This is a genomic window from Lentzea kentuckyensis (genome assembly GCF_002150765.1).
In the GTDB taxonomy this organism is placed as follows: Bacteria; Actinomycetota; Actinomycetes; order Mycobacteriales; family Pseudonocardiaceae; genus Lentzea; species Lentzea kentuckyensis.
This window is the reverse complement of the sequence record NZ_MUYM01000031.1, coordinates 1-83,875: the sequence shown is the minus strand read 5'-3', so window position 1 is coordinate 83,875 and position 83,875 is coordinate 1. Positions and strand designations below refer to the sequence as shown.

Sequence of the window (83,875 nt, the reverse complement as noted above, 5' to 3'; positions counted from 1 at the left end):
CGTAGTCCAGCACCACGCACCATCCTCCTTGTCGACGTGGAGAGCTTCGGTGACAGGTCGCGAACCGACCAGCACCGGCTGGTCGTTCGCGAGGGGATGTACGGCCTGCTCGAGACGGCTTTCGCCGACAGCGGTGTGCCGCTGGCGTCCATCAAGATCGAGGACCGCGGCGACGGCGCCCTGGTGCTGCTCTCGGCCGACGTTCCCAAAGCCGCGCTCGTCGACCGCATGCCCCCGAAGATCGAAGCTGAGCTGCGTCGCTACAACGCGCTGCACTCCATCGAGGCCCGCATGCGCCTGCGGATCGCGCTGCACGCCGGTGAGGTTCGCGACGACAAGTACGGCGTTGTCGCCGACGCGGTGAACTTCACCTTCCGCATCCTGGAGGCGCGGGAGGCGAAACGCGCCCTGGCGGAGTCGACGGCCGGTTTCGTGCTCATCGTGTCCGACTGGTTCTTCCAGTCCGTTGTGACGCATGAGCCTGCCGCGCATCCGGCGGCGTTCCGGGCGATCCCGGTCGACGTCAAGGAAACCCACACCAAGGCGTGGATCCGCCTGTTCGGCGAAGTGCCCGCGCGGACGCACGTCCAGCGGCGGCAGACCCCGCGGCGCGAACCGACTCTCAGAGAGCTCAGCGAGATCGTCGACGTTCTCCTGGAGATTCCTGTCCTGGAGACAAAAGAAGGACGCGATCAGGTCCTGCGGGAGCTCGATTCGGACATCTGGTCCTCGATCCCGCGGCACCTGACGGCGAAGACCGACCTGGTCAGCATCGTTCGCACGTGCCTGAGACACGGCGACGCGTGGCAACAGCTGGTCGAGGCGATCCGATTCTTCGCAGGAGGTTTCGATGCCGTGACCAAGCTGGAAGCGACGCAGGACCGCCTCGAGCTCGAAGGCGATCAGTAGCACCTTCAGCGCAGCGGGAAAAGGTCCGTCCGCACCTCATCGAGGCGTAACGACGGCATTACACTCGGTATGCGACACAGTGATGAGGTCGTTACCGCGGAGCATCACGACTCGGGAGGCCCACAGGTGGACGAGTTCGCAAAACGAATCGACGCAGACCTGGTCGATCTGAACGGCATTCCTTTTGACGCACTCGATTCTGTGGACGGGCCGGAGCTGACTTCATCGGAGAGCCGATTCCTGCGGCAGATCGACCATCCGAGCAGCAGCATCGGAGGGCACAACTCGTAGCGATGGGCACGCGGTCCTTTCGTCACCACCGGATGACCCCGGAGCAACTGGACGCACTGGCCTCACACACGTCCGCCGGCTCCGCGGTGCACGAACTCGGCCTGGCTGAACGCAGCAGGCGGATGCTGGCGTTGCGACTGGTGCTCCGGTTGGCGCGGGAACAACCGGCCGCTCGCGGGCCGCTGGCGCCGGTCGACGAGGCCTGGAACGTGCTGACCCTGGCTCAGCGCGAGGCGCCCGCCGAGATCGCGGCAATGCTCGCGGACCCGCAGCTCGGCCTCTGGACGGCGCACGCGCTGCGGCGGCTGCGCGGCACCGTCGAAAATGATCCCGCGCCGCTTTGGTTCCAGCTCGGACAACTTGACGCGTTCGCCGGCGCCGCGGCGATCAGAGCTGCCATACCCTTTCGTCTCACCATTCCCGCGTGGGATGGAAATGTGGTGTTGCCGACCCTCGGATCCGCGCATCTCGACGGCTGCGCTGGATGGGGGACGGCCGAAATTGTTTCGGATGCGAATGGGCCCCGCGTCGAAAGTGCCGGTGCGACTGTCGCGGTGGCCCCGAACAAGACCGGCTGGCACGCTTTCCACTATTTCCGCGGCGCCGATCTGGAACTGCGCCTCGACGACGCCGGTCCGCACCGCGGACTCACAGGCCTGCAACCACCCCAGCCGCTGGCCGCCGACGAGTCGGCGCGGTGGCTCGGGCTGCTCGGCGACGCGTGGCAGCTGCTGACCCGTGGTCACGAGCCCTGGGCGAGGGAACTGGCACTGGGCCTGACCTCGATCGTTCCTCGTCCGGCGACGTTCCGCTTCAGGCCCCACAGCGCCTCGGTGGGCGACGGTTTCGGCGGTGCGATCGTCTCGGCACCGTACGACGCCGCCCAACTCGCGGTCACCCTCGTCCACGAGTTCCAGCACAGCAAACTGAACGCGATCGGCCACCTCGAGCCTCTCTTCGACGACGACTCGACGCTCGACGCCTATTCGCCGTGGAGAGATGACCCGAGGCCCACTGGCGGGCTCTACCAGGGCGTTTACGCGTTCATCGCGGTGATGGAGTTCTGGGAACAGGAACGGCATCGCTTGCGAGAAAGGGAACGCGACCTCGCCGAGTTCGAGTTCGCATTGCTGCGTGAGCAGACCGGAACCGCGATCGGTGAGCTGAAGTGCCGGCGCTCGCTCACCGAGGCAGGCCGCCGATTCGTCGCAGGCGTCGAATCCAGGTTCACGCCCCACGGATCGGACGCTGTGCCCGAGCACCTCCTGCGCGCGGCGGAGCGTGCGGCCGCCGACCACCGGATCGGGTGGCGGGTCGGCCACGTGCGCCCGGACGCCGAACTGGTGCGAGATGCCGTCGCCGCCTGGGCGCCCGGAAGCGCCGCGCCGACCACCGAAAGGCCGGTGCGCCACCACCGGCTCGACGTCAAGGCGGTGCTCGCGCGAGTCCTGCTCGCCGATCCGGCGGACCTGAAGGCGGCCAGGGACCTTCTCGGTTCGACGGCACAGGTCGCCGACGGAGCGGGGGAGGGCGACTTCGCCTTCGTCACCGGTGCCCTGGAGGAAGCTCGCGACCTCTATCTCGCGGAGCTCAGCAGGCCGTGTGACCGTCCTGGCGCATGGGCGGGCTTGGCTCTGGCTCTCGACGAACTCGATCCGGGACCTGCCTCGCGCGTTCTCGTCGAGCTGCCGGAACTGGTCAGCGCCGCGCACACGGCAGTGACCCTGGCAACCGGCGAGGCCCCCGATCCGGAGGCGCTCGCCGGCTGGTTCGCCGAACGAACGGGCTAGAGCGGCATCGGGTCGATGTCGCAGTTGGCCCTGGTGGCGAGATCCTCGAGCTGGGTCACGGCGGGGTGGTCACCCAGCCGGGCGCGCAACGCCTGCAGAGCATTCGCCCGCAGCCGGTCGCCCTCTTCGACGCGCCCGATCGCCCGCAGGTCCTGAGCCAGGTTCGCCTGACACGTCAGCGTGGTCGGGTGGTCAGCACCCAGCGCCGCGATCGTCTGACTCGCCGTGGTCGCGTCCAGGTCGTGCGCCGCCTGGAACTCCCCGAGCGCGTACAGGTCGCTCGCGAGGTTGATCGCGGTCACCAGGGTGGACGGGTGCTCGTCACCGAGCCGCGCCCGGAACGTCGCGAGCGTTTCCTGGTTGAGCTCCTGCGCCGCGGCGTGGTTGCCGAGCAGGCGGTGCAGCACCGCGACGTTGACCGCGGCCGACAGCGTGTGCGGGTGATCGGGACCGAGCGATCGCTGATAGCGCTTCAGCGTCTCGGTGCCCACCTGCATGGCGATGCTGATCTTGCCGAGATGCCTGAGGTCGATCGACTTGCCCAGTGCGGCGGCCAGCGTGTCCGCGTGGTTGTCGCCGTACCTTGTCGTCAGGCCGTTCACTGCCTCCTCCGACGCGAGCAGCGCACGATCGTGATCGCCTGCCTTGCGACGCATCGCGCTCAGCTGGCGAACAGCACGCAGCAGCGCGGGGTTGACGTCCTCGTACAGCCGGCGGTAGGTGGCGACGATGTCCTCGTGCCGCACCGCGGCACCTCGGTAGTCGCCCATCTCCCGCATGTCGATCGTCAGACCGATCTCGGTGATCAGGGTCAGCGCGTGGTCCCGGCCGAACATCTGGACCTTCCGGTCCCAGGTGTCCTCGTCGAGCTGCTGTGCCTCCGCGAACTTTCCGGCGAGCCGGAGACTCACGCCGAGGTTGTGCGCCGCGTTCAGCGTCACCGGGTCCTCGTCGCCGAATGCGCGGACGCATCGCTCGTAGTTGACCCTGGACAGTTCCAGTGCGGTGGCGAAGTCACCCCGTGCCCGGTTGTCCGCAGCGACCGCGCCGACCGCCTCGACCGTGTCCTCGTGGTTGTCTCCCAGCGTGCGCTGGCAGGCCTCCAGGATTCCCGCGTTGAGCTCGGCCGCTTGGGAGTAATGGCCGAGCATCCACAGCATGAAGCCGAGCCACCTGCCGACCTTCAGCGTCTCCAGGTCGTCGGGACCCAGCCGTACCACCCAGATGTCGTAGATCTGGCGGGACAGTTCGGCGCTGCGCTCGTGCTCACCCCAGAAGTAGAGGAATCGCACGAGGTTGTAGGCGAGATCGCGGACCGACTGGTCCTCGGACTCGATCGCGTTGGACTTGATCACGTGGGTGTGCAGCTCGGCGTACTTCGACCAGAAGTCGGAGTCGTCCGGTGCGTTCGGGTCGTTGGCGGCGAGAATCAAGTGAGCTGCGTGCCTCATCGTTTCGCGTTCGTTTTCGGACATCTGATTGATGAGCACCATCTGAACCAGGCGGTGCATTTCAATCGAGTTCGAGCGGTGGTCGACACGTGCGAGCGCGAACCGGTTGATGTCCCGGATCACCTCGTTGAACCGAAGACGGTCCCGAAGAGCCCGTTTCAGGTCGGGGGTCACATCGATGTGCCGGGCATTGGTGAACATCGTCCTCGGCACCGGCTCGGGAGCGAAGAAGGCACAGGTCTGCAGGATGCTCAGCGCCGCGGGATTTCTTTCCTGTAGTCCCGCCAGCGACACGTTCCACGCAGCGGCCACCGAAGTGGGGTAGTCCAGAGTCGTCGGCGCGTCGAGCATCTCCAGCTGTTTTTCCTTGAGGAGCTCGAGGTACTCGTTCGCCGGCATACCGGTCTCCGCGCGCCAGGCCGCGGCCTGGGCAACCGCAAGTGGGAGGTCTCCCAGAGCTTCGGCGAGGCGGCTCGCGTCCTTGTCGGTGATGTCCGGTCCGCGACGTTTCAGCAGCTGCACGCTTTCTTCGCGTTCGAACACCTTGACCTCGAGAGGGCGTGCGATGCTCAACCACTGCGAATTGCGAGAGGTGACGAGAATGCGGCCGGGTCCGCCGGTCGGAAGGTACTCGCTCACCTTTTCGGGATTGTCCGCGTTGTCGAAGATGAGCAGCCAGTTCGGCGGGATCTTGCGGTTTCCGCCGCCCTTGAGCGCGTCCAGTACGGGCTGGACCGCGACGTTGGCGGCCGTGCCGACACCGAGTTCCAGGCGCTCGCCGAGTTCCACCAGTGAGTTGACGATCTGAACGGTGCGTTCCGCCGGAATCCACCAGATCATGTCGAACTTCGCCCGGTATCGATATGCGTACTCGATCGCCAACGCGGACTTTCCGACACCGCCGAGCCCGTGCAGCGCTTCCGGGAGCACGGCCGCGGTCGCACCGGGTTCAAGGCGTTCGTCGAGCTGTGTCAGCAAATCTTCGCGGCCCGTGAAGTTGGAGTTTCGAGGCGGTACGCCGCCGAATATCGCAGGCGACCTGGTGGTGGACTTCCCGGCCTCCCTCTTGGAATCGGCGGTCGTGGTCACCCCGTGCCCTCCTGCGTTTCTGTTGGTCGCTCCAGTTGGCGATGGTCTGTGTTCGGTGGCCCCGCGTTCAGCATGGCCGACGGGGTCCCTGGTCCGCGCAGGAATCCGGAGCGCATTTCGGGAGGCGCGGGCGCCGCTCATGTGCATGCCGGACAACGCTTCCTGTGCCACGAGGTCGGTCGCGAAGTAGGACTCGGTGGAGGGCGTCACGTCGTGCGCCTGCACGACTGGACTCTCTTCCTCGTCAAGTCCTGGTCGGCCGAGTTGCCGGATGTTCTCGAAGCGTTCGCCGTGGTAGGCGTGGGCGATCTCGCGCACTCTCGCCGTGTTGACCCGCCGGCCACACGCGAGCAGTTCTTCGCGAACCCCGAGGCTGAACTCGAAATTCACGCCATCGAAGGATTCTTCGGTTCTCGGTGTCACGAGCGAGCTGCCCAGGAACTCGGACAGGTGAGCGAGCTGAGAGGAGGGAAGCAGTTTGTCCCTGATCTGCGTCATCAGCCCCAGTGCGAGCGGTGCCGCGGCGAGCAACGTCGCGAGCTCCGTCGTGGCGGGACTGGCGGCCGCCCTGAAGTCCGCGACCAGCCGCGCCGGTGGGGCAGATCGGTCGTACCTCGGTGGGAGGTCGGCCGGTTCCGCCGGCACGAGGAGCGCGCCGAGGTCGGTCCAGTCCGCTCGGCCACCCGCGGCCAGGCCCACCCAGGCGCCCAGTCCGGCGGAGTCGAGTTCCACGACGGGGACGGGCATCGCGTCCTCGAGGCCGTCGAACACGCCAGGTGCCGCCACCTGCGGTTCCCAGTCGAGGCGGGTGCTCGGGACGCCGGTCGCACGGGACCGCAGCCGCACCCGGTGCACCTCGAGTCCAACGCGGTGCCACATGAACCACGGCAGCACCTGCACCAGAGCCAGCGGGTGCACGGATCCCCAGCGCCGCAGGGCGGACATCATCGCGGCGGTTCGCCAGAGGTCGGCGATGCCGTCGGTGAGCACCAGCACGATGCGGCGCAGGGTGGGGTCGATGGCCTCGGCGATGCTCCTGGCCTGCGCTTGGTTACCCGGCCCGCGCAGTGCGGGCAGGCCGTCGCGGGCGACGAGGAGTCGCACGTGCACGTTGCGGAAGGCGTTCTGCCGCCTGAGAGTCTCGGCGAACTCCCGTGCGGTGGCCCGCCAAAGTCGCATCGACTCGCTGTTGTCGACGATGAGCAGCACGTCCCAGCGCGGCTCGTCCGCCGAGGAGTAGACGGGCAGCCACCTGGGGTCGACGACCGCGCGTGCCGCGGTGGCGTCCTCGTCCAACTCCTTGCCGGCGGCGGACGGAACGACCTGTTTCAACGGTCTGAGGGCGCGCGGAATGGCGCGGTCCAGGCGCGCAGGCGATTCCGCTGCGCTGAACGTGACAACTCCGCGACTCGCGATCCTGGTCGCTGACTCGATCGCCGGGTCAGTGCCGGCACTCGGCTCGAACTCGGCTCGCCGAAAGGAGTCCTGCGCGGGTGAGGGGAGACCTTCCGGCTGCCGCGCGCCAGGGGGTTCCCTGCTCGCCGCGTCACCGGATTCCGTTCTGAAGGCACGCTGATCGTCGAGTCCTTGTGCGCGCACCAGCCAGATGGCGTCGGCGACGTCTCTGGCCGTGATGTCCCCGGCGGAGACGGGGGCGATATCTGGAACCGCATTGTTTCCTAACTCGTCCACAGGCGGTCCCGGACTACTGTGGGCGCCCAGCCACGGGCGCAGCGTACCGGCGGTCGATTCATGGCGGATCACGACCCCGAGAGTCGGTGCCAGATGGAGTTGAGCAGGTTGTCCCAGGCCTCCTTGTCCACCTGGCCTCTGAGCGCCGGACGAACCAGGTGGATTGCGTTCAGCAATTGATCGGCGGCCAGACCGTCATTTTTCTTGCTGCGGTCGGAGAATATCCTGATCAACTGCTCGGTCAGCTCGGGGTCGCTGTTCGGAAAGTGTGCGAGCACCATTTCTGAAAGGCGCCTCGGGCTGGGGTCGGGATTATCGAGCGTGATGCATCGGCGCAAAAATGCCGGAGGGAAGTCGCGTTCGCCGTTGCTGGTGATGAAGACCAGGGGGAACGCGTGGCACTGAACGGTTCCGTCGGTGATCGGAGCTGTTCGTCCGGTGTCGGCGGTGTGGACGACCACTTCTGCTTCGCGGTCTCGCACGCGGATGAGTTCGGGAATCGAGAACTCGCCTTCCTCGAACACGTTGAGGAGGTCGTTCGGCAGGTCCACGTCGCTCTTGTCTATTTCGTCGATGAGCAGAACGCGAGGTAACCGATGAGGGAGCAGTGCGGTTCCGAGTGGTCCGAGGTGGACGAAGTTGCCGATCGAGCTGTTTTCGTTCAGGCCGATCGCCTGGGCTCGGCCGAACGAGTCATAATCCCACAGTCCCGATTTCAGCGTGGTGCGACTCGTGATCGGCCAGCGAAGCACTCGTCCGAGCGAGAGTTCCCGTGCGACGGCGTGAGCCAGGCTGGACTTGCCGGAGCCGGGTTTGCCCGTGATCAGGACGGGCCGCGCGAGGGCGATCGCCGCGTTCACCCGTTCGAGAACCGCCTGGTCGGTGCTGCGGGCGATGTCCGCGCGACCCAGGCGTCGCCGTGCTTCGTGCTCGTCGAGCTCCGGAGCGACCAGGTCGGGCGAGCCCCGGAAACTTCGCCACGGCGGTGGCGTCGGCCATTTCGCATCCCGCTCGGCGGTAGGCATGACCTGGCCCGTTCCCCGGTATATCCACCAATCGGGTGAAGGCGACGGATGGGGTGCGGGTAAGCCGTCCTGATCCCCGTTTCGGCTGTCTCCCAACATCAGCCGGTTCCTTTCTCCGCGTCGAACCAGAGTCCCGAGTCCGGCAGGCGATCAGGGTTCTCCCAGAGGATCGCCATGCTTCTGCCTGCGTGTGCGACGTCCTTGCTGGCGTGCTGGCGCAGCGCGTCGCGACGCAGTTCCGCGATGCGCTGCGGAAGATCCGTGACCGATCCGTCCTCGAGCATTCTTTCCAGTGCCTCGCGAAAGAGCTTGGACGCGCAGTCCTGCCGATCCCAGAGGATGGCGGGAATGCCCGCGTGGAAAGCCATGCTGGCTTCGCGCCACGCGGTTCCGTCGCGCTCCATGGGGGGTTCGCTGAGTACGAAGCCCACCACCTGGGGATCTGCGAGATGGGTGGCGAGCATGGTGAAGTAGTCGTCACCGCTCGGAACGCTCTGGTAGAGCCGATTGGCGGCGGACTGGGTCTTGAGGGATTTCCAACGTTGTTTCCACGCCAGGTGGTTGCGCCGGTAGCGCATTCGCTCCAGGCTGCGCAGCACCACCGGATGGTCAACGGCGAGTGGCACGGTGTCGTGCGACATCGAGGACTTCTTCCAAAACTCCACCGGGGTGTTCAGCATCTCCCAAGGAAGCACCATCTCCAGATTGATGGCACCTTCGGGTGGGGTTTTGTGCGCACCCAGTTCGATCTCCACGTCGCGCACGACCAGGTCGACTTCGTTCTCCAGGGCGGCGCGTGGCACGGGCGCGTCGCCCTGGTGCTGGGCGCCCCAGTGCTCGCCATCCCACTGCCGCCAGTGGGACAGCAGGAAGCGTTCGGGATCGGCCGGCGCCGGATCGAACTGGATCAGCAGGTGGATCGAGTTGGGCTCGTTGGCCTCGGGGCGCCGCACGGGGCGTTCCTTGGTGTGCGCGAGCCGGTCGGTGAGCTCGAACTGCTCGGCCCACGCGGTGACGCGGCGGCGGAGATCGGTCGCGATCATGTCGTTGTCGATCTGCTCCGCGACGCACTCCAGGAAGCTCATGGCCGGTGGCAGTGAGCCGGCTGCGGCGTTGGCGCCCGCCAGGTGCAGGAACGCCGCCCAGATGGTCCGATGCGACCGGGGCAGTTCGAGCACGCGATACCCGGTGGCGATGCCGACCAGCTTGCGCAGGAGCGCCACCTCGGTCGCTTCGTCGTCGGCGAGGCACAGCGTCAGCAACGTTTCGCGCAGGCTTGCCCACTCGTTGGTCGGCAACGCGCGAACCGCGTGCCACTCGTCGCACAGCAGTGCCAACTCGTCGAGTGAGGGTGCCCGCGGCTCAAGTAATCGGACAGAGTCCACCAGCCCCTGCAGGCCACCGGTCTGCCGGCAGCAGTCGAGCAGGACGTGCACCAGTTGCTGGCGTGGCTGGGAGTCGCCGTGCAAGGAGACCGGCGATTCCAGTGCGTCGCTGAGGACTTCCGTCAGCAGCTGTCTGCCGTCCTGGCTGCGTAGTACCTGGCACAGCTCCAGTGCATCGATCAGCTCCTGCTGTATTCGCAGTTGTGCTTCTCTAGCCCCCGCTATCAGTCCCACGAGCCGTCCCCCCTCGTTGGCCAGCCTCCGGGAACTATGGATTGTCTCGCCTGGCACCGTCTCTATCTAGGGCCAGGACGGTTTCGTTTCCGTCCAAGTGTTCGGGATCCGACCACGCGCGACCCTCGTGTCCTGCTTCAGCGAGCACTCGAATCCAGGTCGTGGTTTGGTGATCATGCACACGGGGTAAGAACCGACGCACCTGGAGTAACGTCCACTCCCGGTCGTTCGTGTTCGACTTTGTTGAAGTCCGGGAGGTGGGCCGTGTCGGTGTCGGTGTTGGCCGAGGCGGATCTGCGGCTTGACGCGGGGCCGATCGACTACGCGTTGCTCGTCATCTACTTCGTCGTCGTGCTCGGCATCGGCGTGATGGCGCGACGATCCGTCTCGTCCAGTCTCGACTTCCTGCTGTCCGGCCGATCGTTGCCGGCGTGGGTCACCGGGCTCGCGTTCATCTCGGCGAACCTCGGCGCGCTCGAGTTGATGGGCATGACGGCGAACGGCGCGCAGTACGGCATGGCGACCGTGCACTACTACTGGATCGGCGCCATCCCCGCGATGGTGTTCCTCGGTCTGGTGATGATGCCGTTCTACTACGGCTCCAAGGTGCGCAGCGTTCCCGAGTTCATGCGCCGCCGGTTCGGCAAGCCGGCTCACCTGGTCAACGCCATCAGCTTCGCCGTCGCGCAGATCCTGATCGCGGGCATCAACCTGTTCGCGCTCGCGGTGATCATCGACGCGCTGCTCGGGTGGCCGTTGCCGGTGTCCATCGTGGTCGCCGCGTTGGTGGTGCTCGCGTACACGACGCTTGGTGGTCTGAGTGCGGCCATCTACAACGAGGTGTTGCAGTTCTTCGTCATCGTGGCCGCGCTGGCGCCGCTCACGATCGTCGGCCTGATCAAGGTCGGCGGCTGGCAGGGGCTCGTCGAGAAGGTGACGGACCAGGAACAGCTCTCGGCGTGGCCCGCCACAGAACTCACCGGAATCGAGAACCCGGTGTGGAGTGTCATCGGGTTGGTGTTCGGTCTGGGCTTCGTCCTGTCGTTCGGTTACTGGACGACGAACTTCGCCGAGGTGCAGCGCGCGATGTCGGCGAAGTCGATGTCGGCGGCCAAACGTACGCCGATCATCGGCTCGTACCCGAAGGCGTTGATCCCGGCGATCATCATCATCCCCGGCATCATCGCTGCGGTGATCGTGCCGGAGATGGCACAGCTCAAGGCGGGCGACACGAGCAGTGGCGTGGTCTACAACAACGTGCTGCCGCTGCTGATGCGCGATCTGCTGCCCAACGGCATCCTCGGCATCGCGATCACCGGTCTGCTGGCCAGCTTCATGGCCGGTGTCGCGGCGAACGTCAGCTCGTTCAACACCGTCTTCACGTACGACCTGTGGCAGGACTACATCAAGAAGGACCGGCCGGACGAGTACTACCTGCGGGTGGGACGTCTGGCCACGGTCGGCGCGTGCGTGCTCGCGATCGGCACGGCGTTCATCGCGGCGGCGCTCGGCGGGTCCAACATCATGGACTACATCCAGGCGTTGTTCTCGTTCTTCAACGCACCGCTGTTCGCGACGTTCATCGTCGGCATGTTCTGGAAGCGGATGACGCCCACGGCCGGTTGGGTGGGTCTGCTCGCGGGCACGTTCACCGCGATGTTCATCTACGCGATCTCGGAGCCGTCGTTCGGCATCAAGTGGCTGGAGCTGCCTGGGCAGGGCGCGAGCTTCCTCGGTGCGGGACTGGCGTTCGCGGTGGACGTGGTCGTGTCCGTCGCGGTCAGCCTGGTCACGCGGCCGAAGCCGGACAGCGAGCTCGTCGGGCTGGTCTACAGCCTGACGCCCAAGAAGGACAGGTCGCACTCCACCACCGGCGAGGACGCGGGCTGGTACCGCTCGCCCGCCCTGCTCGGTGGCGGAGTGCTGGCGCTGACGACCGTTCTCTACTTCATCTTCGGCTGAGGGAGGCCGCCATGAGGTTGTTCGACCTGCGACTGATCATCGCTTTCCTCTTCGGCCTGTACGGCGTCGTACTCGTCGTCATCGGGCTCGGATTCACCACCGACGACGACCTGAAGAAGGCCGAAGGGGTCAACATCAACCTGTGGGCCGGCGTCGCCATGGTGGTGCTCTCGGCGGTCTTCGCCGCGTGGGCGACGCTGCGGCCTCAGTTCGCGGACACGGACAAGCAGCCGCTCAAGGAGCTATGACTGGGGACGACCAGGGTAAACGGGGTTGAAGGCCTCGATCGTCCACGCGTCGAGCCAGTTGACTGCGCGGCGAATTCGGTTGAACACGTCTCTCCTTCTGTCGGGGTCTTCACCCAGTACGACGCGTTGATCTTCTGAATCGTTCCCGTAGCGCTGCGTGACATGTGCCACGGGGTAACTCGGGGTACCGCCCACGAAGGCGCGTGAAGGTCGCTACCGTGCACGTCGTGCCTCGTTTTCGTGCCACCGCCGTGGTCGCCGCCGCCGCGTTGCTGATGGCCGGTTGCGCGACCGGTCCCGGTCTTGCCAAGACCCACTCGCCGCGGCGCACCGTGCAGGCTGGTGCGGACGCGACCTCGGCCGATCCGTCGACCAAGCCGTCCGCGCAGCCGAACAAGCCGGTCGAGCCGGCGTTCTCCGCGGAACGGCTGCGGCTGGTCAACCCGTGCGCGTTGATCGAGAAGGACGTGCTGCAGACGGTCGGCACGCCGTCGAAGTACTCCAGCAGCAGCTACACGCGTTGCGCGAACTACATGAAGGACAAGGCGGGCAAGACGCTCAACATCACGCTGGACATCGGCTACTCGCTGACCTCCAGCGAGGTGAAGAACGCCACCAAGCAGCTCGCCGGGCTGAAGAGCGGCGAACAGAAGCTGACGACCTCGTGCGCCATCACGGCGTTGACGCAGGAGAACCCGGCGCAGGCCGCGCGGGTCTCGGTGAGCACCGGCAACGACGGCGGCGAGGCGTGCGAACCGGCGCGCAAGGTGCTCGAGGGCGCGGTGCGCAAGCTCAAGGGCAACCCGCAGAAGTACAACCCGCCCAAGGGCTCGCCGGTGGTGGTCGACCCGTGCACGATCGTGGAGAAGTCGACGCTCGCGCCGGTGCTGGGTGCGTCGCCGCGGCAGCTGGCGTTCGGCCTGCACCAGTGCTCGTGGTCCGGGCAGAACGCGCAGATGCAGATCGAGTTCAAGACGGCGCGCATCCCGAAGGACGGTAAGTTCGACAGCAAGTCCGTCGAGACGGACCTCGGCAACGGGGTCAAGGGCTACCAGGCGCTCAAGGACGGTCCGTACCCGACCTGCGAGCTGGTCGTCGTGCGCACGAAGGACGCGAGCGACGCCGGTGAGATCGTGGAGTTCCAGGTGGGAGCCTCGAAGGAGAAGGAGCTGGACCGCTGTGCGGCGGCCCAGACGTTCGCCAAGGCGGTACTGCCCGCCCTTCCCGCGGCGTGACGAGGCCAGGCGGGGGCTGAAAGTTCTTCGAGTACGGGTTAGTGTCGAGGTTACTGGCGAGTACCTGGAGGGCCCCATGACGCAGACCGCTTCGGACAGCGCGCTGTCGGCCGATGGCGAGCAGCGGCGGTTCGCATCACTGGACCCACGTACGGGCGAAGTCGTCGCGCACCACCCGATCCACACCGCGGCCGAGGTCGAGGACGCGGTGTCCTCGGCGCGCGAGGCCGCCGCGTGGTGGGCCGGACTCGGCTTCGAAGGCCGCAAGACGAAACTCGACGCGTGGCGCAGAGTCCTGTCGAAGCGCGCCGACGAGTTCATCACGCTGATCAGCGCGGAGACCGGCAAACCCGCCGACGACTCCCGCGTGGAGATCACGCTCGTCATGGACCACCTGCACTGGGCTTCCCGGCACGCCGGGCGCGTGCTGGGCAAGCGGCGGGTCTCCTCGGGCATGCTGATGATCAACCACGGCGCGACGCTCGAGTACCGGCCGTTGGGCGTCATCGGCGTCATCGGGCCGTGGAACTACCCCGCGCACACGCCGATGGGTTCGATCTCGTACGCGCTGGCCGCGGGTAACGCCGTGGTGTTCAAGCCGTCCGAGTTCACGCCGGGTGTGGGCACGTTCCTCGCGTCGACGTTCGCCGAGGCCGTGCCGGAGTACCCGGTGTTCCAGGTCGTCACGGGCTTCGGCGAGACGGGTGCCGCGCTGTGCGCCGCGGGGGTCGACAAGATCGCGTTCACCGGCTCCACCCGGACCGGCAAGAAGGTCATGGCCGCGGCCGCTGCCTCGCTGACGCCGGTGCTGGTCGAGTGCGGCGGCAAGGACGCGCTGATCGTCGACTCGGACGCCGACCTGACCGCCGCCGCCGAGGGCGCGATCTGGGGCGCGGTGTCGAACGCCGGCCAGACGTGCGCGGGCGTGGAGCGGATCTACGTGGCCGAGGACGTCGCCGACGAGTTCATCGAGATCGTGGTGAAGCGGGCGAAGAAGCTCAAGCCGGGCGGTGAGTCGACCGCGAACCTCGGGCCGATCACGATGCCGGCGCAGGTGGAGATCATCCGCGAGCACGTGCAGGACGCGCTGGACCGCGGCGGCAAGGCGCTGGTGGGCGGAGCGGAGTCGATCAGGCCGCCGTACGTCGAGCCGGTCGTGCTGACGGACGTGCCGGAGGACTCGCTGGCGGTCACCGAGGAGACCTTCGGGCCGACCGTGGTGATCAAGCGGGTGCCGAACGCGCTGGAGGGCGTGCGGCTGGCGAACCAGTCGAAGTACGGGCTGGGTGCCGCCGTGTTCTCGAAGGCACGCGGTGAGGAACTGGCCGCCGAGCTCCGGGTCGGCATGGTGTCGATCAACTCCGTGCTGACCTACGCGGCGATCCCCGGGCTGCCGTTCGGTGGTGTCGGCGACTCCGGGTTCGGGCGCATCCACGGCGAGGACGGGCTGCGCGAGTTCGTCTACGCCAAGGCCGTGACGAAGCTGAAGTTCGCGTCGCTGATCAACATGGCGACGTTCGACAGGTCGTCGATGGCGGGCAAGCAGATGCTGCGGCTCGCGCGGATGCTCTTCGGACGCTGAGCACCCGCGCGGTCGCGGGTGCTCACGCGCCGACCTGCTTCTTGAGGTCGTCCAGGACCACGTTCGCGGCGAGCACGCCGAGGCCGAGGAAGTAGGTCTCGTCGAGCACCGGCTTGGCCTTGCCGGCCTTGACGGCGTTCAGGCCGCTCCACAACGGACCGCCGAGGACCGAGGCCGTCGCGGTCTTCGCCGGGTCGCCGTAGGTGGAGTAGAGGACGAAGTCGCCGTCGGCCTTGCCGATCTGTTCCGCGCTCACCTCGGCGGCCAGGTCGTCGACCTGGGACGGGGACGGCTGCGGGATCTTGGCGTCGATCAGGATCGTGCCGATGAAGGACTTCTTGGCGTACAAGCGGATGCGGCCCGGCATGAAGCGCAGTGCCGTCACGGTCGGGCGCACGCCGAGCTTCTTCTCGATGGCGGTGCCGGTCTCGGTGGCCTTGTTCGTGTAGTCCTCGAGCATCTTCGCGGCGTCGGCCTGGCGGTCGAGCGCGGCGGCGTTGAGGAGGAAGTTCTCCTTCCACACGTAACCGGGGCGCACGGAGAAGACGGTGGGGGCGATCGCCGCGAGCTTCGGGTAGAGGGCTTCCGCGCGCAGCTGCGAGCCCAGGATCAGGTCCGGGTTCAGCTTGGTGATCGCTTCGAGGTTGAGGTTGTTGGTCGTGCCGACGTTCTCCGGCGTGCCGCCCTTCTCCCCGATGTAGGAGGGCATGGTCGGCGAGCCGTCGGTGTAGGCGATGCCGACCGGCTTGATGCCGAGGGCGACGACGTTGTCGAGCTCGCCGGTGTCGAGCACGATCACCCGTTCGGGTTTCTTCTCGAGCTTGGTCTCACCCATCGCGTGCTTGATGGTGCGCGGGAACTCGCCGGGCTTCTGCGTCGTGCCGAACCCGTTGCTCAGCTCGTACGCCTTGCCGAAGTCCTGCCCGCCTTGGGCGACGGTCGGTTTGTCCGGCGCGCTGGAACACGCGGTCAGGGTCAGGGCGACTGCCACGAGCAGCGCTGCGCTCTTCGACACGACGTTGTTCCTCCACTACGGAACGTGATGTTGACCTGCGGTTGTTAGGGCAGGCTAACGGTACCGGGGTCGTTTGCCCGTTCCGAGTGTCAGACCCCCGGAGTAAGAAGGAACACGGTCACCGCCGATCGGGAGGGCAGTTCGATGAAGAAGATCATCAACGATCCGGAAACCGTGGTGCAGGACGCGCTGCGGGGCATGCAGGCTGCCCACGCTGATCTGCTTTCCGTGCACTACGACCCCGCCGTGGTCGTGCGTGCGGACGCTCCGGTGCGGGGGAAGGTCGCGATCATCTCGGGCGGTGGGGCGGGCCACGAACCGTTGCACGGCGGGTTCGTCGGGCGCGGCATGCTCGACGCGGCCTGTCCGGGCGCGGTGTTCACGTCGCCGACGCCGGACCAGGTGCTCGACGCGGTCTCCCGGTGCGACGGCGGTGCGGGGGCGCTGCTGATCGTGAAGAACTACACCGGCGACGTGCTGAACTTCGAGACCGCCGGCGAGATGGCGGAGTCCGAGGTGCGCAGCGTCGTGATCGACGACGACGTGGCGGTGAAGGACTCGCTGTACACCGCCGGGCGTCGTGGCGTCGGTGGCACGGTGCTGCTGGAGAAGATCGTGGGCGCGGCGGCGGAGCGCGGCGACGATCTGGCTGCCTGCGAAGCGTTGGCGTTACGCGTGATCGCGTCGGTGCGGTCGATGGGTCTGGCGCTGACCTCGTGCACGGTCCCGCACGTGGGCTCGCCGTCGTTCGACCTGGCCGACGACGAGATGGAGATCGGCATCGGCATCCACGGCGAGCCCGGCCGCCAGCGCGTGCCGGTGAGTTCCGCGTCCGAGATGGTTGCTTCTTTGCTCGACCCGATCCTGGAAGACCTGCCGTTCTCGTCCGGCGACCGGGTGCTGCTGTTCACGAACTCGATGGGCGGCACTCCGTTGATCGAGCTGTACCTGGCGCACGGCATCGCGGAACAGCTGTTGGCCGACCGGGGGATCACGGTGGAACGCAGACTGGTCGGCCCGTACATCACCAGCCTGGAGATGCAGGGCATGAGCCTCACGCTGCTTCGCCTGGACGACGAGATGATCTCTTTGTGGGACGCGCCGGTGCACACGGCCGCACTGCGGTGGGGAGTCTGACGTGGGCTGCACGACCTCTGATGTGGTGGCAGCGCTGCGGGCCGCCGCCGCCGTGATCCAGGAGCACCGCGACGAACTGGTGCGCCTCGACCAGGCGATCGGCGACGCCGACCACGGCGAGAACATGCGGCGCGGTTTCACCGCCGTGCTGTCCCGTTTGGACGCCGAGGAGCTGACCACCCCGGGCAAAGCGCTGAAACTGGTCGCCACCACACTCATCTCGACCGTGGGCGGCGCGGCCGGTCCCTTGTACGGCACCGCCTTCCTGCGCGCGTCCGCCGCACTGGGCGACACTGCCGAACTCGACTGTGAACTGGTGGCCCGCGCCCTGCAGGCCGCGCTGGACGGCGTGGTGGCGCGCGGCAAGGCCGTGGTGGGCGACAAGACGATGGTCGACGCCCTGACCCCCGCCGTGGCCGCCGCCGCCTCGGTGAACGGCTCGGTGGCCGCGGTGCTGTCCGCGGCTGCCGACGCAGCCGCGGAAGGCGCCGAGTCGACGGTGCCGATGGTGGCGCGCAAGGGCCGCGCGTCGTACCTGGGCGAGCGCAGCGCCGGGCACCTGGACCCAGGAGCCCGCTCCACCGCGCTGCTGTTGCGCGCCTTCGCGGACGCGGCGGCCAAGGCATGACGGCCGCCATCGGACGCCTTGCGGCTGGGCGCGGTCGTGGCGTGCTGGGTGAGGGGAGCGGCATGACGGCGAGCGACGGACTGCTTGGGCGGGCCAGGCCGCGGCAAGGCTTGCGAGGGCGGGGGAGCGCCATGACCGTGGGCATCAGACGCCCTGTGGCTTGGCCAGATCGTGGCGTGCCGGGTGACGGCGTGGCAGGAGGAGCGGCATGACGGCGGCGTCGGAGACCGGCAGGGTTGGGCTGGTTGTGGTCTCGCACAGCGACATGCTCGCGAACGGTGTCGCCGAACTGGCCGGCCAGATGGCGCCCGACGTTTCCGTGCTGCCCGTGGGCGGCACGGAGGAGGGAGGCCTCGGCACCGACTACGGCTCCGTCGTCGAGGCCCTCGCGGACGCCGACTCCGGCGCGGGCGTGGTGGTGCTGTACGACTTGGGCAGCGCCAAGATGACCGCGGAGATGGCAGTCGAGTCGGCGGACGATCCGGCTCGCTACTCGGTGGTCGACGCGCCGCTCGTCGAGGGCGCTGTGGCCGCTGCCGTTGCGGCGCAAGGGGGTTCGTCGTTGGCCGAGGTCGCGGCCGCCGCCGAGGGGGCCTCTGGCGAGACGCCGGTGGCCGCGCCGGGCAGGCCCGCGTTGCACCTCGTGCCGGACGCGGTGTCGGCGGAAGTGTTGCTGACCAACGAGGTTGGCCTGCACGCACGTCCGGCCGCGCTGCTGGCTCGGACCGTGGCCGAGCTCGACGCCGACGTCGTCGTCCGGTACGGCGACGAGGAAGCGAACGCGGCGAGCGTGCTGGCGTTGATGGGGCTGAGTGCGCCGGGCGGGAAGACGATCACCGTTGTGGCGACGGGGAAGGACGCCGGCGAGGCCGTGCGGCGGATCGAGGAGCTGGCGGAGAGGGGGTTCGACGACTGAGCGGGTTGCCAGAAGCTGTGTCCGTTACCCGACCAGGCCGTGCAGGTGCTCCTCGGCGCCAAGTGGCACGGAGGTGTGTCAGCGAGTCTTCCGCTATTTGCACCAATTTCACCTTTTGACGGCTGCTGCCACAGGGGCCGCGAGTGTCGATGACTTGTCGACGTTTTATCGACGAACCCTGCGACCTTGGCTGTCGCATCCATTGCGGTTGCGATGAGAACCAGCCAAGGAGGAAACATGGTGAAGCAGAGACTGGCGGCCTTGCTCGCGGTCGCCGCGGCCGTGCTGGTGAGCGGGCTGATCAGCGGCGGCACCGCCGTGGCAGCAGGGGACACGGCCGCGAACGGGGTCGGCGCCGCCTTCACTCTGATCAACCGGGGGACCGGCAAGTGCGTCGAGGTTTTCGGACGTCAGCTGGAGGACAATTCCCCTCTGGTGCAGAACGACTGCCTGGCCAACAACACCGATTTCAACCAGAACTGGCTGGCGGAACCGATCGGCGGCAATTTCTTCCACCTCCGCAACATCAACAACGGGCTGTGCATGGACTTCGCCCGTGCGGTGAACGGCCAGGGCGCCAAGGTGCACGTCTGCGGGAATGACGTGTTCGAGCGCTGGCAGCTGAGCGTGGCGCCCGAGGCTCCTGGTTCCGTCAGGCTCGTCAGCGCGGCCCGCGTCAACGGCAGCAACCTCTGCCTCGACCTGTTGGGCGGCTCGGGAGACAACGGAGCGGCGATCGGCGTCTGGCAGTGCGGGATCGGCAACAACAACCAGCTCTGGCGGCAGGGGTAGTACAGGCCGCCCGACGAACCCGGATGGGGCAACCCGAAGTTGGCCCGTCCGGGTTCATCAGGCGAAACTCCGGAGGTAGGCGTTTGCTAGACCGATAACTGTTTCGATCCCGATGGCGAAGCTCACGGCGCCCGTTTGTGCTGGGAGTGGCATAGTCGCCCGCAAGTTACTCCTTGGTAGCCCACGCTTTACCCCGCAGGGAGGTCTGCAGTGGCGCGCGAAATCAACACCGTCGGAGTCGTCGGTTTCGGAACCATGGGCGCGGGCATCGTGGAGGTACTCGCGCGCACCGGGCTCGCGGTGAAGGTGGTGGAAGTCGACGCGGCCGGGGTCGAGCGCGGGCTCGGGCACCTGGAGCACTCGACGAAGCGGGCCGTCCAGCGCGAGAAGCTGACCGAGGACGAGAAGGTGGCGCTGCACGCCAGGGTCGCCACCAGCCTCGACCTGAACAGCCTCGCGGACTGCGACCTGGTCATCGAGGCGGTGCCGGAGAGCATCGAGCTCAAGACCAGGGTTTTCAGGGAGCTCGACCAGGTTCTCAGGCCCGAGGCGATCATCGCGTCGAACACCTCGAGCTTGTCGATCACCGAGATCGGCGTGGTCACCCGCAGGCCCGGCAAGGTCGTCGGCCTGCACTTCTTCAACCCGACGCAGGTCCTCAAACTCGTCGAGGTCGTGCGCACGGTCGTCACGGAGCCGGACGTGATCACCGACGTGGTCGCGTTCGCCGAACGGCTGGGCAAGTCGCCGGTCGTGATCGGCGACCGGGCGGGGTTCATCGCGAACGCGCTGTTGTTCCCGTATCTCAACCACGCGGTGAAGATGCTGGAGTCGCGGTACGCCACGCGCGAGGACCTCGACGCCGCTATGCGGTACGGCTGCGGCTATCCGATGGGTCCGTTGGCGCTGTTGGACCTCATCGGTCTCGACACCGCGTACGAAATCCTCGACACGATGTATCACCAGTCGCGCAACCGGCTGCACGCGCCGGCGCCGTTGCTCAAGCAGATGATCACGGCGAACCTGCTGGGACGGAAGACCGGGCGCGGCTTCTACACCTACGACGCGCCGGACTCGCCGGTCGTCGTCAAGGACGCGCAGACACCGTCCGAAGTGGACGGCAACACGCAGGCTCGTGAGGTTCAGCGGGTCGGCGTCATCGGCACCGGGACCATGGCGACCGGCATCGCGGAGGTGTTCGCGAAGCGCGGGTACGACGTGGTGCTGCGCGCCCGCAGCCTGGAGAAGGCCGAGACGGCGATCGGGGCGGTGCGCAAGTCGCTGGATCGCGCGGTGAGCAAGGGCAAGCTCGCCGAACAGGATCGAGACGCCGCCCTGGCCAGGATCACGCCGGCGGTGGAGTTCGTCGAACTGGCGGACTGCGACCTGATCGTGGAGGCCGTCGCCGAGGAGATCGGGATCAAGAAGGAGGTCTTCGCGGCGCTCGACGAGGTGTGCAAGCCCGGCGCGGTGCTCGCGACGACCACGTCCTCGCTGCCGGTCATCGAGGTCGCGGCGGCCACGAGCCGGCCGGCGGACGTCGTCGGCCTGCACTTCTTCAACCCCGCCCAGGTCATGAAGCTGGTGGAGATCGTCGAGACGATCTCCACGGGCGCCGACGTGGTCGCGACGGCCCGCAAGATCTGCCTCGACCTCGGCAAGCACCCGGTGCACTGCGGCGACGTGGCCGGCTTCATCGTGAACGCGCTGCTCTTCCCGTACCTCAACGACGCGGTGAAGATGCTGGAGGCGCACTACGCAGAGGCCGACGACATCGACAACGCGATGAAGGTCGGCTGTGGTCTGCCGATGGGACCGTTCGCGCTGCTGGACGTCGTGGGTCTGGACGTGTCACTGGCGATCCAGCGCACGCTCTACAACGAGTTCCGCGAGCCCGGTTTCGCGCCGGCGCCGCTGCTGGAGCACCTGGTCACGGCCGGTCGCCTCGGCCGCAAGACGGGCAAGGGGTTCTGGGACTACTCGTGAGCCGCTAACAGGGGCACCATGTCGCGTCTGGCATGGTGGTGCCATGCGTCGACTGGTGCTCCTGTTGGCTGTCCTCGTGCTCGCTTCCGGCTGTGTCCGGACGACCATCGAGGGCAGTCCGGCCGCGCAGGCGCCGCTCGACGCCGAGTCGCCGTTCGACAAGGAGAGCTCGACGGATCCGAGCACCTCCGGGGAGCCGGACCCCTCGACCGCGCCGATCGACGGCGAGGTGCAGGGCGTGTGCGCGAAGCTCAAGTGGACCGACCTGCCTTACCCCGGCGCGAAGGCCGAGACGCCGCCCACCCAGATCAACTACGACTCGACGTTCGACCAGTCGTGCCGGTGGACGACGAAGATCGAGAACGTCGAGGTCGGCGTCTCCCTGCGGTTCCGCGAGGGCCGGCAGATCACGATCGAGCGCACCACCGGTGACTGGGACGTCAAGGGCCACAAGGTCAGCTACCTCGATCGCTCCAGCGAAGAGGGCATCGAACCGACCTGTGTGCTCGTCGTGCCCTACGACGGCGGCGGGCTCGGCATCATCGTCATCGACTCGTCCGGCAAGTTCGGCACCGTCTGCGACCAGGGCCGCAAGGTCGCCGAGGTGCTGATCGACCGCGAGACGTCCTAGGACTGCCCCGCGGTTCGCCAGAGCGTCAGTTTCTCCGGGTTCCGCACCGCCCAGATCCTGGTGATCCGGTCGTCCGTCACCTCGAACGCCGCGACCGTCGCCGTGACACCGCCCTGCGTCGCCACCAAGCCGGGCCTGCCGTTGACCGTCCGGTCGAGAACGGTCAGATCCGGCGCCATCTCCGCGATACCGACGATGTAGCGGGCGATGCGGCCGGCGCCTTCCACAGGCTTCAGCGCCGCGCCGGCCAGGCCGCCGCCGTCGGCGATCATGGTGGCCGCCGGGTCCAGCAGGGCGACCAGCGCCGCGATGTTCTTGGTTTCCCAGGCCTGTTTGAAGTTCCGCACCACGTCCGCCTGCCGCGCGGCCGGGGTCTCGTCCAACTGCGCCGCGCGGATGCGCCGCCGCGCGGACGTGGCCAGTTGCCGGCACGCGGCCGGGCTGCGGCCGACGATGTCCGCCACCTCCGCGAACGGGTAGCGGAAGACCTCGTGCAGCACGAAGCTCACCCGCTCCGCCGGGGTCATCTGTTCCAGCACGACCAGGAACGCCATCGTGATCGACTCGTCGAGGGTGACCCGGTCCGCCGGATCGGCCGCGCCGCCCCACTCGCGGCGGTCCGGCAGCGGTTCGGGGACCCACTCGCCGACGTAGCGTTCGCGCCGCACCCTGGCCGAGCCCAGCAGGTCCAGACAGATGCGGCCGGCGACCTTCGTCAGCCAGCCGCCGGGGGACTCGACGGCCTCGCGCTGCCCCGGCGACAAGGCGTACCACCGCGCGTAGGTCTCCTGGAGCACGTCCTCGGCGTCGGCCAACGACCCCAGCAGGCGGTACGCCAGGTTCAGCAGCTGCCGCCGTTCGCCCACGATCACCTGCAGCCCGGGATCGGCCATGGTCGCCGCCTCACATTCCGGGTCGCTGTGTCGTCGGACAGTCATGGTCAAACTTCTGCACGCCACCGTCGCTCTGCAGGCCGCGCTCATCTTCGTTCAGTCGATCACCGCGGGGCTGCTGCTGAAGCTCCCGTTCGGGCACGTCCTGCACAGCGCCGGCTCGTACACGCTGTGGATCGTGACGGTCGCCCACCTCGTGATCGCGGTCCTCACGTGGCGGCCGGGTGGCGGATCACCCGAGCCGGTCTGGTTCGCGGCCGGCTTCCTGGCGCTGATCACCGCTCAGGTGTACCTGGGCGTCTTCCACCTCACGGTGCTGCACATTCCGTTGGGCACCGCGCTGCTCGTCGGTAGCGTGCTGTACTTCCTGCGCACCCGGCGGCTAGCCGCAGCACCCGCCACCACAGCAACCGCCGCCGCCTTGTGACTGCTGCTGCGTGCCGCCGATACCGGCCATGGACAGCAGCTTCACCGTGTCGGGGTGGCCCTCGGGGCAGTTCGCCGGCGAGGACGACTCGCTCATCGGGCGCTGCAGCTCGAAGGTGTCGTCACAGGTTCGGCAACGGAACTCGTAGGTCGGCACGGCTCGATTCTACGAGCGATTACCGTATCGCCGTGCCACGTCGTAACAGTCCCAAGCCAGAAGACCCCCGGCCCGTCGGTGGCGGCGTCGGCTGGGCGCGTGCCGAGTCGGGCCCGGACGGCGACTACCTGGTCCGCGCCATCTCGGGCGCGCAGGCGCAGAAGACCTACCGCTGCCCGGGCTGCGACCACGAGATCCGGCCCGGCACGCCGCACGTCGTGGCGTGGCCCGCCGAGGACACCGGTTCGGTCGAGGAACGCCGCCACTGGCACCAGGCCTGCTGGGACTCGCGCGGCCGCCGCGGCCCAACCGCGCGCCGCTGGTGAGCTAAAGCCCGACCTGCTCGCGCCACCGTTCGAGCCGGGCCAGGAACTCCGCCGGCTGCTCGACGGGCAACAGGTGTCCGGAGTCCTCGACACGTTCGCTCGTCGCGTGCCGCAACGTCACCGCGAGCTTCGCGGCCACGTCCGGAGGCGTGAGCTTGTCGTGTTCGCCCACGAGCACGAGCGACGGCACGTCCAACGTCTCCAGCACGTCCGTGGAGTCGGGCCGCTTCGCCATCGCGCGTTGCCACCAGGCGACGTCCTCGGCCTGTTGCTCCAGGATCATGGTGCGCACCAACGCTCGCGCCGTGTCGGAGGCGTTCGGGCCGAGCAGGTTCGGCAGCAGCGCGTCCGGGAGCCAGTCGCCGACGCCCTCGCGCTCCACCCGTTCGGCCATCGCGAGCCGCGTCTCGATGGCCTCCGGTGCGTCCGCGGTGTGCTTGGTGTCGACGAAAACCAGGCCCTTCACGCGTTCCGGCGCACGCCTGAGCAACGCCATCGCGACGTAGCCGCCCATCGAACACCCGCCCAGAAGCACCTTGTCGAGGCCACGCGCGTCGAGTTCGGCGAGCACCCGCGTCGCGACCGTGCCGAGGTCCGGCTCCCCGCTGCCGCGCAACGACGGCGTGAACGCGTCCGGCACGTCCCACATCCGCGCGTCGAGCGGAAAAGCGTGCAGCAGCACCAGATCGTTCATCGGTTCTCCCACTCCGGCGCCAGCACCGACCACACCTCGAGGTCCTGCCGAACCCCGCGGTGCGGGTAGTACGAGCGCAGCACCCCGTCCTTGGACATCCCGAGCCGACGCGCGACCGCGATGCTGGGCGCGTTCTTCGTCGACACCAGCCACTCAACCCGATGCACGCCGCGCTCGCGAATCGCCCAGTCGATGAGCAGCGTGGCGGCCCGCGTGATCAGGCCCTTTCCGGTCGCGGCCGGTTCCAGCCAGCAGCCGACCTCGACACGGCCGTGCGGGACGTTCATCTCGCGCAGCATCACGCCGCCGACCAGCTTGTCGCCGAGCCAGATCCCGCAGAGGCGCGCGGTGTCGTTGGCCGTGTTGTCGGCGTAGCTCTGCAGCAGGTCCCGCGCGCTGTCGAGATCCTTCGCCTTGTCCGCGAACGCGATGTGCGTGCCGATGAAGTCCCGGCCGCGCTCCATGTGCGCGAAGAACTCCTCGGCCTGCCACGGCTCCAGCGGACGCAGCTCGGCGTCGTTACCCAACGACCTCACGAACATCTTTCCCCCATGATGAGTGTTGTGCCTACTCGAATCGTATTAGTGCGCCACGCGGAGTCCGTCCGCCCACGGCTCGGTGTGCCCGATGACGACCAACGGCCGTTGACCGCAGACGGGTTGGCGGCAGCGGAGTCGCTGGTGTCGCGACTGGTCAGGTTCGCGCCGGTGGCGGTGCTGTCGAGTCCGCAGTTGCGTGCCGTGCAGACCGTCGCGCCTACCGCTGCCGCGTTGGGGCTGACGGTGATTTCGTGGCCGGAGCTGCGGGAGTGGGAGTCGGGGCTGCTGCCGAGTGAGGACTGGGAGACGGCGTACACGCACAGCTGGGCTCATCCGGACTTCGCGCACGGAGGCGGTGAGAGCCTCGACGCGCTGACCGTGCGGGCGGGGAAAGCGTTGGCGCGCATCGCTGACGAGCACCCCGACGCGACCGTGCTGGTCGGCTCGCACGGGACGTTCGCGTCGCGCGCGTTGATCGCGGCGGGGCAGCACGCGGACTGGGAGTTCTGCCGCACGATGCCGATGCCGGCGATCTTCGAGGTCATGTGCTGACCTGCACGGACCCGAAATTGTCGGGTGGCCTGGGATAATTGAAAATCAGGGGTCCCCCTGAGTGGGCAGGGCCCCGGCAAAGTCCCGTCAGGCCATCCGCCTGGCTGGCGATGGCGTGTGCAAGTACCACCAACCCAACATCAACAAGCACTTTGCTACTACCAACTGGCCTCGTCGATCCAGCCGCCACACCGCGCCCGGCCCAACTGACGAACATGTTGGGTGTAGTTGGCGGCGATTTGATCAAGAGTTGGTAGTACTTGCAGACGCCCACCAGCAGAAACGACTTTGCCGGGGCCTTGCCCTGGGCGGGGGACGTCTGCGTGAGCTTGCGCCGTCAGTACTTCTTGGCTGGCTTTGGGCGCGTCAGCTTCGCGGTCGGCCCGTCGACCTGCGGAGTCTGGGCGGGCTTGTTCGGCGTCGGCGTCACCTGAGTGGGAGCCGCGGACTGTGCCGGCGCGGCAGGAGCCTGGCCCGCCGGTGCCTGGCCCGCCTGGGCTGGGGCAGCCGGAGCCGGGCCCGCCTGTGCGGGACCAGCCGGAGCCGCAGGGGCGTGGGGCGCCTGAGACTGAGACTGAGCCTGGGGAGCGGGCTGTGCGGGCTGAGCAGGCACCTGCGCGGCGTCCTCCGCCGGGCCCACGGCCGACTCCTTCTCCGCCTCCACCGGGTCGAGCAGCGGCACGACCTCCTGCAGCGCCGTCCGCACGTTGTGCAGCTGGTGCGAGAGGCGGTTGCGGAGGTTGCGGAGCTGGTCGACGCGCTGCGTGGCGGCGGTGGTGCGGCGGTTGGCTTCCTCGGTGGCCTCGCGGACGCGGCGGTTCGACTCCTCGGTGGCTTCCTGGATGCGGGCCGTGGCCTCGGTGATCGAGTCGTGGCGGCGGCGGTTGGCCTCTTCGGTGGCCTCGCGGACGCGGCGTTCGGCGTCGGCCTTCGAGGTGGACTGTTCCTGGGCGATCGCGGCGCGGACGCGGGCGGCCTCCTCGGCGGCTTCGCGGACCCTGCGGTCGGCCTCGGCCTTGGAGGTCGCCTCCTGCTGGGCGAGGGTGGCCATGGCCTCGGAGCGGCGGGCGGCCATCGCGATCTCGAAGTCCTCTTCGACGGTCACGCGGCGCTGCTCGGACTCGTCGGCGATCTTGCGGGCGGCGGACTCCGCCTCGGAGACGATCTTCTCGGCCTCGTTGCGGGCCGTTTCCAGGACGCCCTTGTGCTCGGCCTCCATGGCGGCGCGGCGCTCGTCCAGTTCGGCGATCAGCGTTTCGTAGCGCTGGCGCAGCACCGCCGCGTCGGCTTCCGCCTTGGCGCGGATGTGCCCGCCTTCCGCTTCGGCGCGGGCCTTGATCTCGTTGGCCTCGTCCTGGGCCAGCCGCAGCATGCGCTGGAGGCGCTCGGAGAGCCCCTCCAGCGTCGTCGGCGGCAGTGACAGGCGCTCGACCTGGTTGCGCAGCTCGGACATCTCCGAGCGGGCGGCTTCCAGCTGGCGCGCCAGATCAGACGTCTGGGAGACGGCGGCATCGCGGTCCGCGGCGAGCAGCCGCAGGTCCGAGTCGAGGCGTTCGAGATGATCCTCGACCTGAGCGCGGTCGTACCCGCGCTTGACGATGTCGAAGCCGGATCCCAGAGGGACGAGGTCACGGTCGTCGGCGAGGGGGCCCATGCCCCTCACGCTACCCGTTCGGGTAACCCCGGAAGGTCACACACCCCGGAATCGATTGATAGCCGTGAGGTGCTGCGCGCGCAGTTCGTGATCCAACACACCAAGACCCTCTTCGGGCGCAAGGCAGAGCACGCCGACCTTGCCCTGGTGCGCGTTGCGGTGCACGTCGTGCGCGGCCTGGCCCGTTTCGTCCATTGAGTACACCTTGGACACCGTCGGGTGGATCTTTCCCTTGGCGACCAAGCGGTTCGCCTCCCACGCCTCGCGGTAGTTCGCGAAGTGCGAGGAGATGATGCTCTTCAGGTTCATCCACAGGTAGCGGTTGTCGTACTGGTGCATGTACCCGGAGGTCGACGCGCACGTCACGATCTTGCCGCCCTTGCGCGCCACGAACACCGAAGCGCCGAACGTCTCACGGCCGGGGTGCTCGAACACGATGTCCGGGTCCTCACCGCCGGTCAGCTCACGAATGCGAGCGCCGAACCGCTTCCACTCGCGCGGGTCCTGCTCGTGCTCGTCCTTCCAGAACTTGTAGCCCTCCGCCGAGCGGTCGATGATCAGTTCGGCACCCATGGAACGAACGATCTCCGCCTTCTCCGGCGAGGAGACGACGCAGATCGGCGTCGCGCCACCGTTCAGCGCGAACTGCGTGGCGTACGAGCCCAGACCGCCGGACGCGCCCCAGATCAGGACCGTGTCGCCCTGCTTCATGTTGGCGCCGTTGGTGGACACCAGCTGCCGGTACGCGGTGGAGTTCACCAGGCCCGGCGACGCCGCTTCCTCCCACGTGAGGTGCTTGGGCATCGGCATCAGCTGGTTCGACTTCACCAGTGCGAGATCGGCGAGGCCACCGAAGTTCGTCTCGAAGCCCCAGATCCGCTGCTGCGGGTCGAGCATCGTGTCGTTGTGCCCGTCCGGCGCCTCCAGCGGCACGTCCAGACAGTGCGCCACGACGCGGTCGCCCGGCTTCCACGCCGTGACGCCGGGGCCGGTGCGCACGACGACGCCGGCCAGGTCCGATCCCACGACGTGGTACGGCAGGTTGTGGCGGCCGCCCAGCTTCTTGAGGAAGCCGAACGTGGACACCGGCTCGAAGATCGAGGTCCACACGGTGTTGTAGTTGATCGCGGAGGCCATGACGGCCACGAGCGCCTCACCCGGACCGAGCTCCGGCGTGGCGACCTCGTCGACGTGCAGCGACTTGCGCGGGTCTTTGTCCCGCGTCTCAAGGCCTGAGAACATGTCGGCCTCGTCCGCGTGCACGGTCACGCCCCGATAGCTCTCCGGAACGTCCAAGGAACCGATCGCGTCCAGCTCGTCGGCCAGGATCGCGTCAAGGATCTTCTGCACGGCGGCATTCCTTCCCGAGTAAGGGATAGTCGCAGGTTGCCGGAGGTTACTCAGGAGTAACCGATTCAGAATCCTGCTTGTGAGGGATTCCACTTAGAAGAGTTGACCGGGCGGCCAACCAAGGGGGACGATGGAAGGGTCCGAGAAGGAGGAGGTGGTGGAGATGACCAAGGCGTGGACCAGGTGGCAGGACTGGGCCGAGGTGGCTATCGGCGTGCTGGTGCTGCTGTCTCCGCTCGTCGTGGACACCTCGAACGCGGCCATGTGGACGATGATCGTGCTCGGCGCGCTCATCGCGATCGACGGACTCGTCGACCTCGCCATGCCCGCGATGATCTACGGGGAGTACGTGCAGATGGTGCTCGGCGCACTGCTGTTCATCTCGCCGTGGGTGATGAGCTACACCGACATGATGGCCGCCTCGTGGGCGTCCTGGGTCGGTGGTGTGCTCACCGTGGCCGCGGGGGCGCTGGCAATGCCCGCCGCGAATGCCGCACACTCGGCAGCGGCCCAGCCGCACTGATCAGTCGGAAAACCTGTGGGCCCAGGAGGAGTTCTTGGGCCCACACACTCGTGGAGGAACGCGTGGAGGATTCGGCCAAGGAACGCATCCTGGCCGCGGCGGAGGAGCTGTTCGCCGACTCCGGCTTCGACGCCACCCCGACCTCGCGCATCGCCGAACGCGCCGGCGTGCCCAAAGGCCTGGTGCACTACTACTTCAACCGCAAACGGGACCTGCTGGCCGCACTGGTCGCACGGCTCCCGGACAGCACGGTTGACCACCGCAGGGTCGTCGTCGCGGGAGACATCGCGGAGTCGCTGAGAAGGCTCGTCGCGGCACTCGACGCGCGCTTGAACGCCTCGCCGCTGCTGTCGCACCTGTTGTGGCGTGAAGCGGATACGCATTCAGCGGTCCGCGACGCGATGCAGGCGCGCTACGACAACGTTGCGGCGCAGATCAAACAGGTCATCCTCGCCGCGGGAGGCGCGGCGGTGGCGATCAAGGACGTCGAGGCGGCCGCGGCCCTCCTCGCGCTGGCCGTGAGCTACCGGCACTCGGTGGCGCGGCACAGCGACGAGGAGGATCCGATCGATCGTGAGCTGAGCTTCGTGGCCAGTGCGCTGCAGCAGGCTAATGCTTCGCCGCCGCAGGTTCGACCAGCTCAATGAGCACGCCGCCGGCGTCCTTGGGGTGCACGAAGTTGACCCGGCTGTTCGACGTGCCGCGGCGGGCCTCGGCGTAGAGCAGGCGCAGGCCCTTGTCCCGCAGCGCCTGCGCGGCGACGTCCACATCGGACACCCGGTAGGCGAGCTGCTGCAGGCCGGGACCGGAGCGGCCGATGAACTTGGCGATCGTCGAGTCCTCGTTCAACGGGGCCAGCAGCTGGATGGCGGTGCCGTCGTGGTCGCCGGGCGCGTGCAGCATCGCCTCGCGCACGCCCTGTTCCTCGTTCACCTCTTCGTGGGCGACCTCGAGGCCGAAGTTGTCGCGGTAGAACGCGATGGCGACGTCGAGGTCGGGCACGGCGATGCCCACGTGGTCGATCGCGGTCACGAATCGAGCGAGGTCTGCGTTCATGGAAGGAAAGCGTAGCTACCTGATCGGTGCAGTGGTCCGTGTGCGGGGTCTCACACGATTACCGCGCAGTAGCCCCAGGTATGGTGCCTAGTTAACGACCGTTCGCTCTTCCAATGGAGGCAGTTGTGTCCGGTTCCGTGATCGTCGCCGGGGCGCGTACCCCGATGGGCCGACTGCTGGGATCGCTCAAGGACTTCTCGGGCGCCCAGCTGGGTGGCGTCGCGATCAAGGCGGCACTGGAACGTGCGGGCGTCGCTCCCGAGCAGGTGCAGTACGTGATCATGGGTCAGGTGCTCACCGCAGGCGCGGGCCAGATTCCCGCCCGCCAGGCCGCGGTGGCCGCGGGCATTCCGATGAGCGTTCCCGCGCTGACCATCAACAAGGTGTGCCTGTCCGGCATCGACGCGATCGCGCTGGCCGACCAGCTGATCCGCGCGGGTGAGTTCGACGTCGTCGTGGCCGGTGGCCAGGAGTCGATGACCCAGGCGCCGCACCTGCTGCCCAAGTCGCGCAGCGGGTTCAAGTACGGCGACGTGCAGCTGCAGGACCACATGGCGAACGACGGTCTGTTCTGCGCGTTCGACCAGGTCGCGATGGGCGTCTCCACGGAGAAGTACAACGCCCGTTACAACGTCACGCGTGAGGAGCAGGACGCGTTCTCCGCGCGTTCGCACCAGCTCGCCGCGAAGGCCGCCGAGAACGGTGTCTTCGAGCAGGAGATCGCGCCGGTCGCGATCCCGCAGCGCAAGGGCGACCCGATCCTGTTCAGCACGGACGAGGGCGTGCGCGCGGACACCACCGCCGACTCGCTCGGCAAGCTGCGTCCGGCGTTCGCCGCGGACGGCACCATCACCGCGGGTTCGGCGTCGCAGATCTCCGACGGTGCCGCGGCCGTGGTCGTGATGAGCAAGGCCAAGGCCGAGGAACTGGGCCTGGAGTGGATCGCGGAGATCGGCGCGCACGGCGTCGTCGCCGGTCCGGACGCCTCGCTGCACGAGCAGCCGTCCAACGCGATCAAGGCCGCCTGCGCCAAGGAGGGCATCGGGCCCGCAGACCTCGACCTGGTCGAGATCAACGAGGCGTTCGCGGCGGTCGGCATCGTGTCGGCCCGTCAGCTCGGCGTGTCCGAGGACAAGGTCAACGTCAACGGCGGCGCCATCGCGCTGGGCCACCCGATCGGCATGTCCGGCGCCCGCATCGCCCTGCACCTCGCACTCGAGCTGCAGCGGCGTGGCGGCGGCGTGGGTGCCGCGGCGCTGTGCGGTGGTGGTGGTCAGGGCGACGCTCTGATCATCCGCGTGCCCGCGAAGGCCTAGGGTCTTCGTTTGTGGCGAAGGCTGTTGACGTAGCAGGACTGGTCGACCGCGCGCGTGACGGCGAGCCGCGCGCGGTCGCCAGGCTGATCTCCCTGGTGGAGCAGGGGAGTTCCGCACTGCCCGAGGTGGCCGCGGCCCTCGCTCCCCACACGGGCCACGCCCAGGTCATCGGTCTGACCGGTGCGCCCGGTGTCGGCAAGTCGACATCCACCAACGCTCTGGTGCGGGCCTTCCGCGCCGAGGGCAAGCGGGTGGCCGTGATCGCCGTCGACCCCTCCAGCCCGTTCTCCGGCGGTGCACTGCTCGGTGACCGCGTGCGCATGGGCGACCACGCGACCGATCCCGGCGTCTTCATCCGCTCGATGGCCACCCGCGGCCACCTCGGCGGCCTGTCCTGGGCGACTCCGCAGGCGTTGCGCGTGCTCGACGCCGCCGGTTTCGACGTGATCCTCGTGGAAACGGTCGGCGTAGGTCAGTCCGAGGTCGAGATCGTGGCGCTGGCCGACACGACCCTGGTGCTGCTCGCGCCGGGCATGGGCGACGGCATCCAGGCCGCGAAGGCGGGCATCCTGGAGATCGCGGACGTCTTCGTGGTCAACAAGGCCGACCGCGACGGCGCCGACCAGACCGCGCGCGACCTCAAGTACATGATCTCCCTGGGCCGCCGCGACCGCGAGGGCCCGCTGTGGCGCGCGCCGGTCGTCAAAACCGTCGCCGCCCGGATGGAAGGCCTGAACCTCGTGGTCGAGGCCATCGCCGAACACCGGTCCTGGATGGCCGACCACGGCGAACTGCGGGAACGGCGGCTGCGTCGCGCCGGCGCCGAGATCGAGGCGATCGCCGTCGAACGGGTGCGCACCCGCTTCGGTCCCGTGGACCAGCTGGCCAAACGCGTGGTCGAGGGTGAACTGGATCCGTTCGCCGCGGCGGAGCTGTTGATCAGCGGTAATCTGCGGCCATGACCGCTTGGGGAGCACCTCCACCCGTTGTCATCGACCTCGGCAAGAGCGACACCCGCAAGGTGCTGATCGGCGGCTCGGTCGCCGGGGTGCTGGGCATCCTCGCCCTGGTCGGCGCGGTGACCGCGTTCATGGACGGCGAACCGGTCGGCGGCGGCATCGCGGCGGTCATCGGCATCGCGTTCACCGGCATCGGCGTGATGGCCGTGGTGAAGTGGAAGACCATCTCCCGCCCCCGCAAGCTGATCATCGAACAGCGGGGCATCCGCCTGGACGACCCGCAGGGCATGCCGTGGGCCGTCGGCTGGCAGGAGCTCGGCGCCATCTCGGTCTCGCGCACCCAGGAACGCGCGGTCCAGCTCGCGGACGCCCTGGTCAGGCGCACTCTGGTCCGCGTCGACCTGCATCCGCGCGACCCTCACCAGTTCCGCCCGGCACACCCGACCATGGAACCCCTGTGGGAGTTCCACCGAGTCCAGAACGGCTACCGCCTCCCCCTCGGCGACTCGGCGGGCTTCATCGCGCCGATCGACCAAGGGCTGCGGGCGTTCGCGCCGCAGATCTACCGCGGGGTGATCGACGAGGGGTTCAGCGTCGGCCTGCACTGAGCCACGCGGGGGCCTCTCGTGCGCTCAGAGCGCACGAAAGCTCCCCGCGTGTAGTAAGCACATACTCTGAGTAGCTACTGATTTCACTGTTTGCAGTGATGGTCTCCCCCTTGACTACTCTGGGGAGTTACCCTCAGTCGTTCGTGCGGTGTCACTTCTATCCCCCCGAGGGGTGAAGCCGTGGGCGGCAACGTGAGCACAGAACAGCGCGTGCTGGATGTGGTGCTGTCGTTCGCCGAAGACGACACCCTCCCCGAACTGCTGCGCCACGTCGTCGAGTCCGCCTGCGACCTGATCGACGCCCCCTACGGCGCACTGGCCGTGATCAACGGCCACAAGGAACTTCTCGAGTTCAGCCAGAGCGACGGTCAGACCCGCATCACGGCCGGTGACCCGCGCTCGATCGGAGTAGCCGACTTCCTCGGTGCGCCCGTCAAGATCCACGGCGAGACCTTCGGCAACCTCTTCCTGGCCGGCAAACCGCAGTTCACCGACCAGGACCGGGACATCCTCACCGCGCTGGCCACCGCCGCGGGCTCGGCGCTCGGCCACCTCGACCGGTATGAACAGACGCGCAAGCGTGAGGTCTGGCTGCGCGCCGCCGCCGAGGTGACCACCAACGTCCTGATGGGCACGAACGGCCGTGACGCGCTGTACCTCGTCGCGAAGACGGCCAGACGAACGGCCGATGCCGACTTCGCGGCAGTAGTGCTCCCGGACCACAACGGCGACCTCGTCATCGAGGTGACCGACGGCGGCACCTACGACGCCGAGGGCATGCGTGTGCCCAGAGAAGGCACGGTCAGCTACCGGGTCTACGAGTCGGGCGAGGCCGAGTGCCACGAGGAGGGCACCGTGCCGACGGTGCCGGGACCGTGCGCCGTCGTGCCGCTGACGGTGGGGGGCCGGACGATCGGCGTGCTGATCGTGGCGCGGCCCAAGGACGAACCGAGCTTCGACGATCCGGAGCTCATCGAGGCCTTCGCCAGGCAGGCCGCGCTCGTGCTCGAGTTCACCAGGGCCCAGGGCGACACCGAGCGGATCGCGGTGCTGGAGGACCGCGACCGCATCGCGCGGGACCTGCACGACCTGGTCATCCAGCGGCTGTTCGGGCTCGGGCTCGGGTTGCAGGGGCTGACCGGGATGAGCGCGCGGCCCCAACTCACCGAACGGATCAGCGGGTTCGTGGAGGAGGTCGACCACACGATCCGCGAGATCCGCAGAACCATCTTCTCCCTGCAGGAACCACCGTCCGGCGGCACGAGTCTGCGCGGGCAGATCCTCAACGCGGTGCACGAGTCCGCCCGGCTGCTGGGGTTCGAGCCGGACGTGTCGCTGGAGGGGCCGCTGGACACGGTGGTGCCGGACCAGCTCAGGCCCGATCTGCTGGCCACGCTCCGAGAGGCGCTCACGAACGTCGTGCGCCACGCCAGAGCGAAGCACGTCGCTGTAGCGGTGAGCGTGAATCGGACGATGACCCGGTTGGAGCTCACGGTCAAGGACGACGGCAGAGGCTTGCCGTTGGCTGACGATTCCGGCGGCGCGCCCCATCATGCGGGTGGACTCGCGAACATGGCGGCTCGTGCGCGGCGTCATCACGGCGAGTGCGCGGTGGACTCGACCCCCGGCGCGGGTGTGGGCATCACCTGGTTCGTCCCGCTGGTACTGCAGGAGGCGAGATGGCGATAGCGGTGCTCTTGGTGGACGACCACGAGATCGTGCGGCGCGGGCTGGTGCAACTCCTGGCGCAGGCGGACGACATCAGAGTCGTGGGGCAGGCGGACAGCGCGACGTCCGCGGTGGCGCAGGCACCACGGCTCAGACCCGACGTGGCGATCATCGACGTCCGGTTGCCCGACGGCGACGGGGTCACGGTGTGCCGGGAGATCCGGAGTCTCGTGCAACCGTCGCCCGCGTGCCTGATGCTCACGTCCTATTCGGACGACGAGGCGTTGTTCGGCGCGATCATGGCCGGCGCGTCCGGCTACATGCTGAAAGAGGTCTCCGGCAACGATCTGGTCGCCGCGGTCCGCACGCTCGCCTCGGGCGGCTCGTTGCTGCACGCCGGGGTCACGGCCACCGTGTTGCAACGGCTCAGGGGCGGGCCGGAGGAGGACCCGCGCTATGCCGCGCTGAGCCCGCAGGAACGCCGCATCCTCGACCTCATCGCCGAGGGCATGACGAACCGCCAGATCGCGAACCGGCTCTTCCTCGCCGAGAAGACCGTGAAGAACTACGTGTCGTCGTTGCTGCACAAGCTCGGCTTCGACCGCCGCACCGAGGCGGGCGTCTACGCGGCTCGACGCAGACGCACCCACCCCGGCACGTTCTAGAAACCTTGTGGCTATGCGATCTTCGGCACCGGCTTCGCGCTGACCGCCGGAACTTCCTTCTCCGCCAGCCGTTCCGTCTTCGCCCACGAGTTGCGCCCGGCGAAGTGCCGGTAGAGCGCGCGCAACGTCGAGATCGAGCCCAGGATCAGGAAGAGCGGGTAGGCCAGGCCGACCGCGAGGCACCGCCACAGCGGCTCGTCACCGTGCTTGAGCCGATGCACCACACCCCAGATCAAGCCTGGCAGCACCAACGCCACGAGCCAGATTCCCAGCGCCAGCAAGGCGTTCGAGCCGTTCGCGGTGAACGCGCCGATGTTGTGGCCACTGAACTGCGCGTAGAAGTTTATGCCCACCAACGCGGTGATGAGCAACGTCATCGGCGCGACCAGCCACGGCGTCAGCAGGTACTGCAGGAACTCGAGCAGCGCGACGGATCCCACGTGCTTCGCCCTGATCAGCTTCGGCACGTACCCGAGACACTGCAGGTTGCCCTGGCCCCAGCGGGTGCGCTGGCGCAGCAGCCGTTGCACGTCGGTCAGGCCCTGCTGGGTGATCGTCGCGTGCGTGGCGTAGCGGATGCGCTGGCCGGTCAGGTGCACGCGCAGGCCCAGCTCCAGGTCCTCGACCAGGCAGGCGGACCAGGGCGCGTCGCCGAGGTCCATCAAGGACTTGAGCCGCACGAACTGGCCGTTGCCGCCGAGCCCGACCGTGCCGAGGACGTCGCGCAACGACTGTGAGGCGTCCACAACGCAGCTGAATTCCAGATCCTGCAGGAACGCCAGCAGGTTGGTGCGGTTGTGGATGCGCACACGGCACTGCACGGCACCGACGCCGCGTTGTGCGAAGTACGCGCTGATCTCGGACAGCATGCCGGGCTCGCCGCGGCCGTCGCCGTCGATCACGCCGACGATCGTGCGGTGCACGGTGCCGGCCTCCTCGGCGAGGCCCCGGATGTAGCGGAACGCGTGGTTCAGCGCCTCACCTTTGCCCTTGCGGGCCTCCGGCGGGTCGCGGCGCAGCACGTGCAGCCGGTGGTCGTCGATCTCGGCCAGCACGTGCGGCGTGCGGTCGTCCGAGCCGTCGTCCACGACGACGACCTGGACCGGTGTGCGGGCGCCGTCCAACGCGAGCGCGGAACGCACTGTGTTAGCTACAACGCGTTCCTCGTTCAACGCCGGAATGATGATCCAGTACTGCAGGGGATGTCGGGAAGGAACTTCTGGTCCACCCGGTTTCGGCCGCCACCAGACGAACAGTGCGAGCACCAGGTTGTAACTGGGCCAAAACACGAGCAAGACGAGCATGAACGTCGCGAATTGTGTCGTGTCGGTCATGACACAAACCTGTCTACAAAAGCGGTTGCGCTGGCAACGACAGCGCACCGGATGTGAAGTTGAGGCATTGCTGACTCCTGGTAACGATGCGCTGGGCTGGTGCGAGATACCAGACATCAAGGCCGGGAGCTGGTGTTCGAGGCGAGAGTAAGGGCTGGTGAAGCAGAGCGTCAACAGGCCATATCGGGGACGAATGCAGCGCCGTTACACGAAGTTCGTAAAGCTAATCACCGATATGGCGGTACCTGTGCGGAGCGGGTACCAATTGATTGTGAGCGACCATCTAGTCGCTACCTGTGATGGCGCACGTTCGCCGCGCGTGCCTGAAGAGTCCAAAGAGGTAAAAGATGGGACTAAGTGCCCTGGTGCCCGGCCCTAGGCAGTTCGATCGGGGCGCGGTTCCCGAGGTTTTCCTGGTTGCGGGAACTCGCCCGGAAGCAGTGAAGATGGCGCCGGTCGCTGCCGCGATGTTCGTCGGCGGGCGCATCCGGCCGGTGCTGGTGAATTCCGGGCAACACCCGGAGATGGTCGACCAGGCACTGGAGTCGTTCGGCTTCGCCGCCGACGTCCGGCTCAAGCTGAACCGCGTCACGGGCGGGCAGGCCGAGCTGACCAGCCAGCTGATCGAGGAACTCGACCGGCTCTTCACCGAACGTTCGCCGAGCGCGGTGCTCGTCCAGGGCGACACGACGACGACGCTCGCCGGGGCGCTCGCCGCGTTCTGGCAGCAGATCCCGGTCGTGCACCTGGAGGCCGGCCTGCGCTCGCACGACCTGACCTCGCCGTTCCCCGAGGAGGGGAACCGCAAGATGGTCGGCCAGCTCGCCTCGCTGCACCTCGCGCCGACCGCCGACTCCGCCGCGCACCTCGCCGCGGAGTCGTTGCGGGGCAACAACGTCCTGACCATCGGCAACACCGTGGTGGACGCCGTGCTCGACGTGGCCGCCCGCCGCGCTCCCTACGGTGACACCCGGCTCCAGGAGATCGAGAACCGGGTCCAGGCTGGACAGTCCCGTCTGGTGCTGGTCACGACGCACCGGCGCGAGTCGTGGGGCGAGCCGCTCGACCGCGTGCTGCGCGCGGTGGCGGACATCGTCGAGGCCAGGCCCGACGTCGAGGTCGTGCTCCCGGCGCACCCGAACCCGGCCGTGCGCCGGCAGGTGCTGGACGTGCTGGGCGGAGTCGGCCGCGTCACGATCACCGACCCGTTGCCGTACGCGCAGATGGCTCGTCTGCTCGCGCAGTGCACGTTGGTGCTGTCCGACTCCGGCGGCATCCAGGAGGAGGCGCCGTCGTTCGGCGTGCCGGCGCTGGTGCTGCGGGACGTGACCGAGCGGATGGAGGCCGTCACCGCGGGCTGCGCCGTGCTCGTCGGCACCGACCGCGAGCGGATCACCTCGCTGACCGTGCGCCTGCTCGACAACCCTTCCGCACGCGAGGCGATGACCGCCGACGGCAACCCGTTCGGCGACGGGCTCGCGTCCGTGCGCACCGAACAGGCATTGGCCTGGCTGCTGGGCCTGCAGCAGCAGCGACCCGTTGAGTTTGCTCCCTACACCGGCAGCGCGACCGTGCGCATGTCGGGAGAGGTGGATGTGGCATGAAAGGCCGACTACTCAAGTTGGCTGTCGGGGTCCTCCTGGCGGCCTCGATGGTCCCCGTGCCCGCCGCACAGGCGGACCTCTCGCTCGACCTGCACCTCGGCGAGCTCGTCGACAACGTGTTGCCCGCGCCGCCGACGCCGCGGACGAAGCCGTCGACGACCAGCACCCGCTTCACCAAGCTCACGGCGGACCCCAAGCCGATCACGACGGTGCTCGGACCGCTGTCCCTGTCGTTGTCGCTCGGTGCCACGTCCACCGCCGCCGCGGCCGGCTCGAACGGCGGCGGCGCACCGGGGGCGAAGGCTGGGCAGAAGACGCTGGTGCTCTACGACAGCACCGGCCCGTGGGCGTGGCTCGGTGAGGCGTACGCGGCGCAGGCGGGCAACCTCGTCTCGCACGGCAGCTCCTACGTCATGCACCCGGTCGCGTCCTACACCGCCGGCGAGGTGTCCGGCTACACCGGCGTGATCTACATCGGCTCGACCTACGACGAGCCGATTCCGGTGGCGTTCCTCGACGACGTGCTGGCGACCACCAAGCCGGTGTTGTGGATGGCGCACAACATCTGGCAGCTCACCGCCCGTGCGCCCAGCTTCAGCACGACGTACGGCTGGAACTGGGTCCAGTTCGACTTCGGTGCCGCGACCACGGTCCGGTACGAGAACACCGACCTCGGCCGCAGCTCGCTCGCGACCCCGTCCGGCCTGATGATCACGCAGATCACCAACCCGGCGATCGCGTCGGCGCCCGCAGTCGCGAACGGCTCGGCGTACGGCCCGATCAACTGGGCGACCAAGGCGAAGAACCTCACCTACATCGGCGAGATCCCGTTCAGCTACGTCGACCACGGTGACCGCTACCTGGCCGCGGCCGACCTGATCTCGCGAGTGTCGAACCCGGCGATGGCCGACCGCAAGCGGGCCCTGGTGCGCATCGAGGACGTCGGCCCCGACGCCGACCCGTCCGAGCTGCGTGCGATCGCGGACTACCTGTACCGGCAGCGGATTCCGTTCAGCATCGCGGCGTACTCGAGGTACGAGAACCCGTACGGCGTGGAGAACAACGGCGTGGCCGAGTCCTACACGCTGGCGCAGCGCCCGGACGTGATCAACGCGTTGCGGTACATGCAGAACCGCGGTGGCACGATCCTGATGCACGGCTACACGCACCAGTTCGGGAATCTGATCAACCCGTACGACGGCGTCAGCGGCAACGACTTCGAGTTCTACACGGCTCACGTCGACGCCAACAACAGCGTGATCTACGACGGTCCGGTGCCGGGCGACTCGGCGGCGTGGGCGCAGGGCAGGATCAACTCGTCGACGACGGCGTTCGCTCAGGCCGGGTTCCCCCGTCCGACGATCTTCGAGCCGCCGCACTACGCCGCGTCCGCCGCGGACTACGAGGTGATCCAGCAGAACTTCGGCAAGCGCTACGACCGTGGCCTGTACTTCGCCGGATACTGCCCGAACGGCGCGTGCGGCACCGGCACGCCGCAGTACGACAAGATCTACGGCCAGTACTTCCCGTACCTGGTCCGCGACATCTACGGCTCCGTCGTGGCGCCGGAAGCGGTGGGCAACGTCGAGCCCGAGCCGTTCAACAACCACCCCGCCCGGCTGCCCGCCGACCTGATCAAGACGGCGAACCAGCTCAAGGTGGTCGATGATGGTGTCGCGAGCTTCTTCTACCACCCGTACCTCGGTACCGGGTACCTGCGGGACACCGTCAACGGGCTGAAGAGCGCGGGCTACACGTTCGTGTCCGTCGGCACGGTGATGGCGGGCTGACAGGAGGTTCTGTGCGCTGGTTGTGGACGGTGCTGATCCTGGCCGGGTGTTCCGCCGGTCCGGCCGGCCCGCCCGCACCCGGTGGCACGGACGAGGACTGGCAGGTCACCGTCTACTACACGGCGGTCGAGTCGTTCCACAGTGGACCATCGGTGCCCGTGCGCGGGTGCCAGGTCATCGACTGCGAGAACGGCAACGACCTGCTCGGCACCTTCCCGCAGTCGTTCGCGAAGGCGGTGAAGGACGAGGGTACCGGCCGGACCGCCTCCGGCCGGTACCTGAACTGGTCCCACGACAAGGGCTACTGGCTCGACTCCGAGCCCCGTGACTCGTTCGGCAAGCCCCTGAGGCCCTTCGTCTCCGCGGCCGCCGACGGACTGAAGACCGGCTCGCGGATCAAGCTGGTCTCGTGTGGACTGACGCCGGACGGCGCGAACGTCGACCACACCGTCTGCCAGAAGCTGGCGGCCTCGTCGTGGGAGATCACCGACGAGTTCACGCCGGGGCTCGGCGGCGAGCGGCACATCGACCTCTACCTGGGCGAGGAGACCGGGCCGAAGTTCACCGAAAGTCCTTGGTACACGACGTTTTCCGAGGCCGTGCTGGAGGTTCGCCAGCCGGGCTGAGGCTGGGAGCCGCAGTGAGAGACCGCTACTTCGCGGTGGTGAACCACTTCCACCCGGAGGTCACCGACCCGTTCCTGCTCCTGCGCAGACCGGAGGGGAGCCGCCGGTTCGAGCGTTACGACGAAAACCGCGACTGGTTGCCCGCCGGTCGCCAGTGGCGTCTCGGCGAACCGGTCAGTGGTGAGGTGCTGGACCACCTGTTGGTGTCCTGGGTTCCGCGCCCGGTGCGGGTCGAGCACCGGTACTACGCGTTCCTGGACGACAACGACGATCCGTTGCGGCTCGCACACCTGTGGAACGACGCCAACGGCGTTCTCGCGGAGAGGACGTTCGTCAGCGACCGCTGGCGGGTGGTCGGCCCCTGCGTGTTCGAGGGCGAGAGACGGATCGAGATCGGCGAGGCGCGGGCACGCGAGCTGGAGGAGGTCGTGACGCGCCTCAACCGCGCGCCGGCGGACGGCCGCTACCGCTACTGGGCCGTCGTCGACCACGTGCTGCAGCGGGTGTTGCGAACCTGGGGCGGAGACGACGGAACGCGGTACGCCGAGTGGTCCATGGGACCCGGCTGGCACCGCGTGCACGTGCTCGGGTTGGTGCGCAACGGTTCCGCGTGGCCGATCACCCGGGAAGAGGCGGACGAGCTGCGGCGGTCGTTCCCGTCCGCCGCAGCCCTGTTCGCGTGCTACCAGCCGAGCTGAGCCGCCAGCTTCCGCGCCTGCTCCAGCACACCGGCCTGCTGCTGACCCGGCTCGGGCAGCGGCACACCGGGACAGGTCAGGTCCTTCGACGGCGTCACGCGGTCGACGAGGTAGCGCTCGACGATGTCGTCGACGCAGTCGTTGCCGAACCCGTAGATGCCGTGATCACCCTCGTTCTCGACGGTCAGCATCCGCGAGCCCGCGAACCCGGCGTGCGACCTGCGCGCGCCTTCGAGCGGCGTCGCCGGGTCGCGCACCGACTGCACCATCAGCGTCGGCGTGACGCCGATGCCGTTGGGGTGCTTGAGGTTCACGTTCGGCCGGTCCCAGAACGCACAGGGGCCCATGATCTGGTAGTACCCCATCAGCGGCCACTTGGCCCCGTCCCGGGCGGCGTCGCGTTCCAGGTACCCGCGGTCACCGCGGAACGGCGTGTCGTTGCACAGGATGGAGTTCAGCGTGGCGGTCTGCGCGTCCGGGTAGCTCGCCTGCGCCTTCAGCTGCGTGGGCAGCGCACCGGCCAGTTCGGCCAGCTTCCGCGCGGCGCCGTCGAACGCGTACTTGCTGTACTGGCTCCGGATGAGCACGAAGTCCAGCGTGACCGGGTAGTACGTGCCTTCCGGCAGCGTGACGGGCTGCTGTCCGAGCTTCGCGCGCGTCCGTTCGTAGGACTGCCGCACCTGCTCAGCGGTCTTGCCGAGGTGGTAGACGTTGTCGTACTTGGCCACCCACGGGAGGAAGTCGACGCGGAAGCGCCGCTCGAAGCCCATGCCGAAGTTGTCGAACACCGGCTGCCACGTCCCGGTGAAGTCGACGTTCGAGTCGAGCACGATCTTGTCGAGCGTCTTGGGAAAGTACGTGGCGTAGTAGGCGCCCATCCAGCTGCCGCCGGAGTAACCGAGCCAGTCGACCTTCTTGCGTCCCAGCACCTGACGCAGCAGGTCGAGGTCCTTCACCGTCTGGTCGGTGGTGATGTACCTGCCGAGCTCGCCGGACTTGGTCTGGCAGAACTTGGCCTGCAGCTCCATGCCGCCGTAGATCAGGTCCAAGTTCGCCTTGCTGCGGTCGCGCGGGTCCGTCGAGCCGAGCGTGTCGAACAGGCCGCAGGTGACGTTGCTGCTGGCGCCCGTGCCGCGCGGGTCGATGCCGTAGATCTCGGCGTTCTCGCTCAGCTTCGGCCGGTTGAGGTAGACCAGCGGCAACGTGCGTCCCTCACCGCCGGGGCCACCGGGGTTGGTGAAGACCGCCGTCTTCGCCTTGCCGCTCTTCGGAACCGTGCGGCTGACCGCGATGGTGATGGTCTTGCCGTTGTTCTGGTTGTTCCAGTCCATCGGTGCGGTGAAGGTGCCGCACTCCAACCGTTCCGCGCCGGGCGGGAAGCCCGGCGGTACCGGGTCGAAGCACCTCTGCCACTTGATCTCCTGGGTGGCGAACTCCGACTGCGCCTGAGCTTGGGGTGCGATCAGCAGGGACGTTGCCGTCACCGCGGCCAAAGTCGCCGCGATTCTCTTGCGGTACATGCGTTTCCCCCTTCTACCAACCGAGTTGGGTGGCGTACTGCCGTGCCGTCGTGAGCGACTTCTGCGCGGCCTCGCCGGGCGCGGGCAGCGGAACCCCTGGGCACGTCAGGTCCTTCGCGGGCGTGACGCCGTCGACGAGGTAGCGCTCGACGATGTCGTTCACGCACTTGTTGCCGAGCCCGTAGATGCCGTGGTCGCCCTCGTCCTCAACGGTGAGAAGGACCGAATTGTTGAAGTTCCGGTGTGCCTTCTGCGCGCCTTCGAGCGGCGTCGCCGGGTCGCGCACCGACTGCACCATCAACGACGGCGCGACACCGATTCCGGTGGGACGCTTGAGGTTCACGTTCGGACGGTCCCAGAACGCGCAGGGCGCCATGATCTGGTAGTAGCCGACGAGCGGCCACTTGGCCCCGTCCCGGGCGGCGTCCCGCTCGAGGTACTTGCGGTCACCGCGGAACGGTGTGTCGTTGCAGACGATGGCGTAGGCGGTGCCGGACTGGGCGTCCGGATAGCTGGCCTGCGCCTTCAGCTGCGCGGGCACGGCACCGGCGAGCTCCGCCAGCGTCTGCGCGGCGCCCGCGAACGAGTCCTTGCTGTACAGCGCGCCCCGCAACAGGTAGTCGAGCGTCACCGGGTAGTAGACGCCCTCCGGTCGCGTGACGGGCTGCTGCGCCAGCTTGGCACGCGTGCGTTCGTAGGCCTGGCGCACCTCTTCGCCGGTCTTGCCGAGGTGGTAGACGTTGTCGTACTTGGCCACCCACGGGAGGAAGTCGACGCGGAACCGGCGCTCGAAGCCCATGCCCCAGTCGTCGAACACCGGCTGCCACGGCCCGGTGAACTCGGCGTTGGAGTCGAGCACGATCTTGTCGAGCGTCTTCGGGAAGTACGTGGCGTAGTAGGCGCCCATCCAGGTGCCGCCGGAGTAGCCGAGCCAGCTGACCTTCTGCTTGCCGAGGAGCTGGCGCAGGAGGTCGAGGTCCTTCACCGTCTGGTCGGTGGTGACGTACCTGCCGAACTCGCCGGACTTGGCCTGGCAGAACTTGGCCTGCAGTTCGATGGCGCCGTAGAGCAGGTCGAGGTTGGCCTTGCTGCGGTCACGCGGATCGGTGACGCCGACGGTGTCGACGTTCCCGCAGGTGACGTTGCTGCTGGCACCGGTGCCGCGGACGTCGATGCCGATGATGTCGGCGTTCTCGCTGAGCTTGGGCCGGTCGAGGTAGATCAGCGGCAGCGTGCGGCCGGGACCGCCGGGCCCGCCGGGGTTGGTGAAGACCGTGGACTTCGCGGTGCCCGTCTTGGGCCTGAGCCTGCTGACCGCGATGGTGATGGTCTTGCCGTTGTTCGGGTTGTTCCAGTCCATCGGCGCGGTGAAGCTGCCGCACTCCAGGCGTTCGCTGCCGGGCGGCAGTCCGGGTGGCGGTGTGTCGAAGCACTTCTGCCACTTGATGTCCTGCGACGCGTGCGTCGACTGAGCCTGGGCCTGCGGGGCGATCAGCAGGCTCGCCGAGGTGGCCACGGCCAGTGCCGCCGCCAGTTTTCTGCGGTGCATTCGGTTGTTCCCCCTCCTACCGCCCGAAACCGGGCGGCACCCTCAGCTCATCGCTTTACGGGTGCGGGAACATCGGCCTTTGGGAGACAACCGGGTACAACTCTGGTCTTACGCCGACCCGGGCAAACCCCGATGACGTACGTCATTCAACGATGAAGGGACCCTTCATCCACGTCAGGTGGATGAAGGGTCCCTTCATCGTTTGAGTGCATCGGATCAGCAGGACTGCTTGTAGAAGTACTTCGAGTTGGCGTCCGCGTCGGCCTTCGTGATGGCGACGAGATCGGTCTCGATGTTCCGCTTGTTCTCCTTGCCGTCGATCGCGGCGAGGGCCTGCTCGACACCCTGCTTGCCGATCGTGCCGGGGTCCTGCGCGATCAGCGCCTGAACCGTGCCCGCCTGCAGGTCCTGCACCTGCTTGGGCGAGGCGTCGAACCCGACGAGGTTCACCGCACCGGTCTTGCCCGCGTTGCGCAGGCCGGTCGCGGCACCCTCACCGGTGTTCAGGTTGGTCGCGAACACCCCGATCAGGTCGGGGTTGGCGGCCAGCGTCGCGGTCACCTTCGAGGCCGCGGTGGCGGGCTCGTTGTCGGTGTACTGCTGGCCGATGTACTTGAGGTTCGGGAAGGCCTTGATGGCCTCCTCGAAGCCCTTGGCGCGGGCGTCCGTGGTCGACGTGCCGGCCTTGGTGTTCAGCACCAGCACCGAACCCGTCTTGCCGGTGGTGAGCTTGTTGAGCGTCTCGGCGGCGAGCTTGCCGCCCTGCTCGTTGTTGGACGAGATGGTGGACGAGGCGATCGAGGTGTCCTGGAGCTTGGTGTCGACCTCGACGACCTTGATACCGGCGTCCTTGAGCTGCTTCATCGGGCCGGCCATGGCCTTGTCGTCGGTCGGCGCGATCAGCACCGCCGCCGGCCTGTCGGCCAGGATGCCGGTGACGATCGGGGTCTGCTGGGCCGCGTCGAACTTCGCCGGTGCCTGGGTCTTGGCCTCGTAGCCCGCGGCCTTGGCGGCCTCCTCGAAGCCGCACTGCATGGAGATGTAGAACGGTTCCGCCGCGATGCCGGGAATCAGCACCAGCTTCTTGTTCGCGGCCGAGTTGCCCGAACCCGAGTCACCAATCTGCCCGCCTCCGCCACATGCGGTGAGCAGGAACGCGGCGGTGACAGCCACTGCGGAGCGGATCTTCATTGGTCCAGCATCCTTCCCTCAACGTTGGTTGCGCGCCCGTCGCCGTGTCTGGTCCAGCCACACGGCGGCGACCAGCACGATCGCGACGGCGATCGGCTGCCAGAACTCCTCGACCCCGATGATCACGAGGCCCTTCTCCAACACCGCCGGGATGAACACGCCGAAGACCGTGCCCAGCACCGAACCCAGGCCGCCGAAGATGCTGGTACCACCCAGGACGACGGCGGCGATCGCGTTCAGGTTGTCCGTCTCGTGGCCGGTGACGACCGCGACCCGGAAGAACGCGTTGCCCATGAAGCCCGCGAGGCCCGCCAGGACGCCCGCGAGCAGGTACACCTTCGTGAGATGGCCGCGCACCGAGATGCCGACGCGCCTGGCCGCCTCCTCGTTCGAGCCGACCGCGTAGGTGTAGCGCCCGAAACGGGTCGTGGAAAGGAGAAGCGCGCCGAGAGCGGTGACGATCGCGGCCACGATCACGATGTTCGGGATGCCGAACCACGTGCCGGAGCCGAAGGTGCGGTTCAGCCGGTCCGGGATGCCGGACACGTTGGAACCGTTGTTCAGCAACAGGGCCGCGCCCTGCGCCGCGCCGAACGAGCCCAGGGTCACGATCAGCGGCGGGATCTTCGCGCGGGAGATCAACAGGCCGTTGAGCAGACCCCACACCGCGCCGCTGACCACGGCGACCAGCAGGCCGAACGCGATCACGCCCCAGCCGGCGTTCGTCGCGTCCCCGCCGGACACCGCGTTCATCGCCATCGCGGAGGAAACGCTGGCGAACACCAGCACCGAGCCGACGGACAGGTCGATGCCGGACGTGATGATCACGAACGTCATGCCGACCGAGAGCACCAGCAGCACGGCGGTTTCCGCGAGCAGGAACTGCAGCGTGGTCACCTGGAAGATCGCGTCCGGGCGGATCGCGCCGAACACCGCGACCAGGACCAGCAGGACCAGGCCGATCCACAGCGTGTTGGCGCCGGTTAGCTGCTTGAGCAACGGGGTGCGCCGCTCGTCCGTCGAGGATGACAACGTTGTCTTCTCGTCGGTCATCACGCCGCGTCCTCCTGCGATAGCGCGCCGGTCATCGCGCCGACCAGCTCCTCCACGGTGGTGTCCGCGGCTTTGAAACGGGCCACGCGACGGCCGAGGCGCAGCACCTCGACGCGGTCGGAAACCGACAGCACCTCGGGCATGTTGTGCGAGATCAGCACCACCGCGATGCCCTCGTCGCGCACGCGCTTGATCACGTCCAGCACGCGTTCCCGTTGCACCACACCGAGTGCGGCGGTCGGCTCGTCCATGAACACGAGCTTCGACGCCCACGCCACCGACCGTGCGACCGCGACGGACTGACGTTGTCCACCGGACAGCGCCGCGATCGGCACGTCGATGCTCTGCAGCGTCGCGCCGAACCGGCTGAAGTGCTCGGCCGCCTGCCTGCGCATGGCCTTCTTGTCGAGCACCCCGAGGAACCCGAGGACGCCGGGCTTGAGGATCTCCCGGCCCAGGAACATGTTCGCGGCCGGATCGAGGTCCGGTGCGACCGCGAGGTCCTGGAACACCGTCTCGATGCCCCGGTCGCGGGCGTCGTTGGGGGAGTCGAGAACGAGCGGCTTGCCGTCGAACAGCAGGGTGCCGCTGGTCGGCTGCTCCACCCCGGACAGGCACTTCACCAGGGTGGACTTGCCCGCGCCGTTGTCGCCGATGAGCGACACGACCTCGCCGGGATAGGCGGTGAACGAGGCACCGCGGAGAGCTTCCACGGTGCCGTAGTTCTTCGTGAGATCACGAGCCTCCAGCAACGGCTCGCTCATGGCGACACATCCTCCACTGTGGACAGTACGGGCGGTCGGCAGCGGATCGCCACCAGGTCACCGGTCAGCCCGATCTCGCCGGCCGCGTGCGGCACGACGACGGTGCTGCCCTGGTGCACCTCCAGCTCACCGAGCTGGCCGGCACCCTCCAGCACCACCAGCACGGCGAACGACGGCTCCAGTGCGAAGGAACCCTCCACGTGCAGGCGGTCGGCCTGGAAGAACGGGTTCGCGTCGGGGCCGAGCAGGTCGACCGACGGCGCCCACTTCTCGGACGTCTGGTGCACCAGCCTGTCGAGCCGGCCGCCCCAGCCGTGCCGGTCGACGCACTCCAGTGCGACGTCGTAGCCGAGGCCGAGGTGACCGATGTCGCCGTTGGCGAGGAAACCCTGCCACTCCAGCGTCACCGAGAAGTCCGTGGGCTGCTGCAGTTCGACGATGAACACGCCCTCGCCGATCGCGTGCGGCACCCCGGCGGGCACGAAGACCGTGTCGCCGGGCCGCACGCACACCGGGTTCAGCGCGTCCAGCATCGCCTTGGTGTTCTGCGTGGCGACCCAGTCCGCGACCGTCTCCGCCGGCACGTCGTCGCGGAATCCGATGTAGACGGTCGGGTTCGCGCCGGTAGTGCCGACGACGATCCACGCCTCCGTCTTGCCGTGGCGGCAGTTCAGGTGTGAGGACGCGAAGGCGTTCGACGGATGGCAGTGCACGGGCAGGCGCTGGCCGGCGTCGAGCAGCTTCACCAGCAACGCGGTGTCCGCGCCGAACTTCGCCGCGTGCTCCGGGCCGAGCCATCCGGTCGGGTCCGCCTCCACGGCGTCGCGCAGCAGCACGCCGTTCGGCAACGTTGTCAACCCGGCGTCGCTGCGTCCGTACAGCGTTGTCGTGGACGCCACCCAGTCCTCGGGGCCGAAGTCGCCGCTGGTGCCACCGCGCAGTGCGGCGATCGCCTCACCACCGCGGTAGAACTGCTTCGGCTGGTTGGCGGGCAAGTTGACAGGCTGGTGGAGCACACCAGAACTCACGCGTGGACCTCCCCGGATCCTCGTGGCACCAAGCGCACCGGCAGCACGACGCGGCGCGGTGGTGAGTTGTCGCCGTCCAAGCGGGCGAACAACAAATCCGTGGCCGCCTTGCCGAGCGCGCTCGCGTCGTGCGCGATCACGGTCACCGGCGGCGACAACAGGTCGGCGAGCTCGAAGTCGTCGAAGCCCACCAGGGCAGGGCGTTCGGTGGTGCCTGCGAGCGAGCGCAGGATGTGCACGGTGATGCGGTTGTTGCCGGCCACGATCGCCGTCGCGGGCTCGCGCAGGTTCTGCAGCCGTTGCAACGTGGTCGCCACGCTGCTCTCGTCGTGCGGCCCCATCGCCACGAGCTCCTCGTGGTACCCGATGCCCGCACGCACACAGCCCTCGCGATAACCACGCAGGCGTTCGTTGGCGGTGAAGATGTCCGGCGCGTCCCCGAGGAACGCGATGCGGCGATGTCCGTGTGCGGCCAGATGGGTGACGGCCTCGACCGTGCCACCGATGTTGTCCACCAGCACGGTGTCCGCCACGACGTCGCCCGCGGGCCGGTCCAGGAACACCACGGGCGTGCCCGCGCGCATCTCCGGCACCAGATAGCTGTGCTGCAGCCCCGCCGGAACGATCAGCAACCCGTCGACCCGGCGGCTGCAGAACTCCAGCGCCAGCTCGCGTTCCCGGCCGGGATCCTCGTCCGACGACCCCGAGATCACCTGTCTGCCCCGCAGTCGCGCGATTTCCTCGACAGCGCGGGTCACGCCGGAGTAGAACGGGTTGCCGACGTCCTCCAGCACCAGCCCGATCGTGCCGGTGGACGAGCCGCGGCGCAGGTTGCGGGCACTCAGGTTCCGCCGGAACCCGAGTTGGTCGATGGCTGCCAACACGCGTTCGGCGGTGGACGGGTGCACGCCCGGTTCGTCGTTGACCACGCGCGAGACGGTCTTGATGCTCACGCCCGCAAGCCGCGCGACGTCGTTCATCGTCGCGCGACGTACCTTGCGCTGACCGGCGATCGGTCCGCTGGGGGACAACGTTGTCATAGTGGCCGTATCTCACCCCGCCTTTACGGCCTTGTCAACCGTTCCGGAACCGGTCAAGGGTCGCTTCGTTTCCGCACTTGCCTAATCCGGAACAGGACAGGTGACGCCGGGTGGTCTTGATCTTCGCCAGGTGGATTCGGTGACGGAGGCTCGTCAGTCCCAGTAGTTGAAGAGCGCTTCGCCGAGGGTGCTCGACCGCCAGTAGGTGATGTCGTTCGACGAGATGTGGGACCAAGTCGCGGCGTCGAACGGGCCGTTCAGCTCGGGCAGGGTGAGCACCCGAGATCTCGGCAGCAGTGCGGCCAGTGCAGCCACCAGTTCAGGAGCGTCGACAAACGTCAGCGGGCCCGACTCCCCGGCGCCGTCGGCAAGGTGGATGGTTCGGGGCTCTGCGAGAGCCAGCATCGCTGAGTCCCGCGTGCAGGCCACGGCGACAGCGCGATCACCGTGCCGGGGCGAACCCGGCGCAGGATCGACGCGAGCGTGTTCGCCGGGATCGCGAGCTACCGCAGAAGCCGCCGCGCCAGCACTTCGGGGAACGTGGCCGAGTCGGCCTCGATCTCGAACCGACCGCTGCCGTCCTCGATCGAGAACCTCGCCGGGTCCTGCGATGCAATCACGTCGATCTCAACGTTGCCGGCGGTGCAGGTCAAGTGCCAGTGCCAGACTGCGGCGGGGCTCGGTTCCTCCACGGGATCGACGTCCACGAGGAGCTGCAGTCCTTCGGTGGCGACTTGAGCACGCGCACTGTCGATGAGGCCGTCGAGGCGCTCGCGCCGCGGCCTCCACGCGTTCTCAGGGGTGTCACTCACGCCAGTCATCTTCCTCTGATGCTCACCGGCCACCCGTCTGAACCCTCCACCACTCCGGCTTCCCAACTAGGGTGGAGGCGTGGACGCACTGGACCCCATCGAGTCGGTCAACACGTTCATCGGTACGAAGGACGAGGGCAACACGTTCCCCGGCGCGTCCATGCCCTTCGGCAAGACGCACTCCAGCCCGATCGGCTCCCACTACGCCGGCTACCGCTACGACGACCAGCAGATCAGGGGCTTCGGGCACTTCTTCCTGTCCGGCGCCGGCTGCTGGGAACAGGGCGGTCTGGTCCCGATCCTCCCGGTCACGCGACTCCCGGGCAGCTTCGACCACAAGCGCTACGCCACCCGCTACTCCCACGACGGCGAGATCGGCAAACCCGGCTACTACAAGGTCAAGCTGGACCGCGACATCACCGTCGAATGCACCGCGACCACCAGAACGGGTGTCGAGCGGTACACGTTCCCTGCAGGCGTCAACGGCACACTCCTGATCAACGTGGGCCAGGCCAACGACAAGGAACCGGTCTCGGCCAGCGGCATCCGAGTCCTCGACGACCGCACGATCACCGGAACCGTGGAGACACAGGCGTTCTGCGGCGGCCGGCCGTACACCACCTACTTCACCACCAGGTTCGACCGTCCGTTCCGGGAGTTCGGCACCTGGACGCCGGGCGGACCCAGGCCGGGGCAACGCGAATCAGTCGGCGGCGCCGGGCTTCGGGGGGCCTGGGTCACGTTCGAACCGGGTCCGGTCACCGCGTACACGTCTCTGTCCCAAGTGGACGAACAAGGCGCAACCGGCAACCTGACAACCGAAACCACCGGCAAGACCTTCGACGAGATCCGCAACGACGCGCAGGACGCGTGGCGGAAAGAGCTGTGCTGCATCGAGATCGAGACGGAGGACTGGGACGAACGCGCGGTCTTCTACACCGCGCTGTACCACGTGCTGCTGCAGCCGTTGACCGGCAGCGACGCCGACGGCCGGTACCGCGGCTTCGACAACCAGATCCACACGGCAGACGGCTGGACCTACTACGAGTACTACTCGCTGTGGGACACCTACCGTGCCCACAACCAGCTCCTCGCGCTGATCCGCACGCAACGAAGCAAGGACATCGCCAGGAGCGTCCTCGCCATCCACGAACAGGGCGGCTGGCTTCCGCGCTGGGCGTACGCCAACCAGGAGACGAACTGCATGACCGGCGACCCGGTCACGCCGTTCCTGGTGGACCTGTGGCGGTTCGGTCACCTCAAGGACCGGGAAGAACAGGCGTACCAAGCCCTGCTTCAGAACGTGGACGGCATCCCGCCCGGAAGCTCCAGGTTCCAGGGCCGGTCCGGCAATCCGAACTACCTCAGGAACGGCTTCGTCCAGTACGACAAGCGCTTCCCGAAGAAGGGCCAGGACACCGACCCGCACCACGGCGCGTCCGCGACCCTCGAGTACGCGCTGGCCGACGCCACGCTCGCGATCATGGCCGAGGCGCTCGGTCACAAGGAAGACGCGGAGCGACTCAGGAAGCGCGGGCTCAACCACCGCAACCTGTGGGACCACAGCGTCACCGACCGCGGCTTCACCGGCTTCCCGCGACCGAAACTCGACAACGGGGCGTGGCTCACCCCGTTCACCCCGCAGGGGCCGGAGGGGTTTCACGAGGGCACGGCCTGGCAGTACCAGTGGCTCGCCCAGCACGACGTGCCCGGCCTGATCACGGCGCTCGGTGGCAAGGCGGCGGCCGAGGCGCGGCTCGACGACTTCTTCGCCTACGCAGATTTGCTCACGGATCCGGCGCGGACCGTTCGCGAGAAATGGGTTGTTGGGCCCTACGACTACTACAACCAGTTCAGGTACAACCCGAACAACGAGCCGGACCTGCATGCGCCGTGGATGTACGCGCTCATCGGCAAGCCGGAGAAGACGTCGGTGGTCGTCAGGGCCGCGCAGACGTTGTTCGTCAACGGACCGGCGGGCGTCACGGGCAACGACGACCTCGGCACGATGTCGGCCTGGTACGTGTTCAGCGCGCTCGGGATGTACCCCGCGGTGCCGGGAACCGGTGAATTCGTGTCACACGCGCCCAGGTACGCAAGGGCTGTGATCCATCTGGAGAACGGCAAGGACATCGTGATCAAAGCTGAGGCCGCCGACACCACGAAAACGCAGGTGGTGGAGCGGGTTCGGAGTGGGTGGCTGGGGAAGGCGAAGGATCGGATCGAGCTCGCCGAACTGCGGTCGGGGACCACGATCGAGGTCGACCTTCACACACTTTCCAATTGAGACGCCAAAACGGTCGTAGGCTCGTGGGATGGGCACCTGCGCGAGCTGCGGCAGCGATTTCGCGCCCCTGCCGTCGCGGGCGCGGTATTGCTCGAACGCGTGCCGTCAGCGTGCCTATCGTCAACGCTCCGCGGGTACGTCCACTGTGGTCGCGGAGGTACCCGGGTACGGCGACGTGTTCGTCGGCAGGGAAAGCCAGCTGGCCGAGCTGCTTCCGTTGCTGCGCAAGCACAGGATGCTCACCCTCGTCGGCGCGGCCGGGGTCGGGAAGACGCGGCTGGCGGTCGAGCTCGCGAAGCGCGCCAAGCGGACCGAGGTGCGGACGGTCGAGCTCGGCAAGCTGAGCCGGCCAGGCCAGGTCGTGCAGGCGTTCGCGGAAGCCGTTGGGGTGTACCAGCACGCGGGGGTCGCGCTCAGGACCACGTTGCTGCACGAACTCGCGAACCGAAGAACCCTGCTGCTCGTCGACAACTGCGAGCATCTCGTCGAAGAGTGCTGTGACATCGTTGACGCGCTCTTGTCGCGCTGCCCGAACGTGCAGGTCCTCGCCACGAGCCGGGAAGCCCTGAGGGCCATCGGTGAGGCCGTGTACCCGTTGCACGGCATGGACGAGGACGCCGTCCGGCTCTTCGCGGAACGCGCTGGCACGACAGGTGACCAGGACTTGGTCGCCGCCATCTGCGCCCGGCTGGACGGTGTGCCGCTCGCCGTGGAACTGGCCGCGAAGCTCTCCCGGTCGGTGCCGCTGGGCGAGCTCACGAGCCGCCTCGACCACCGGCTCGACCTGCTCAGCGACGCCGGCGAGCAGGCGCGCCACCAGAGTCTGCGCGCGGCCATCGCGTGGAGTCACGACCTGCTGACCACGCCGGAGAAGGAGTTGTTCCGCCGGCTCGCGCCGCTGCCCGGCGGGTTCGGGCTGGAGATCGCCCAGGTCGTGCACGGCGCTCCGGTGATCGGCCTGCTCACGGCGTTGCAGGCGAAGTCGTTGGTGGCGCGGGAGAACGACGGCCGCTTCCGGATGCTCGAATCGGTCCGGCTCTACGCGGAGGAACGGCTGAGGGAGCAGGGCGAGTACGAGGTCACCGCCGAACGGATCATCGCCTGGCTGTGCGAGAAGGGCGAACCCGGCGTCGCGTCGTCGATCCTGGCGCCGGAGCAGTTGAAGGCGCTGCACCAGGAGTACGACAACGTGGCGCACGCGTTCGCCCATCTGGTCGCACCGCAGGACGAACGACGGCTGATGCTCGCCACGATGTTGCTGCGGGTGTGCTTCGACCGCGGTTACTACACCCAGGCGGGCGCGGTGCTGATGCAGGTGCTGCACCGGTCACCCGCCGACACCCGCTACCGGATCCTCGCGCTGGAGTACGCGTCTCTGCTGGCAAGCCACGAGGAACGCCACGACGAAGCCGTGAAGTACGCCATCGAGGCGGTCGACACCGCGGAGGCCAGCGGGCAGGACCTGATCATGTGCCGGATGTTCCGCACGCTGGCGGGCGCTTACGACGGTGCGGGAGACGCGCCGAACACGACATGGGCGTTGCGCCAATCGATCCAGCACGGCGTACGCAACGGCAACGACGTGAGTGTCGCGGTGTCGAGTCAGAACCTCGGCTGGCTGCTGCTCGCCCAGGGCGACGTGGACGGGGCGAGCGTCCTGGTCGAAGGCGCGTTGCCGGTGCTGAGAGCGCATGCGCGGCCGGACGTCGTGGCGGCTGCTGTGCACACGTCGGGCTGCATCGCGTTGGAGCGCGGGGACCTGACGACGGCCGGCACGCGGTTCGCCGAGAGCGCGCGGATGTCCGCGAGCCTGCCGCGCGCGGTGCCGGAGTCGGTCGAGGGTCGTGGCCTGGTCGCGATGCTGGCAGGGCGGCACGAACTCGGTGTGCGCCTGCTGGCCGCGTGCCGGCAGATGCGCACGGCGTGGGGTGTTCCGCCGGAGCCGTGGTGGCAGCGGAAGATGGACGCCGCACTGGACCTCGCGCGGGAGTCCTTGTCCCGCGCGGCTTTCGACCGAGCCCTCACCGCGGGTCAGGCGATGGACGTCCGGCACGCCCTGGAAACCGCGCTGGACGAGGAGATCGTCGGGGACCCGGTGCTCAGCGACCGGCAGCGGATGGTGGTCGAGCTGGTGGCGCAGGGAATGACGAACGCGCAGGTCGCCGCCAAGCTCGGGATCTCCCACCGGACCGTGGAATCGCACGTGCACAACGTGAAAGCGGCCTTGGACCTCTCGACTCGCGCGCAGCTCGTGGCCTGGGCCCAGTCGAACTGACCGGCCCAACTGAGACGTAACGCTGCGGTTCATCCGGATGACTTCACGCCCAGTGGCGTTCATTGTGGGACAACCAACGGAAGGGGAGGGGGCGACGTGAAACCGTTCCGTCTGCTGCACCCCGACCTCGTGCCGCAGCGACGTGAGTCGTTGCAGCACGCTGCGTCCATGCTCGTCCAGATGGGGTTGGACGACACGGTGCTCTCGGCGCCGCTGGTGCACCAGCGGGTCGCCCGTGTGGTGCTCGCGAGCAGTGACGTGATCGAGTGGAAGCCCGGTCACGTGATCCAGGACACCGGCCACGACGAGCGGTTCGGCATCGTGCGCGTGGGCGGTGACCGCGGTGGCGTGTTCGTGTCCAGCGTCCTGATCGCCTACCTCGACGTGCTGGAGAACGCGGCCAGGATGGGCACCTCGATCAGCGAGGACTCGTGGCGCACCCTGCTCTGGGCGCCGACCGCGCTCTTCGACCACGTGCTGCGCCGCCCCCAGGTCGGCATGACCGTCGTGACCCCCGGCCCCGGCACCGAACACCTGCCCTGCGAACGCACTCAGGCCGGCCAGCGCCTCTACCTCGCGCTGATGCAGGTCGTCCGGTTCGCCGTCAGCGGCGTCGTGCGGGCCCAGGACGACAGCCCGCTGGTCGAGGACTGCGTGACGCTCGCGACCGCGTGCCTGCGGGCCGCGACGGTCGCGCTCGCGTTCGCCTGCGACGTCGGCGACGACCACCCGTTGCCGATCATGGAGAACTCCGAGCACCGCTTCCTCTGGCAGAGGATCAGCGAGGTGCGCGCCGCCGTGCCACGGGCCCGCTTCGACCAGTTCGCCGCGGCGCTGCACAGGCTCAACGACGTGTACACGGCGAGTCCGCTCCTCGTTGTGGGCAGCTGACTTCGAACGTCTCGACTTCGCGCCGACTTTCGTCGTTCCGCCCCGCGAACGAACCCGCGGTGACCTAACGTCCGCGCCATGACGGAGGAACGGTCGGCGGTCGTGGTGCGGGACGTCCGCAAGAGCTACGGCGAGCTGAAAGCGGTGGACGGCGTCTCGTTCACCGTGGCCGAAGGCGAGTTCTTCGGCATCCTGGGGCCCAACGGCGCCGGCAAGACCACGACGCTGGAGATCATCGAGGGCCTGCGCGAGCCCGACAGCGGCGAGGTGACGCTGTTCGGCGAGCGTCCCTGGCCGCGCAACGTGAACCTGCTGCCGCGCATCGGCGTGCAGCTGCAGGCGACGTCGTTCTTCGACAAGCTGACCGCCAAGGAACAGCTGCAGACGTTCGGCTCGCTCTACGGCGTGAGCCGTGGCACCGCGGCCGACATGCTGGAGCTGGTCGGCCTCGCGGACAAGGCGAACGAGCAGGAGAACAAGCTCTCCGGCGGCCAGCGGCAACGGCTCTCGATCGCGTGCGCGCTGGTGCACGACCCGGACATCGTGTTCCTCGACGAACCGACCGCGGCGCTCGACCCGCAGGCCCGCCGCAACCTCTGGGACGTGCTGCGCGCGATCCAGGAGCGCGGCAAGACCATCGTCTACACCACGCACTACCTCGACGAGGCCGAGATCCTCTGCGACCGCGTGGCCATCATGGACAACGGCAGGATCCTCGCGCTCGACCCGCCCGCGGTGCTGGTGCGCGGCCTCGACGCGCCGACCCACGTGACGTTGCAGAAGGGCGTGCTGTCCGTCGTGGACGCCTCCTCGCTCGACGGTGTGGAGGACGCGCACGAGGACGAGGTGTCGCTGACCATCTCCACGCGCCGCCCGGCTCCCGTGCTGTCCGCGCTGGCCGACCGCGGCGCGCTGGACGGCCTGCAGGTCCGCACGGCCACCCTGGAAGACGTGTTCCTCAACCTGACCGGTCGGGAGTACCGCGCATGATCGCGTTCAAGACGCTCTCGGTGGCGATGCTCAAGGGGTTCGTCAGGGACAAGGTGACGCTGTTCTTCACCTTCCTGTTCCCGCTGATGTTCCTCGTCATCTTCGGCCTGATCCTGCGCGACGTCGGCGCGGACAAGACCAAAATCGCGGTGGTCGGCGACGGTCCGATCGTCTCGGCGCTGCGCGACAGCGGTGCGTTGGAACTGGAGTCCTACAACGACGTCGACGCCGCTGTGCAGAAGGTGAAGGACGGTGACCTGCCCGCCGCGCTGATCATTCGCGGCCAGCGGCTCGACCTGCGGTTCGCGCAGAGCGACCAGGTCAAGTCGGCGACCGTTCTCGGAATCGTCAACGGGTTCGTGGACAAGGCGAACCTCGCCGCGACCGGTCAGCCGCCGAAGTTCACGTTCGCGGCGGAGAAGGTCGAGGACGCCTCTCTCAAGCCCATCCAGTTCCTGACGCCCGGCATCCTGTCGTGGGGTGTGGCGGTGTCGGCGGTGTTCGGATCGGCGTTGACCCTGGTGTCGTGGCGGCGCAAGCAGGTGCTGCGACGGATCCGGCTGGCGCCGGTGTCCGCCGCTTCCGTGCTGTCGTCGCGGATCCTGGTCAGCACCGGTGTCGCGCTGCTGCAGGGTGCGATCTTCATCGGCGTCGCGTCGCTGCCGGTCTTCGGGTTGCGGCTGTCCGGCTCGTGGTGGCTCGCGATTCCGTTGCTGCTGCTGGGAACCATCGCGTTCTTCGCGCTCGGCATGTTGGTCGGCGCGTTCGCCAAGACCGAGGAGGCGGCCTCCGCGGCGGCGAACATCGTGGTGCTGCCCATGGCGTTCCTGTCCGGCACGTTCTTCCCCGTCGACCAGGCACCCGCGTGGCTGCAGACCGTGTCGAAGATCTTCCCGTTGCGGCACATGAACGACGGGATGCTCGACGTGCTGGTGAGAGGCAAGGGGATCGAGGCTCTGGCGATGCCGGCGGCGATCCTGGTCGGCTTCTCGCTCGTGGTCGGGTTCATCGCCTCCCGCGTCTTCAAATGGGAGGAATAGGACATACCCTGACAGACCCGGTGGTCGTGTGCTCCCCGTCACGGTTCATGATGGGGAGCCATGACGTTCTCCACAGCGGCTGGACGGTTCCGCATCTTCGCCCTGGCCGAGGCGATCTCCTGGGCGGGGCTGCTGCTCGGGATGTTCTTCAAGTACGTGGTCGTGCAGAACGAGATCGGCGTCAAGATCTTCGGCCCGATCCACGGCCTGATCTTCGTGGGCTTCGTGCTCGTGACGCTGATGGCCAAGGATCCGCTGAAGTGGGACGTCCGCACGCTGGTGCTCGGCCTGGTGTCGAGCATCCCGCCGTTCGGCACGGTGATCTTCGAGCGCTGGGCCACGAAGACCGGCCGTCTCAACGAGACCTCTACCGCACCAGGCGCCGAACAGCTCTGAGCTCGCCCTGCGGATCGCCCTCGTGGTAGATCCGCTCGGACTGCTCGATGTTGTCCAGGAACAGCTGGTACTTCACGGCCTTGTGCAGGTGGTCAGCGCGGCGGCCGACGTCGAGCGCCTTGAGCGGCTCGCTGTCCGGCCGCAGCGCGAGCCACGCCTCGCTCCACACCTTCGCGATGTGGTCGCGGAGATCGGGCGCGCAGTAGTCGATCAGCCGGCACGCGTCGAGCGCCGGGTGGCCCCACACGGCATCGCCCCAGTCGATGATCCTGCCGCCGGTGCGCCAGTTGCCGGGGTGGAAGTCGCCGTGCGTGAGCGTGTCCGGCAGCCCGAACGACGGCATCGGGACCGCGGTCGGACGGATCCGCGGCGGGCCCGCGAGCGCGTGTTGCACGGCGACCCAGCGCGGCAGGACCAGGTCGACGTGCTCGGGCTCGACCGGCCAGCACTTGTCGCTCGGAGCGTCGCCCAGCAGCACCCGTTGCGGCGCGGACGCGATGACGTCCGGAACCAGCGTCGGATCGTGCTCGGCGATCATCTCGATCACCTGGGCCTCGTCGGCGAAGAACGGCGGGCTCGCCTTCAGCCACACCGGCCCGTCCGCGGTCGGCAGGCGATGGACCGTCGAGAGGTTCCAGGTGCGGACCTGGACGGCCGGCCCGGTGCGGTCGATCTTCGTGTCCGCCCACGCGATCAGTTCCGCCGGTCCGCCCATCCGCGCGTACGGGAGCCGGAACTCCGCGTCCGCCTCGGGTTCGCGTGCCGGGTGGAGCCTCGTGCGGTCGGGCTCGCCGAGCGCTTCGACGTGGTAGGTGACCAGGCCGCCCATCTTCGGCATCGACGCGCCGCGGACCGAGACCAGCCGCAGCACGGTCGTGGGCACGCCGAGCAGGCGTTCCAGAGCCTCGTTGACGGGTTCGACGTGGTACCAGTCCGCTGACTCGATCGGGAACAGCTCCGTCCGGCCCGCGAACCCGCTGGGTGTGCTGACCAGGGCGATGACTGTTCGTCGGGTCACCGGACGAGTTCCCGGACCGCGCGGAGCTCCGTCTGCGGATCGCCCTCGTGGTAGATCCGTTCGGACTGCTCGATGTTGTCGAGGAACTCCTGGTACTTCACGGCGTTGTGCAGGTGCGACGCGCGGCGGGCGAGTTCGAGCGCTTTGAGCGGCTCGCTGTCCGGACGGTGGGTGAGCCAGGCTTCGCTCCACACCCGGCTGATCATGTCGCGCAGGTCGGGGAAGTTCTCCATGAGCCGGCACGCGTCCAGGGACGGGTGCCCCCAGCAGGCGTCGGACCAGTCGATCACCACACCGCTGCTGCGCCAGTTGCCGGGGTGGAAGTCACCGTGCGTCAGCGTGTCCGGCAGCCCGAACGACGGCATCGGCACCGTGGTCGGCGGGAGCTGCGGCTCACCAGCGAGCGCGTGCTGCACCGCGACCCAGCGCGGCACGACCCGCTCGACCATTTCCTCGGTCAGGTGCCAGCAGTTGCCGCCGTCGGCCTGGCTGAGCAGCACCCGGTTCGGTGCGCTGGCGAGCACCTCTGGCACCAGGGTCGGGTCGTGTGCGGCGACCATTTTGATCACCTCGCCCTCGTCGGCGAAGAACGACGGGACGGCCTTGAGCCACACCGGTCCGTTCGCGGTGGGCAGCCGGTGCACGCTCGACAGGTTCCAGGTCCTGATCTGCTCGGCCGGCCCGGTGCGGGTGATCACCGTGTCGGCCCACTCGACCAGCTCGGCCGGTCCGCCTTTGCGTGCCCAGGGGTGGCGGTGTTCGGCGTCGGGCTCGGGTTCCTCGGCGGGCTCGAGGTGCGTGCGGTCCGGTTCGCCGTGCGCCTCGACGTGGTAGGTGACAGTGCCGCCGAACGGAACCACGCCGCCGTCCGTCGACACCAGTCGCAGCACGCTCGTTTCGACGCCCAGCAGGTCGCGGAGAACCCTGTTGACCGGCTCGACGTGGTTCCAGTTCGGTGTCTCGACCGGGATCGGGCCGGTGCGGCCGGTGAATCCGCTGGGGGTGCTGACCAGGGCGATGATCGAGCGGTCCGGGCGGTCGAAGATCATTGGAGCTCCCTGATGGTCCTGAGCTCGATCTCCACGCCGCCGAGGTGGTAGATCCGCTCCGCTTCCTCGATGTTGTCCAGGAACTCCTGGATCTTCACCGCGCTGTGCAGCAGGTGGGCGCGCTTGGCGACCTCCAGTGCCTCGCGCGGACGGCTTTCCGGTCGGTGGCGCAGCCAGGCCTCGGTCCACACGCGACTGATCAGCTCGTGGTGCTCGGGCCGCGCGACTTCGAGCAGCCGGCAGAGGTCGAGCGCCGGGTGACCCCAGGAGGCGTCGGACCAGTCGATGATCTTGCCGTTGGCTCGCCAGTTGCCGGGGTGGAAGTCGCCGTGCAGCAGTGTGTCGGGCAGGCCGAAGTCCGGCATCGGCACCGGAGTCGGGCGCACCAGGGGCTCGCCGGCCAGGGCGTGCTGCACGGCGACCCAGCGCGGCACGATGTCCTCGACGTACTCCGGTTCGAGCGGCCAGCCGGACCCACCCGGTTCGTCGCGCAGCAGTACGCGGTGCGGCGCGGACGCGATCAGGCCGGGGACGAGCGCCGGGTCGTGCGCGGCGACGATCTTGATCAGCGTGCCCTCGTCGGCGAAGAACGGCGGTACGGCCTTGAGCCACACCGGTCCTTGTTCGGTGGGCAGCCGGTGCACGCTCGAGAGGTTCCAGGTGCGCATCTGGACGGGCGGGTCGGTGCGTACGACCTGGGTGTCGGCCCAGGCGATCAGGTCGGCCGGGCCACCTCTGCGCGCCCACTCCTGGCGGTGTTCGGCGTCGGGTTCGGGTTCGTCGGCGTCGTGCAGGCTCGTGCGGTCGGGTTCGCCGTGCGCTTCGACGTGGTAGGTGACCAGGCCGCCGGCGGGAGACCTGCCGTTCTCGACGGAGACCAGCCGCAGGACGCTCGTGGGCACGCCGAGAAGCTGTTCGAGCTTCTCGTTGACCTCGTCGACCTGGTTCCAGAACGGTGAGGAGACCGGGATGGCGTCGGTGCGGCCCGCGAACCCGCTGGGTGCGCTGACCAACGCGATGATCGACCGTTCCTTCACGGGAACATCATCGCGACGGCCTCAACCGGATTTCAGTCCTCGAAATCGCCGCTGGCTCGGCGGACCTTGGCGAGCAGATCGGTGAGCTGCTCGGTCTGCCGGTCGGTGAGGCCCTTGAGGCCCAGGTTGACCTCGACGACGGCCGCGGTCGCGTCCTCGCGGCGCTGCAGGCCCGCGTCGGTGATCTCCACCAGCGTGGTGCGGCGGTCGGTCGGGTGCGGGGTGCGGCGGACCAGGCCGTCGCTCTCCAGCCTGTCGACGATGTTCGTGACGCTCGTGGGGTGCAGCTGCAAGCGCTCTCCCATGACGCGCATCGGCAGCGCGCCCTTGCGGGAGAAGAAGAGCAGCACCAACGCCTCGTAGCGCGCGAACGTGAGTCCGTGCGGTTTGAGGGCTGCGTCCACGGCGGACTGGATGATTTGCTGGACACGCATGACGCTCGTGACGGCCGCCATCGACGTCGCCGAACCGACGCGCTCGTCCCACAGGTCGGCCGCGCGGGCGATCGGATCGAACGGCAGCGGTGTCATGGGGACCGAAGCTACCAGTCAGTACACCCGAGGATCATCAGGAGGCTCGTGTGCTTGTCGCGTTCAGCGTCGCTCCGTCCGGTTCGGACTCGTCGGGAAGCGTGGCGAAGGCCGTCGCCGAGGCGATCCGGGTCGTGCGGGAGTCCGGGCTGCCCAATGAGACGAACGCGATGTTCACCTTGATCGAGGGCGAGTGGGACGAGGTGATGGCCGTGGTCAAGCGCGCGACGGAGGTCGTGCAGGCCAGCGCCCCGCGAGTGTCCCTCGTGCTCAAGGCGGACATCCGGCCCGGCTACACCGGGCAGCTCACGGCCAAGGTGCAACGGGTGGAGGAGCACCTTTCCGACACGCCATGATTTCCGCGCTACAGCGGCTCGCGGCGTTGTTCGTCTCCTCGGATGGCCGAACGCTCTACGCCGGCTCGGTGAGTGGATCCGTGCACCGGCGTTCGCTGGGTTAGCGTGTCGGGCGTGGACGCGAGGCAACTGTGGTTGAGGTTCGAGCCTTACCACGACGTCACGTACTTCACGCCCGAATCCCGCGCGGCGACCGACGCGCTGGGCTGCAAGGGCGGGTGGATGGGGTACTTCGGCATGCGCGCGGCACCTTTGGGCGCCGCGTCGCCGGAACTCGTGACGGCCGTTTTCTACAACTTCGCCCCACGCATGGTCGCGCGCGCTCTGCCAGACGCGTGGGCGGTCGCCTCTCCTGAGTCCTATTTGCGTGTGCGTCTATCGGGCGTTGACGGGGCGCTGCGGCGGATGTTGGGCGACATCGACACGCCTGAAATCCGCGAGGCTGCTTCTTTGGCCCGTGAGGCCGCTCTGGCCGTTTGTGTCGCGGGGCGTCCGTTGGCGGCCGCGAACCGTGCGTTGCCATGGCCCGTTGAGCCGCATTTGGCGTTGTGGCATGCGTGCACGATTTTGCGTGAGGCCCGCGGTGATGGCCATGTGGCTGCGTTGGTGGCCCATGGTGTGGGACCGTGCCAAGCGCTTGCGCTCTACGCGCGTGAGCATTCCCTCGATCCGGCATACATGCGTGCCGCGCGTGGTTGGACCGTCGAGGAGTGGGACGCCGTTGCGGACCTGCCCGGTGATCTCGCCGCGGTGGAGCGTGCGACCGATTCGGCCGCTGCTTTGCCGTGGGAGGTGTTGGGTGAAGGTCCGACATCGCGGTTCATCGACCTGATGACACCGCTCGCTCTACGCATCGCTTCGGCCAATGAGGCGATGCGCGTCAACCAGATGGCCCTGGACCCGGTCCGGGAACTAGCCGTGCCAGGATGGAACACGTGACAAGGCCTGATCCTCGCAAGACCGCCGCACTGTCCGCCGCGCTCTCGGGCGCCGTCGATCTCGGTGCCCTGAAGGCGCGTGCCGACGCCGCCCGTCAGGCCGCCGTTGCGCCTCCTGCTTCACCTGGTGCCGACAACGGCACCGCGCCTTGGATCGTGGACGTCACGGAGGCGTCGTTCCAGGCTGTCGTCGAGCAGTCGCTGCAGGTGCCCGTGGTGGTCCTGCTGGGCGCCTCGTACAGCCCCGAGTCGCAGCAGCTGGCTGCCTCGCTGACCCGTTTCGCCTCGGCTTCCGGCGGGTCCTGGATTCTCGCGCGGGTCGATCTGGAGGCCGCGCCTCGGATCGGACAGGCGTTCGGGGTTCAGTCCGTGCCCACCGTGGTGGCTGTCGCCGCTGGTCAGCCCATTGATGCTTTTGCCGGACCGCTGGCCGATGCCGAGTTGTCGGCGTGGATCGCGCGGTTGCTGGACGCGTTGCGGGAGCGGCTGCCGGGGATTCGGGCCGGGGAGGCTCGGGCAGGGGAGGTTCCTGGTGCCCCTGCCGAGGAGTTGATCGAGGATCCTCGGATCGTTGCTGCTGAGGAGGCCTTTGAGCGGGGCGATTACGTTGCTGCTCAGGGGTATTACTCGGAGATTCTGGCCTCTGAGCCTGGGAACGAGTTGGCCAAGGAAGGGTTGGCGCAGGCTCGGTTCGCTGAGCGGGCTGAGGGTGTGGACCCCGCGGTGATCGCCAAGGCCGATGCCGCTTTGGAGGATGTCGAGGCTCAGCTTGCCGCTGCTGACGCTCAGGTGGCGTTGCAGCAGGTTGAGGAGGCTTTTCGGCGGTTGGTCGACACTGTTCGGCGGGTTTACGGGGAGGACCGGGATCGGGTTCGGTCGCATTTGGTCGGGTTGTTCGAGTTGTTCCCGGCTGATGATCCTCGGGTGGCCGCGGCTCGGCGGAATCTGGCTTCTGCGTTGTACTGAGGGTGCGGGGCTCGTTCCGAGTCGCGGCCGTGCGGGTGGTCACCTTGCGAGCGGCGCGTCACGAGCCGCACTGGGAGCGGCAATAGCTTCAGCGCGACTCGTGACGGGGACCCCACCGCCGGGCTCGCTTGCTCAGTTCTGGGGTGCGCTCGGCTTCGCCGTTGCGGACGGCTCGGCTTCGCCTTCGCGTCGTTACGAAGCGGGGACTGCTGCTGCGCTGTCGGTGAAGATTTGGTCCACCGTCGGGCCGTTTGGCGACGGTGCCTGGTTCTTCATGGGCACTCGGCCCTCGGAGCGCATGTCCTCGGACAGGTCGGGATCGCGCGGGGTCGAGATGGCGCCGTTGTCTACGCCCACTACGCACATCGCTACGGACGTGCAGCCGTAGACGGGGCCTTCTGGGCCGTCGTACCAGTGCTGCAGGTAGAAGACGTACTTGCCCTTTGGCAGGGCCGAGGTCGCGTCCGCGATGGTGGTCTCGGGCTGGCGGGAGAACTCCACCACGGCCTTGGAGACGCCGGGCTTGCTCGACTTGTCCACCTGGATCGCCACGTTGGACGTGCGGTGGGCCGGCTTACCGGGGTCGGTGTACTCCTTGCCTTCTGTCACGCCGTTGATGGTGCCGAGTACGACTAGCTGTGATTGGGCGGCTAGTTGTTCGACGGTTTCCGGCTCGTCTGGCATTGAGCCCTGGACGGTGTGTGCGTCCCAGAAACCTGGAGTTGCTGTGGGGGTGGGGGCGGGAGTGGACGAGCACGCGGTGAGCGCCAGTGCGGCGGCGCCCACCAACAACATGGTGCGCATTTGGATCCTCATCAGTAGGCGCCGTTGATGTGGTTCTTGTCGTGCGTGGAGTAGTAGTTGTGGTCCGGGTTGCCGCGCATGCACGAGCGGTTTGGCGTGGTGTACGAGCTGTTCTTGCCCGATGCGTGGCCCAGGCCCACGGTGTGGCCGATTTCGTGGCAGCCGAGGGACTTGTAGTTGCTGTGCGGGAGCTTGTTGTTGATTACCAGCTCGTGCTGGTCGCACTTGGCCGCGTTGACGCGCTTGATGCAGCTTGCCCAGGCGTAGGCGTTTCTGAGGTCTGCCGGTGGGTTCCAGGTGGAGTACACCCACACGTCGACCTTGGTGTTGTACGTGGTGTTCACGCTGGTGGTCATGTCCGTTGGCGCTAGCGAGTTCTTGCGCGCCCAGTCGACGCCGGACTTCTGCGCCGCGCTCAGGTCGTCGTCGAAGAAGAAGCTGTGTGCCTTGTTGTCCGCGTGCGGGCTGAAGCTGTTGGCGGACGCCGTCAAGGGCGCCGCCACCAGCAGAACCAGTGCGGAGATCAGCACGGCGAACGTTCGCTGTTTCCCCATGTCACCAGGTTGTCAGTGGGCGCTGACAGATTGGTGACACCGAGCGTTACTTCGGCACCCGACGATCTTCGCCTGAACGGGTGACATAGCCTGGCGCCGGCAGATCCAGTTGAGACGGACAGGGGGAACGATGGGCACCGGATTCCACGCCGAACCAGAGGGTTTGAAGCACACGGCGACGCACGACATCGGCAAGCTCATCGACCACACGCACTCCTCCCGCGGCAAGATCGCGCAGACCGAGCAGCTCGACGGGCAGGCGTTTGCCGGGGACGTCGAGGTCTACGAGGCGCACAACGAGTGGTACGGCGCGCGGTCGATGCTTCTGAGTGTGTTCTCCAGGAACGAGGAGAACCTCGACCTGGCGCAGAAGGCCCTCATCGAGGTCGCCGAGCGGTACATCGCCGCGGACACGGAGAACCAGCGGGCGTTCGGGGGGATCCTGTCGTGAGCTGGGCCAACGACATGCAGAAGCACGCCGACTACTTCTGCCGGAAGTTCGACGAGCAGGAGGACTGGTTCTTTCCGGACCACCTGGAGAAGAACGCCAGCTACCCGACGGCGAAGGAGGACGTTCAGCTCCTCTTCGCCAAGTTCGGGCGGTTCATCGACGTCGACGTGGCGCTCGCGGGTGTGCGCGAGGAGATCTCGTTGCTGTCCAAGGCGGCGGACGACATCGACCAGGACTTCTGCGAGGGCGTGCTCAACGACATCGACCTCTACCTGGAGAACTGGGAGGGCGACGCCGCCGACGGCTTCCGCTCGTACCTGCGCGGCCAGCCGAGCATCGAGGGCGCGCTCGCTCGTAAGCGGGACGTCGTCCGTGCCGCGAAGTACGCGATGCAGGCCTACGAGAAGGCGATCACGAGCTTCCGCGACGACGTGCTGTCCTTCGTCGAGGCCGGCCAGAAGGGTGTCCAGGCCGGTGAGATCAGGGACGCCAAGATCATGATCACGCTCGCGTCCGCCGCGGTGTCGATCGGGGTCGCGGCCGCTACCGCCGGTACCGGTGCGGCGTTCATCGCCACGTTGGCGGTGGGTGACGCGTTGCAGACCGGTGCGGCCGGCGTGAACTCGACCGTGCTCGACGCGAGCAGCACCGAGGAGGTCATCGGCACGCTTGCGGTCAAGGGCGAGCCCATCCTCGAGACCGGCCGGCGGCAGCTGGAGAAGGTTCGCATGGGCTTTCGCGCGGTGGGCGAGAGCATGGCCGGCGCCGGCATGCCCGAGGTCAACCCGCCGCGGCCGCGCCTGGTCACCGACGACGAGTTCAATCCTGACGACTTCCACCAGGACGGCCGCAAGCCGTCGGGCCGGATCAGCCACGACGACCTGGTGAAGGAGCCGAAACAAGCGGACAGCGGTCCCGCCCGGCCGGGCCTGTGACGGAGGACGCGGAGGCGCGCGCGGCACGGCTGCGCGCCCAGTCCGAGGAGGGCGTGGCGACGGCCGACCGCCGGCAGAACGCGCGCGAGTGGGCCGAGAAGCAGGTCGCCGCCGTTCGTGGCACCGCGCAGTCCGAACACGGTGACGTGAGCGCCACCGTCGACCACTCCGGCCTGCTCCTGCGGCTCGAACTGTCACCCCTCACCAAGCAGGCCAAGCACGACGACCTGGCGCACGCGATCACCGCTGTCGTGCGTCAGGCGACGGCCGACGCGCGGAACCAGGTGCGTGAGGTGTACGTGCGGCTGCAGAACGAGGGAGTGATCCGGGCGCTGCCGCCGTTCCTGCTGCCCGCACCCGAGACCGCAGCGGTGACGCTGGCATTGCCCGTGCGCGGCAACTCGCCGTCGAAACGGACCGGTGATCACGCCGAAGAGGGACCACCGGAGAGCTGGCTCAAGGAAGAACCCTGGTGAACCAGGTGCCTGACTTGCCGCCGAGATCGGCCGGTGAGGCAGGGCCGGCCGGGACGAACCCGGCCTTGGTCAACACCTTCCGGGACGCGGCGTTGTCGTGGGAGGTGGCCGCCAGCAACGTGCGCAGGCCGTGCTTCGCGGTCGCGATCCGGCACAGCTCCTGGACGGTCGCCGTCGCCACGCCCTGGCCGGCGACCTCCTCCGCGACCCGGTAGCCGAGTCTGGCGGTGCCGTCCTCCAGGTCGTACAGGTTGAACCTGCCGAGCACCGAACCGTCCTCGGCGACGAGCACGTAGAAGGCGCAGTCGCCGACCTCCTGCTCGGCCAGCAAGGCGTGGTACCCGTCGGTGAACCGGTCGAAGAAGTCGTCGCCGCGGTCGGGGATCGAGGCGGCGAAGTAGTCGCGGTTCGCCAGTTCGAAGGCCAGCACCGCGGAGGCGTGGCCGGCGTGCAGCCGGGTCAGCTCGGGCATTGCCGAATTCTCCTCAGGGGAGGGCTAGGGGCGGCGGCGTTCCAAAAGGACGGTGTCGCGCCATTCGCCGTGGTGCTGGGCGATTCGCTCACGCACGCCCACCGTTCGGAACCCCGCCTTGTGGTGCAGCGCGATGCTGGCCCGGTTCTCCGGGAAGATCACCGCCTGCAGGGTCCACAGGTCGTCCGCGTCGGCGGCCGAAACCTGGTGGTGCAGCAGGGTTTTCCCGACACCTCGGCCCTGGTGCGACTCGCTGACGTAGATCGACGTCTCGACCACTCCGGCGTAGCACTCGCGAGCCGAGACCGGGGTGGCGGCGGCCCAGCCCGCTGTCTGGCCGTCCACCTCGGCGATCCAGCGGTGGTCCGGGAGCCACTTGGATTCGAGGCTGCGGCGGGAGGGGACCTCGGTTGCGAACGTGGCGTTGCCAGAGGCGATGCCTTCACCGTAGATGCGGCGGACGTCCGGCCAGTCGGCGGCGGTCATCGGGCGCATCGTCACGCCGGGGACCGGGCGGACCGAGCCGGTGGTCAGGGCGCCCATCACCGCGTCCGCGGCCTGGGGGAGGCCCGCGCAACAGGCCGGGTTGACCGTGACGAGGGTGGCGGTGCCCTCGCGCTGGACGTGGACGAAGCCGACCTCCGCCAGTTTGCGGACGTGGTGCGAGCAGGTGGACTGACTCACGCCGAGCAGGGTCGTCAACTCGCCGACGGTCACCGCGCCCGGTGCTGAGGCCACGTGGTGGAGCAGCCGGACGCGGGTGGGGTCGGACAGCGTCGCGAACCAACTGGCGTAGGTCGCGGCTTCGTCAGTTAGCACGAAGCAAGTATCGACATTGGTCGATGGAGGATCAAATCGAATACTTCTTCACGCAGAGCGAGGAGCCGCGGAAGAAGCCGTCGCCGAACGCCTCCACGCGGGCGAAGCCGGAGGGGACCGCTTTGCCGTTCACGTCGGCGGCGATGAGGCTGTCGTCGGCCAGCAGCTCCGCCACGGCCTCGTCCAGGTCGCCGGGGGACAGCCGCAGGCCCGCCGCCGGGTCCGGGCGGTTGGTGAGGCCCGCCCAGGCGCCCGTCAGGCAGGCGGTGCGCTGGCCGGCCGCCTCGTCGTCCAGCTTGAAGCCGGTCGCGTGCTGGATGGAGAGGGAGAAGCGGGAGGCGATGACGGCGAACGCCGCGAAGTCGCCGATGCCGCCCTTGGAGCCCTTCTTCGGGGGCGTGCCGATCTTGACCAGGTTCGGCAGGTCCAGCTGCACCTGGTTGAGCGCGGGGCAGTAGGAGGCAGGGGACGTGGTCTGGGCGTCGTTGCACGGCTTGATGCCGCCCTGGTCGAACGCGGGGAAGGCCGCGCCGCTCGACTTGTAGGCGTCGCGCAGTGACTCCTCCAGGGCCTTGAGGTATTTGTCCTCACTGATCTTGGCGTTGCCGCGCCCCTGACCCTGGTCCTTGTCGGACAGGTCGAACGGACGCTCGGTGATGCGCTTGGCGATCTCGGCCTCGTTGATCTCGGCGCAGCGGGCGGCGCCACGGGTGAAGCCGAACTGGAAGGACGAGACGCGGTCGAACGCGCTGCCGTGGGCGCCCTGCTTCTCGAAGGACGTGCCGGCCGCGTCACGGATGAAGAACATCGTCTGCAGGACCTGGTTGAGGCCCTCGCCGGTGGACAGTTCGAAGTGCTTCGACTTGTTCTCGGCGATCCAGCGCATGAAGACGCCGGTGTAGCAGTCGGCCTGCTGTTCCTTGACGATCGACGGGGTGTTGGCGCCGATGTTCGAGGCCGGGCCGAGCTTGTACTGGACGGCGTGGCCCATCTCGTGGGCGAGGACCGTCACGACGGCCATCGGGCCGAAGGAGTCCTTCAGCATCGGGAGCAGTTCGCCGCGATCCCAGGTGATGCTGTCGTCGAGCGCGCAGTAGAACGCGTTGGCGACACCGGTGGTGTTGAGCTTGCACACCTCGACGCCCTTGCCGTTGGAGTCGTAGGAGATGAAGCGCTTGACCGGCTCGAAGTTCTTCCCGGCGAAGGACTGCGGGATCTCGGCCTTCCAGAACTCCTGCACGTCGGCGAGGGTGTTGATGGCCAGCTGGTCCATCTCGCCGCCGTCGCCGTTCTCCACGCTCAGGTCCGCGCCCGGCACGCCCGCTCTGGGGCCGGACGGGCCGTTGGAGATCTCCAGGCCCGCGACCTTCGTGGGGTCGGGACGTTCGCCCTTCGGTTCACCCTCGACCACGGACGCACAGGCGGTCAGGGCTGCGGTCGCGACCAGCGCGACGGCGATTCGTCCGATCCCCATGAGGGCGAACCCTACTAAGCGCGGTTCTGGGCCGTTCGGCAAGTACCAGGGGCCAAACGTGAAAACCTCTCACCCTCAGGGGTGATTTCAAGACTGCGGGGACTCGTTTTCGTTGTATCACCGATGTTTCGGAGCGCACAGTCCCACCCTGCAAGCCTTCGGTGTGGAAGGAGTTTGGCGGTATGGGTAGAACGCGCTGGGCACGGTTCGTCGGGGTGCTCGGTATGGGTGCCGTGGGCGCGGGTGTGCTCCTCTTCGGCATGTCCCAGGGAGCGCTGGCCGCATCGTTCGCGGTGTCCGGCACGAGCTTCAAGGTGGGCTCGTCGAACTTGGAGGGCCAGGGGTTCGTCCAGTTCGGTGGTATTGACGCGAACGTGAACGGCCAGCCGCACGTTGTCGCGGTCAGCGGTTTCAAGACCGCGACGCTCGACAAGTTCTGCCAGTCGGTGTTCGTGCCCGGCATGCCGATCGTCGGTGACGTGACGTTGCGCATCACCGCGGCGGACGTCGACGGCATGTCGGCGGACAACCTGGTCGTCGGTCTGACCGACCTCAACGGTGATCTCGTGCTCGAGAACCCCGAGATCGGCATCGACGCGAGCAAGGTGAACAAGGGACCGGCCAACCTCAAGGGTCTGCCGGGTTCGTTCGGTCTGCAGGCTGACACGGCGAAGATCGCCAACCTGCAGCAGACGGCCTGGTCCACGACGGCTCAGACCATCAGGTTCAAGGGCATGAGCCTGACCATTCGCACGGGGAAGCAAGAGTGCTTCTGAGGGCCTGGCGCGCCTTCACCGCATGGCGACGTGGCCGGCCCTTCTGGGCCGGCCTGTTCGTGGCCGGAGGCGCTTTGATCATTCTGGTTCCGCCGTACGCCAACCTGAAGCTCGGCGACATGGTCGTTTCGATCCAGACGCTCGGCGGTGTGTCCGCCCTGCTGATCGGCTCGTTGCTGGCCGTCTGCGCGGTGTCGTTGTGGGTGGCGCCCAAGTTCCGGCTCGCGGCGGGCATCGTCACGGTGCTGCTGTCGCTGGTCGCGCTCGTGGTGACCAACCTCGGCGGGTTCCTCGTCGGCACCATCCTGAGTCTCCTCGGCGGAGCGCTCGCGGTGGCGTGGACGGACGTGGCCAAGGAGCCGAAGAAGGCGAAGCGCGGACACGGCGCGGAACCCGAGCAGGAATCCGGTTCGAGCTCCGAGCCGGGCCCTGAGCAGACCCAGAGGGTTCAACCCACATGATGCGAACACAGCCGATGGCCGCGGTCGCCATGGTCGCGGTTCTGGCGCTGCAACCGCCGTCGAGCCCCGAGCCGGAGCCCCCGGCGAGCAGCAGCTCACCGGCTCCGACGACGAGTTCCGAGCCGCCACCTGTGTCGAGCACCAGCGCCACTCCGCCGCCGGCGTCCTCATCCGTGCCGACGCCTCCGTCGAGCACGGAGCCGCCTTCGACGACGCCGGCGCCCCCGCCACCGGCCCCTGCCCCGGTGGCGGCGGGAGGGCGGGAGTGGACCCTGACGGCGTCCAGGCTGGAACTCGGCGGCCTGAACTTCGTCGGGGTCGTCGACTCGGTGGTGAACGGCAAGGTCCTCAAGGTCCTGAAGTTCACGACGAGCGACATGAAGATCAAGGACCTGGTGCAGACGGCCGACGCCTCGCCGGGGTACAAGATCGTCACCGCGGCGCGCGCCGGCAGCACCTCCACGGTGAACCGGACGAAGCTCCCCGGCCAGCCGCAACCGCCGCCGCTGATCGAGCTGTTCACGGTGCAGCTCAAGGGCAACCTGGACATCCTCGGCATCAAGATCCCGGTCGACTACACGGCCGCCCACCCGCCGCCCCTGAACGTGCCGTTCGCGACGTTCACCGAGGTCACGGTGCGCAACACGGATCTGATCGGTGGCAACCTGACGATTCCGGGCGCGCGGATCTCCGTCGTGGCAGACCAGGCGCCGGTCAACAGACGCTGAAGCCCGCACAAGCCATGAGGCTGTGCGGGCTTCCGCTTGTCCGGATCAGGTCAGAGCCCGCACTTCTTCGGGCCCTCGAACACGCCCTCCCGGAACCGGGCCACCCGCTCGAACCCGGGATCCACCGCGTCCTCGCCCTTCGAGTCACGGGCCGCGTAGTCGAAGCGCAGCAGCACGGTCACGGCCTCGTCGAAGTCACCCGGCGAGAGTCCGAACCCGTCCTGACGCTGGAACACCGCGCCCGTGTACGCGCCGGCCAGGCACAGGGCGGCCGCGGAGGCCTTCTCACCCTCGGTCGGCTTGCCCTGCGCGGCGAGCTCGGCCATGGCGTACCTGGTCGCGATCAACGTGCCGGTCGCGTAGTCACCGAGTTCTTTGTGCAGGAGCGGTAGCTCGTCCTTGATGTCGATCTTGATCGTCTTGTCCGACGGGCAGTACGCGACCGGACCCTGGTCGCCGGAGCAGGTCGGTTCGGTCTGCGCGGCCTCGGCCTTCGGCGACGGCCAGGTCTTGCCGGACGCCGTGGCCAGGCCCTTGAAGTAACCGTCGAGGTCCGGCGTCACCGACTCGAGCATCTCCGAGAACTGCAGGTTGCCGCCGCTCGCGCGGTCCTTGATCGTGGTGAACGCGCGCTGCGTGAACTGGCGGTTCTGCACCGACATCTGAGCGCAGAACTTGGTGCCCTGCTCGTAGCCGTCCTGGAACGCCGCCACGCGGTCGAACGCGCTGCCGTGCGCCTGCTCGTCTTCCGGGGACGTGCCGACCGGGTCGCGGAACGTGATCAGCGCGCCCAGGGCCTTGTCCAGGGCGTCCGTGCCGATGTCGAGGCGCCCGGACTTGCCGTCGGTGACGTTGCGGACGAACGAGCCCGCGAAGCAGTCGGCCTGGGCCTCGGTGAGGATCGTCGGGTACTTCTCCGGTTCGCGGCGCTCGGCCTCCGGCGTGATGCCCATCCGGTTCTGCACCGCGTGGCCGATCTCGTGCGCCAGCACCACGACCACCGCGGCCTCGCCGAAGCGGTCCTGCAGCACCGGCAGCAGCGACGCGCGGTCCCAGGCGATCGCGTCGGCGGCCGGGCAGTAGAACGCGTTGCCCTCCACGTCCGCGGCCTTCTGCGTGCACGGCGGGGGCTTCGCGGTGGCGTCCGCGGTGTCGACGGAGTAGTAACCGCCGCTCAGCGGCTTCCACGGCTTGTTGAACGTCTGCTGGAACGACGCCTGCCAGAACGCGTCGATGTCCGTGAGCGCGGTCGCCGCCAGCTTGTCGATCGGGCCGTTGTCCGAGCCGCGCACCTGGACGGTCTCGGTGGAGGCCTCCTTCTTCACCACCTTGGCGGCACGCGGGCGCCCGGGAATCTGGGCGGTGCAGCCCACCGCGAGCAGGGCGGTGGCGACGATCAGCGCGATGCTCCGGTGCCGCATGGACCCATTGTGCCTGCCGGTCGGCTCGAGGGGCGTCCTACTCGTCGAACTCAGGCGCATACAGAAGCCAACGTGTGGCGAGCTGATCAGGTTCACCGGGCCGGAGTCCGCCGACCGACTTACATTTCCATCTGTGCGCGAATTGCTGTTCGCGGCGTTGCTCCTTCTCGGCCCTCCCACCGGGGCCGATCCGACGATGCCCGGTTGCGTCGGGGGCATCGCGCCGGACCCGCGCCATGGCGCGATCACCGGCCCCGGCACCGTCTACCGCACCCTCGACGCGGTTCCCGGCGGCGTCTACGACCTGTCCGTGTGGGCGGGCAGCCTGAAACCGGGGCCGACGACCGCGACCGGGCTGCAGTTCGTCGACGGCGCCGGCGTCCAGACCGGGCGGACCTACGCCCGCTGGCCACGGCAGACACAACCGAAGCGGTACAACAGCTACGGCATGATCGCGCCGCCGAACGCCGCCGCGGTGCGGTTCTTCGCGACCACGACCACGGAGATCCACTGGGACTGCGTGTTCCTCCGGGTGTCCGCCTACGAGGTCGGCCTCGAAGCGGCCCAGACCACCCTGAAGGTCACCGTCACCAACACCGGCAGCGAACCGCTGACCAGCCTGAAGCTCACCGTCACCGGGTGCGCGGACTTCCCGCCGTTCGACCTGAAAGACCAGGTCGTCCACACCTGTCCGGGCAGCCCACCGGCCACCGCGACGGTGTCCGGCGCGCTCTACTGGAACGGAGCGCTGCCGGACAGGTCAGAGCGCGTCGGCCTCGGTGACGGGCTCCGGAACCAGCCACAGCACACCGGCCGGCGGTAGCTGCAACAACGCCGAGTGCGGACGCCCGTGCCACGGCCTGGCCTCGGTCTCCACGCCACCGAGGTTGCCCACACCGGAACCGCCGTAGTGCGCGGCGTCGGTGTTCACGAGCTCCTTCCACCGACCGGCGGACGGCAGACCGACGCGGTAGTCGTGGTGCGGCATCCCGGCGAAGTTCGCCACGCACACCAGCTGCGACCCGTCCTCACCGATCCGCAGGAACGACAGCACGTTGCCACCGGAGTCGTTCGCGTCGATCCACTGGAAGCCCTCGGGCGTCACGTCGTGCGAGAACAACGCCGCCGCCGTCTTGTACACCGAGTTCAGGTCGCGCATCAGCTTCTGGATGCCCTGGTGCAACGGTTCCTGCTCGACGAGGTGCCAGTCGAGCGATCGGGACTCCGACCACTCCTGCCGCTGCCCGAACTCGCCACCCATGAACAGCAGCTGCTTGCCCGGATGGGCCCACATGAACGCCAGCAGCGACCGCACGCCCGCGGCCTTGTTCCAGTCGTCGCCCGGCATCCGGCCCCACAGCGAGCCCTTGCCGTGCACCACCTCGTCGTGCGAGAGCGGCAGCACGAAGTTCTCACTCCACGCGTACACCAGCGAGAACGTCATCTCGTTGTGGTGGAACGACCGGTGGATCGGCTCACGCGACAGGTAGTGCAGCGTGTCGTGCATCCAGCCCATGTTCCACTTGAACCCGAACCCGAGCCCGCCCAGGTGCGTCGGCCGCGTCACGCCCGGCCACGCGGTGGACTCCTCGGCGATCATCACGACACCGGGGTGCCGCCGGTACACGGTCGCGTTCAGCTCCTGCAGGAACCGCACCGCGTCGAGGTTCTCCCGGCCGCCGTACTCGTTCGGCAGCCACTGGCCCTCGGGCCGCGAGTAGTCGAGGTAGAGCATCGAGGCGACGGCGTCCACCCGCAGACCGTCGAGGTGGAACTCCTCGATCCAGTACAGCGCGTTCGCCACCAGGAAGTTGCGCACCTCGTTGCGCCCGAAGTCGAAGACGTACGTGCCCCAGTCGAGCTGCTCACCGCGGCGCGGGTCGGCGTGCTCGTACAGCGCGGTGCCGTCGAACTTCGCGAGCGCCCAGGCGTCCTTCGGGAAGTGCGCGGGCACCCAGTCGACCAGCACGCCGATGCCGCGCTGGTGCAACGTGTCCACGAAGTACCGGAAGTCGTCCGGCGACCCGAACCGCGACGTCGGCGCGTAGTACGAGGTGACCTGGTAGCCCCACGAACCGCCGAACGGGTGCTCGGCGACGGGCAGCATCTCGACGTGCGTGAAGCCCATGTCCTCGCAGTAGTCCGCGAGCTCGGTCGCGAGCTCCCGGTAGCCGAGACCGGGCTTCCACGAGCCGAGATGCACCTCGTAGATCGACATCGGCGCGTTCGCCCACTGCGTGGCCTCGCGCCGGGCCTCCCACTCCGCGTCCTGCCACTGGTACTCGGACCGCGTGACGACCGAGGCGGTCTGCGGCGGGACCTCCGTGGCGAACGCCATCGGGTCGGCCTTCTCGTGCCACACGCCGTCCTGGCCGAGGATGCGGAACTTGTACCGCGAACCCACCACGACGTTCGGCAGGAACACTTCCCACACACCGCTGGAACCCATGGAGCGCAACGGGTTCGCGCGTCCGTCCCAGCCGTCGAAGTCACCCGTCACGCGCACGCCGCGCGCGTTCGGCGCCCACACCGCGAACGAGACACCGGTGATGTCACCGGAAGCCGTTTCGTAGCAACGGACATGCGCGCCGAGCACGTCCCACAGCCGTTCGTGCCGGCCCTCACCGATGAGGTGCAGGTCCAGCTCGCCCACGGTAGGCAGCCACCGGTACGGGTCGTCGACCTCGACCGCGGGGCCGCCGTTGTACGTGACCAGCAACCGGTAGTCGCCGGGCGCCTCCGGCAGTTCGCCCTCGAAGAGCGCGTCGGCGATGCGTGGCAGCTCGACCTGCTTGTCGCCCCACGCCACCGCGACCGAGGTCGCGCCGGGCCGCAGGGCCCGCGCGATCACCTGGTCGCCGACGGTGTGCACACCCAGCACCGAGTGCGGGTCGTGGTGCGCACCTGACAGGAGTCGGTCCAGGTCGGCCTTCACGGCTTAGTCTCCTCCAGAAGTCATCCGGGCGATCGACGACAGCGGAACCGTCAACCACTCCGGCCTGTTGGCGTGCTCGTAAGCGACCTCGTAGACCGCCTTGTCCAGCTCGAACGCGCGCAGCAGGTGCGCGTTGTCCCGCGGATCGGCCGCCACCTCGGCGTACCCGTCGCAGAACGCCGCCCGGTTGCGCTTCGTCCACTCCATCGCCCGGTAGGCGAGCTGGTCGTCGTCGGGCTGGCCGATCAGCAGCTGCCGGGCCGCGTAGTCGAACGACCTCAGCATCCCCGCCACGTCCCGCAACGGCGACTTCAGCGCGTTGCGTTCGGCGACGCCCGCCGCCGGCTCGCCCTCGAAGTCGATCAGCAGCCAGCCGTGCACCGTGCGCAGCACCTGGCCCAGGTGCAGGTCGCCGTGGATGTGCTGGATCGGGATCTTCCCGATGTGCAGCCGGGCCTCCTCGAACGTGGCGCGCACCGGCTCCTCGTAGCGGGCCAGTTCCGGCACGGCCTCCAGCACGGTGTCCAGGCGGCGCTGCATGCCCGCGATGGCGTGCGAGATCGCGTCCTCGTCCGCCAGCCGCGTGCCGAGTGCCTCGGCGAGGTCCGCGTGCACCTTCGCCACGGCGTGCCCGAGGCGGCAGGCCTCGCCGGCGAAGTCGCCGCCGACCTCGTCCGCGTGCAGGTCGGCCTCGGCCATCAGGTCACGCACCGAGGTCTTGGCCATGTCCCAGCCCTCGACCGCGTCCGGCAGGAACTCCTGCAGCATCGCGAGCGTGACCTGGTCGCCGTCCAGCTCGGTCGAGATCGACCCGAGCGGCAGCGCGATGTGCTCGCAGCCGACGGACCGCAACGCCCGGTGCATCACCAGGTCGCGGTTCTCGCCGCGGGCGAGCTTGCGGAAGATCTTCAGGATGTACTGCTGGCCGTAGATCAGCGACGTGTTGGACTGCTCGACGCCGATCGGCCTGCCGCGCAACGTCGTGCGCAGCTCGACACCCTGCTCGTGCGCGAACGTGATGTCGCCGACGCGTTCGCCGGTGGCGATCTTGGTCAGCAGTAAGCCGTTGCGTTCCGGATCCGCGGTGGCGTCGAAGCCCTCGGAATGTTCGCTGAGGAGCAGTTGGTACTCCTCGGTGCGGCCGGGCTGCTCGACGTCGACGATCACGTGCACCAGATCGTCGGACAGCGGTGTCGTCCGCAGTGGACGGACGGCGTTGATCGGGCGGTCCTTGCCGCCGAACCAGCGCAGCGTGGGCAGCACGTCGGGCAGGGTGGTGACCAGCTTGTCGGTGAGCTCGTCGGGGTCGATCACGCGCGATTCACCTCTTCTCGCCGTCGTCGCCCGCCTCTACCAGCTGGAACCAGTAGAAACCGTGACCAGGAAGGGTCAGCAGGTAGGGGAGTTCCCCGATCGCGGGGAATTTGACACCTCCGGTGAGCTCCATGGGCGCGTAGTCGCGGTGCTCGGAGAGGTCCAGCTCGACGGGTTGAGGGAAGCGGGACAGGTTGTTCACGCAGAGCACGATGTCCTCGCGGCCGTCGGGACGCTTCCACTGCCGCTTGTACGCGAGCACGCTCGGGTTCGAGCCACCGAGCTCGGTGAAGTCGCCCTCGGCGAACGCGTGGTGCTGCTTGCGCACCTCGATCATGTGCCGGGTCCAGTTGAGCAACGACGTCGAGCTGTTCAGCTGCGCCTCGACGTTCAGGCCCTGGTAGCCGTACACCGGGTCCATGATCACCGGCAGGTAGATCCGGCCGGGGTCGCAGGAGGAGAACCCCGCGTTGCGGTCCGGGGTCCACTGCATCGGCGTGCGCACGGCGTCCCGGTCGGCGAGCCAGATGTTGTCGCCCATGCCGATCTCGTCGCCGTAGTAAAGGACCGGTGAGCCGGGCAGCGACAGCAGCAGCGCGGTGAACAGCTCGTGCTGGTTGCGGTCGTTCTCCAGCAGCGGGGCGAGCCGTCGGCGGATGCCGATGTTCGCCTTCATCCGCGGGTCCTTCGCGTACTCCGCGTACATGTAGTCGCGTTCCTCGTCGCTGACCATTTCGAGCGTGAGCTCGTCGTGGTTGCGCAGGAAGATGCCCCACTGGGCGTTCTCCGGGATCGACGGCGTCTGCGCCAGGATCTCCGAGATCGGGAACCGCGACTCGCGCCGCACCGCCATGAAGATGCGCGGCATCAGCGGGAAGTGGAACGCCATGTGGCACTCGTCGCCGCCGATCGCCGGGTCGCCGAAGTACTCGACCACGTCCGACGGCCACTGGTTCGCCTCGGCGAGCAGCACCCGGCCGGGGAACTCGTCGTCGACGACCTTGCGGCACTTCTTCAGGAACTCGTGCGTGCGCGGCAGGTTCTCGCAGATCGTGCCTTCCTCTTCGAAGAGGTACGGCACGGCGTCGAGACGGAACCCGTCGATGCCGAGGTCGAGCCAGAACCGCAGGATGTCGAGCATCGCCTCCTGCACTTCCGGGTTCTCGTAGTTGAGGTCCGGCTGGTGACTGAAGAAGCGGTGCCAGAAGAACTGCCCGCGCACCGGGTCGTACGTCCAGTTCGACGTCTCCGTGTCGACGAAGATGATCCGCGCGTCGCTGTAGCGCGAGTCGTCGTCGCTCCACACGTAGTAGTCGCCGTACGGGCCGTCCGGGTTCTGCCGCGACTCCTGGAACCACGGGTGCGCGTCGCTGGTGTGGTTGAGCACCAGGTCGGTGATCACCCGGATCCCGCGCCGGTGCGCCTCCTCCAGCAGGTACACGAAGTCCTCGACGGTGCCGAACTCCGGCAGCACCGCGCGGAAGTCGCTGATGTCGTACCCGCCGTCGCGCAACGGAGAGGCGTAGAACGGCGGCAGCCAGAGGCAGTCGACGCCGAGCCACTCCAGGTAGTCGAGGCGGGAGGCGAGTCCTCTGAGGTCGCCGGTGCCGTCGCCGTTGGAGTCGCTGAACGCGCGGACCAGGACCTCGTAGAAGACAGCGCCCTTGAACCAGCTCGGGTTCGCCGACGCCGGCCTGGCTGACTTGAAGTCCTCGGACTGCGGCTCGACCAGCATTCCCTGATCGTCCATGGCTTCACCGGTGTGCGGAACGCCTTCCAGCCCCAGCGCCGCATCGGGACGGGTGTCTTCGTTCATGATCTCCCACCTCGTCGGGGGTTTCTCCATGAACGGCGCTTTCATGGACCTGAGGTCCACAAAAGAGCCGTTCATGGATTTAGCTGAAGCGGCGCTGCAGGCTCACGACGTGCGCGGTGGCACGCCACGGCTCGAGCCGGACGTAGTTGGCCTGGCCCCAGTCCCAGGTTTCGCCGGTGACTTCGTCGTGCGCGATCACGCGCTCGTGCCAGTCGAACCCGAGCTCGGGCAGGTCCAGGTACAACGTCCCCTCCTGCCCGTTGTGCGGGTCGAGGCTGACGACGACCACGACCGTGTCGCCCGTCTCCGGGTCACGCTTGGAGAAGGCGACCAACGCGTCGTTCTCGATGTGCTGGAACTTCAGCGTGCGCATCTGCTGGAGCGCCGGATGCGCTTTGCGGATGTGGTTCAGCTTGCGCAGCCACGGTTCGAGACTTCGCCCGTCCGCCAGAGCGCGGGCGAAGTCGCGGGGCCGCAGCTGGTACTTCTCGGAGTTGAGGTACTCCTCGCTGCCGGGCTTCACGGCCTCGTGCTCGAACAGCTCGTAGCCGCTGTACACGCCCCACGTGGGGGAGAGCGTCGCCGCGAGTGCCGCGCGGAGCCCGAACATGCCGGGACCGCCGTGCTGCAGCGACTCGTGCAGGATGTCCGGCGTGTTGACGAAGAGGTTCGGCCGCGCCTCGTCCCAGTGGTCGCGCAGGTCCTCGCCGAACTCGATCAGCTCCTGCTTGCTCGTCCGCCACGTGAAGTACGTGTAGGACTGCGTGAAGCCGAGCTTGGCCAGGCCGTAGAGCCGGGCCGGCCGGGTGAAGGCCTCGGACAGGAACAGCGTGTCCGGGTAGACCTCCTTGACCTTCCAGATCAGCCACTGCCAGAAGTCCGGCGGCTTAGTGTGCGGGTTGTCGACCCGGAAGATCCGCACCCCGTGCTCGGCCCAGTAGAGGACCACGCGCAGCACCTCGTGGTAGAGGCCCTGCGGGTCGAGGTCGAAGTTGATCGGGTAGATGTCCTGGTACTTCTTGGGCGGGTTCTCCGCGTACGCGATCGTGCCGTCGGGCCGGGTGGTGAACCACTCCGGGTGCTTGAGCACCCACGGGTGGTCCGGCGCGCACTGCAGGGCGAAGTCGAGCGCCACTTCGAGGCCGAGCTCGTGGGCCCGCTCGACGAGCGCGTCGAAGTCCTCGATCGTGCCGAGCTCCGGCGCGATGGCGTCGTGCCCGCCCTCGTCCGCGCCGATGGCCCACGGCGAACCGCAGTCCTCCGGGCTCGCGACGAGAGTGTTGTTGGGGCCCTTCCGGTTCACGCGGCCCACCGGGTGGATCGGCGGGAAGTAGACGACGTCGAAGCCCATCGCCGCGACCCGGTCGAGCTCCTTGGCCGCGGTGGCGAACGTGCCGTGCACCGCCTGGCCGGTCTCGTCGATCCCGCCGGTGCTGCGCGGGAAGAACTCGTACCAGGAACCGAATGCGGCCTTCTTGCGGTCGCACCAGATCTTGTGGGTCTTGCCCTTGGTGATCAGCTCGCGCACGGGGTGCTCGAACATGATCTTCTGGACGTCGTCGGCGAACGCCGGCGCGACGCGTTCGTTCAGCGGCCGGTCCTCGTCGCGGAGTGCTTGCGCCGCAGACGTGAGGAGTGCTCGCTCCTGCCTTCGATCGGGTCGCCTTGCCACCCGATCGAGTAGCAGCGCGCCCAGTTCAAGATCGTTTGCGAGATCACCGGGGCCCTGCCCGGCCGCGATCTTCACCTCAACGGCGTGGTTCCAGGTGCCCCAGGGGTCACTCCACGCATCGATCCGGAACGTCCACGCGCCTTCCGCGTCCGGAACGATGGTCGCGCCCCACCGGTCGAGGCCGATTCCGACCTCGTGCATTCTCGTCTGCCTGGCGACTCGGTCCTTCGGTCCGCGCCACGTGACTGTCGCCGCGAGTTTGTCGTGACCCTCGCGCCACACTGTGGCTGCCACCGGAATGTGTTCTCCCACAACGGCTTTGGCTGGATACCTACCAGCCGACACCACCGGGGATACGTCGTCGATACCGAGTCGTCCACTCATCCGGCAGCGCCCTTCGCCGTGTCGCTCCGCGTCGCTCGCAATCCTGCCTTGCTCGATCAAGCGGCCTGTCAGCGGGTTACCCCATCCAGGTCCGTACCCATCTGATGTCGATCGCACACCTTGAGCCGCTCGTGTGTCCAGAGCCACTCGCCATCACATGACCACTTCACGTCCTCTCTCCAGTGGACCGTTCCCAGGTAACTCACATCGTTACGAAGGGGCTACAGGTAGCCTCCCGCGCGTGAACAAGCTTGGCGACCGCTACGTCCTGCTCGACCAGCTCGGTGCCGGTGCGATGGGCGTCGTGTGGCGTGCGCGCGACGAGCTCCTGCACCGGGACGTCGCGGTCAAGCAGATGCTGTTGAACGACGTTCAGCCGCACGAGGCCCACGAGGCCGTTCAACGCGCGATGAGGGAAGGGCGCATCGCCGCGCGCCTGCAGCACCCGAACGCGATCGCCGTGTACGACGTCGTGGTCGAGGACGGCAAGCCGTGTCTGGTCATGGAGTACCTGCCGTCCAAGAACCTCTCCGCGATCCTGAGTGAGCGCGGTCCGATGCCTCCACAGGAGGCCGCCCGGATCGGCTCCCTGGCTGCGGGTGCGCTGGCCGCCGCCCACGACGCGGGCATCGTGCACCGCGACATCAAGCCCGGCAACGTCCTCATTGGACGTGACGGCGCCGTCAAGATCACCGACTTCGGCATCTCGCGCGCCCTCGGCGACGTCGCGGTGACCAAGACCGGCATGCTCGCCGGCACGCCCGCCTACCTGGCGCCCGAACTGGCCCGCGGCGCCGACCCCGCGCCGGCGTCGGACATGTTCTCGCTCGGCGCGACGATCTACGCGATGACCGAGGGCGAACCGCCGTTCGGCAAGAGCACGAACGACCTGGGCCTGCTCTACAAGGTCGCGCGCGGTGAGACCCGCCCACCGGTGCGCTCGGGCCCGCTGACGGGGTTGCTGGTGCGGATGCTCGCCAACGAGCCGTCGCAACGCCCCACCGCCGCGCAGGCGGCCCAGGAGCTGAAGGCGATCGCGTCCGGCGCCGTCGCCACGGCGACGCGGGTGATCCCGCCGGGCCCGCCGCCCCGCTCCGGCACCGCCGTGATGCCGTCCTCCGGCCCCGGCACCCAGGGCCCGCGCTCGCTGCCGCCGCAGGGCCCGCCCCCGCGCACCCGGCCGCCCGCACCGCTGCCGGAGCCCGAGTACGAACCGGAGCCCGAGCCGAAGAAGAACCGGGGCCTGGCGATCGCCGCCGCGGTCCTCGGCGTGCTGCTGATCGCCGGCATCGCCTACGCGATCGTCCAGAGCAACAAGGCCGACAACAACGCGGACGGCCCCACGACGTCCCAGACCACCCCGGCCGAGACGGTGGTGACGACCACGGAGAAGCCGGTCACGAGCACCCCCGCGGCCACGTCGCAGAAGCCGACGCAGACCAAGACGAGCCAGCCCCCGTCGTCGGCGCCGCCCGCCAGCAAGTTCTCGAAGGCCCAGGTCACCAAGTTCGTGCAGAACCACTACGCGAAGCTGCCGAAGGACGTCGAGGGCGCCCGCGCGGACTGGGACCCGCAGGAGGCCCCGAGCCTGAACTCCGAGAAGGAGTACTGGAGCGCCTACAACAAGGTCGCGATCCAGGGTGCCCCGCTGGTGGTGGCGTCCGACGACGGCACGTTCTCGGTGACGACGGCCCTGCAGCTGACCGAGGCGGAGACGAACAAGACCACCACCGAGGAGCACACGCTCAAGATCTCCGGGAAGGGCGCGGAACTGCTGATCGTCAACGAGAGCAGGGGCTGACGCGCCCGGTTCCGGTATCGGCTGCTCACGGGCGGTTCGCGTCTTGACCGGTTCTGCAAGTCGTTGCAGGTGTGACCGGGAACGTTGTCAGGCCCTCGGGGGTGGCAGGTAAGTTCGCTCGTCATGCGAGCACTTCGCCGGTTCACCGTCCGAGCCAGCCTGCCGGAGCCCCTGTCCGCGCTGAGCACGCTCGCCACCAACCTGCGCTGGACGTGGCATCCGCCCACGCAGGACCTCTTCGCCTCGATCGACCCACGCGTCTGGTCCGAGGTGGGTGGCGACCCGTTGCGCCTGCTCTCCGTCGTGGACGCGGGCAAACTCGAGTCACTCGCGAGAGACGAGCAGTTCCTGCTCAGGCTTCACGCGCTGGCGTCCGACCTGGAGCGTTACGTCCAGGGACCACGCTGGTACCAGCG

General features: G+C 68.1%; 80 protein-coding genes. 45 read left to right on the top strand and 35 right to left on the bottom strand.

Annotation, left to right across the window (positions count from 1 at the left end):
* The 3 genes from B0F77_RS16715 to B0F77_RS16710 form a co-directional block, all read left to right on the top strand.
* A partial coding sequence (locus tag B0F77_RS16715; protein WP_211293837.1) for an effector-associated domain 2-containing protein occupies positions 1-909 on the top strand: 909 nt, incomplete at its 5' end.
* 126 nt (positions 910-1,035) lie between these two features.
* The gene (locus B0F77_RS47905; protein ID WP_158102724.1) at positions 1,036-1,200 is read left to right on the top strand and encodes a hypothetical protein; all 165 of its coding nucleotides are present in this window, start codon (positions 1,036-1,038) and stop codon (positions 1,198-1,200) included.
* 32 nt (positions 1,201-1,232) lie between these two features.
* Complete coding sequence (locus B0F77_RS16710; RefSeq protein WP_158102723.1) at positions 1,233-2,990, top strand: HEXXH motif domain-containing protein; 1,758 nt, start codon at positions 1,233-1,235, stop codon at positions 2,988-2,990.
* On the opposite strand, the gene fxsT is transcribed toward B0F77_RS16710, so the two are convergent.
* The 3 genes from fxsT to B0F77_RS16695 all read right to left on the bottom strand — a co-directional run bounded on the left by fxsT (position 2,987) and on the right by B0F77_RS16695 (position 9,923).
* The gene (fxsT, locus tag B0F77_RS16705) at positions 2,987-7,222 is read right to left on the bottom strand and encodes an FxSxx-COOH system tetratricopeptide repeat protein (protein ID WP_281252521.1); all 4,236 of its coding nucleotides are present in this window, start codon (positions 7,220-7,222) and stop codon (positions 2,987-2,989) included. The two genes, B0F77_RS16710 and fxsT, sit on opposite strands and share 4 nt — an antisense overlap.
* Positions 7,223-7,290: 68 nt before the next feature.
* Positions 7,291-8,247: an AAA family ATPase gene (locus tag B0F77_RS16700; protein WP_245848279.1), complete on the bottom strand. Its 957-nt coding sequence runs from the start codon at positions 8,245-8,247 to the stop codon at positions 7,291-7,293.
* Between the two features lie 98 nt (positions 8,248-8,345).
* Complete coding sequence (locus tag B0F77_RS16695; RefSeq protein WP_143466777.1) at positions 8,346-9,923, bottom strand: VMAP-C domain-containing protein; 1,578 nt, start codon at positions 9,921-9,923, stop codon at positions 8,346-8,348.
* Positions 9,924-10,136: 213 nt separating this feature from the next.
* On the opposite strand from B0F77_RS16695, the gene B0F77_RS16690 reads away from it, so the two are divergent.
* From B0F77_RS16690 to B0F77_RS16675, 4 genes are all read left to right on the top strand, one after another.
* Positions 10,137-11,828, top strand: a complete 1,692-nt coding sequence (locus tag B0F77_RS16690) for a sodium:solute symporter family protein (protein ID WP_086663832.1) — start codon at positions 10,137-10,139, stop codon at positions 11,826-11,828.
* Positions 11,829-11,839: 11 nt separating this feature from the next.
* Positions 11,840-12,076, top strand: a complete 237-nt coding sequence (locus B0F77_RS16685) for a hypothetical protein (protein WP_086663818.1) — start codon at positions 11,840-11,842, stop codon at positions 12,074-12,076.
* A gap of 227 nt (positions 12,077-12,303) precedes the next feature.
* Positions 12,304-13,311: a DUF3558 domain-containing protein gene (locus tag B0F77_RS16680; RefSeq protein ID WP_143466776.1), complete on the top strand. Its 1,008-nt coding sequence runs from the start codon at positions 12,304-12,306 to the stop codon at positions 13,309-13,311.
* A gap of 76 nt (positions 13,312-13,387) precedes the next feature.
* A complete protein-coding gene (locus B0F77_RS16675) occupies positions 13,388-14,893 on the top strand; it encodes an aldehyde dehydrogenase family protein (protein WP_086663816.1) in 1,506 nt (501 codons plus the stop codon).
* Positions 14,894-14,915: 22 nt separating this feature from the next.
* On the opposite strand, the gene B0F77_RS16670 is transcribed toward B0F77_RS16675, so the two are convergent.
* A complete protein-coding gene (locus B0F77_RS16670; RefSeq protein WP_086663815.1) occupies positions 14,916-15,908 on the bottom strand; it encodes an ABC transporter substrate-binding protein in 993 nt (330 codons plus the stop codon).
* 144 nt (positions 15,909-16,052) lie between these two features.
* On the opposite strand from B0F77_RS16670, the gene dhaK reads away from it, so the two are divergent.
* From dhaK to B0F77_RS16640, 6 genes are all read left to right on the top strand, one after another.
* Positions 16,053-17,045 carry a dihydroxyacetone kinase subunit DhaK gene (gene dhaK / locus B0F77_RS16665; protein ID WP_086663814.1) on the top strand — a complete coding sequence of 331 codons (993 nt, stop codon included), beginning with the start codon at positions 16,053-16,055 and terminating at the stop codon, positions 17,043-17,045.
* A gap of 1 nt (position 17,046) precedes the next feature.
* Positions 17,047-17,673, top strand: a complete 627-nt coding sequence (dhaL, locus tag B0F77_RS16660) for a dihydroxyacetone kinase subunit DhaL (protein WP_086663813.1) — start codon at positions 17,047-17,049, stop codon at positions 17,671-17,673.
* Positions 17,674-17,881: 208 nt separating this feature from the next.
* Positions 17,882-18,589, top strand: coding sequence for a dihydroxyacetone kinase phosphoryl donor subunit DhaM (gene dhaM, locus B0F77_RS16655; RefSeq protein WP_086663812.1), 708 nt, complete (start codon positions 17,882-17,884; stop codon positions 18,587-18,589).
* A 237-nt stretch (positions 18,590-18,826) separates the two neighbouring features.
* Positions 18,827-19,381, top strand: coding sequence for an RICIN domain-containing protein (locus tag B0F77_RS16650; protein ID WP_158102722.1), 555 nt, complete (start codon positions 18,827-18,829; stop codon positions 19,379-19,381).
* Between the two features lie 210 nt (positions 19,382-19,591).
* Positions 19,592-21,367: a 3-hydroxyacyl-CoA dehydrogenase family protein gene (locus tag B0F77_RS16645; RefSeq protein ID WP_086663810.1), complete on the top strand. Its 1,776-nt coding sequence runs from the start codon at positions 19,592-19,594 to the stop codon at positions 21,365-21,367.
* A gap of 43 nt (positions 21,368-21,410) precedes the next feature.
* Complete coding sequence (locus B0F77_RS16640) at positions 21,411-21,998, top strand: DUF3558 domain-containing protein (RefSeq protein ID WP_143466775.1); 588 nt, start codon at positions 21,411-21,413, stop codon at positions 21,996-21,998.
* Here B0F77_RS16640 and sigJ read toward each other — a convergent pair.
* Positions 21,995-22,936 carry an RNA polymerase sigma factor SigJ gene (gene sigJ, locus B0F77_RS16635; protein WP_245848275.1) on the bottom strand — a complete coding sequence of 314 codons (942 nt, stop codon included), beginning with the start codon at positions 22,934-22,936 and terminating at the stop codon, positions 21,995-21,997. The two genes, B0F77_RS16640 and sigJ, sit on opposite strands and share 4 nt — an antisense overlap.
* Between sigJ and B0F77_RS16630 the strand changes: the two genes are divergently transcribed.
* Positions 22,935-23,318 carry a hypothetical protein gene (locus B0F77_RS16630; RefSeq protein WP_211293836.1) on the top strand — a complete coding sequence of 128 codons (384 nt, stop codon included), beginning with the start codon at positions 22,935-22,937 and terminating at the stop codon, positions 23,316-23,318. The genes sigJ and B0F77_RS16630 overlap by 2 nt on opposite strands.
* Here the strand turns inward: B0F77_RS16630 and B0F77_RS16625 are convergent.
* Entirely contained in the window at positions 23,274-23,474 is a 201-nt protein-coding gene (locus B0F77_RS16625; protein ID WP_086663807.1) for an FmdB family zinc ribbon protein, read from the bottom strand. The two genes, B0F77_RS16630 and B0F77_RS16625, sit on opposite strands and share 45 nt — an antisense overlap.
* A gap of 32 nt (positions 23,475-23,506) precedes the next feature.
* Here B0F77_RS16625 and B0F77_RS16620 point away from each other — a divergent pair, with 32 nt between their 5' ends.
* Positions 23,507-23,800 (top strand): hypothetical protein, encoded by a 294-nt coding sequence (locus B0F77_RS16620; protein WP_086663806.1) that lies wholly within the window; start codon positions 23,507-23,509, stop codon positions 23,798-23,800.
* A gap of 1 nt (position 23,801) precedes the next feature.
* Here B0F77_RS16620 and B0F77_RS16615 read toward each other — a convergent pair whose 3' ends face one another.
* Complete coding sequence (locus B0F77_RS16615; RefSeq protein WP_086663805.1) at positions 23,802-24,494, bottom strand: alpha/beta fold hydrolase; 693 nt, start codon at positions 24,492-24,494, stop codon at positions 23,802-23,804.
* Positions 24,491-25,030: a GNAT family N-acetyltransferase gene (locus B0F77_RS16610; protein ID WP_342746801.1), complete on the bottom strand. Its 540-nt coding sequence runs from the start codon at positions 25,028-25,030 to the stop codon at positions 24,491-24,493. Before B0F77_RS16610 ends, B0F77_RS16615 begins: the two co-directional genes overlap by 4 nt.
* 27 nt (positions 25,031-25,057) lie before the next feature.
* Between B0F77_RS16610 and B0F77_RS16605 the strand changes: the two genes are divergently transcribed.
* Positions 25,058-25,585 (top strand): histidine phosphatase family protein, encoded by a 528-nt coding sequence (locus B0F77_RS16605; protein ID WP_086663803.1) that lies wholly within the window; start codon positions 25,058-25,060, stop codon positions 25,583-25,585.
* A gap of 337 nt (positions 25,586-25,922) precedes the next feature.
* On the opposite strand, the gene B0F77_RS16600 is transcribed toward B0F77_RS16605, so the two are convergent.
* Positions 25,923-27,239, bottom strand: coding sequence for a coiled-coil domain-containing protein (locus B0F77_RS16600; RefSeq protein ID WP_086663802.1), 1,317 nt, complete (start codon positions 27,237-27,239; stop codon positions 25,923-25,925).
* 36 nt (positions 27,240-27,275) lie between these two features.
* Positions 27,276-28,589: a crotonyl-CoA carboxylase/reductase gene (ccrA, locus tag B0F77_RS16595; RefSeq protein ID WP_086663801.1), complete on the bottom strand. Its 1,314-nt coding sequence runs from the start codon at positions 28,587-28,589 to the stop codon at positions 27,276-27,278.
* 130 nt (positions 28,590-28,719) lie between these two features.
* On the opposite strand from ccrA, the gene B0F77_RS16590 reads away from it, so the two are divergent.
* Together B0F77_RS16590 and B0F77_RS16585 are read left to right on the top strand one after the other, a co-directional pair.
* The gene (locus B0F77_RS16590; protein WP_245848272.1) at positions 28,720-29,112 is read left to right on the top strand and encodes an SPW repeat protein; all 393 of its coding nucleotides are present in this window, start codon (positions 28,720-28,722) and stop codon (positions 29,110-29,112) included.
* Between the two features lie 62 nt (positions 29,113-29,174).
* Positions 29,175-29,759: a TetR/AcrR family transcriptional regulator gene (locus tag B0F77_RS16585; RefSeq protein ID WP_211293835.1), complete on the top strand. Its 585-nt coding sequence runs from the start codon at positions 29,175-29,177 to the stop codon at positions 29,757-29,759.
* Here B0F77_RS16585 and mce read toward each other — a convergent pair.
* Positions 29,722-30,168 carry a methylmalonyl-CoA epimerase gene (mce, locus tag B0F77_RS16580; RefSeq protein ID WP_086663799.1) on the bottom strand — a complete coding sequence of 149 codons (447 nt, stop codon included), beginning with the start codon at positions 30,166-30,168 and terminating at the stop codon, positions 29,722-29,724. The two genes, B0F77_RS16585 and mce, sit on opposite strands and share 38 nt — an antisense overlap.
* Before the next feature lie 125 nt (positions 30,169-30,293).
* On the opposite strand from mce, the gene B0F77_RS16575 reads away from it, so the two are divergent.
* From B0F77_RS16575 to B0F77_RS16555, 5 genes are all read left to right on the top strand, one after another.
* A complete protein-coding gene (locus tag B0F77_RS16575; RefSeq protein WP_086663798.1) occupies positions 30,294-31,484 on the top strand; it encodes an acetyl-CoA C-acetyltransferase in 1,191 nt (396 codons plus the stop codon).
* 11 nt (positions 31,485-31,495) lie between these two features.
* Complete coding sequence (gene meaB / locus B0F77_RS16570; RefSeq protein WP_086663797.1) at positions 31,496-32,446, top strand: methylmalonyl Co-A mutase-associated GTPase MeaB; 951 nt, start codon at positions 31,496-31,498, stop codon at positions 32,444-32,446.
* Positions 32,443-33,051: a hypothetical protein gene (locus tag B0F77_RS16565; RefSeq protein ID WP_086663796.1), complete on the top strand. Its 609-nt coding sequence runs from the start codon at positions 32,443-32,445 to the stop codon at positions 33,049-33,051. The genes meaB and B0F77_RS16565 overlap by 4 nt, the downstream gene beginning before the upstream one ends.
* A 180-nt stretch (positions 33,052-33,231) precedes the next feature.
* Complete coding sequence (locus tag B0F77_RS16560) at positions 33,232-34,740, top strand: GAF domain-containing sensor histidine kinase (RefSeq protein WP_086663795.1); 1,509 nt, start codon at positions 33,232-33,234, stop codon at positions 34,738-34,740.
* Entirely contained in the window at positions 34,731-35,384 is a 654-nt protein-coding gene (locus tag B0F77_RS16555) for a response regulator (protein WP_086663794.1), read from the top strand. Before B0F77_RS16560 ends, B0F77_RS16555 begins: the two co-directional genes overlap by 10 nt.
* 11 nt (positions 35,385-35,395) lie before the next feature.
* On the opposite strand, the gene B0F77_RS16550 is transcribed toward B0F77_RS16555, so the two are convergent.
* Positions 35,396-36,718, bottom strand: a complete 1,323-nt coding sequence (locus B0F77_RS16550) for a glycosyltransferase family 2 protein (protein ID WP_086663793.1) — start codon at positions 36,716-36,718, stop codon at positions 35,396-35,398.
* A 347-nt stretch (positions 36,719-37,065) separates the two neighbouring features.
* Here B0F77_RS16550 and wecB point away from each other — a divergent pair, with 347 nt between their 5' ends.
* From wecB to B0F77_RS16530, 4 genes are read left to right on the top strand one after another with little or no spacing between them, the layout of a single operon-like run.
* Positions 37,066-38,322, top strand: a complete 1,257-nt coding sequence (gene wecB / locus B0F77_RS16545; RefSeq protein ID WP_086663792.1) for a non-hydrolyzing UDP-N-acetylglucosamine 2-epimerase — start codon at positions 37,066-37,068, stop codon at positions 38,320-38,322.
* Positions 38,319-40,112 carry a DUF2334 domain-containing protein gene (locus B0F77_RS16540; protein ID WP_245848266.1) on the top strand — a complete coding sequence of 598 codons (1,794 nt, stop codon included), beginning with the start codon at positions 38,319-38,321 and terminating at the stop codon, positions 40,110-40,112. The genes wecB and B0F77_RS16540 overlap by 4 nt, the downstream gene beginning before the upstream one ends.
* A gap of 11 nt (positions 40,113-40,123) precedes the next feature.
* A complete protein-coding gene (locus tag B0F77_RS16535) occupies positions 40,124-40,738 on the top strand; it encodes a hypothetical protein (RefSeq protein ID WP_211293834.1) in 615 nt (204 codons plus the stop codon).
* Between the two features lie 14 nt (positions 40,739-40,752).
* Positions 40,753-41,436, top strand: a complete 684-nt coding sequence (locus tag B0F77_RS16530) for a hypothetical protein (RefSeq protein ID WP_086663791.1) — start codon at positions 40,753-40,755, stop codon at positions 41,434-41,436.
* On the opposite strand, the gene B0F77_RS16525 is transcribed toward B0F77_RS16530, so the two are convergent.
* The 9 genes from B0F77_RS16525 to B0F77_RS16485 form a co-directional block, all read right to left on the bottom strand.
* Positions 41,421-42,956 (bottom strand): alpha/beta hydrolase, encoded by a 1,536-nt coding sequence (locus tag B0F77_RS16525; protein ID WP_086663790.1) that lies wholly within the window; start codon positions 42,954-42,956, stop codon positions 41,421-41,423. The two genes, B0F77_RS16530 and B0F77_RS16525, sit on opposite strands and share 16 nt — an antisense overlap.
* A 13-nt stretch (positions 42,957-42,969) precedes the next feature.
* Positions 42,970-44,505 carry an alpha/beta hydrolase gene (locus tag B0F77_RS16520; RefSeq protein ID WP_086663789.1) on the bottom strand — a complete coding sequence of 512 codons (1,536 nt, stop codon included), beginning with the start codon at positions 44,503-44,505 and terminating at the stop codon, positions 42,970-42,972.
* Between the two features lie 216 nt (positions 44,506-44,721).
* On the bottom strand, positions 44,722-45,696 hold the full coding sequence (locus B0F77_RS16515) for an ABC transporter substrate-binding protein (protein WP_086663788.1): 975 nt from the start codon (positions 45,694-45,696) through the stop codon (positions 44,722-44,724).
* Positions 45,697-45,714: 18 nt separating this feature from the next.
* Positions 45,715-46,749 (bottom strand): ABC transporter permease, encoded by a 1,035-nt coding sequence (locus tag B0F77_RS16510; protein WP_086663787.1) that lies wholly within the window; start codon positions 46,747-46,749, stop codon positions 45,715-45,717.
* On the bottom strand, positions 46,749-47,513 hold the full coding sequence (locus tag B0F77_RS16505) for an ATP-binding cassette domain-containing protein (protein WP_086663786.1): 765 nt from the start codon (positions 47,511-47,513) through the stop codon (positions 46,749-46,751). Before B0F77_RS16505 ends, B0F77_RS16510 begins: the two co-directional genes overlap by 1 nt.
* A complete protein-coding gene (locus B0F77_RS16500) occupies positions 47,510-48,508 on the bottom strand; it encodes a class I mannose-6-phosphate isomerase (protein WP_245848264.1) in 999 nt (332 codons plus the stop codon). Before B0F77_RS16500 ends, B0F77_RS16505 begins: the two co-directional genes overlap by 4 nt.
* 29 nt (positions 48,509-48,537) lie before the next feature.
* Positions 48,538-49,521, bottom strand: a complete 984-nt coding sequence (locus B0F77_RS16495; RefSeq protein ID WP_086663784.1) for a LacI family DNA-binding transcriptional regulator — start codon at positions 49,519-49,521, stop codon at positions 48,538-48,540.
* Positions 49,522-49,734: 213 nt separating this feature from the next.
* On the bottom strand, positions 49,735-49,986 hold the full coding sequence (locus B0F77_RS16490; RefSeq protein ID WP_086663783.1) for a hypothetical protein: 252 nt from the start codon (positions 49,984-49,986) through the stop codon (positions 49,735-49,737).
* A 98-nt stretch (positions 49,987-50,084) separates the two neighbouring features.
* Positions 50,085-50,393: a hypothetical protein gene (locus B0F77_RS16485; RefSeq protein ID WP_086663782.1), complete on the bottom strand. Its 309-nt coding sequence runs from the start codon at positions 50,391-50,393 to the stop codon at positions 50,085-50,087.
* A 79-nt stretch (positions 50,394-50,472) separates the two neighbouring features.
* Between B0F77_RS16485 and B0F77_RS16480 the strand changes: the two genes are divergently transcribed.
* The 6 genes from B0F77_RS16480 to B0F77_RS16455 all read left to right on the top strand — a co-directional run bounded on the left by B0F77_RS16480 (position 50,473) and on the right by B0F77_RS16455 (position 58,272).
* Positions 50,473-52,680 carry a GH92 family glycosyl hydrolase gene (locus tag B0F77_RS16480; protein WP_086663781.1) on the top strand — a complete coding sequence of 736 codons (2,208 nt, stop codon included), beginning with the start codon at positions 50,473-50,475 and terminating at the stop codon, positions 52,678-52,680.
* Positions 52,681-52,708: 28 nt separating this feature from the next.
* Positions 52,709-54,955, top strand: coding sequence for an ATP-binding protein (locus B0F77_RS16475; protein ID WP_086663780.1), 2,247 nt, complete (start codon positions 52,709-52,711; stop codon positions 54,953-54,955).
* Between the two features lie 96 nt (positions 54,956-55,051).
* Positions 55,052-55,846: a hypothetical protein gene (locus B0F77_RS16470; protein ID WP_086663779.1), complete on the top strand. Its 795-nt coding sequence runs from the start codon at positions 55,052-55,054 to the stop codon at positions 55,844-55,846.
* Between the two features lie 78 nt (positions 55,847-55,924).
* On the top strand, positions 55,925-56,836 hold the full coding sequence (locus B0F77_RS16465; RefSeq protein ID WP_086663778.1) for an ABC transporter ATP-binding protein: 912 nt from the start codon (positions 55,925-55,927) through the stop codon (positions 56,834-56,836).
* Positions 56,833-57,876 carry an ABC transporter permease gene (locus B0F77_RS16460; RefSeq protein ID WP_086663777.1) on the top strand — a complete coding sequence of 348 codons (1,044 nt, stop codon included), beginning with the start codon at positions 56,833-56,835 and terminating at the stop codon, positions 57,874-57,876. Before B0F77_RS16465 ends, B0F77_RS16460 begins: the two co-directional genes overlap by 4 nt.
* 60 nt (positions 57,877-57,936) lie before the next feature.
* The gene (locus B0F77_RS16455; protein ID WP_086663776.1) at positions 57,937-58,272 is read left to right on the top strand and encodes a DUF3817 domain-containing protein; all 336 of its coding nucleotides are present in this window, start codon (positions 57,937-57,939) and stop codon (positions 58,270-58,272) included.
* Here B0F77_RS16455 and B0F77_RS16450 read toward each other — a convergent pair.
* From B0F77_RS16450 to B0F77_RS16435, 4 genes are read right to left on the bottom strand one after another with little or no spacing between them, the layout of a single operon-like run.
* A complete protein-coding gene (locus B0F77_RS16450; RefSeq protein WP_143466774.1) occupies positions 58,244-59,290 on the bottom strand; it encodes a phosphotransferase in 1,047 nt (348 codons plus the stop codon). The two genes, B0F77_RS16455 and B0F77_RS16450, sit on opposite strands and share 29 nt — an antisense overlap.
* A complete protein-coding gene (locus tag B0F77_RS47900) occupies positions 59,287-60,339 on the bottom strand; it encodes a phosphotransferase (protein ID WP_086663775.1) in 1,053 nt (350 codons plus the stop codon). Before B0F77_RS47900 ends, B0F77_RS16450 begins: the two co-directional genes overlap by 4 nt.
* Positions 60,336-61,376: a phosphotransferase gene (locus B0F77_RS16440; protein WP_086663774.1), complete on the bottom strand. Its 1,041-nt coding sequence runs from the start codon at positions 61,374-61,376 to the stop codon at positions 60,336-60,338. The genes B0F77_RS47900 and B0F77_RS16440 overlap by 4 nt, the downstream gene beginning before the upstream one ends.
* 32 nt (positions 61,377-61,408) lie before the next feature.
* Positions 61,409-61,906 carry a MarR family winged helix-turn-helix transcriptional regulator gene (locus tag B0F77_RS16435; protein ID WP_086663773.1) on the bottom strand — a complete coding sequence of 166 codons (498 nt, stop codon included), beginning with the start codon at positions 61,904-61,906 and terminating at the stop codon, positions 61,409-61,411.
* 50 nt (positions 61,907-61,956) lie between these two features.
* Here B0F77_RS16435 and B0F77_RS16430 point away from each other — a divergent pair, with 50 nt between their 5' ends.
* From B0F77_RS16430 to B0F77_RS16420, 3 genes are all read left to right on the top strand, one after another.
* Positions 61,957-62,262, top strand: coding sequence for an MTH1187 family thiamine-binding protein (locus B0F77_RS16430; RefSeq protein ID WP_086663772.1), 306 nt, complete (start codon positions 61,957-61,959; stop codon positions 62,260-62,262).
* Positions 62,263-62,376: 114 nt separating this feature from the next.
* On the top strand, positions 62,377-63,201 hold the full coding sequence (locus tag B0F77_RS16425; RefSeq protein ID WP_086663827.1) for an SCO6745 family protein: 825 nt from the start codon (positions 62,377-62,379) through the stop codon (positions 63,199-63,201).
* Positions 63,198-64,166, top strand: a complete 969-nt coding sequence (locus tag B0F77_RS16420) for a tetratricopeptide repeat protein (protein ID WP_211293833.1) — start codon at positions 63,198-63,200, stop codon at positions 64,164-64,166. The genes B0F77_RS16425 and B0F77_RS16420 overlap by 4 nt, the downstream gene beginning before the upstream one ends.
* Positions 64,167-64,358: 192 nt before the next feature.
* Here the strand turns inward: B0F77_RS16420 and B0F77_RS16415 are convergent, their stop codons facing one another.
* Positions 64,359-64,775 (bottom strand): hypothetical protein, encoded by a 417-nt coding sequence (locus B0F77_RS16415; RefSeq protein WP_211293832.1) that lies wholly within the window; start codon positions 64,773-64,775, stop codon positions 64,359-64,361.
* Positions 64,776-64,981: 206 nt separating this feature from the next.
* On the bottom strand, positions 64,982-65,524 hold the full coding sequence (locus tag B0F77_RS16410; RefSeq protein ID WP_211293831.1) for a hypothetical protein: 543 nt from the start codon (positions 65,522-65,524) through the stop codon (positions 64,982-64,984).
* A 130-nt stretch (positions 65,525-65,654) separates the two neighbouring features.
* Between B0F77_RS16410 and B0F77_RS16405 the strand changes: the two genes are divergently transcribed.
* Genes B0F77_RS16405 through B0F77_RS16395 form a run of 3 tightly spaced genes read left to right on the top strand, consistent with a single transcriptional unit; the run spans position 65,655 to position 67,386 of the window.
* Positions 65,655-65,975 carry a hypothetical protein gene (locus B0F77_RS16405; protein ID WP_086663770.1) on the top strand — a complete coding sequence of 107 codons (321 nt, stop codon included), beginning with the start codon at positions 65,655-65,657 and terminating at the stop codon, positions 65,973-65,975.
* The gene (locus B0F77_RS16400; protein WP_086663769.1) at positions 65,972-66,910 is read left to right on the top strand and encodes a hypothetical protein; all 939 of its coding nucleotides are present in this window, start codon (positions 65,972-65,974) and stop codon (positions 66,908-66,910) included. Before B0F77_RS16405 ends, B0F77_RS16400 begins: the two co-directional genes overlap by 4 nt.
* Positions 66,907-67,386 carry a YbaB/EbfC family nucleoid-associated protein gene (locus B0F77_RS16395; RefSeq protein ID WP_086663768.1) on the top strand — a complete coding sequence of 160 codons (480 nt, stop codon included), beginning with the start codon at positions 66,907-66,909 and terminating at the stop codon, positions 67,384-67,386. Before B0F77_RS16400 ends, B0F77_RS16395 begins: the two co-directional genes overlap by 4 nt.
* On the opposite strand, the gene B0F77_RS16390 is transcribed toward B0F77_RS16395, so the two are convergent.
* The 3 genes from B0F77_RS16390 to B0F77_RS16380 are packed head-to-tail and all read right to left on the bottom strand — an operon-like array spanning position 67,367 to position 70,151.
* Entirely contained in the window at positions 67,367-67,858 is a 492-nt protein-coding gene (locus B0F77_RS16390) for a GNAT family N-acetyltransferase (RefSeq protein ID WP_086663767.1), read from the bottom strand. The two genes, B0F77_RS16395 and B0F77_RS16390, sit on opposite strands and share 20 nt — an antisense overlap.
* Before the next feature lie 24 nt (positions 67,859-67,882).
* Positions 67,883-68,677 (bottom strand): helix-turn-helix domain-containing GNAT family N-acetyltransferase, encoded by a 795-nt coding sequence (locus B0F77_RS16385; protein ID WP_211293830.1) that lies wholly within the window; start codon positions 68,675-68,677, stop codon positions 67,883-67,885.
* Between the two features lie 31 nt (positions 68,678-68,708).
* On the bottom strand, positions 68,709-70,151 hold the full coding sequence (locus B0F77_RS16380; protein WP_086663765.1) for a neutral zinc metallopeptidase: 1,443 nt from the start codon (positions 70,149-70,151) through the stop codon (positions 68,709-68,711).
* A 182-nt stretch (positions 70,152-70,333) separates the two neighbouring features.
* Here B0F77_RS16380 and B0F77_RS16375 point away from each other — a divergent pair, with 182 nt between their 5' ends.
* From B0F77_RS16375 to B0F77_RS47895, 3 genes are read left to right on the top strand one after another with little or no spacing between them, the layout of a single operon-like run.
* The gene (locus B0F77_RS16375) at positions 70,334-70,927 is read left to right on the top strand and encodes a DUF6230 family protein (protein ID WP_086663764.1); all 594 of its coding nucleotides are present in this window, start codon (positions 70,334-70,336) and stop codon (positions 70,925-70,927) included.
* A complete protein-coding gene (locus B0F77_RS16370; protein WP_086663763.1) occupies positions 70,918-71,388 on the top strand; it encodes a DUF6114 domain-containing protein in 471 nt (156 codons plus the stop codon). The genes B0F77_RS16375 and B0F77_RS16370 overlap by 10 nt, the downstream gene beginning before the upstream one ends.
* Positions 71,385-72,116, top strand: a complete 732-nt coding sequence (locus tag B0F77_RS47895; protein ID WP_158102720.1) for a hypothetical protein — start codon at positions 71,385-71,387, stop codon at positions 72,114-72,116. Before B0F77_RS16370 ends, B0F77_RS47895 begins: the two co-directional genes overlap by 4 nt.
* A 50-nt stretch (positions 72,117-72,166) precedes the next feature.
* Here B0F77_RS47895 and B0F77_RS16360 read toward each other — a convergent pair whose 3' ends face one another.
* A complete protein-coding gene (locus tag B0F77_RS16360; RefSeq protein ID WP_086663761.1) occupies positions 72,167-73,537 on the bottom strand; it encodes a neutral zinc metallopeptidase in 1,371 nt (456 codons plus the stop codon).
* Between the two features lie 133 nt (positions 73,538-73,670).
* On the opposite strand from B0F77_RS16360, the gene B0F77_RS16355 reads away from it, so the two are divergent.
* Positions 73,671-74,360, top strand: a complete 690-nt coding sequence (locus B0F77_RS16355) for a DUF7850 domain-containing protein (protein WP_086663760.1) — start codon at positions 73,671-73,673, stop codon at positions 74,358-74,360.
* On the opposite strand, the gene glgB is transcribed toward B0F77_RS16355, so the two are convergent.
* The 4 genes from glgB to B0F77_RS16335 all read right to left on the bottom strand — a co-directional run bounded on the left by glgB (position 74,298) and on the right by B0F77_RS16335 (position 81,658).
* Positions 74,298-76,472 carry a 1,4-alpha-glucan branching protein GlgB gene (gene glgB, locus B0F77_RS16350; RefSeq protein ID WP_086663759.1) on the bottom strand — a complete coding sequence of 725 codons (2,175 nt, stop codon included), beginning with the start codon at positions 76,470-76,472 and terminating at the stop codon, positions 74,298-74,300. The two genes, B0F77_RS16355 and glgB, sit on opposite strands and share 63 nt — an antisense overlap.
* A 3-nt stretch (positions 76,473-76,475) precedes the next feature.
* On the bottom strand, positions 76,476-77,786 hold the full coding sequence (locus B0F77_RS16345) for a maltokinase N-terminal cap-like domain-containing protein (protein ID WP_086663758.1): 1,311 nt from the start codon (positions 77,784-77,786) through the stop codon (positions 76,476-76,478).
* Positions 77,787-77,793: 7 nt separating this feature from the next.
* Positions 77,794-79,602: a maltose alpha-D-glucosyltransferase gene (treS, locus tag B0F77_RS16340; RefSeq protein WP_086663824.1), complete on the bottom strand. Its 1,809-nt coding sequence runs from the start codon at positions 79,600-79,602 to the stop codon at positions 77,794-77,796.
* 79 nt (positions 79,603-79,681) lie between these two features.
* Positions 79,682-81,658, bottom strand: a complete 1,977-nt coding sequence (locus B0F77_RS16335; protein ID WP_086663757.1) for an alpha-1,4-glucan--maltose-1-phosphate maltosyltransferase — start codon at positions 81,656-81,658, stop codon at positions 79,682-79,684.
* 241 nt (positions 81,659-81,899) lie between these two features.
* Here B0F77_RS16335 and B0F77_RS16330 point away from each other — a divergent pair, with 241 nt between their 5' ends.
* Both B0F77_RS16330 and B0F77_RS16325 read left to right on the top strand, forming a co-directional pair.
* Positions 81,900-83,459 carry a serine/threonine-protein kinase gene (locus B0F77_RS16330; protein ID WP_245848262.1) on the top strand — a complete coding sequence of 520 codons (1,560 nt, stop codon included), beginning with the start codon at positions 81,900-81,902 and terminating at the stop codon, positions 83,457-83,459.
* 123 nt (positions 83,460-83,582) lie between these two features.
* Positions 83,583-83,875 (top strand): DUF3417 domain-containing protein (locus B0F77_RS16325; RefSeq protein WP_143466770.1); only part of this gene is annotated, 293 nt, incomplete at its 3' end.

Coding starts and splice junctions, on each gene's coding strand:
- B0F77_RS16710 (WP_158102723.1), top strand. CDS start 1,233: ATGACCCCGGAGCAACTGGACGCACTGGCCTCACACACGTCCGCCGGC.
- B0F77_RS16700 (WP_245848279.1), bottom strand. CDS start 8,247: ATGCCTACCGCCGAGCGGGATGCGAAATGGCCGACGCCACCGCCGTGG.
- B0F77_RS16685 (WP_086663818.1), top strand. CDS start 11,840: ATGAGGTTGTTCGACCTGCGACTGATCATCGCTTTCCTCTTCGGCCTG.
- B0F77_RS16675 (WP_086663816.1), top strand. CDS start 13,388: ATGACGCAGACCGCTTCGGACAGCGCGCTGTCGGCCGATGGCGAGCAG.
- dhaK (WP_086663814.1), top strand. CDS start 16,053: ATGAAGAAGATCATCAACGATCCGGAAACCGTGGTGCAGGACGCGCTG.
- dhaM (WP_086663812.1), top strand. CDS start 17,882: ATGACGGCGGCGTCGGAGACCGGCAGGGTTGGGCTGGTTGTGGTCTCG.
- B0F77_RS16650 (WP_158102722.1), top strand. CDS start 18,827: ATGGTGAAGCAGAGACTGGCGGCCTTGCTCGCGGTCGCCGCGGCCGTG.
- B0F77_RS16640 (WP_143466775.1), top strand. CDS start 21,411: ATGCGTCGACTGGTGCTCCTGTTGGCTGTCCTCGTGCTCGCTTCCGGC.
- B0F77_RS16630 (WP_211293836.1), top strand. CDS start 22,935: ATGGTCAAACTTCTGCACGCCACCGTCGCTCTGCAGGCCGCGCTCATC.
- sigJ (WP_245848275.1), bottom strand. CDS start 22,936: ATGACTGTCCGACGACACAGCGACCCGGAATGTGAGGCGGCGACCATG.
- B0F77_RS16615 (WP_086663805.1), bottom strand. CDS start 24,494: ATGAACGATCTGGTGCTGCTGCACGCTTTTCCGCTCGACGCGCGGATG.
- B0F77_RS16600 (WP_086663802.1), bottom strand. CDS start 27,239: ATGGGCCCCCTCGCCGACGACCGTGACCTCGTCCCTCTGGGATCCGGC.
- B0F77_RS16590 (WP_245848272.1), top strand. CDS start 28,720: ATGGAAGGGTCCGAGAAGGAGGAGGTGGTGGAGATGACCAAGGCGTGG.
- mce (WP_086663799.1), bottom strand. CDS start 30,168: ATGAACGCAGACCTCGCTCGATTCGTGACCGCGATCGACCACGTGGGC.
- B0F77_RS16565 (WP_086663796.1), top strand. CDS start 32,443: ATGACCGCTTGGGGAGCACCTCCACCCGTTGTCATCGACCTCGGCAAG.
- B0F77_RS16555 (WP_086663794.1), top strand. CDS start 34,731: ATGGCGATAGCGGTGCTCTTGGTGGACGACCACGAGATCGTGCGGCGC.
- B0F77_RS16550 (WP_086663793.1), bottom strand. CDS start 36,718: ATGACCGACACGACACAATTCGCGACGTTCATGCTCGTCTTGCTCGTG.
- wecB (WP_086663792.1), top strand. CDS start 37,066: ATGGGACTAAGTGCCCTGGTGCCCGGCCCTAGGCAGTTCGATCGGGGC.
- B0F77_RS16540 (WP_245848266.1), top strand. CDS start 38,319: ATGAAAGGCCGACTACTCAAGTTGGCTGTCGGGGTCCTCCTGGCGGCC.
- B0F77_RS16525 (WP_086663790.1), bottom strand. CDS start 42,956: ATGTACCGCAAGAGAATCGCGGCGACTTTGGCCGCGGTGACGGCAACG.
- B0F77_RS16520 (WP_086663789.1), bottom strand. CDS start 44,505: ATGCACCGCAGAAAACTGGCGGCGGCACTGGCCGTGGCCACCTCGGCG.
- B0F77_RS16515 (WP_086663788.1), bottom strand. CDS start 45,696: ATGAAGATCCGCTCCGCAGTGGCTGTCACCGCCGCGTTCCTGCTCACC.
- B0F77_RS16510 (WP_086663787.1), bottom strand. CDS start 46,749: ATGACCGACGAGAAGACAACGTTGTCATCCTCGACGGACGAGCGGCGC.
- B0F77_RS16505 (WP_086663786.1), bottom strand. CDS start 47,513: ATGAGCGAGCCGTTGCTGGAGGCTCGTGATCTCACGAAGAACTACGGC.
- B0F77_RS16495 (WP_086663784.1), bottom strand. CDS start 49,521: ATGAACGACGTCGCGCGGCTTGCGGGCGTGAGCATCAAGACCGTCTCG.
- B0F77_RS16490 (WP_086663783.1), bottom strand. CDS start 49,986: ATGCTGGCTCTCGCAGAGCCCCGAACCATCCACCTTGCCGACGGCGCC.
- B0F77_RS16475 (WP_086663780.1), top strand. CDS start 52,709: ATGGGCACCTGCGCGAGCTGCGGCAGCGATTTCGCGCCCCTGCCGTCG.
- B0F77_RS16465 (WP_086663778.1), top strand. CDS start 55,925: ATGACGGAGGAACGGTCGGCGGTCGTGGTGCGGGACGTCCGCAAGAGC.
- B0F77_RS16460 (WP_086663777.1), top strand. CDS start 56,833: ATGATCGCGTTCAAGACGCTCTCGGTGGCGATGCTCAAGGGGTTCGTC.
- B0F77_RS16455 (WP_086663776.1), top strand. CDS start 57,937: ATGACGTTCTCCACAGCGGCTGGACGGTTCCGCATCTTCGCCCTGGCC.
- B0F77_RS47900 (WP_086663775.1), bottom strand. CDS start 60,339: ATGATCTTCGACCGCCCGGACCGCTCGATCATCGCCCTGGTCAGCACC.
- B0F77_RS16435 (WP_086663773.1), bottom strand. CDS start 61,906: ATGACACCGCTGCCGTTCGATCCGATCGCCCGCGCGGCCGACCTGTGG.
- B0F77_RS16410 (WP_211293831.1), bottom strand. CDS start 65,524: ATGGGGAAACAGCGAACGTTCGCCGTGCTGATCTCCGCACTGGTTCTG.
- B0F77_RS16405 (WP_086663770.1), top strand. CDS start 65,655: ATGGGCACCGGATTCCACGCCGAACCAGAGGGTTTGAAGCACACGGCG.
- B0F77_RS16390 (WP_086663767.1), bottom strand. CDS start 67,858: ATGCCCGAGCTGACCCGGCTGCACGCCGGCCACGCCTCCGCGGTGCTG.
- B0F77_RS16380 (WP_086663765.1), bottom strand. CDS start 70,151: ATGGGGATCGGACGAATCGCCGTCGCGCTGGTCGCGACCGCAGCCCTG.
- B0F77_RS16375 (WP_086663764.1), top strand. CDS start 70,334: ATGGGTAGAACGCGCTGGGCACGGTTCGTCGGGGTGCTCGGTATGGGT.
- B0F77_RS47895 (WP_158102720.1), top strand. CDS start 71,385: ATGATGCGAACACAGCCGATGGCCGCGGTCGCCATGGTCGCGGTTCTG.
- B0F77_RS16360 (WP_086663761.1), bottom strand. CDS start 73,537: ATGCGGCACCGGAGCATCGCGCTGATCGTCGCCACCGCCCTGCTCGCG.
- treS (WP_086663824.1), bottom strand. CDS start 79,602: ATGAACGAAGACACCCGTCCCGATGCGGCGCTGGGGCTGGAAGGCGTT.
- B0F77_RS16335 (WP_086663757.1), bottom strand. CDS start 81,658: ATGAGTGGACGACTCGGTATCGACGACGTATCCCCGGTGGTGTCGGCT.